This window comes from Alteromonas sp. G4i35 (assembly GCF_054960375.1).
On the sequence record NZ_JBHNZD010000009.1, the window covers coordinates 1 to 115,343 of the forward strand.

Sequence of the window (115,343 nt, forward strand, 5' to 3'; positions counted from 1 at the left end):
GGGCGATATTTATCGCCCTTTTTTTAGCTCGTATTAAAACTACCGGTTTATTTGTTAACTGCGCCAGAACGTTGGTGAGAACAAGACCAGCAATGAGAAGACCTCTAGTCGCCCAAATACCATGGCAATCACCAGTATCCATTTGCCTGCGTCAGTAACATCAGCATAGTTGGCCGCTACGCTCCCCAATCCCGGACCTAAGTTATTCAGCATGGCCGCAGTAGCGGTAAAGGCGCTTAGGTTATCTAAACCCGTGGCAATCAAGCCTATCATAATGATAACAAACACCACTGCATAAGCTGAAAAGAACCCCCATACGGCCTCTACTACTCTGTCAGGCATGGCACGGTCGCCAAACTTAACGCTGTATACCGCTTTCGGGTGAATTAGCCTATCAACCTCACGCTTGCCTTGTAGAAACAGTAAGCAGACGCGTACTACTTTTAAGCCCCCACCCGTGGAACTTGCGCACCCGCCGATAAAGCTTGAAAAAATAAGCATAATAGGGAGGAATGCCGGCCAGACTGAAAAATCAGTGGTTGCAAACCCGGCAGTGGTACTAATAGATACCGCTTGGATCATAGCTTGGTCTAAAGCCTGCTCTGCCGAGCTATAGTAGCCTGATAGCGTAAGTACTAGGAAACAAATCCCGATGAGTGAGGCTTGAATGATAAAAAACGCCTTAAACTCTGGATCGTTAAAATAGCCTTTAACCGAACGAGAGCTCACCGCCGCATAGTGTAATGAGAAGTTTAACGCAGCAATAAGCAAAAACACGGTACACACCACGTTTACCATAGGACTATTAAAATAGCCTAAGCTGGCGTCGTGGTTCGAAAAGCCACCAATAGCAACCGTTGAGAAAGAATGGCAAATCGCATCAAAAACATTCATTCCCGCAAGCCAGTATGCACCGGCACATGCAATGGTTATGGATAAATAGATGTACCACAAATGCTTCGCCGTATCGGCAATACGCGGAGTCATTTTATTATCTTTAACTGGGCCAGGAGTTTCTGCCCGATAAAGCTGCATTCCCCCTACTCCAAGGATAGGTAAAATGGCAACTGCGAGTACGATGATACCCATGCCACCTAACCACTGAAGTTGTTGACGGTAAAACTGTACTGAGTGAGGAAGAAAATCTATCCCCTCAATAACCGTAGCTCCAGTGGTAGTCAGGCCAGAAAATGACTCAAAGAAAGCATCGGTTACCGTCATGCTTGGTTGCTCTAGCAAGATAAGTGGAATTGCCCCCACGCTTGCTAGTACTGACCAAAACAGCGCAACAATCAGAAACCCTTCTCGTGCTCTTAAGTCATTTTTCTGCTGACGGTTGGGATACCACAATGCCATACCGCCGATGACACAAAATATAAATGCGAGGATAAAAGGCAGGCCACTGCCATCTTGATAAATCAACGACACGATAGCGGGTGGGATCATGGTTACGCTAAAAAGCGCAATTAATAACCCAAGTATTCGTATGATGGCACGGTAGTGCATTGTTTGTTATGCCTTTATTTTTATAGTGCGCATAAGGACTACTGAGCCCTAGTTACAATGTGCTTTTTGATATGGTTTCAAAAAGCGAATCTATCTACGTGAAACAAGGTAGATGAAATCCTATACGTTACGCATAGGGTTTTGATTATAGGACTATAATGAACAAGGGGAAACCTTTGTCTCCCCACTACATTAGGCTAATTACACATAAAGGCACCTGATCTTTTCACTAGGAAAAAACCAACCACTTTTATTTTTTAGTTTCCTATTTCATAGCAAGCACGGTTTTAACCATTTTAGTAATACTCGCATTGGCTTCACTAATGCTTTGCGCCAGCATATACGCAGGTGTAGTAACAAGCTTTGCGTCATTATCAACAACCACCTCATCAACTGGGCACTCTACATGCGTGGCTCCTAATGCATTCAACCCACCAGCCGTGGCTTCGTCATTGCCAATGGTCAGTTTAGTTTTGTTGCCATACACTTTTGCTGCTAGCGCAGGTGCAATACACGCGTACGCTGCGGGCTTTTTAGCTTGTGCAAAGGCTTTGCACACTGTCAGCACCTCTTCGTTAAAGGTACAGTTTTCACCGTCTACAGCAAACGTACACAGGTTCTTCGCAGCGCCAAAGCCACCAGGTAAAATAAGTGTATCAAAAGCAGTTACGTCGCACTCAGTCACGGGTTTTATATCACCTCGGGCAATACGGGCCGATTCTACTAACACATTTCGTGCTTCACCTTCTGATACCTCACCGGTTAAGTGATTGACTACATGCAGTTGGTTTACATCTGGAGCAAAACACTGATAAGACGCGCCTTCTTGCTCAATGGCTAAAAGTGTCAATACCGCTTCGTGTAACTCAGCCCCGTCAAACACACCACTACCACTTAAAATAACGGCTACTTGTTTCATATCGTCCTCCTAGACGCTATGCCATCTACTTATTCAAAATTTGGCTATTAAACACACAACTGTTCAAAAAAAGTTCTTAATAATACGTGTATACATTGTTAATGGTTATGCTACATTACTTGACCAACTTGGTTAAACCAAAAATAAACGTACACCAAGTTATCCACATAAAATGGAATGGTAAGTAGCAGGTACGCTGTTTTCACACCTAAGTTTCATTCCCTTATTTTTCTTGATTTGAAAGGTGATCTTTAACTTGACAAAGATCATCCGGATCACTGTGCCCAAAATTTTAGATCACAAAGTTATCCACAGGCGAAATGCGATCCGCTATCGACCTTAATGTTCCTTCATGATATGGCGATCTGCCCTAGCCTGTGGCATCCTTGCGCTCATATTCTCTATTGGAAAATCGCCATCTATGCCTGATTCTAAAAAGCCTCCATTTATTCTTGTCGATGGATCGTCATATCTTTTTCGTGCCTTTCACGGTTTACCACCATTAACCAACTCAAAAGGCCAAGACACCGGTGCTATTTATGGTGTTGTGAACATGCTTAAAAGCTTGATCAAACAATACAACCCGACGCATATGGCGGTGATTTTTGATGCTAAAGGCAAGACCTTTCGCGATGACATCTATAAAGAGTACAAAGCGAACCGTCCTCCGATGCCGGATGAGCTAAGAAGCCAAATCGAACCGTTGCACGCCATCATTAAGGCAATGGGTTTACCTGTTATTGTTGAGTCGGGTGTAGAAGCTGATGACGTGATTGGCACGTTAGCCAAACACGCCACAGAAAAAGGTATTGATACCCTTATCAGCACCGGCGATAAAGACATGGCGCAACTAGTAAATGAACATGTCACCTTAATCAACACCATGACAAACCAACTGATGGATGTCGAAGGTGTAAATACGAAGTTTGGTATTCCACCGGAGCTTGTGATCGACTTCCTTGCGCTTAAGGGCGATAAAGTCGATAACATTCCAGGTGTACCTGGTGTAGGTGATAAAAGTGCTCAAGCCTTGTTAAACGGTATTGGCGGTATCGACGACATATATAAGAACCTGGATAAAATTGCAGATCTATCGTTTAGAGGCAGTAAGTCGATGGCGGCTAAAATGCAGGAATACGAAGAGCAAGCTCGGCTATCTTATACCCTAGCTACTATCAGCATCGATCTTGACCTTGACTACGACGTTGAGACGTTAATGCCGTGTCAGGCAGATAACGAACAACTTCGCGATCTGTTTGCCGAATACGAGTTCAAACGCTGGCATGCAGAAGTAAGCGCGCTAATAGTTGGCGGAGATACCTCAGCTGCCAATTCAAGCGCCGACGAAAGCAAAAGTGACAGCGTAGAAGATACCGAACAAAGTTTAGCGGTAGAAATAGATAAGTCGAAGTATGAGACCGTGCTTGATGAGGCGCGTTTTAACGCTTGGGTAGCGAAGCTAGAAAAAGCCGAACTCATCGCTTTTGATACCGAGACAACCAGCCTTAACTACATGGATGCGGAGTTAGTTGGCGTTTCATTTTGTATAGAGGAAGGTGAAGCTGCTTATGTGCCTGTTGCTCACGATTATCCAGATGCACCCGCCCAGCTATCACGAGAATTTGTATTAGACGCATTAAAGCCTATTTTAGAATCGGACACCGTGATCAAAGTAGGTCAACACATAAAATACGACAAAAACGTATTAGCGAACTATGACATTACCTTAAACGGCATTGGCTTTGACACCATGCTTGAGAGCTATGTACTAAACAGTACCGCGCAGCGCCATGATATGGACTCACTTGCCCTAGCCTACCTTGGTCATAAAACTATTCACTTCGAAGAGATTGCGGGTAAAGGCGCAAAGCAGCTAACGTTTAATCAAATTAGCCTTGAAGAAGCTGGGCCTTATGCCGCAGAAGATGCTGATATCACGCTTCGCTTACACAACGCTATTTGGACTAAGTTGAAAGAAATTCCTGAGCTTAAAAATCTATTGATAGATGTTGAGGTTCCCCTAGCCTGTGTACTTTCTCGTATGGAACAGGAAGGTGTATTGATAGACAGCCAAAGGCTGCGTCAGCAAAGCCAGGATCTTGCCACCCGGATTGCCGAGCTTGAAAGTGAAGTACATGAGGAAGCTGGCGAGCCATTCAACTTAGGTTCTACTAAACAGCTTCAACATGTCTTGTTCGAAAAAATGTCGCTACCGATCATAAAGAAAACGCCTAAAGGGGCGCCGTCTACTTCTGAGGACGTACTGCAAGAACTTGCGCTTGAGTACCCGTTGCCGAAAAAGATCATGGAATACCGTGGCCTAACCAAGCTAAAGAATACCTACACGGATAAACTTCCTAAGATGATCAATCATCGTACGGGTCGAGTGCATACTTCTTATCACCAAGCAGTAACCGCCACGGGACGACTCTCTTCCACCGATCCTAACTTACAGAACATCCCTATCCGAAATGAGGAAGGACGCCGCGTACGTCAGGCATTTGTACCAAGAGAAGGAAATAAGTTCGTCGCTGCCGACTACTCGCAAATTGAATTGCGAATAATGGCTCACCTTTCGGGTGATAAGGGTCTATTAGACGCCTTTGCACATGGCAAAGATATTCATAAAGCTACAGCGTCTGAAGTGTTTGGTGTTCCACTAGATGAAGTAACCACTGAACAGCGTCGCAGTGCAAAAGCGATTAACTTTGGCTTAATTTACGGTATGAGTGCCTTTGGGTTGTCGAAGCAACTTAATATTCCACGTAATGAAGCACAGAAATATATGGATCTTTACTTCGAGCGCTACCCAGGCGTGCTTGAGTACATGGATTCAACACGTGAGAGCGCGAAAGAAAAAGGTTATGTAGAAACCGTATTTGGTCGCAGACTTTATTTGCCTGATATTAAAGCCAGTAATGGTGCACGTAGAAAAGGCGCAGAGCGCGCAGCGATAAACGCGCCTATGCAAGGCACAGCGGCAGACATTATTAAGATGGCGATGATCAAAGTTGATGACTGGATTAGAAAAAATGCATCTGATGATGTGACAATGATGATGCAGGTGCACGATGAATTGGTTTTTGAAATAAAAGAAGACAAAGTGGAAACCTATGTCTCTACTATTACTGCTCTTATGGAAAGCGCAGCTACGCTAAATGTTCCGCTGGTTGTTGAGGCTGGTGTGGGCGAAAACTGGGATGAAGCGCACTAGTTTGGTAATTAGATTACAGTTTTTACATTGAAAGGCGCGTTATATTCATTAAATTTGGTAATTTAATTACATAACACCCTTGCCTTTTCTGTGCTTTGTTGTAATATTACACATGTAGGGTACAGAGGTGAGAAAGCTGTTTTCAAACCTTTGCTTTAACCCCGACAGTTTTGTCGGGGTTTTTTTATATCTGCGGAAAATAAATAATTCATAAATATCAATAACTTAAAAAATAAAGCGAATTTTATCTTAATTTTTCTGAACTTCTCTATTTATCACGACTCTATATCTACGGTTTTTATGTGTTTTCTCTCAGTTTACGCCTCGCTCTATGCGGGGCGTTCTTTTTTCTAACACCCCATCATACCTATCCATCGGGCACGTCAGATAAGCACAAACGGTAAGGGTGAATTGCGCTACTGTACTTCGCTATCAGACTCTTCTGTTTCGTCTTGTTTATCTAAGCCAAACCACGTATCCAAAATACGCTCTAATTCGGGTAACCCGTGCTTATTTAATGACGAGAAGGTTTGCACGGTAACATCGCCCATAAATGCCATCGCAGCTTCACGCGCCATTAACAGCTGTGCCTTTCGCTTACCGCTTTTAAGTTTGTCGGCTTTAGTGAGAAGTGCCAGTACTGGAATATTTGAGGCTACTGCCCAATGGATAAGATCTTGGTCTAAATCTTTGAAGGGGTGACGAATATCCATTAAAACGACTAATCCTTTAAGGGACTTGCGCTTTTGAAGATATTCACCAAGTGACGCCTGCCACTTCTTTTTCATGGCTACTGGCACTTTTGCAAAGCCATATCCTGGCAAATCAACCAAGCGTAAGTCTTCTTCTAATTCAAAGACGTTGATCAATTGGGTGCGACCCGGTGTTTTACTGGTTCTTGCCAAGTTCTTCTGACGAGTTAACGTGTTAAGTGCACTCGATTTACCCGCATTAGAGCGGCCCGCGAACGCTACTTCAATTCCGGTATCATTCTTTAAATGACGAATATCAGGTGCGCTCGTAAAGAATTTTGCTTTGGTGTAATACGACATCTAGACTTACCTCCACATGCGTCTCAACCTTCGGTTTACAGTTTTTTAATGAATAAACCAACTAAAAACCATAGTTTTATCATGGAATAGGTTTTTCTGACGCGTTAAATGTGTAAAATACGCATGATATCACGTATATCACGCGAGCCGTTGGATCCATTTAAGAGATTTATTATGAAAAAACTGTGTTTGTTGGTATGTATGTCTTTAGGTTTAAGCGCAACTGCTATGGCAGAAGGCGACGCCGAGGCAGGTAAAGCGAAATCTGCAGTATGTGCAGCCTGTCATGGCCCTGATGGTAACAGCATGATTGACATGAACCCAAAGATTGCTGGCCAGCATGAGAAGTACATTGTTAAGCAATTAACCGAATTTAAACTTGCCTCTCAAACAGGTGGCGAGGAAGGTCGTAACAATGCTGTGATGAACGGCATGGCTGCCCCACTTTCAGAGCAAGACATGAAAGACCTAGCCGCTTATTTCTCAAGCCAAGAGCCAAAGGCGGGTGAAACACCAGAGCAATACGTTGAAGCTGGCCGTGCATTGTACCAAGGTGGCGACGAGTCTCGAGGCGTAACTGCATGTATCGCGTGTCACGGTCCTAAGGGCAACGGCATGGGCTTAGCAGGTTTCCCTGATATCAGCGGTCAACATGCAACTTACACTGCAGCTCAATTGAAAGCATTCCGTTCAGGCCAACGTCACAATGACATGAATGGCATGATGCGTGATATTGCGATGAAATTAACCGACGAAGATATTGAGATTTTATCTAACTATATCGCGGGCTTACACTAAGCATTACCGTTTTTGCACATTGTTGTTAAAAATTTGTTACCGAAAAAGTTGTATTTTGAAATTATTCGTGTAATCTAACGGCGTAGTTTGTAGGTGCCTTTGAAAAGCTACAAGCTAAATAACAAGAATAATAATAAAAATGCAGCATGGAAGACGGGATAAAGAGCCACGAGGGCCAAAAACAACAATACAGCTCTGCTAACAATAAAAATAAGGGGAGCACGGCTAGGGAAGCAAAATACACATAGAAGTGTATAACGGGAGAGGTGTCATCTGACACTCATACAATGTAAGGTGATGGTGAGAACCATCACCTTTTTCTTTTTTAAGCCCCTTATTATTGTTCACTTTCCTATGTACTGTCCTTTATGCAAAAGCGCTAACGCGCCATCTCACTATCACTCAGATAAAAAGCGCGATTACCTCCAATGCAATCAATGCAAACTCGTTTATGTTTCTCCTGAATTCTTGCCATCTAAAGAAGTAGAAAAGCAGGAGTATGACCTTCACGAGAATAGCTTTGAAGACGAAGGGTATCGAAAGTTTTTAGGAAAGGTTTTAACGCCACTTACACCTTTTATAAAAGACATGAAATTTGGTGAACTCCGAGGACTAGACTTTGGCTGTGGCCCTGCGCCTGTTTTAGCAAGTATGCTGGAAGAAGAAGGCGTTAGGATGAATATGTACGATCCCTTCTATGCACACAACTTATCGGTACTTGAGCAAAGCTATGACATAGTGACATGTACAGAGGCTATAGAACACTTTCACGCCCCTCATGTGGAATGGGCGCTTTTTAACAAACTTGTAGCTTCTGGTGGCGTTCTTGCCATCATGACCAAGCGCGTACTTGATAAAGCCAGGTTTGCAAATTGGCACTATAAAAACGACGTCACCCACGTTAGCTTTTTCAGCGAAGCAACCTTTCAATATTTGGCACAACGAGATGGCTATGATGTCACTTTTCCTGCCAGCGATGTCGTTCTATTGAGAAAGCGCTGAAACAAATTCCCGTAATACTTTATGTTCCCCGTATTGATTTTGCACTGCATACCCAAAGATCAATACGTAGACACTAATTCGCGCTATAATAGCGCTGTTTTTTCACTCTCTTTGTTATTTGGAAATTATGGCACGTTCAAAGAAATCACGTAAAGTCGGCCTAATCGGCGTTCGTAAAGATCCTGACTTTAAACCAAGCGAAAACCGTAAATCAGACTCGCCTCGCCCTAAAAAGCATAAAGGTAAGCCCGCTGGTAATCGCCACAATGTTGAACAGAAAAAAGTGACGGGCAAAAAGAGTGCTGAGAATAAAGATCCGCGCCACGGCAGTAAAAAGCCTATTCAGCTTGTAAAAGCAGTGACGCCCACCCCTGCTCAAAAGAAAAAGTACGCCACACCAGCCCAAGAACTGGCAGCGCTTGAAGCAGATCAACGCTTGTCAGATTTACTCGACAAACTTGACGACGATAAACCGCTCACCCGTGAGCAACAAGCTTATGTCGACGAGAAGATGGCACGCCACCGCATTCTTTGTGACCTACTAGGAATAGTAGAAGAGGATGATGAAGACGACGATATGGATCCGTTTAATGATTTAGACGCTATTAATATCGACGACTTTAAGCACTAATAAAAAACGGGAAAGAGTCATGCTTTGGGCAGTACTTTCAGGCATCGCGCTACTAATTATTCTTGCGCTAGGTTTTTACGCAGGCAAACTGCTGTTTATGTTAAAACAACAAAAAGAGCGACAAGAAGCGGCAAGGCAGTCGCGCGTAGCCACTATAACCGACAGTATTATAGTAATAGCTAAGGCGATGGAGCAGCAGCAATGTGATTTGTCAGAAGGCGTAATTCGCATCGTGAACTTGCTTAACGCGCTTCCAATAAGTACTCCGCCTGATTTTAAAGCGCAGTATCCCAACATTCATGCACTATTCACAGAGGTAAGCGGTTTTGCAATTTTAGAAGCAAGGCAACAGCTACCTAAGAATGAGCGAAGAAAGCAAGATATCGCTCGCGAGCAGATTGAATCGGAGTACGAATCTAAAGTGTTGGACGAATTACCACCGCTGAAGGCGTATTGTGAGACACTTATAGCCACTAAATAACGAGTAAGCGCTACGCTGATTTAAAAGATAAAAACTGATGCAATCAATATCGAAAATGGCCGAGTACAGTATGTAGTCGGCCATTTTTTTAACCCGGTTACCTTTGCCTATATCACTTTATCGCGAGGTCGCAGGTACGCTCGTAGCAATGACACCCTACCTCGTGGTCATTGACCATACCTACAGCTTGCATAAAAGCATAGCAAATCGTTTCACCTACGAAATTAAATCCGTGCTTTTTAAGTGCTTTTGACATTGCTTTAGACGCATCGGTTGATGTGGGTGCTTGCCTGAAGTCTTCCCATGCATTAATGACCGTACGTCCATCTGTAAATTGCCAAATAAAATCACTGAATGGCTGCGACGCTTCGATAGCTAAAAAACCCTTGGCATTTTTGATAACCGACTCTATTTTGAGCTTGTTTCTGATTATGCCGCTATCTTGCATAAGTCTGTCGACATCAGCGGGGCCCATCTTCGAAATTTTCTCAGGGTCGAACTGATAGAATGCCTGTTCAAAATTCTGCTGTTTTTTCAAAATGGTCAGCCAAGATAAACCAGCCTGTTGTCCATCGAGGCATAACTTAGCAAACAACGCGCGCCTATCTAGCTCGGGTACACCCCATTCGTTATCATGATACGCTAAATAAATAGGGTCGCTGCTTACCCAACCGCAGCGATGCAAAGGCATATTTTTTTCTATTTTTGTTTGATTGGGCATGGCTTAAGATTAAATCCTTGTTGTGAAGTGGCATATTGGCTTTATTCGTGACGTTTTTTCACCCTTTACACCTACATACTATGCCTCACAAATTGTATACTATCCCACCTTTATTTTAAGTCAGATAACTAATAAGCAGCGGATGTATGCAGAAATACGATATTAAGACCTTTCAAGGGTTGATCCTTGCGCTTCAAGATTATTGGGCGCGTCAGGGCTGCGTTATTATTCAGCCTCTGGATATGGAAGTGGGTGCCGGTACTTTTCACCCTATGACGTTCCTACGTTCTTTAGGTCCAGAGCCAATGAGTAGCGCCTATGTTCAACCGTGCCGTAGACCAACCGATGGTCGTTACGGTGAGAACCCAAACCGCTTACAACATTACTATCAGTTCCAAGTAATGCTTAAGCCTTCACCTGACAATATTCAGGAGTTGTACTTGGGCTCTTTGAAAGAGTTAGGATTCGATCCGCTGGTTCATGACATTCGCTTCGTAGAAGACAACTGGGAATCACCCACGCTTGGTGCGTGGGGTCTAGGTTGGGAAGTGTGGCTAAACGGTATGGAAGTAACTCAGTTTACCTACTTCCAGCAGGTAGGCGGTCTAGAGTGTAAGCCTGTTACCGGCGAAATTACCTACGGCTTAGAGCGACTCGCCATGTACGTTCAAGGTGTAGATAGTATCTACGACCTGGTTTGGACTGACGGCCCTATGGGCAAAGTGACCTATGGCGATGTGTTCCATCAAAATGAAGTAGAACAATCGACGTATAACTTCGAACACGCCAACGTTGAAGCCTTATTTAGAACCTTCGACGAATGTGAAGCAGAAAGCAAAAAGCTTATCGAAAACAACCTTCCACTTCCTGCCTATGAGCAGGTTATGAAAGCGTCACACGCATTTAACTTGCTTGATGCTCGTCATGCTATCTCAGTGACTGAACGCCAGCGCTATATTCTTCGCGTTCGAACGCTAGCCAAAGCGTGTGCAGAAAGCTATTACCAAGCACGTGAAGCACTTGGCTTCCCACTATGTAACAAGGAGGCATAAGCGTGCGTACAGAAAATTGTTTAGTTGAATTAGGTACTGAAGAACTCCCACCAAAAGCGCTTAAGTCTTTAGGTGAAGCCTTCGCCACGCAGTTTGAAGCTGCGCTTACGCAAGCTGACTTAAGCTTTGATTCAGTCAGCTGGTTTGCAGCCCCTCGCCGCTTAGCCGTTTATGTTTCAGGCCTTGCTGAAGGTCAGGCTGACAAAGTAGTAGAGAAACGCGGCCCAGCAGTATCAGCCGCGTTTGACGCCGACGGTAATCCCACTAAAGCAGCACAAGGTTGGGCTCGCGGTAACGGCATTGACGTTGCTGACGCAGAGCGCCTTGTAACTGACAAAGGAGAGTGGTTACTTCATAAAGCCCACGTTCCAGGGCAATCAGTTGTAGAGCTACTAGAAGGGCTGATAAACCAAGCAGTAAGCAAGCTACCTATTCCAAAGCCAATGCGTTGGGGTAATTACGACACTCAGTTTATACGCCCGGTTCACACCCTTTGCGTGCTTTACGGAAGCGAAGTGGTTAACGTTTCTGTATTGGGCTTAACAAGCGGCCGCGTTGTTCAGGGTCACCGATTCCACGGCGAAGGTCGCTTTGAACTGGATCATGCTGACAATTACGCCTCTGCCCTAGAGCAACAATATGTGCTGGCAGATTTTGAGGCGCGTAAAGATAAAGTGCGTCAGCAGCTTGAAGACGCAGCGCAAAGCTTGTCGCTTAAGCCAGACTATAATGAAGACTTACTAGAAGAAATCGCGTCACTTGTAGAGTGGCCGGTTGTACTTCAAGCTGGGTTTGATGAGGCTTTCTTGGCAGTACCGAAAGAAGCGCTTATCTATACCATGAAAGACGACCAAAAATATGTGCCGCTGCTAGATAGCGATGGTGCACTTTCAAACACTTTCTTATTTGTAACGAATATCGAAAGTCGCGATGCGTCTCAAGTTATTTCTGGCAATGAAAAGGTTATCCGCCCTCGTCTTGCAGACGCTGAGTTCTTCTTTAACAGCGATAAAAAGACGACATTAGAAAGCCGCCTTGAAAGCTTAGAAACCGTGTTGTTCCAAAAACAGCTTGGTACGCTAAAAGAAAAATCTGAGCGTATATCTGCCCTATCGGCGTTTATTGCGTCCCAAATAGATGCGAATGAAACACAAGCTGCACGAGCAGGTCTTCTAGCTAAAACCGACTTAATGTCGAACATGGTTATGGAGTTCCCAGACGTTCAAGGTGTTATGGGTAAATACTATGCGCTAAACGACGGTGAAGATGCGCCTGTTGCAGAAGCACTGTATGAACAATACATGCCGCGATTTGCTGGTGACGCACTTCCTAGTTCAGGCGTTAGCGCGTCGGTCGCGCTTGCTGACAAACTAGATACTCTTGTGGGTATTTTTGGTATTGGCCAGTTACCTAAGGGTGATAAAGACCCATTTGCGCTTCGTCGTGCAGCTATCGGTGTATTACGTATTGTCACTGAGCTGTCACTGCCGCTAGATCTTGAAACGTTAGTAAGCAAAGCTATCGATGTGTATGGCGATAAGTTAACGAATGCAGAAACACAGTCTCAGGTTGTTGATTTTGTATTGGGTCGATTTACTGCGCTCCTACAAGATCAAGCTATCGCCATTGACGTTATTCAGGCCGTTGCTGCTCGTCGCCCTACTAAGCCAGCTGACTACTTAGCCCGAGTTCATGCGGTAGATAAGTTCAGAGCATTGGAAGAAGCCGAAGCGCTAGCTGCCGCTAACAAGCGTGTTGCAAACATCCTTGCTAAGCAAAACGTTGAAGTAACAGACTCAGTGAATATTGATGAGTCACTGTTAGCCGAAGAAGCTGAAAAAGCGCTTTACGTTGAGCTGAAAGCCGCACAGAAAGAAGTTGATATTGCTGTTCCTTCACAGGACTACACGCGTATTCTTACTGCGCTTGCAACCTTACGTAATGTAATCGATAACTTCTTCGATAACGTAATGGTTATGGCTGATGACGAAGCGGTTAAGAATAACCGACTTGCTTTACTGTCGCTTTTAAGGCAACTTTTCCTTACTACCGCAGATATATCTATTCTCGCGAAGTCGTAGGCTAGTAAGAGTTAACGCGGTTTTATGCCGTGAAAAACAAAGAGCCCAGCCTTAACGTTGGGCTTTTTTATAAATGGAGACGCTGTGAAAAAGTTACTAACTATTGCTTCTATATGCATAACACTTTCAGCATGCTCAAGCAGTGGAAGTTTTAAAATTCCAGAAATAGCACCGGACGTGCCTCGCATTCAATTCGAAAACATGTTCCTAAGAGGTGTATTTAACTGGTGGGAGGCTGACCCTAGTTACAAGTTGAAACGATCAAATTCAGGCTGGACAGTGGACGTTGAACTCATAGCCGACGGACAACCTTATGATTTTAGGTTGTCAGATGCAAAATGGACGCCCTCACAAAGCTGTGGCGGCAAATATAAAGGGCAGCCTGTAATGTTAGGCTCCACTGTTTATTTAGTCTGTGAACAGGGCTCAGAGAACTTGCAATTTACCCCCTCCTCAACTGGCACCTATCGCTTTACAGCAACAGCAGCAAGTGCGGGGGAAGTCGCCTTGGTCGTGTCTAAATTGTAGTTAGCTTAGGTTTAACTATTCACCTTCTGCGAGAAAGCTCGCTTTTAGTCTTTTTCGCAGCAGGTATTTAAAAGAATTCTATTTCAAGTTCGGCTAGCATCATTGTCCCATCACCGTTTTCAACGAAATATAGATCGTACTTTGCATCATCTAGAAATACCTGCCAATAATCGTCATTACCCATTATTTCATCACCGTAAAGCGCCTTAACCTCAGTGCTAGGTTGTTCAAAATAGTGTTCTGCAAACTTCCAATCTTCTAGATTCTGTTTGTTTCTAAACACACTTTCGTAAACAGATAACTTACTTAGTTCTTGATAACTAAAGTTCAGTACAAGATGATTGCCATATACTTGAATAACATCACCGTTATCCGCATAAGCATCAAAAATTGGACGAAAGCCCTGCTCATCTAATTGCTCTATCGTTATGGTGTCACCCTGTTTACGCTTACTGTCAACAAAGGCGATAACTTCATTGTATTGATATGCCTTCTCAGTTTCATTGCTTGAATCTTTTATATAAGCAGTATCCGTATATCCATACTCGAAGCCGTTAACTAGCCATTCCTTTTCACCGTTTATAATTTTCAAATCTATTATTACATCAAGATTTACATCAGCTTTCTTTTTAAGAGTAAATCGGTATTTGCCTCTTTCAATTTGATTCCCCTCAGGCAACCGTTTTAACAATTCCGCCTTTTTAGTCTCGTAGCCGACTTTCTCTTCTATTAGCCAATCGCTGTTAAACCGGTTATCAAAGGCAATAGAATTAGTAAGGGTTGTTGATACCCAGTGATTTTCTGTAGTCACTTTTTTTACTATTCCTTTGTGGGTCACCACCCAAAGGTTTCTCCCATAAGAATACAGCACGGTGTCTTCGTTAACGCTATACGTTGACGTAGGTGTACCGAGTACGCTCAGCATACTTGTTACACTTTCATTGATTGTTAAGCCAAATACACCACCTTTAAGGGAGATATTATTGTTCTGTAGCGGTGGCTGGGATTTATTGATACTTGGTGTTCGAGATATAGAAAACTTTACCTCGTCTTCAATGACTAGCACGGTTTCTTTTTCTGCTCCGTTTGTCACTGTTACCGATTTATCGGCATTATCTACAATCTTATAATTAGTTTGTGCTAATGCGCTTGGTACCGTGTGGAGCATTAGCAATCCCATGCATGCAATGACTGTTTTTTCCATAATATTTTCCATCCCTTTATGTCCATTATTTAACGTTTATTTGCTTATTGAGTATTTTTATATTGCTCACCTATCGCATTTATTTCATTTTTGTATTTCTTCGCGGTTTCAGGGTGCCTTAAGACGCTTGATAATCTTACCTCTACATTCGCAATCATTTTTCTCAACGGGTAATGCTCCAGCTCGTCTACTTGACTCAAAAATATGGCGATATCTTTCAAATCAGATATACAACATGATTTAATATCAACGCTGTATTGCTTAGCCAAAAATTTCACCATGCCATCACTTGTCGACGTACTATTACTGGTTAGTGGCTGTAGTGGCATATCTTCTATGTCTTTCTTGAAGCTTACCGTCATATCTACTGACTGGTGCAGCAGCTTTACTGCTGTTAGGCCTGCACTATTTACATAAGAACCAATTCGATTATCAAGGGCTGCTAAGCTTTCGCTCTTAAGGTTAATTTTGGCATCAATAAATACTTGCTTAGCACGAAGTGCTATTTCGCTCGCATAAGAAATGTGGTTTAAATCTTCTAGAAAAATACCTTTAACTTTGGTATCTAGAATGATGTTCGCTTTTTCAATGAGAACAGCCTGGGCTTTCTTGGCCTCTGATAGTCGAATCTGAGACTCTGTAAGTCCAGCCTGTTTTGAACAGCCTATTATTAAAAACGTTACGAAGATGGAAATAATACACAAACGTCCTGTCATTTATATGTCCCTGTTTTAGTTGATAAGACTACTTATCAGCTTGTTACATAAATTTATACTAGAACAACTTTTACTCTTTTGTAAGGCTCTTCAATATTTCGTTAAGATACATTTTCGTACACAAAAAAAAACGACCCTACCTGGGTCGTTTTTAAAATATGCATCATTAAATAAATAATCTACACGTCTAAGTTTTCCACTTTAAGCGCGTTAGCTTCGATAAACTCTCTACGAGGCTCAACTTGGTCACCCATCAATGTAGTGAACAGCTGATCACAACCAATGGCATCCTCAATGGTAACTTGTAGCATACGGCGGCTTTCAGGATCCATGGTGGTTTCCCAGAGTTGCTCAGGGTTCATTTCACCTAGCCCTTTATAGCGCTGAATGTATTGGCCGCGTTTCGCTTCGTTCATTAGCCACTCTAGTGCTTCTTTGAAAGACTCAACTGGCTGTCTACGCTCGCCACGCTGAATATAGGCGTCTTTGCCCATCATGTCGTTAATGGCAAGGTTAAGCTCTTTAAGACGCTGGTATTCAGACGACTCGATAAACTCATGATCGATAATGTACTCATAATCAATTCCGTGCATACGCATAATGATTGTAATGTAGTACTCGCTAAGTTCAGCATCAGTGCGAATTTCATAACGGTATGTAGCACCATCGTTTTCGCGCTCTGTAAGCTGCTCTACGAAGTGTTTCGCCACATGCTCTAGTGCAGACTCATCTTTAAGGTCTTCAAGGTTTAGCGTAGGCGTGTAAAGCATTCTGTAGAGGATAGATGCAGGCATAAGACGTTTCATACGTGCAATCATCTTCTCTACCGATTGGTACTGCTTAACAAGGTTTTCAAGGCCTACACCACTAATACCTGGGTCTTCATCGCTGGTGTGCAAAGACGCACCGTCAATGGCGATTGATGTTAGGTAGTTAGTTAGGGCATCGTCATCTTTAAGATACTGCTCTTGTTTACCCTTCTTCACTTTGTATAGCGGTGGCTGTGCAATATATACATATCCACGCTCAATGATTTCAGGCATTTGACGATAGAAAAATGTGAGTAGAAGCGTACGAATGTGAGAACCATCTACGTCAGCATCGGTCATGATAATGATGCTGTGATAGCGTAATTTTTCAGGGTCATACTCGTCACGACCGATACCACAACCTAGTGCCGTGATAAGCGTCGCAACTTCCTGAGAAGAAAGCATCTTATCAAAACGCGCTTTCTCAACGTTTAGGATTTTACCTTTAAGTGGCAGAATAGCTTGGTTTTTACGGTTACGACCCTGCTTAGCTGAACCGCCCGCAGAGTCACCCTCCACTATGTATAGTTCACTAAGTGCAGGATCTTTTTCCTGACAGTCAGCTAGCTTACCCGGCAGACCAGCCAAATCTAACGCACCTTTACGGCGTGTCATTTCACGGGCCTTTCGTGCAGCTTCACGAGCACGAGCAGCATCAATAATTTTACCCGCAATGATTTTACTTTCTGCAGGGTTTTCTAATAAAAACTCTGCTAGCTTTTCGTTCATTGCCGACTCAACTGCTGGACGAACTTCAGAAGATACAAGCTTATCTTTTGTCTGTGAGCTGAATTTCGGATCTGGTACTTTAACGGAAATAACCGCGGTTAGACCTTCACGCGCATCGTCACCACTGGCATTCGTTTTTGCCTTTTTGTTCAGGCCTTCCTTTTCCATGTAGTTATTCAATGTACGCGTCAACGCTCCACGGAAGCCCGCCAAGTGAGTACCGCCGTCGCGCTGAGGAATATTGTTGGTGAAACAGAACACGTTTTCTTGGAAGCTATCGTTCCATTGCATCGCTACTTCTACTGCAATACCGTCTTCTTGTTCACTGCTGAAATGAAACACTTTCTGGTGAACAGGTGTTTTCTTTTCATTTAGGTACTCAACGAAAGCTTTGATACCACCTTCGTACATGAAGTGGTCTTCTTTTCCATCGCGTTCGTCTTTTAAGCGAATAGACACACCAGAGTTCAGGAATGATAGTTCACGAAGACGTTTAGCAAGGATATCGTAGTGGTAAAGCGTATCTGTGAAGGTGTCTGAACTTGGCCAGAAACGGATCATAGTTCCCGTTTTGTCAGTATCGCCTGTTACGGCTAGTGGCGCCTGTGGAACACCATGATGATATTCTTGTTCATGCGCTTTACCACCGCGACGAATACGAAGCTTCAGTCGGCTTGAAAGTGCGTTTACTACTGATACACCTACACCGTGCAAACCGCCCGATACTTTATAAGAGTTATCGTCGAACTTACCGCCGGCGTGAAGAACCGTCATAATAACTTCAGCTGCAGACACACCCTCTTCTGGGTGCAATTCAGTTGGTATACCACGTCCATCGTCAGACACAGATACTGAGCCATCGCTGTGAATGAGCACAGTAATCTCAGAACAATGTCCAGCAAGTGCTTCATCGATAGAGTTATCGACCACCTCGAAAACCATGTGGTGTAATCCGGTACCATCATCAGTATCACCGATATACATACCAGGACGCTTTCTTACGGCATCTAATCCTTTAAGTACTTTAATACTGGACGAGTCGTAGTTGTTCTCTGCTGACATACTAGCTTTTACTCCTCTTTCACGCTTCCATGTTCCACGTGAAACATTTTCTTTTCGTTGTATTTTTGTATAAAAGCGAGTTGCGTGGATTCTATTGCAGTAACGAAAACCTGCGTATCCATTTTGAGCAACCCATCAATAAATTGTTCTCTTTTATCGGCATCTAGTTCGGCACCTACATCATCAAGCAAAAAGATACTTTTACGCTGCGTTGCCTTATTAAATAGCTTAGTCTGTGACATTTGAAGCGCTGCCACAGCCATTCTAAGCTGTCCTCTCGATAAAAGCTCCTGGGCGTTTACTCCATTCACTTTAAGCCTTAAATCGGCTTTATGGGGCCCAGAGGAGGTATGTCCTATTTTACCATCATACTCACGTTTTTTAACTAGGCTTTCTGATAAACCGACATCTTTTTCCCACCCTTTATAGTAACTTAATTCCACGTCGAAGTTAGGAAGAAATTCTTGCGCGTACTGCTTAAAAATAGGTGTAAGGGTATCCACATATTCCTGACGAGTAGCCGATAAAGACTCACCTAGTTCTGAGAACTGAGACTCCCAATATTGATTTTGTGGTGCGCTTAAATTTGCCTGCTGTTTCAGTAAGGCATTTCTGTGTTTTAAAAATTTTCCATACTGATTAGCAAGTGATTGAAACTGATGTTTCACGTGAAACAATCCCCAATCACAAAAACGTCGACGCTCGGAAGGCGAACCAATTATAAGGTCAGTACTCTGCGGAGTAAAAAGTTGAAGTGGTACCAAGCTAACTAAATCTGATAACTTATTTGAATGTTCACCGTTAATACTACAGGTGAATGTCTCATTTCTACTTCGTTGAAAACCTAGCTTTAATTCATCCCCTTCTTCAGTTTTGCATGACGCGAAAACACTGAAGTTGTCCTTCTCATTTTGAATAACCGAACTGTGTTTATTTGTTCTAAAAGAACGTCCAAAACCTAGGTAATAAAGTGCTTCGATTAACGAGGATTTCCCACTCCCATTCACGCCTTTAATGATAGTCAGCGCTGGTGAAGGAGAAAGTGATACGGAAGTAAGATTACGAAACTGTGTAATCTGGACGCGGTCCAGTTTCATGAGGTCACACTAATGAAAGAAAAGAAGCGATGAGTATCAACACTCATCGCTTCTTGAATTGATAATTTAAATGACAAAATAACGTGGAATATGCGAAACGCTGCAAACACTTAATGTAGTAGTGACTACAGTCGCATTGGCATAATAACGTATAACGCGGCGTCATCAGCATCATCTTCGATTAGCGCACTCGCGTTTGAGTCTGATAGGCTCACTTTAACGCCATCAGATCCAAGCGCATTCAATACGTCAATTAGATAGGCAACGTTAAAGCCAATTTCTAAATCGTCACCTTGATATTGAACATCAACGATTTCTTCCGCTTCTTCTTGCTCTGGGTTATTAGCCGTTATCTTAAGCTCACCAGAAGACAAGTTTAATCGTACGCCTCTAAACTTTTCGTTAGATAGAATGGCCGCACGTGAAAAAGCTTCTTTTAATACAGCTTTACTCGCAATAATTTCCTTGTCGCCATTTTGAGGTAAAACACGGCGATAATCAGGAAATCTGCCATCAACTAATTTCGAAGTAAAAATGAAATCGTTTGAGAAAATTCGAAGATGGTTGGCGCCTATTTGCACCTTAAGAGATTTGTCATCTTCGCTAATAAGACGAGAAATTTCTAACACACCTTTACGTGGAATAATTACCTGACGAGATGGCAACGTGGTCTCATAGTTTAGGCGACAAAGTGCAAGGCGGTGACCATCTGTAGCAACGGTACGAATGATATTCTCTTCCGTTTCAAGGGACATACCATTTAAGTAATAACGTACGTCTTGTTGAGCCATTGAGAAGCTCGTTGCATCAATAAGACGTTTTAGATCACTGCACGATAATTCAAACTCAACTTCGCCTTCCCAGTCTTCTAGATTTGGGTAGTCGTTGGCAGATAAAGTAGAAAGCGTATAACGACCTCGACCGGCACGAATAAGTGCTTTGCTGCCGTCTAACGAGAAATGAATATCTGTTCCTTCAGAAATACCGCGAATAATATCAAACAGCTTTTTAGCAGGAACAGTAATTTCACCTTCCGTGAATTCACCTTCTAATTTCACGCTAGAAATTAGTTCTACCTCTAAATCTGTACCAGTAAGCCAAAGTGCGTCCTCACTTACTTTGATGAGAACATTGGAAAGAATTGGCAGTGTGTGTCTACGCTCTACAGCACCAGATACCAACTGTAGGGGTTGTAAAAATTGTTCGCGGCTTATAGTAAATTTCATCGCAGTGCTATCTCGCCTCTAAGGTCGTGGTGTTAGGAAGACAAAGTCCTAATGAGGTTCTTATAGTCCTCTTTTATATCATGACTTTCTTCTCTTAGCTGCTCTATTTTTCTACAAGCGTGTAAAACCGTAGTGTGGTCTCGTCCACCAAACGCGTTTCCTAGTTCAGGTAAACTGTGGTTGGTAAGTTCTTTGGCCAGCGCCATCGCGACTTGGCGAGGACGCGCCACACTACGACTACGTCGTTTAGACAAAATATCAGCTACTTTTATCTTATAATAATCTGCGACGGTTTTCTGAATATTATCAACGGTTACCAATTTTTCTTGAAGTGCGAGAAGGTCTCGAAGCGCTTCGCGAACGAAATCAATAGTGATAGGGCGACCGGTAAAGTTTGCGTTAGCAATAACACGGTTAAGTGCACCCTCGAGCTCACGTACGTTTGAACGCAATCGCTTAGCTATAAAGAACGCCACTTCATTAGGTAAGTGAATCCGGTTCTCTGCCGCTTTGCGCATTAAAATAGCCACTCGGGTTTCAAGCTCTGGTGGCTCTATAGCAATAGTTAAACCCCAACCGAAGCGCGATTTCAATCGATCCTCTACCCCATCAATCTCTTTAGGATATCTATCAGAAGTAAGGATGATTTGTTGGTTACCTTCAAGAAGCGCATTGAACGTGTGGAAGAACTCTTCTTGTGAACGCTCTTTATTAGCAAAGAATTGAATATCATCGATAAGTAACGCATCAACGCTGCGATAGAAGCGCTTAAAGTCCTCTATAGCGTTATTTTGTAGTGCCTTAACCATATCCTGCACGAAACGCTCTGAATGCATATACACAATTTTAGCGTCACCGTTATTAGCTACGATGCCATTACCCACTGCATGTAATAAGTGAGTTTTACCTAAGCCCGTACCACCGTAAATAAACAGTGGGTTGTAAGAACCGCCTGGGTTATTTGCGACTTGAGTTGCAGCCGCACGTGCTAGCTGGTTAGATTTACCTTCGACAAAGTTGTCGAATTGATAAGTCGGATTAATATTACTTTTATGCTTCATCGCCTCAGGGATCGGGATCACTTTCGGCGGTGTAGACGATCTTGGCGCTTGATCTGTGTATGCATTATATCCATTACGGTCGTGGTTTTGCGCACCGCGATCATTTAGATCCATACCCTGTGTGTATGAAGGTGATTTTGAAAACGCATTGTTTTGTCCTTGATCACCCACTTGGCTTGCCGATGATGGCATACCGCTATTCGACATTGGTGAATAAGACGATGTGTGCTGCCCATTACTGCCGCTGTGAACAGGCTGATTACTAGTATTATAGTTCTGATACCCTTGACCGCCCGCAGGTGCACTAGGCTTACTTGGTTGATTATTAGGCGTATTTGGAGCAGGTGAAGATCCGCTGGTACTTACAGGCTGACTTCGGCTTACGCTGTGACGATTCATCACTTCTAAACGCAATTGTGGTGCGTCACTTCCGGCAAACTCTTTTAGTAGTGCGGTAATATTATTCAGGTACTTGTCTCTTACCCAATCAAGTACAAAACGATTGGGAGCATAGAGTGCAACCACGCCTTGTTGTTCTTCACAAACAAGCGGTCGTATCCACATACTAAACTGCTGCGTTGGTAATTCTTGACGCAATCTTTCAAGGCATTGGTTCCACAAGGACATGGTACGTAGTTAGCTCCCGTAACTCGCTAGAAAAACCAACTCCTGAAAAGCCAAGCATAAAGAAAGCAGGCACTAAAAAGCGCCATTAGAAGAAAATAGCGTTGGAAGTGTTGGGTAGCAGCGAGAAATTAAGTTATCGTTTTAATCGCTGTGGATTATCTTACTTTATCAACACAATGTAAATGGCGATCCCGATCGATCTTTTCGATCAAAACAACAAGCAACTGATTAGCAAGCTTTTTTCTTTTAGATCAAATCAAACTATAACGAGAAAAATTCATTCTAAATTTGTGCTAAAAAACCGTTAGATCACCTTGCTTTTTATATCTATCTCTGTGTTTTTCACAACGCACTGTGGATAACCTAACCAAATTTTACGCGTTATTCACAGACGATTTGTACGAAAACTGCGTTATCGATTAAGCTATCGATTAGAAAATGCAAAAATTGTTCACTTATTCATCCGAAAAGCGAGAATATGCATTGACAGCACGCCCCGAGATCTCTAGAATTCAGCGTCCTTTTTCGATGGGCTTTTCTGGTGAAAACACCACATTGTTCTGGCAACAGCATAATGTGTTACCAAAAACGCCTATGTTTAACTAAATATAAGTGAGACTTTGGTCATGAAAAGAACATTTCAACCGAGCAATCTAAAGCGCAAGCGTTCTCACGGTTTTCGTGCTCGTATGGCGACTAAAAATGGTCGTAAAGTACTAGCAGCTCGCCGTGCAAAAGGCCGCGCTCGTCTTTCAGCTTAATTGAAAGACGCCAAAGTGGGCGAGAATAATTTTTCTAGGGAGTTACGTCTGTTAACTCCCACCCACTTTACCTATGTGTTTGATAACGCAACCCCAGCTGTATCTCCCTCTTTTACTGTTCTAGCCAGAAAAAATACACTTTCAACTCCTCGTTTAGGCATTACGCTCGCGAAAAAACGTATCCGTAAAGCTCACGATAGAAATCGTTTGAAGCGATTAGTCAGAGAAAGTTTTAGGCATAAACAGCACAACTTACCCAATGTCGATATTATCGTTATTGGCAAGTCTGGCGCTGACAACCTTAGCAACCAAGAAGTTTTCGCTACATTGGACAAGCTATGGAAAAAATTAAACAAGCGTTGCGGCAACTCTTAATTGCAGTGCCTTTGGCATTGATAAAATTTTATCAATGGTTCATTTCCCCTATGTTAGGGCAACGATGTCGTTTCCATCCTTCTTGTTCTTGGTATGCTATAGACGCATTAAAAACGCACGGATTAGTAAAAGGCGGTTGGTTATCTATTAAACGCATATTAAAATGCCACCCTTTGCATGCCGGCGGATATGATCCAGTGCCGGAAAAACAACAAGATAAACACTCAAAATAAAGAGACCTCTATGGAATCGCAACGTAGTTTTCTGATAATTGGCCTTGCGCTAGTTAGCTTTTTGCTTTGGCAATCATGGCAAAAAGATTATGGGCCACAGCCAGTTGTGCCTGTTGAGCAACAACAAACGCAAGAGACATCACAAGGCGTACCGTCATTTAATGAAAATGGCAGCGAAGATGTACCTAGTAGTGATAGCGTTCCTGCTGCACAACCTAGCGCAGCGGCGCAAAGCTCAAACCGCATTATTGAAGTAAAAACCGATACGCTTGATTTACGCATCGATTTGCTAGGCGGCGATGTAGTATCAGCAGACTTACTTAAGTTTCCGGTAGAGCAAGGTTCGGATATTCCTTACAGCCTACTTCGCTCTGGCAACGGTCTTTATGTAGCGCAAAGTGGCCTAATAGGTGCTCAAGGGCCTGATGCAAGCAGCAGTGGCCGCCCTGTGTATAATGCACAAAGTGACTATTATGAAATGACTGGCGACACCCTTGTTATTCCTCTTACATGGAAAAACAACCAAGGCTTGTCAGTTACCAAAACCTTCACTTTCACTAAAGGTCAGTACGACGTAAACGTGAGCTATAGCGTTGAAAATGGTACTGGCAGCGCAGCAACGGTTCAGCCGTATGCACAGCTTAAACAAGTGATGGAGTTTGAAGACGACGGTAACATGTTTATGCCAACGTACCGTGGTGCTGCATTTTCAACGGAAGATGACCGCTACCAGAAGTACTCGTTCGACGAGATTGAAGATGACAACCTACGCGAAACCACGAAAGCGGGTTGGGTTGGCATGCTTGAACATTACTTTGTATCAGCATGGGTACCTTCACAAGAGCAAACTAACACGCTTTATTCTCGTAACCTGAAAAATCAGTATGCGGTAATTGGTGTATTGTCTCCGTCTGAGAGCGTAGCGCCTGGTGAAACCAAAACCCTTGCGTCTACCCTTTACATGGGTCCTAAAGATCAAGAAAGCCTAGCGAAAATTGCGCGCGGATTAGACCTAACCGTTGATTACGGTATTCTTTTCTGGATTTCACAGCCGCTGTTCGCCCTTCTTACATTCCTTCATAGCCTAGTTAATAACTGGGGTGTGGCAATTATCCTTATCACTATTGTAGTGAAAGGCGCGATGTACTGGCTAACTAAGAAGCAATACGAGTCAATGGCACGTATGCGCAACTTAGCACCTAAGATGCAGCAGCTAAAAGACCGTTTTGGCGACGACAGACAAAAAATGTCTCAAGCTATGATGGAGCTTTACCGCAAAGAGAAAGTAAACCCAATGGGCGGTTGCTTACCTCTTCTTCTGCAAATGCCTATCTTCCTTGCGCTTTACTGGGTACTGATGGAAAGTGTTGAACTACGCCATGCAGACTTTGTGCTTTGGATCACTGACCTTTCTACAAAAGACCCATACTTTGTGCTGCCAATTCTAACTGGCGCAAGTATGTACCTATTGCAAAAACTTCAGCCAACCACCATTACTGATCCAATGCAGCAGAAAATCATGCAATGGATGCCGGTAGCAATGAGTGTATTCTTCCTGTGGTTCCCTGCAGGTCTGGTACTATACTGGCTAGTCAGTAACGTGATTACCTTGGTTCAAGCCAAAATGATTTATGCTTCAATGGAGAAGCGGGGCATCAGCAGTAAATAACACGCTGATCAATGAATTATACAGCCCGCCTATGCGGGCTGTTTTGTCTTAAGAGGAATAACCTGTGCCATCATTTGATATTGTTTCTGAAATCAACATGGAAGAAGTACGCAACGCCACTGAAAACGCAAGCCGTGAGCTATCAACGCGTTTCGACTTTCGCGGTATTGACGCGAGCTTTGAGTACAAAGATAAAACCGTGGTCATGAAAGCTGAAGCTGAATTCCAACTTCAGCAAATGGAAAGCATGTTTAGAACGGCGATGTCTAAACGTAACGTAGACACTTCATCTATGGATGTTAAACCCTACGATGCACACGGTAGAACTTACCGTCAGACCATTACCTTTAAAGAAGGTATTGAGCAGCCGATGGCGAAGAAGATTGTGAAGCTGGTGAAAGACGCCAAAATCAAAGTGCAAACGGCTATTCAAGGCGAAGAACTTCGCGTAACAGGTAAAAAGCGTGATGATTTGCAGCAAGTGATTTCACTGGTTAAAGAGTCGAACTTAGGCCAACCTTTCCAATTTAAAAACTTCCGCGACTAATTATGGAATCACTCACCCTTTCTACCGACACTATTACCGCACAAGCGACAGCGCCCGGTCGTGGCGGCGTAGGTATAGTACGTGTTTCAGGTCCTAAGGCTAAAGCCATCGCTGAGGCGTTAGTACCAAGCGCACTAACACCACGTCTTGCGACCTATACGCCGTTTGTTGATGCTAACAACAGCGTAATAGACCAGGGCATAGCACTGTTTTTTAAAGGGCCTAACTCATTTACCGGTGAAGATGTACTTGAACTGCAGGGCCATGGCGGTCAAGTTGTCATGGACATGCTGATTGATGCCGTGCTTGCAACGGGCGATGCCCGGCTTGCCAATCCAGGTGAATTCAGTGAACAAGCCTTTTTAAATGATAAATTAGACCTTGCGCAAGCAGAGGCGATTGCCGACTTGATTGATGCAAGTTCTAAACAGGCAGCAAAAAGTGCGCTGCGCTCGCTACAGGGTGAGTTTTCTACACAAATTCAAACGCTATCTGACCAAATCGTGCATCTTCGTATGTACGTAGAGGCGGCCATCGATTTTCCTGAAGAAGAAATTGATTTCTTATCTGATGGGAAAGTATCAGGTGACTTAAGCGCAATTATGCAAAGCTTAACCAAAGTGCGCGAACAGGCTAAACAAGGCACCTTGTTGCGCGAAGGTATGCAGGTGGTGATTGCGGGGCGACCTAACGCCGGTAAATCGAGCTTATTAAACGCCCTGGCAGGACGAGATAGCGCCATTGTTACCGATATAGCCGGTACCACGCGAGACGTGCTTAAAGAGCATATTCACATTGATGGTATGCCGGTGCACATTATCGACACAGCAGGACTTCGAGAAAGCCCAGATAAAGTGGAACAAATTGGTATTGAGCGCGCGTGGCAAGCTATCAATGAAGCTGACCACGTATTATTCGTTGTAGACTCTACCGCAACTGCTGTTATCGACCCTTATGAAATATGGCCAGAATTTATGGCCCGATTGCCACAAGGCATCCCCGTTACCGTAGTTCGCAACAAGGCCGACCTTAGTACCTTAGATATTGGACAAAGCACAGTTGCCACCGAGCAAGGTGATATCTCAGTTATCAATCTATCAGCCAAAGAAGGTAGCGGCGTCGACACGCTAAAAGCACATCTGGCCAAAACCATGGGCTTCGATACTACAACTGAAGGTCAATTTATTGCGCGCAGACGACACATAGATGCACTCGACCAAGCCTACAGTTATGTAAGCACTGGCGAACAACAACTGCATGATGCTATGGCGGGTGAGTTGCTTGCTGAAGAATTGCGCTTGGCTCACCAGGCACTATGTGAGATAACCGGTGAATTCACGTCAGACGACCTACTTGGTAAGATTTTTTCATCGTTCTGTATCGGCAAATAGCGTGACCATAAAAGTAAGAAGGTGAATAACCTACGGGATAAGCCGCACTTACGTTAAGACGACAATCGTAAATAGAGAAGCAACCCAATAATGAGCAAGCATTTTGAAATCATCGTCGGCACCATGTTAGGTGCCGCAGAATATGTGGCTGATGCCATTGCGGAAAAACTTGATGCGAGCGGGCACACCCACACTATTCACGCAGAACCAAATTTAGATGAGATTAAAACAGAATCAACGTGGATCGTGTGTACATCAACCCACGGTGCTGGCGAATTACCTGACAACATCCAGCCGTTCGCAAAACAGCTAGAGGGCGCGGATTTAAGCGCAGTAAATGCCTACGTTATTGGGCTAGGTGACACCAGTTACGACACCTTTTGTTTCGGCGCAAAAGAAATGGAAAAGCATATTAAAAACGCAGGTGGCACGTTAATTACCGACGCGCTATACATCGATGTGCTAGAACACCCTATCCCTGAAGATGCCGCCGTAGAATGGTTTGACGAAAAGCTGGCCAATGCTTAACAAGCGTTTTTACGTGGAACCAATGCGATGAACAGCAACCTTACCCAAGCTGAACTAGCGGCGTTGCAATCTCCCCTTTCTAACGATTGCCGGGTACTGTATTTACTTGGGCTTCGAACAGGTGCAAATTCGGCAACGACATCGTCGGCACCTATTGATTATAAGCAATTATTGAATTTGCTAAACGGCGACAGCAAAGACGAGCCTTACCAACGCGGTCGTCAAATCAATAGCTTGGTGAAGCAGCTTGAACAAGTGGGTTTGGTTGCCCTGCCCCTTGAACTTGATCTTGAGCATACAATCAACGGGAAAACCCTACTTCTTCCGCTTCTAAGCGAGCCGCAGTCAGACTTCGACCAACTACATGCCCGTCATAGCGCCATGACCCCTAACTGGACGCCCAACAAGGCGTTGTTTGAAGAAATGGCCTCGCTACTGGGTATTATCGATAAAACATTTGATGACAACGAGGTGGGTGAATTCATTGCCTATTGGTTAGGAAGACCAAGTTCAGTGTTTAGCGAATTCCAATGGACACAAAAGTTTGCCAACAATATCAAGCGCAAGCGTCTCGCTTCAGGCTACGCCCCAACAAAGGTGGTGGGAACGCAACAAGTGAAAGTTGCAGCCGGCATAGAAGCAGATGATAATGCTAGAAAGCTGGTGGAAAAGTATGCCGCAACTAAGAAGAGTTAATTCGTTATGGATCGTATAACCGACAAAATTGCTAATTTAGCGAGAGCGCTCAACAAAGACGTCGATCCCAATCGTGAATACATCGACTATAAAACGCTGCGTAAGCAGTACGAGGCGAAAGCGAACGAAGAAGTATCACAACTACAGCAGCGTAGTAAAAAAGCGCGTGTAGAGGCTATTCATGGCCGTTCTGATCTGAATCCTAAATGGACCTTCGCCAACTTAGTTGAAGACAGTGACGATGTGATTGAAGCCGTATCGATAGCTCAGTCTTTTATTGCTGCCCATGACGACCCTGCATGGCGTCAAAGCGGCTCGCATATGATGCTCTTTTACGGCGATTACGGTCGTGGTAAATCACATATTGCCGGTGCCATTGCCCATCAACTTATAGAGCAGTACGAAATTTCAGTGCTTTATCGTCAACTGTCTACACTGCTTGAAATGCGCAATTTCTCGTTTGATTTTGGGGCTTCGGACAACGCGGGGCAGCGCTTCAGGGAGATCAATCAGGAACTGCTAGACGTTGATCTGCTTATTCTTGATGAGGTGTGTGTAAACGAAAGCGTGTTAAAGAAAAATGCGCAGAGTTGGTTTGGTAATCTGCTAAGACAACGCTTGGTAAACAAGAAAAACTGTATTTTGATCACCAATCACAATTTAGCCGAACTTGAAAATGCCCTTGGCCCCTATTGTTTTGAGTCGATTAAAGAGTACGACACTTACAAAGTTAGGTTCCAAGGTCCAAGCCGCCGTGAAGGCTTAACCATTGAACAAGAAGACATGCAAGGCTCTGTTTCACAGCCACGCTATCAACCCAACCAGGTGCGCTAATAGCACCTGGTTTCCCCTCTCTCGAAACCTAGCCCTTACTCTGCTAGGTCTTTTCCTTCATTAAACCTTATTGCATGTTCCTGTTGTGCCAGGTAATAGCGAATCACTTAGTCTGTTGATCCCGCTTTTTACCAAAACAATACGGTTTTAATTCATAGATACACTCAACGATCTCCTTCAGTTAAACAAATAACCATTCTTTCAGACCCACTTCTACCTTATAAAAGTGACTGAATTTTGGTCAGCTCCTATGTTTTTCTCCTGAAAAATGGGCTGTTTTGAAAAAATAATCTTGTCGTTCATAAAAACGTGCAGTTTTTTTGAAGGTGTTGATAAATGCGATCGGGCGATCTAATCACAGCTTTTGGAAAAGATCTCCTCCACAATGTGATCACGCTATAACGCACGTATCTACACGATCTTTTGATCGCGATACATAAATAGCAAACATTTTATCCCCAGTTGGATCACATCTTGATCACCCCTGTGGATAGGATCCTACAAACCACTGTGCATAAGCTTTGATCGAAAAAAGAATAACTTTTCAAACGATTCGGGGTGTGGATAAAAAGGCCATTTATACACAAGTTTGAGATAGGGTTATGGATCGGGGTTTCCCAATGTTATTGATCGCGTAACTTGATGATCTTTATGTGCTTTGATCGGTTACCCACAGATCTTGATGATCCTAATAAAAGTAAAAATAAACAGATCTAAAAGAGATCTTAAGATCTTATAATTCGATCACACCTTTTCAAAAACAGGTTTTGAGGAAAATTTAATCATTTTCTTTATCCAATAAGTCAGATAAAATACGCGCCCTTTTTTCAGCAGTCTCTGCGTGAGAAAAATTAGTTTTTAATCGGCTTATCGTAAGTTAATAGTGAGGTTTAACCATGTTTTATGCTGAAGCATTTGATGTCATCGTTGTAGGTGGTGGACATGCAGGTACAGAAGCGGCACTTGCAGCTGCTCGCATGGGTGCAAATACGCTGTTGCTCACTCACAATATTGAGACGATAGGCCAGATGTCGTGTAACCCTGCAATTGGTGGGATCGGTAAAGGTCATCTTGTAAAAGAGATCGATGCGTTAGGCGGTGCAATGGCACTGGCTATCGACAAAGGCGGTATTCAGTTTAGAACATTGAATTCTTCTAAAGGCCCAGCTGTTCGTGCAACGCGTGCGCAAGCTGACCGTACGCTTTACAAAAACGCCATTCGCGACATTGTTGAAAATCAAGAAAACCTAACCCTGTTCCAACAGAGCGTTGACGATCTGATTGTTGAAAACGATCAGGTATGCGGTGTTGTTACGCAAATGGGCTTGAAGTTTAAAGCCAAGTCAGTGGTACTGACAGTGGGTACTTTCCTTGGCGGAACCATTCACATTGGCCTTGAAAACTATCGCGGCGGTCGTGCCGGCGATTCACCGTCTATCGCACTTGCAGATAGACTACGTGCCCTTCCGTTTCGTGTTGACCGTTTAAAAACTGGGACACCAGCAAGACTTGATGCTCGCTCGTTAGATTTTTCTGTAATGCAGCCTCAACCTGGTGACAATCCTACGCCGGTATTTTCGTTCATGGGTGATAGAACTATGCACCCTACACAGATCCCGTGCTATATCACCCACACTAACGAAAAAACCCACGATATCATTCGCGGGGGATTAGATCGCTCACCCATGTTTACAGGGGTTATCGAAGGTATTGGACCGCGCTATTGCCCAAGTATCGAAGATAAGATCACCCGTTTTGCAGATAAGACATCGCATCAAATTTTTGTTGAGCCAGAAGGTTTAAACAGCATTGAAGTTTATCCAAATGGTATTTCAACCAGTTTGCCATTTGACGTACAGATGAACCTTGTCCGCTCGATCAAAGGTTTTGAAAATGCGCACATTGTTCGTCCGGGTTATGCAATTGAATACGATTTCTTTGATCCACGCGATCTGAAACAAACACTGGAAACGAAGTTTATTCGAGGTTTGTTCTTTGCTGGCCAAATTAACGGTACTACTGGCTATGAAGAAGCGGGTGCGCAAGGGTTAGTAGCAGGCGCAAACGCAGCGCTACAAGTTCAAGAAAAAGACCCGATGATTTTACGCCGCGACCAAGCATACATGGGCGTACTTATCGACGACTTAGCCACCATGGGTACGAAAGAGCCGTACCGCATGTTCACTAGCCGTGCAGAATACAGACTACTGCTTCGTGAAGACAATGCCGATAGCCGTTTAACCGCGATGGGCCGAGAGATTGGTCTTGTTGATGATGCGCGCTGGGCGAAATTTAACGACAAGATGGAAGCGGTAGAAAGTGAGCTGCAGCGTCTACGCGGTCAGTGGATTCACCCTGATCACGCGGCAACGCCGGAACTCAATACCATGCTGAAAAATCCGGTGAGTCGTGAACATTCTCTTGAAGAACTGATCCGTCGACCTGAAATGACTTACGGTCAGTTAATGGAAATTGAAAGTGTTGGCCCAGGTCTTGAAGATCCGGTTGCTGCAGAGCAAGTGGAAATTCAAATTAAGTACGCTGGCTACATTGCCCGTCAAATGGATGAAATCGCGAAAACGCAGCGACACGAAAACACCCTGTTGCCGGTTGATATGGACTTCAGCAAGATTTCCGGCTTGTCGAACGAGGTTGTAGCCAAGTTAACCGAAGCCAGACCGGAAACAATCGGTAAAGCATCGCGTATTTCGGGCATTACCCCGGCGGCCATCTCTTTACTGCTGGTTTACCTTAAAAAACACGGCATGTTGCGCAAGCAAGAGAAAATCAGTGCGTAAAACACGCGCTTAACTCAACACATTACTCGCAGCGCTTAGTTTTTCCTATTTATTCGCGTATTATGATAATCATAATTGCCTAAACTATGCGAAAACTAGAAAAACTCGGCGCTTTTCACACTGTCCCATTGCACTAATTTACATTCGTTGTGCGGCTTTGATGAATTCAGGTGCATTTTTCAAGCGCACTTGTATCGAGCATGAAGAGCTGCAGTAACAAACGGCTGTAAATGAGCGGCAAATAACGATTCGCCACGCGTGTTTATGGTATGGACTGTGTAGAGCAAAAAACATTAACGCGAACAGACAGATTTTTCGATGACGATACAGCAAGAATTGCACACCATTTTGGTGTCTGGACTCGATGCCCTTTCACTAGATTTAAGTGATAAGCAACAGCAGCAGTTAGTTGACTATGTGCTGCTTATGGACAAATGGAATAAGGCGTACAACCTGACTTCTGTGCGCGATCCTAAGCAAATGATGGTGAAACACATTCTAGATTCGCTGGCGATTGTGCCCTTTCTTGATGGTAACAATATCATTGATGTTGGAACGGGCCCTGGCCTTCCAGGTATGCCGTTGGCAATCGCGTTTCCAGATAAATCATTCACATTGCTTGACTCATTGGGCAAGCGTGTACGGTTTATGACCCAATGTGTGCACACGCTTGGATTAACTAACGTAACTCCTGTGCAAAGCCGCGTTGAAGAGCACAATGGCGATACGCCTTACGATATTGTGCTAAGCCGAGCTTTCGCTTCGCTAAAAGATATGTTGCACTGGTGTCAGCATCTGGTAGATTCAGAAGGTCAATTTTTGGCGCTTAAAGGTCAGTTTCCACAAGATGAGATAGACGAAGTGAGTGATCACTTCCATGTGAGCAAAACGGAAAACCTCACTGTGCCAAATTTGGTAGGCGAACGACATCTGGTTTGGCTAAAAAAGAAATAGCCGAAAAATAGAAATAGACGAGAACAGGATCTAACGTGGCTAAGGTAATCGCGATCGCGAATCAAAAAGGTGGTGTTGGAAAGACAACCACTGCAGTTAACGTGGCAGCGTCAATGGCAGCAACCAAGCGTAAGGTGTTGCTGATTGATCTCGATCCACAAGGTAATGCGACCATGGGAAGCGGCGTTGATAAATACGACGTTGAATCTACGGCATTTGAATTGTTGATTGAAGAAAAGCCAATTAACGATGTTATCGTTAAAGCGACAAGCGGCAAGTATGACCTCATCGCGGCGAACGGTGACGTAACCGCGGCAGAAATCAAGCTGATGGAAATGTTTGCCCGTGAAGTAAGGCTTCGCAACGCGCTGAAGCCCGTTATGGATTACTACGATTTTGTCTTTATCGACTGCCCGCCTTCGCTAAACCAGTTAACGGTGAACGCCCTGGCGGCTGCCGATTCGGTAATGGTGCCTATGCAGTGTGAATATTACGCACTAGAAGGCCTCACTGCCCTTATGGATACCATTCAAAAATTGGCATCCGTAGTGAATCCAGAATTGAAGATTGAAGGCGTATTGCGTACTATGTACGACCCGCGCAATCGCCTTGCTAACGACGTTTCAGAACAGTTGAAGCGCCATTTTGGTGAACAAGTTTATCGCACGGTTATTCCGCGCAATGTTCGTCTAGCTGAAGCACCAAGCTTCGGTACGCCAGCGATGTACTATGATAAGTCTTCGACAGGCGCTAAAGCCTACTTGGCACTGGCGGGTGAAATACTGCGTCGTAGGGACAAAACAACGCCTGCACAGGCAAAAGCAAGTTAAACGACAATAAGCTGAACACTATCAGCACATGCCATAGAGGACACTATGTCAGCACGTAAAAGAGGCCTTGGCCGCGGTTTAGATGCGCTACTCGCAACCAGCCAATCATCTGCTCAAAAAGAACAAGATGCCGCCGAGGTAAATTCAACCAACGGTGAGTTGAGTAAACTCCCTATTGAATACTTAGTGCCGGGCAAGTATCAGCCTCGAAAAGACATGTCACCTGAGGCATTAGAAGAATTGGCATCGTCCATTCGTGCGCAAGGTATTATTCAGCCTATCGTAGTGAGAAAAGTCGACGAGCACCGCTATGAAATCATTGCCGGTGAACGTCGCTGGCGAGCTTCACAACTGGCACAGCTAGACGAAGTGCCTTGTTTGGTTAAGAACGTGCCTGACGAAGCGGCAGTGGCCATTGCGCTTATCGAAAATATCCAGCGTGAAGATTTAAATGCTATGGAAGAGGCGCAAGCCCTCGACCGTTTAATGAATGAGTTCGCGCTTACCCATCAAGAAGTTGCTGAAGCGGTGGGCAAATCACGCACCACAGTGACAAATTTACTTCGTCTGAATAATTTGAACGACGACGTGAAACTGTTAGTCGAGCATGGCGATATTGAAATGGGTCATGCTAGAGCGCTGTTAGCGCTAGAAGGTGATACCCAGTCGGAAACTGCGCAAGTAGTATCGGGCAAAGGTCTTACCGTGCGCGATACAGAAAAGCTTGTTAAAAAGCTTTTGGAGCCAGCTAAACCTAAGCCTGAGAAGAAAGTTGATCCCGATGTGCAAAACCTTATGACACGACTTTCAGAAAATTTAGGCACTCCTGTGAGTATTGACCACAATGCGAAAGGCAAAGGCAAGCTGACAATTAGCTTTAGCGACCTTGAACAATTAGATGGAATTATCTCTAAAATTCAATAGTTTAAAATAAAATTACTAGAGAAGCTCCCTTTGCCAACCCGCAATTGATACGCTGTTCGGTGCAAACACCGGACACTCTCCTTTCCGGTTATAGCAATAGAAAATTTTCAGAATAACTTTCAAAAAGCGTTGTACTGTTGAAAATTGTCGGTAAAACAGTATACTTCTGACGCTTTTTGTAAGACGTGAACAAGCTGCGAGTAAAAGTGACGAACAAGTTAGCAAAACGCGGGTTAGACCTCGCCAAGAAAGGGCTACTTTTTCAGGCTATTACAGCCCTAGTCGTTACCGCTTTCGCAGGCGCCGCAGGGGGAAGTCATTCCGCCATGTCGGCAGCGGCAGGCGCTTTAATCAGCATTCTGCCGAACAGTGTTTTTATGGCTTTCGCGTTTCGTTACGCAGGTGCCAGTAAAAACGACCTTGTTGCACGGAGTTTTAGCCAAGGCTCAAAATTGAAGCTGGCACTGACAATCATTTTATTTGTAATTGCTTTTAAAGGCTTAAACGCCGCGCCATTAGAGATTTTCATGGCATTTGTGATTACAACCGCTAGCCACGGGCTAGCCATGTTTCATTACGGTACGAAAGAATAAAGACAGCGCGAGGCGTTGCGATAACGAAAACAACGTATTCGACCGATTGAGACAAAAGAACCAGTCACCAAATTTTTACACTTTACAACTTGGGTTAAACAATGGCATCTGAATACACTACCTCAGAATACATCAAGCACCACTTGACCAATGCCACCATGTGCTCAACTGACAACGGAATTGCTTTTAACAAAGCGTGTTCTGACGCCGGTTTTTGGGCATGGCATGTTGATACACTGGCATGGTCTATCGGTCTTGGTCTTCTTTTCCTAATTATCTTTAGAAGCGTTGCTTCAAAAGCGACAACCGGCGTACCTGGCAAAATGCAGGCGTTTGTTGAGCTTGTTGTTGAGTTTGTTGACGACAACGTTAAAAGCACTTTCCATGGTAAGAGCGCACTTATTGCGCCATTAGCACTGACTATCTTTGTATGGGTATTGCTAATGAACCTTATGGACTTGGTGCCAGTTGATCTTATTCCATGGGTATCTGGTCTTATCGGCCAAGCGGCTTTTGGCATGGATCCACACGACGTTTACAACAAGGCAGTTCCAACCACTGACCTTAACTTAACGTTCGCACTGGCTTCAGGCGTGTTTATTCTTATTCTTTTCTATTCAATCAAGATGAAAGGCATTGGCGGTTTTGCAAAAGAACTGACTATGCAGCCTTTCGGTCACCCTATCTTTATTCCGGTGAACTTTATTCTTGAAACCGTTACTTTGCTTGCGCGTCCGCTTTCACTAGCACTGCGTTTGTTCGGTAACTTGTATGCCAGTGAGCTAATCTTCATTTTGATTGCTACAATTGGTTATTTCCAGCTTCCACTGCACTTCATGTGGGCTGTGTTCCATATTCTGGTACTTCCGCTTCAAGCGTTTATTTTCATGATGCTTACCATCGTGTACTTAAGCCTGGCGTGTGAAGACCACTAAGCATTAACGGGTGTCGGTTTTGATTTTTAATCGACACCGTTTTTACAGAGTTTGACTTTTAAACATTAACTTTAAATTTAACTTAAATCGGAGACGTAAATGTTATACATCGCTGTTGCACTACTGATTGGTCTTGGTGCCCTAGGTACCGCTATTGGTTTCGGTCTACTAGGTGGTAAATTCCTTGAATCTGCTGCTCGTCAACCTGAACTAGCACCTCAACTACAAGTTAAGATGTTCATCGTAGCGGGTCTTATCGACGCCATCGCGATGATCGGTGTTGGTATCGCTCTATACCTATTGTTCGCTGTTGGTGCCTAATTCTACTAAACACTTTTTTAGCGAACTTTAAGAGGAGGGGCGATTGTGAATTTTAACGCCACTTTTATTGGTCAATTAATCGCCTTCGCTGTGTTCGTGGTGTTCTGCATGAAATATGTATGGCCTCCACTAATGGCAGCGATTGAAGAACGTCAGAAGAAAATTGCCGATGGGCTTGAAGCTTCTGAGCGTGCAGAGAAAGACCTAGAGCTTGCTCAAGCGAAAGCTACTGAGCAATTGAAAGATGCGAAAGCGCAAGCAGCTGAAATTATCGAGCAGGCTAAAAAGCGTGCCAACCAATTGGTTGACGAAGAAACGCAAAAAGGCCATGCGGAACGCGAAAAGATTATCGCTTCTGGTTATGCCGAGATTGAAGCTGAACGCAATCGTGCCAAAGAAGATTTGCGCAAGCAGGTTTCTGCACTTGCAGTAGCTGGCGCACAGCAAATCTTACAACGTGAAATCGATGCAAACGCACAAAACGACATTGTTGAAAAACTTGTCGCTGAGCTTTAATAGGGAGATGAGCCATGTCTGAATTGACAACCGTTGCTCGTCCTTATGCTAAAGCTGCTTTCGATTTTGCTGTCGAGAAAGACGCCGTTGCAAAATGGCAAGAAATGCTCGCCTTTGCAGGCGCTGTAGCAGCGAACGATGACATGCACCAGCTTTTGTCTGGTGCGGTTGCCGCTGACACGCTTGCCGACATTTTTAACAATGTTTGTGGTGAGCAACTCGACGAACACGGCCAAAACCTGGTTAAGGTTTTGGCTGAGAATAAACGTTTAGCCGCGTTGCCTGAAATTTCTACTTTGTTTGATGCATTTAAAGCAGATTACGACAAAGAAATAGAAGTGGACGTAACCTCAGCATCTACGCTGACTGATGCGCAACAAAATGAGTTGGTTGCATCTTTGGAAAAACGTTTGGCACGTAAAGTGAAGCTTAATTGTAACGTGGACCCTGCCCTGATCGCTGGAATGGTAATTAATGCCGGCGATACAGTTATTGATGGTTCCGTAAAGTCGAAATTGAACCGTCTAGCAGACGCGTTGCAAGCATAACGGGGATAAGAGCATGCAACTTAATTCCACTGAAATTGCTGAACTGATCAAGAAAAGAATTGAACAGTTCAATGTAAGCAGTGAAGCACGTAATGAAGGTACTATCGTCGCAGTAACTGACGGTATTATCCGCATTCATGGCCTTGCAGATGTAATGCAAGGAGAAATGATCGAGCTTCCTGGAAGCCGTTACGCAATTGCACTAAACCTTGAGCGAGACTCTGTAGGTGCAGTTGTTATGGGTCCTTATGCGGACCTTAAAGAAGGCGATAAAGTACAATCTACTGGTCGTATTCTTGAAGTACCAGTAGGTAACGCACTACTAGGTCGTGTTGTAAACACACTAGGTGAGCCTATCGATGGTAAAGGCGCAATCGATGCAGCTGGTTTCGAACCAGTTGAAAAAATTGCACCTGGCGTAATCGAGCGTCAATCGGTAGACCAGCCAGTACAAACTGGTTATAAGTCAGTTGACGCCATGATCCCAGTAGGTCGTGGTCAGCGTGAGCTTATCATCGGTGACCGTCAGTGTGGTAAAACAGCAATGGCTGTTGACGCTATCATCAACCAAAAAGGTACAGGCATTAAGTGTGTGTACGTAGCGGTTGGTCAGAAAGCATCTACTATCGCTAACGTAGTACGTAAACTAGAAGAGCACGGTGCACTTGACCACACTATCGTGGTTGCAGCATCTGCATCTGAGTCTGCTGCGCTTCAATACCTAGCGCCTTACTCTGGTTGTACTATGGGTGAATTCTTCCGTGACCGCGGTGAAGACGCGCTAATCGTATATGATGATTTGTCTAAGCAAGCTGTTGCTTACCGTCAAATCTCACTACTACTTAAGCGTCCACCAGGCCGTGAAGCTTACCCAGGTGACGTATTCTACCTTCACTCACGTCTACTAGAACGTGCTGCACGTGTAAACGAACAATACGTTGAGCGTTACACAAACGGCGAAGTGAAAGGTAAGACAGGTTCATTGACTGCGCTTCCAATTATCGAAACGCAAGCTGGTGACGTATCTGCATTCGTACCAACTAACGTAATCTCAATTACCGACGGTCAGATCTTCCTAGAAACTGACTTGTTTAACGCAGGTATCCGTCCAGCGGTTAACGCTGGTATCTCGGTATCTCGTGTTGGTGGTGCTGCACAGACTAAAATCATCAAGAAGTTGGGTGGCGGTATCCGTCTAGCCCTAGCTCAGTATCGTGAACTTGCGGCGTTCTCGCAGTTTGCTTCTGACCTTGATGATGCAACTCGTGAGCAACTTGAGCACGGTGAGCGCGTAACTGAGCTAATGAAGCAGAAGCAGTACGCACCACTTTCAATTGCTGATATGGGTGTATCTCTGTTCGCGGTAGAAAAAGGTTTCCTTAAGGGTATCGAGCTTAACAAAATCCTAGATTTTGAAGCCGCTCTTCACTCTTACATGAACAGCGAACACGCTGACCTTATGAAGACTATCAACGAATCAGGTAACTACAACGACGAGATTGCCTCTAAGTTGAACGACGCTTTAACAAACTTTAAAGCGACACAAACTTGGTAATCAATGGTGCTGGTGTTTAACCACCAGCGCAATTCGTTGAGTAATCGGAGAGATAGTCATGGCCAGCGGTAAAGAAATAAAAGGTAAGATTGGGAGTATCAAAAATACTCAGAAGATTACCAGTGCGATGGAAATGGTTGCTGCGTCTAAAATGAAAAAGGCGCAGGAACGCATGGCTTCTGGCCGTCCATATGCACAAAATATGCTTAAAGTGATTGGTCACATTGCAAACGGTAACCTTGAATATCGCCATCCTTATTTGGAAGAGCGTGAAGTCAAGCGCGTCGGTTACATTGTGATTTCCACTGACCGAGGCTTATGTGGTGGCTTGAACACCAATGAATTTAAGCTCGTCACTCAAGACGTCAAAAAATGGCGTGAACAGGGTGTAGAAGTGGATTTCGCTGCATTAGGTTCTAAGGCGTGCAGTTTCTTCAACCGCTTTGGTGGCAAGTTGCTTGCTGCTGAATCTGGTTTAGGTGACAAGCCGTCTGTGAGCGATGTAGTGGGTGTTGTACGCGTTATGCTTAAAGCGTACGACGAAGGACAAATTGACCGAGTATTCTTGGTATTCAATGACTTCGTTAACACCATGACACAGAAACCTGTGATCAATCAGTTATTGCCTTTGCCAAAGTCAGAAGACGAAGAATATCAACATCGTTGGGACTACATCTACGAGCCAGATCCAAAAGAAATTTTGGAAGCACTAATGGTTCGTTACATTGAGTCTCAGGTGTATCAGGGTGTTGTAGAAAACGCGGCGTCAGAACAAGCTGCGCGAATGGTTGCCATGAAGGCAGCAACCGACAACGCCGGTAACCTCATTGATGAGTTACAACTGGTATATAACAAAGCGCGTCAGGCTGCAATCACACAAGAAATCAGTGAGATTGTGAGCGGTGCCGCAGCGGTGTAGGCAAAGGTTTAAAAGAGATAACGAGGACAAATTATGAGTCAAGGTAAGGTCGTCCAAATCATTGGCGCCGTTGTGGATATTGAATTTCCACAAGATGCGGTACCAAGAGTTTATGACGCACTACGAGTTACCGAAGGTGACTTGTCAGGTCTAACCCTGGAAGTGCAACAGCAATTAGGTGGTGGTGTTGTTCGTGGCATCGCACTAGGTACTACTGACGGACTAAAACGTGGTCTTGCAGTGGAAAATACCGGTAACCCAATCATGGTTCCAGTTGGTACGAAGACACTTGGTCGTATCATGGACGTATTGGGTAACCCAATCGACGAAGCAGGCCCAATTGGTGAAGAAGAGCGTATGTCTATTCACCGTGAAGCGCCTAGCTACGAAGATCAGTCTAGCTCGGTAGAACTACTAGAAACTGGTATCAAAGTAATCGACTTGGTTTGCCCATTCGCTAAGGGTGGTAAAGTTGGTCTATTCGGTGGTGCGGGTGTAGGTAAAACCGTAAACATGATGGAACTTATCCGTAACATCGCAATCGAGCACAGCGGTTTCTCAGTATTCGCTGGTGTTGGTGAGCGTACGCGTGAGGGTAACGACTTCTATCACGAAATGAACGAATCAAACGTACTTGATAAAGTATCGCTTGTATACGGTCAGATGAACGAGCCACCGGGTAACCGTCTACGTGTTGCACTTACCGGTCTAACAATGGCTGAGAAGTTCCGTGACGAAGGCCGTGACGTTCTATTCTTCGTAGATAACATCTATCGTTATACCCTAGCAGGTACTGAAGTATCAGCACTTCTAGGTCGTATGCCATCTGCGGTAGGTTACCAGCCTACTCTTGCAGAAGAGATGGGTGTACTTCAGGAACGTATTACGTCAACGAAGACAGGTTCAATCACTTCAATCCAAGCGGTATATGTACCTGCGGATGACTTGACTGACCCATCTCCAGCGACAACCTTTGCTCACTTGGATGCAACGGTAGTACTTTCTCGTGATATCGCGTCTCTTGGTATCTATCCTGCGGTAGACCCACTAGATTCAACGTCTCGTCAGCTAGACCCGCTAGTAATTGGTCAAGAGCACTATGACGTAGCACGTGGCGTACAGACTGTTCTTCAGCGCTATAAAGAGCTGAAAGACATCATCGCGATCCTAGGTATGGACGAACTATCTGAAGAAGACAAGCAAGTGGTATCACGTGCTCGTAAGATTCAGCGTTTCCTATCTCAGCCGTTCTTCGTAGCAGAAGTATTTACTGGTGCACCTGGTAAATATGTATCGCTAAAAGACACAATCAGTGGCTTTAAAGGCATTCTAGACGGTGAGTACGATCACCTTCCAGAGCAAGCCTTCTACATGGTTGGTTCTATCGAAGAAGCGCTAGAGAAAGCCAAGAAAGCATAATGACAGGGCTAGCAGTTGCTAGCCTAGCATCATGCTAACGTACCTAATCAGGAGGTTCACATGGCAATGACAGTACATTTGGACGTAGTAAGCGCGGAGAAAGCGATTTTCTCAGGTCGCGTTGAAGCGATTCAGGTGACAGGTAGCGAAGGTGAGCTGGGTATTCACCCAGGGCACGCGCCACTTATCTCTGCTATTAAACCTGGTATGGTGCGTTTGGTTAAACAGCACGGTGAAGAAGAAGTAATCTATGTTGCAGGTGGTGTACTAGAAGTACAACCTGGCAATGTTACCGTACTGGCTGATACCGCGGTTCGAGCTGAAGATCTTGACGAGCAGGCAGCAGAAGAAGCCAAACGACGTGCAGAAGAGCACATCGCCAACCCAGGCGCTGACTTTAACTACGCTGAAGCAGCTCACGAGCTTGCAGAAGCTATTGCTCAACTTCGTCTTATTCAGAAGTTACGCAAGTAAAAAGCACAGCTTTGAAAAAACCCGCCAAATGGCGGGTTTTTTATTGCCGAACGAAAAGTGGTCGTTCACATTCTCTTACGTTTATTTTTATTGCTATCGCACTACACAAAGCTTATCGTTAGAGCGTTTTAACCGATTTAAATTAAAACGTAATCGGCGCTAATTCTAGTGCCACCTTTGCCTGTAACGAATTATAGAAATGAAGCTTAACCCGTATTCCAACATGCACAAAGGTGCCTCTATTGGATTTTTTCCTCTGCTAACAACACTGATTTTACTTTCAGTGCATTATTTTACGGGTGCGTTAGATTGGCCTGAAGTGGGAAATGTACGTGCACAGCGCGACTTCAACTCTGCTATTGGTATGTCGCTTATTACAGGATACTTTTGGTTTGCGCTTCGTTTAATGCATCAAAACGTGGCTAGCACCCTTATTTCTTTGCTTGTAAAAACCAACCAGCTTAGTCAGTTTTCGGCGCATAGGCGAGAACTCGCCATTGAATTTAGACACCATATTTTCAATGCAATCATCATTTCTATTATGATCACGATTGTGTACTGCATATTCGAAGGATTGATCACGGTAAAACAAGAAATACACGTTTTATTCTTAACGGCCACAGCCGTCCCCTTTTGGTTCTTGGCCATTTTATTTTTGTTTCAGATTTCCTCCAACATTAAGTACCTAACTTCTAAAGTTTTGCCCCAAGCCGGTGGAAATATTGACCGACTTAAGTCCATCATGACGATTTTAAAATTAGGAACAACTAACAGCATATTTGCGATGGGGGCACTGGCCATCTTTCCTATCTTTTGGTTGAAAAAAGACATTCCTTCCATTGATGTACTAGTAGTGACGTTCTTCACGGGGATAGTGAGCGTTTATCTATTTTGGCCGGTAATAAAGCTTAAAAGTATGCTTGAGAAAGAGCAGAAAGCTGCTGTTCTGCACCTAGAGGAAAACATAGAAGACGGTATTAAACGATGTGCAAAGCACGAAGAATTCTCTACAGCTGCGTCAACTGAGCAACTAGAAAGCGAAAAAGAACGAGTCTTAAAAATGGGGGCGCGGGTTTTTGCCCCAAGAGATAAGGCAAGAGTGGCTGCGTGTATTGCGTTAATACCGATTTCATGGGTTCTATTGTTCATTGTTGAATGGTTAATTCAACTCCCTCGCTACCATTAGTCTATTCGGGTCTGTTGTTCTTTGCCTTATATTTTCGCAGCGGTCTATGTGGTATCTAGACAAGGCTCGCTTAATCCCTTCTCGCACCCTAACAGCTATTAATAATTGTCGTATTCACATTGCGTTGGTATGGTAAATCTTCTTAGGTCATAGAGATATCATTGTGCGAATATACGGCGACACGCGTTCAGGAAACTGTTACAAACTCCAACTGCTTCTTTCTTTGTTAGGTAAAACCTGCGAATGGATTGATGTGGACATTATGAAAGGAGAAACACGCGCTCCTTCTTTCCTAGAAAAGACCCCTAATGGGAAAATTCCGTTGCTTGAATTAGACGACGGCAGGGTGTTGTCAGAATCCAATGCCATCATGCACTATCTAGCATCTAATACTCCTTTAATCCCCTCTTCTCCCTATAGTTTTTCGCAACTTTTACAGTGGCAGTTTTTCGAACAATACAGTCACGAGCCTTATATCGCCGTTGCTCGTTACATCAATGTTTATTTAGGGCTACCCGAGGACAGGAAAGCGGAGTACGAATCTAAACAAGCGGGTGGATATCGCGCACTAGCTGTCATGGAGCATCAACTTAAAACTACGCCGTTTTTGCTAGGTGACACGTTAACTCTTGCGGATATTTCATTGTTTGCGTATACCCACGTTGCCCACGAGGGCGGGTTTGACCTTTCCGCCTATCCTGCCATTCGAAATTGGATAAGTTTAGTCAAAGATCAAAAGGGCTTCATTCCCATGAACGCGTAATGTGCGCTAAACGAAGTTCTACGCTACAAATGCCTTCTATGTGACATAGGGCCTTGCCACTTATCTTGTAAGGCTGTCTGTGCTCTGTAAAGCCCAGAAACGTCGATTTGATCTAAGCACTGTAGTGCATAAGCTGTTGCTTCTAGCGTAGAAAGTGCATTGCTTAATGTCGTATGACGAATAGCATAGTTAGAAGTGGGTGCAGAAATGAAGTGAAACGCTGGTAACTTTGTTAACCATGGGTTCTGTTTAACTAGACCAAATGCTTGTTTCCAACTTCCATCTATTAGAATTAGCGTTGTGATCTCAGAACGTGCAACGGCATCGACATTTTCTATCGGTGTACTGCATTCACTTGGGTAAACAAGCACTGAATGTCGACGTGAGCAGTGTTCGGATAGGGATTGCATAGCGACGACATCATTAGCAAGTATGATTCGCGTCGAAGGAATACACAATGAAACTAAGCGCGCCGTATTCTTGGCGTGAAGTGCTTCTTTTTCGTGTTGAATTATCACAATCTCTAACGATGTATCTACTGTGTTAATGTGAGAGCAAATACAGGTTTTTTGAGGATATCCACAGTGTTCACAATAAAGGCGCATAACTGAATTTCTTTATTCTCTTTTGAACGTTTATCGCACTTATTAACTAAGTAACTTAATAGATAGGATAATATACAACATGCCGAATGAAGCAGTACAATCTCGAGTAGAGAAAACGCTTTCTTTAGTGCCTGAGGGGCAGGTAATAAGTTACGCCTTGCTCGCTGACCTGTGTGGATTACCCGGCAGAGCTAGAATGATGGGAAAGTGTTTAAGAGAGATAAATGCTGACTGCCACTGGCATCGCGTACTACGTGCTGACGGTAAAATTGCTTTTCCTGCTGGCTCTGATAAAGCGGATGAGCAGCGAGAGCGATTAGCAGAGGAAGGTGTGGTCGTTAAAAACTACCGAGTGAATATGACGAAGTTTGGTTGGAAGCCAGATTTACACACTATACTAGTAGAGTTAGAGTACTGAGCTTTCACTTTTTATACGAAAGCAGTTAGCAAATATATGGCGATTAATATAGTGCAGTGCATATAAGATGATAAAAAAGATTACTATTGATCAGTTAGTGCCAGGCATGTTTGTTCATCAAATTTTAGAGCAAAAAGGTGCGTTGAGGGTTACGAGCCAAGGCCGCGTTACGTCTGATGACGTGGTTAAAACACTTAGAAAGCGAGGTGTGAAAACCCTCGCCATTGATACAGATAAGGCGTTTAACGTTGAGCAACCTAGTTCATCGGCTACTGTGGAAAAGCACCAAAACTCGTCTTCTAATCAACCGGTAAAATCAAAAAAGATATCACTCGAAAATGAGCTGGTAAGAGCCGCAAAGCTTCACGAGCAAGGAAAGGCAATTCAAAAGTTGTTACTTGCCAATGTACAAAAAGAGACGCCTTTTGATGCGAGTATTCCCAAAGCATTTTCAAACAAGTTGGTAGAGTCGGTAGATAGAAACCCCGATGCGTTACTTTGTCTGACTAAAATTCGAGAAAAAGACGACTATTTACTAGAGCATTCTCTGAACGTTGCTATTTTACTCGCCAATTTTGGCAAGTATTTAGGGATGTCTGAAGAAGAGGTGCAAGACCTTTCCTATGCTGGCTTTCTACACGACTTGGGCAAAATCAAAATTCCAGATGAAATTCTTCATAAGCCAGGCCGCCTTACGGACAGCGAAATGGAGATCATGAAAGGTCATGTAAAGCACGGGGTCGACTATTTAAAAAGTACGGAAATTGCGCAGCCACTGATTCAAGCGATTAGTGAGCATCATGAGCGATTGGACGGGTTAGGCTACCCTGCTGGGACCAAAGGTGAGGATATTAGTCAAGCAGGCCGAATGCTTGCCATTGCCGATATGTACGATGCACTCACCGCGGACCGGGTGTATAAGGCCGGTATGTCTAGCCAAAAGGCATTCTCTATTTTGATGAGTGATGCGCCAACGCGTCTTGACCAGTCGCTCGTTCAACAGTTTATAAAGTGTCTGGGCGTATACCCCGTAGGGAGCCTAGTTCTATTATCAAATGATAAATTAGCGATGGTGCTTGAACAGAGAGACTCCCCGCTTACGCCACTCGTAAAGGTTTTTTATTCGGTTCGCAGTAACCACTATCTAACGCCGAAAGATGTTGACCTATCATCGGATAAAACAATCAGTATCAACAAAGCCGTCATAGCGTCTGACTATAAGATTGATGTGAACGCATTTTTTGAGCGTTCAGTTTCAATAGGCTAAAACGTTACTTTTTAGCAACACAGTGTAGTATTTACACTGTGTACCAACGCATTTTTTCTTCTTTATTCCAACGTTCATTTAGCTAACGTTCAGGTTTGATGTCCTACAATCCTCTAAACATGAAGTGCTGTAGTGCCTTTGAGTGCTGATTTTTAGAAAAAGTTAAGCAGGAAGCGAACTCGTGGCGCTCAGATACTCGTTGTTGCTTATATACAGAATATTTGCCAGTGGAACGCTAATTGCTATCACTGTAGTTGTTTAATGCAAAACTAACACTGAGCTTATTGAGAGTGGCAATGGATAAATGCAACTCATCAATATTGAGCTTTTAATTGAAATAAGAGGAAGTTATGAAAAAGACTCTTGCTGTAAGTTTGATTGCTGCGTCACTAACGGTAGCAGGTTGCGCAACTGATCCGAATAATACGCAAAAAGGTGCCGCTATTGGTGCGGTAGTAGGCGCATTGCTGGGTAAAGCGACAGGTGATAACGACAAAAGTCGTTATGCGTGGGGCGCTGCGGTAGGTGCAATCGCAGGTGGTGCGATAGGTAACTACATGGACAAACAGGAAGAAGAGCTTCGAAATGAGCTTTCTGATACTGGCGTTCAAGTTGTGCGAGAAGGCGATAATCTGCGATTGATCATGCCGGGCGACATTACCTTTGCTACTGACAGTTCTAGCATCAGCCCTAACTTCAATCCGGTTCTTCAAGACGTTGCCAAAGTCGTAAACAATTACGAAAAAACCGTTCTTATGATCAAAGGTCATACGGATGACACTGGCTCTGAGCAGTACAACCAGTCTTTATCTGAGCGTCGCGCAGGAGCGGTTAAGAATTTACTTATTAACTATTCCGTTAACCCGACGCGTATCACGACGGTAGGTATGGGCGAATACGCACCTAAAGTACCTAACAATAGTGCAGCAAACCGCTCGATGAACCGTCGAGTAGAGATGGAAATTCAACCACTCACACAGTCTAATACCTAAAGGTAGTTAAGACCCAAAGAGAAACAAAGGCCCCGTTACGTCGGGGCTTTTTTTATTGCATGGTTTTAATTTGATTAGCAACGCTATCTGCAAGCGCGTTGGGGATAGGGATCGTTAAATGGTATTGGGTGACTTTCCACTTTGCTCCCTCTTTTATTAAGACACCCGTGCCTCGTGTTTCTCCCAGGCTTTCATTATCGAGCAGTTCATCGAACCAGGCTACATCGTGATTAGGGGAAAAATAGATATGCCTGTCTCGCGGGTGGTATGTCCATCCTCTGCCCTTGTCAAAGTGAGGTTTGGCATACGCCTTAAACGCTTCTTTGGTCCATACCTCAGATGCGTCGGTGCCAATAAAGATCGCGCTGTCGTGATACAAACCAAAATACTGCTCAAAGTCTGCAATAGACGCATTGTGATGTAGAGCATTAAGTGTCTGATTCACTGCGTCGCGGTCGTTGTTCGCAACGGCCGTCGTCGCAACAGCAAGCATGACCAGACCTAACAATAGATATTTCATAGTGACTCCGTTTTTCTTCTAGTATTTCTTATTATGCTGTTGAACGCATCATTAGTATATTCGAAGCAAATAATTGCCACTGTTTACTGCAATGTTATATCATTGGGTTAATCGTTTAACTATCGATGCTGTGAGTGGCTAAAACTACCGCTAAATTCTGAACGAAGTTGTGTTGATAGCAAATATTTCCTCCTTGATGTAATGGCTAAAATGTCTTCTAGTATTCAACGAAACCGTATTCGAAGCATCGATATGATGCGTGGCTTGGTCATGCTCATTATGCTTATCGATCACGTGCGAGAGCGCTTTTTTCTGCATTTGCAGGTATCTGATCCTATGGATATCGATACTACGTCACCTTCTCTATTTTTCACACGGTTAGCCGCCCATTACTGCGCACCCACATTCGTGTTTTTAACGGGGCTGTCTGCATGGCTCTATGCCAATCCAATGGACTCAGCGAATAAGGCTAAACCGACACGTAATGTCAGAGAGTTCTTAATTAAGCGTGGATTGTTTATTTTGTTCTTAGAGGTCACATTTATTACGTTTAGCTGGGGGGCGAGTTTCCAAACGCTTTATCTTCAGGTGATGTGGGCCATAGGTATCAGCATGATTGCTCTGGCTGTATTGAGTTATCTTCCAAGAACTCTGTTGCTCATTTTAGGCCTCTTAATTGTCTTTGGACATAATGCACTAACGCCAATTAGCTATGTTCCACATGAAACAGGCTATACGCTTTGGACAATGCTGCACGATAGAGGATATATACTTCAGTCAGCCGCCCTAAACATTAAAGTGAGTTATCCCGTGCTTCCTTGGATAGGGGTAATACTGCTCGGTTATGCATGTGGGCCTCTTTACAGTCAACAGCTTGATAAAGCGCGACGCGGTCGGTGGTTGCTTGGTTTATTTGCAGTGTCGCTCAGCCTATTTTTCCTACTTCGCGGTTTAAATATTTATGGTGAGACCTTTCCTTGGGAGCTACAACAAAGTGCCATCACTACGTTGATGTCATTACTTAATTTGACTAAGTACCCCCCGTCTTTAGCATTTTTGCTCTTTACGCTGGCCGGCATGTTTCTATTGTTGTTTGCTTTCGAGCGCGTTAAGGATACGCAGTTTGCGTTTCTCGACACCTTTGGCTCGGTCCCGATGTTTTTCTACATCCTGCATTTGTACGTATTGCTGGTGATGTACGGTATTGCATTCTTTATTTGGGGGGCGAATAAAGGAAAATACGTGGGCGTAGACCATATTTATCAAATATGGTTAATAGCTGCTGGCCTTAGTTTAGTGCTTTATTTCCCTGTTAAATGGTTTAGCGCCTATAAATCAAAGCACCACGCCCCTTGGCTTAAATACTTGTAAGACAGGCCTTCGCGTCTATTGTGGGTCGTATCATCATTAAGGTGGATAGCAAAGTGCGCTATTGGGAGCGAAAGGCGCTTAATTGAAAGTTTTAATTAAGAGTTTAGATGAAAGTCGGTTTTCGACTTACCAGCTTGGCTTCATCCTTCATGTTTTACCGTAGATTCCCGAACAACCAAGGAAGGTTCGAAATACAGCTGAACGTTATTAGCCTGACCATATACTTTATTAAGAATGTACTTGGCTGACATTTCAGCCATTTCCGCAATTGGGTTACTGACCGTGGTAAGACGAGGAAAAACATGGTGGGCAAATACCACGTCATCGAAACCAACCACAGACAAGTCGTGGGGAAGGCTCATGCCTAAATCTCTCGCGCAGCTTATCGCACCCGATGCCATCCAATCGTTGGCGCACACTAAAGCCGTGAAAGGAACATCGCGCGCCATGAGCTCTAACAAGCCAATCTTCCCGTCTTCTTCAGAATAGTCGCCGTTAAATATCAACTGTGGGTTTATGGGCAACCCTGCTTCCGACAAGGCGCGTTTATGTCCTTCCAAGCGCAAGCTCGCGTCACACTTGTCAGTCGGTCCAGAAATATATGCAATGTCTTTATGGCCTAGCTCGAGTAAGTGGCGGGTAGCCAGATATCCGCCCTTTTCATTATCGAGGCTAGTGCATGCCTCAGGTAGCCCCTCCACCTGTCTGTTAACCAAAGCAACGGGAAGTTTCGACTGGTTTAACTGCAATAAATACTCATCGGATAATGCTTCTGCATGCATGATGAGTGCATCGCAGTTACGGCTAATAAGAAACTCTACCGCATCTTTCTCTGTTTCTAGGCAATTCCGTCCTACCGAAATAATGACATGTTTATCTGCGGCGCGCAGCGTTGACTCTACAGCTTGCATCAGATCGCCAAAAAACGGGGCGTTGAGTTCAGGTACAAGTACCCCGACGCTGTCAGTGCGGTTATTTGCCAATGAACGAGCGACAGAGTTTGGACGGTAATTTAGCTCTTTAACCGCTTTCTCTACGCGTTCTTTCAGTACTTTGTTTACCGAAGCCTTACCATTTAATACGCGGGATACCGTAGATAAAGAAACACCTGCACGCTCGGCAACTTGATAAATGGTGGGCACGTGATAAGACCTCGTTCTCTAAAACAATCACTCTAACTGACTGTATTATGCCGATATCGGCGGTTGTTCGCTACGTCGAGAGAGTAAAGCTTGTGTAACTTCTTTTTGTTTTTCGTCATTTAATGGGTACAGACAGATTAACGCTGCGCCAGCAAAGCCAAATAGCGCCGGTATCCAACTTATTAAAGACTTCATACCTGGAAGCGTTTGATCAATTGTATTGATATCAAGACCGTTATAGCCATAGCTTCCCAATACTAGCAAGACGAGCGCCCCTGCAAAGCCTCCCCCTGTTTTTTGAACAAAAGAGCCTGCAGAGTAGACGAGTCCGGTGGCTCTTCGACCTGTCTTATATTCGCTGTAGTCTGCCGAGTCTCCTAGCATAGAGAAAAATAAGGTAGGCAATATGGCGGCAAAAAACTCTGCACTGCAACCTAGAATGAATATGGCGCTCACGCTTTTCTGAGGAACAAAATAAATGCCAGAGGTCAATACGCTACTTGCTAACAGCGCGATAATAAAGAGCTTCTTGCGACCAAACATAGCGGCTAATTTGGACGTTGCTAATGCGCCGAAAATCGACACTACCAGCAGTGAAATGAAAAAGTAGCCTGTGAGTAGCTCATTGCCCATGTAATATTTGAAATAGTAGGCAATAACGCCATATTTGATGCCATTAAACATCATGGTTAGAAAACCCATTCCTAACAGAATTAGCCAGGGTTTATTGGAAAGCAGGTCGATAATATCCTGCTGAGAACGGGTGTTTTCGGCATCCGGTCGGCGAGTTAACCGTTTAATTGCAATAGTAGTAAGCGCTATAACAGTAATGAAGATTGCCCCAGTTACAACGTCTCGATAATAAAAGAAGGCGGTTATTGCTGAAAGAGGAACTAGAATTAACGGTAGTTGCTTTCCCAAGTCGATGAGTTCAGATGTTAGTGAACGAGGAGCGGGCGCTACTTGGGTACCTGTCTCTGTTTTTGGAGAGTCCAGTTTAGTGTCTTGAGGCTTTGAAACCTGCTGCAACGTAACGCGCTCTTTCGTGGTAAAAACTGTTACACACATTAATATGACAAGCAACGTGGCAAACAACCACATGGTATATTGATACCCTACAGCAGTGTTCCCTTGGCCTAGCAAGTCCACCAGCATAGGCAAACAACCCATAACAAGCAGTCCACCAAAGAATGCCCCAGCAAAACGAAAGCCAGACAAACTTGTACGCTCTCTATCATCACTGGTCATCACGCCCATTAGCGCTGAGTACGGTACATTATTAACCGTATACGCTAAGGTTAGTCCGATGTAGGTCAGGTAAGCGTAAATGAGTTTGCCTGAATACGAGAGATCAGGTGTGGTAAAGCAAAGGACCATGAAAAGGCCAAGAAAAGGAGTGGAGCCTAATATCCAAGGGCGAAACTTTCCCATCTTAGTCTGGGTTCTGTCAGCAATCATTCCCATGATAATATCGGTCACACCGTCAGAAAGACGAACGACAAGAAATAGCATCGCAGCTGCAGCGGCTGTAATACCGAACGTATCGGTATAAAATACCGCCAAATATGCTAGTGCGCCCCGCCAAACTAAATTGGCCGCAGCGTCGCCCATGCCATAACCCACTTTTTCTTTTAATGTCAGCTTATGGTTCATTGCTATTTCCACTGTTGTTATGTTCGACTTGCTATGAGCGCTTTATAAGCATTGGCGCTAAGTTTAAGCGTACGCTTTTGCGTTTCAAAATCCACATAAACTAGCCCAAATCGCTTTTCATATCCTTCCGCCCACTCGAAGTTATCAAGGAGGCTCCATGCGAAGTAACCACTCACTTCCACTCCATCAATCACTGCGTTGTGTACCATGTTTAAATGGGCATTGTAGTAATCAACCCGATCCACATCATTAACAAGACCATCTTTGAGTTCGTCTGCCATTGCAGCACCATTTTCAGTTATAAAAATGGGAGGGAGCGTATATCGTTCGTTTAATGAAGTAAGTAAATCATAAAGCGCTTTTGGATAGATTTCCCAACCAATATCGGTTAATGGACCTTGATGAGGATGCTCGAAATACAATGCACCTTTCTCTTTGGGCGCAGAATAGTGTAATCGCGTGTAGAAATTTACCCCTAAGAAATCGATGGGCTGACAGATTGTCTCCATATCACCAGCTTCAACTGGGGGTCTATCCGCTTCGTCTATATCAAATAACACTTCGGGGTAGCTTCCCTCCATTACAGGCTGCATATACCATTGGTTGATATAGTCATCTGCTTTGCGGGTGGCTAAGAGGTCTTCTTTCTTTTGTGTGGCGGGGTAGCATGGCGTAAAGTTCAATACTATACCGGCTTCGCTATTTGGGACATTTTTTCTAAGCACCTTCATCCCAAGGCCGTGTGCTAGCAAAATGTGATGAGCCGCAGTTCTTCCGTATTTTCTACTCGTTCTGCCCGGGGCGTGTGCGCCTATTTCATACCCTAAATAAGCACTGCAAAAAGGTTCATTGAACGTTGCATAGGAAAAAACGGACTCGCCTAACGCCTGCGTTATTTTGTCAACATAGTCTTCAAATGCAAAAGCAGTTTGTCGGTAAAGCCACCCACCTTTATCTTCCAGGTGCTGCGGGAGATCCCAGTGATAAAGGGTAACAAATGGCTTAATGCCTTTTTCATTTAACGCATCAACTAGCGTTTTATAAAAGGCAACGCCTTTTGGATTTAGCTCACCTTCTTGAGTGATAACGCGCGGCCAAGAAATAGAGAAACGGTAAGCGTCTACGTTTAAGTCTAACAAAATGTCGAAATCTTCTCTCCAGCGAGCAATATGATCACAGGCGACATCGCCATTGGAGTGATCAGCGATGGCTGAAGGCCGTTCACAAAATCTATCCCAAATACATTCGAGACGGTTGTCGACATCCCCTTCTATCTGAAAACTTGACGTGGCAGTTCCATAAAGAAACGAATTTTTGAGTAAGGGACTGCCTGCGGGAAGCGAAATGCTGTTCATATGTCGATAACCTTTTTCTTACTGCACAAATTCTAAACGGATGCTGGCAGTACAATGAATCTGAAATAACAAAGCGGTTTATAGCACAAATAAAAAACAATTAGAAAGCGCTTTCTCATATTTATGTCATTTTTACGTTAATGGAATTAAGTGACTGATAATATTTATATGACTAATACCGGAATCTAATAGAGCTTTGGTTTTCTTGTAAACTATTGAATGTGTTGGTTTTATAATTTTTTATGAGGAGTTTGGTGTTCTCCTATATAGTTGTTACCTGTGAATTAATTGTAAAAAATGTGTTGATCTTAAACTTTTGTTGAATTAATGTTCGGAAAGCGCTTTCTTATGTCTGGGTGTTCTAGTTTCTCTTTGGGAAAGCCCTTTCTGGAGGCGCGTAAGGTTCACAACACACATAAAAGCCACTATTAAAGAGAGATAGACCGTGACACAAACAACACCAAATAAAAGCAAGATCGCAGCAAGTTTGTCATTGATACTCGGGACCGCTTTGAGTAGCGGCGTGATGTCATCTGCGACGGCGCAAGAAACAGAAAAAGACATAGAAGTTATTCAGGTATCAGGTATACGAAGTAGTGTTCAAGAGTCGATGGGTATCAAGCGTGACTCTGCTGGTGTTGTTGATGCCATCTCAGCAGAAGATATTGGTAAATTTCCTGATACTAACTTAGCAGAGTCACTACAGCGTATTACTGGTATTTCGATTAGTCGGAATAATGGTGAAGGAAGCCAAGTCACAGCGCGTGGTTTTGGACCTGACTTTAATATGGTAACGCTGAATGGACGTACGATGCCTGGTTCTGCGTTACCTGGTGGTGGCGGAGCAGCAAATTCTCGCGCCTTCGATTTTTCTGACCTTGCTTCTGAAAGTGTGAGAGCGGTTGAAGTGTACAAAACAGGTAGAGCGAGTATTGCAACTGGGGGGATTGGGGCTACGGTAAATATACGAACAGCACGTCCCTTTCAAGCATCTGACAATGGCATTACCGCAAGTGTAGGCGCAAAAGCACTGCATGATACGACTAACCGTGTAGGTGATGATGTTACGCCTGAAGTATCTGGCTTCATCAATTACCTCAATGATGACAATACCTTTGGCGTTACGTTTACCGGTTCATTCCAACAGCGTGACAGTGCTGCACAAGGTGCGTTTGTGAACGAGTGGCGCGTAAATCCATTTGATGGCACGGTGCCCCAATCACCTGATCCAGCGAACCCAGATAGCGGTGACCCAATTGTGCTGAACAACGCACCAGCCATGGGACAGCTTTTCGCCATTCCCTCAGATTTACGTTATTACATGGCAGACCGAGAGCGTGAAAGAACGAATGCACAGCTAACGTTCCAGTTTGCTCCTTCAGAAAAAATGACGGCCACGCTTGATTACACCTATTCAAAGCAAGACTTATACGAAGCTCGAGCCGAGCAATCGATATGGATGGATGATAGGTACTTCACCGAACTAACCTTTGATGATGAAACGGTAAAAACGCCGGTATTAATCACTCAAGAACGCCGAGATTTGCTACCTCGTGATCTAGGTTTGGCACTTCAAGAACTAAACCAAGTCAACGAAAACAAGTCAATCGGTTTAAATCTTGAGTACTTCGTAAATGACGAGCTAACTCTAGTCTTCGACCTTCATAATTCGACGGCAGAAGGACGCCCAGATGCGCCCTATGGAACGTGGACAAATCTTGGTTTAGGCGCAAACGTAGTTAAAGGGCAAGGTGTCGATTTCAGAGGCGACTTCCCTATTATGTTCGTCGATTTTGACGATGAAGCTCGTGATAATCTTAACGGTAATGGCGTGCTTGACCAAGATGATGTAGGTACATCGATATTGGACATGAATTTCTCGTCGCAAGACACCGAGATTACTCAAGCTCGTCTTGATGGCTCTTACGTTATGGATACCGGAAGTATTAACTTTGGTATTGAGTCACGCTCAATGGAGAGCACATCGCTCCAATCTCTAACCCGCCACACCATGGGCAACTGGGGAATTGAGAACCCGGGTGAGCTTCCTGCTGGTTCTTTAACACCGCTGGATTTGGCGAGTGAGTTTAGCGATTTCAATACTGAGGGGATGTTCTCTCAGGGCTTTACCGGTAGTGTTGCGCAAATTGGTGCATTCGCTGCTCAAGAATACGGTTTTGATTTTCTTGCCAACAACCCGTTTGCAACTAACCGTACTATTGAAGAAGACATAACTGCGGTTTATTTCGAATTGGATTTATCTGGCGAGTTAAACGGCATGGAGTACAACCTGTTGGCAGGTGTACGCTACGAAAATACCGATGTAACTTCAATTGCAAATATAAGTTTACCTAGCGGCATTGCGTGGGAAGGTAATAATGACTTCAACGTCCGTTTTGGAAGCGATATGGAAGATGTTGAAGTTGAATCAAGTTACGACCATGTACTTCCTGCATTAGATTTCGATATCGAAGTTGTTGAAAACATGATTGCACGATTCTCTTACAGTAAGACAATAGCGCGACCCACGTACAACAACTTGAGCGCCGCTGCGACAGTATCGCCTCAAAGCGGGCCGACAATTCTTACTGACAGCATTACCGCCACCGCGAGTTCAGGTAACCCATCGCTGATACCATTAGAATCAGACAACCTTGATCTTTCATTCGAATATTATTTCGATGAGACAAGCTATGTGTCGGTTGGTTTTTACGATAAGCGTGTTAAGAACTTTATCGGTAATGAACAAGTTGAAGAAAATATCTTTGGGTTGAGAGACGTTACCAATGGACCGCGTGCAGAGGCGGCTCGCGCTGAATTAGAGGCGCGTGGTATTCCAATTAATGACACGTCATTGTTTAACATGGTTGCTGCGATGGAAAACGGTATCGAGTATGACTCATTGACTGACGAACAGTTTGAGCAGCAATTCGATGTGCTGCCCAATAGCGAAGATCCGTTGATTACCTTCATTAACTCTAAACCTGTTAACAATAAAGCGGCGAATATTTACGGTTTCGAACTTGCTGCGCAGCACTTCTTTGGTGATAGCGGCTTCGGGGTACTGGCTAACTACACCACAGTGCAAGGTGATATTGGTTTTGATAATGACGCAAATCCATCGATAACTCAGTTTGCCCTTGTGGGACTAAGTGACACAGCAAACCTCATCTTGATGTATGAGAAAGATGCTTTGCAAGCGCGTATTGCCTACAACTGGCGTGATAAGTTCCTTGATACAACCTCTCAGTACATTAATGAGCCGGGCTATACCGAAGACTATTCACAAATAGACTTCAATGTTTCTTACGACATCACTGAAGATCTTACGGTGTCATTTGAAGGGATAAACATCACAGATGAAAATATCCGTAGACACGGCAGAACAAGTGCTATGTTGTGGAAATTAGATGAGCTTGGCGCTCGCTATGCACTGGGAGTTCGCTACAAGTTTTAACGATTGGGGTGTGTTTACCCGCTAAAGTGCTTAGGGTTGCGCTTTAGCGGGTTTTTTTGTCATAGTGCTGTTTGAATAGTAACCAGAAAAACGACTGAACATGTTTGTAGAAGTGCAGTGGGGCATATCGTGGTTCTTAACGTATGAGTGATAACGAAAGTCATAGCAGTATGCATCGGGTCGTCATTGTCGGTGGTGGTACGGCTGGGTGGCTTGCAGCAGGGATACTTGCCGCAAAACTAAGCGCGAATCACACCGTTACCTTGATAGAGTCACCCAACATCCCTTCTTTAGGTGTGGGCGAAGGCTCTTGGCCGTCACTGCGCGATACCCTTCTTGATATTGGTATTAGTGAAACGGAATTCTTAACGCTGTGTCATGGCGCTTTCAAGCAAGGCTCCAGCTTTGTTAATTGGCGTAAAGGCGGGCACTGCTATCATCATCCATTTACCGTTCCAACAGGGTACAACGAACTTGATATTCATACTTGCTGGCAAGAACTCGCTCCCAATACGTCATACGAAGATGCGTTTTCGTTACAAGCCGCCATGTGTGCCGCAGGCAAGGCGCCCAAGCAAATTGCTACGCCGGACTACGCCCATGTGCTCAATTACGGTTACCATTTCGACGCCACAAAGCTTGCTGAGCTGTTAAAAAATCATTGCGTAGACAAGTTAAATGTCGCTCATGTCGTTGGTCATGTTGACAGTGTTCACTCTCATCAAAACGGAGATATTGAAAGCGTATCAACAAAGGACGGGAAAAAAATAGTTGGCGATCTATTTATTGACTGCTCTGGCAGCAGCGGCCTGCTCATCAATAAACACTTTACTATTCCCTGGATACCCGTTAAGCGCACAATGCTCAATGATCGCGCCGTTGCGCTTCAAGTGCCTTATTCAAACGAAGATGCTGAAATAAAAAGTACCACAGTGGCCACTGCACAAACCTGTGGGTGGACGTGGGATATTGCGTTGCAGCACCGCCGAGGTGTAGGCCTAGTTTACTCTTCTCAATTCACAGATGAAGATCAAGCAAAGCAGGTGCTGATTGACTACGTTCGTGAACGTTACCCTAGTGCACAAGATGCAGAGCTTTCTTTTCGTACACTCTCCTTTGAGCCTGGCTATAGATCACAGTTTTGGGTAAAAAACTGTTTGAGCTTAGGTATGTCTTCGGGGTTTGTTGAACCGCTTGAAGCATCAGCCATTGCTATGGTCGAGCTTGGCTTACGTATGCTCTGTGAGGCTTTTCCGCAAAACAAAGCACACATGGAAATAGTCAGTAAGCGCTACAACTCGCGCTTTGCATATCGCTGGCAGCGCGTTATCGACTTTCTAAAACTACATTATGCTTTAAGCGATAGAGAAGAGCCGTATTGGTTAGCGCAAAGAGAGAAGGCGTCCATACCCGATTCTCTCGCTGAATTGCTTGAACTGTGGAAGTATCAAAGCCCTTCACGCTTAGATCTTATCGAGAACGAAGAGATTTTCCCCTCTGCTAGCTATCAGTATGTACTATATGGAATGGGCTTTTCTTCTTCTACATCGCCTTTACGGCTAAATGAAGAGCATAAGCGTAAAGCAGTTCACATTCGCGAAACCTTACAACAAACTAAAAACGCTTATCTGCAGGGATTGCCGTCTAACAGAGTTTTGCTCAATAATATTGCAAAGCGCTACAGCAACGAAAAACAACACGTGCCCTCGCATGCTCAACGTGAAAAGAACGAGCACGCTTCAGCTTCGAGTTGTAATGACATAAAAAATACTTCAGATAAAAAGGACGCCTCTTATGACCGTATCGGGTTTAGATAGCAGTAAAAATCAAACGCCCGTTAAGAACGTAGTCATTGCGGGTGGCGGTACTGCGGGATGGATGGCGGCCACAGCGCTGTCACGGCTTTTGGGTAAGTCAATAAACGTTACGTTAGTCGAGTCGAAAGATATTGGTATTGTAGGTGTGGGCGAGGCGACTATTCCGCCTATCAGAACATTTCACAAGTTGCTTGGCATCGACGAAAAAGCATTTATGCGTGCCACACAAGCCACGTTCAAACTGGGTATTGAGTTTGAAAATTGGCGTGAACAAGGTCACAGCTATATTCATTCTTTTGGTATAACCGGAAGAGAGTGTTGGGCTGGCGAGTTTCACCATTTTTGGCTGAGGGCTAAAGAATACGGATTTGGTGGTGAATTTGGTGATTATTGCCCGGAACTTATTGCCGCTAAACAGAGCAAGTTCGCCACATCAGAAGCCATGCCGCTTAACTTTGCCTATCATTTTGATGCTGTTGCTTACGGTCGATTTTTAAAGTCTCTAGCGTGTGATGCTGGGGTAACTCACAAGGAAGGAGATATAGAAAAGGTCGTAGTATGCCCGCAATCAGGCAACATCCAGTCCCTTCGATTAGCAAGCGATGAAGTCATAGATGGCGACTTTTTCATAGACTGTACAGGCTTTAAAGGGCTGCTTATTGAACAAGCCCTTCACACCGGTTACGACGATTGGCGACACTATCTTTTCTGCGATAGTGCGGTAGCTATGCAAACTGAGCTTACAGCCCCACCTGTGCCATACACCAAAAGTGTGGCACATCAGGCCGGTTGGCGCTGGCAAATACCTCTTCAAGAACGAATGGGTAATGGATTGGTATTTTGTAGCCGATTTATGAGCGATGAAGATGCCATCAATACACTTAAATCGCAGGTGACAGGCGCGCCCATTAATGAGCCGAGAGTGATTCGTTTTACGCCTGGAAAACGCAGGCGTGGTTGGAATAAAAACTGCGTGGCGCTAGGGCTATCCAGTGGCTTTATTGAGCCTTTAGAGTCGACCAGTATCCATCTAATCATGACTGGCCTTATACGCTTAATGCGCCTATTCCCTTTCGATGGCATAACCCAAAGCGCAATCGACGAATACAATAATAAGTTTGATAGCGAAATGTCGGCCATACTCGATTTTATTGTTATGCATTACAAGGTGACACAGCGCGAGGACAGCCCCTTTTGGCAGCAGTGTCAACGCATGGACATCCCGTCTTCTCTTAAACATAAATTGGATTTGTTTGCTGAATCTGGCCGTGTATTTTTAGATGACGGAGATATTTTCCGTGTTGATTCCTGGACCCAAGTATTAATGGGCCAAGGCATGACACCTAGCCAGTATCATCGTGTTGCCGATGAGATGAGTGAACAGTCACTTAAGCAGTTTACGGCAGGATTAAAGCAGCAGGTGGATAATCACGTAGCTAAACTCCCCTCGCACGAGGCCTTCTTAACACAGTATCTGAGATGAGTTATTAGAAGCGTTAGATGTTGGCGGCAGGTAGCGCGTCAACAGTGACTTAAGCAGCTCGTAACCGACGAGCTACCAAACGCCCTACAGAAGTCTCAAACCCAGGTAGAAAGCTGGGTTTGGTGTTATTTATTGAATGAGTTTGAGTCTGCTTTTAATTACTCAATATTCTGAATTTGTTTATCGTTTTAAATTTCACTATTTCACTAATAACAAGGCTTGCAAAGGACTTTTGATCCTTTTTTAAGCCCTCTTACTCACCAGTGTACTCACCATAAAGAAATCGAAAAAAATTTATAAAAAAAAATTAAAAAACGCTCAATTTATAACTGGGAAAGTTGGGATATGGGAAACATAACTAACTATCTGCATCAGTACAAACACAAAATGGTGAGTGCAGAGAGACATTCACAGACAACAAGCAATCATCACGAGTTATCCAGAATTGTAACTTACTGCCTGCTTTAATCAGGTAACATTTATCTGTAGGCCGAACGTGTTTAAGAGTGGTACGTTCAATCGGCTTTGCCGACCTTGCTATATCAGCAAATTCTACTTTTTTAGCCCTTTTTATAAAGTCCATAGGTTTCATATAAGCCCCTTTCGCTATGAGGTTGGTAAGTTTTAGGCGCTTGCCGCCTAAAGGCGCGCCATACCTCATGGCCAACACAGACTACGCAGAGAAAAGCCAGTCAAGCGAGAAATCGCCCGAAGGGTTGCGTAGCAAGGGGGCCCCGCTTGCGGGGTTCCGATTTATGGCTTTACAGGATTTGAACGAAGTGGTTTAGGGCGTTTTGTTCCAATTTCACCTTTATAAAAAGAGTCAGATAACAAGCTAATATTTTTATACCCTGCCTATTCCTTCATAATCAGCTTAAATCAGGTATACTCCTCTTAATTAAGCTGAGAATTTGTTATTGCAACCTCAAACAATATTTTTTAGGTATCACTTGTGACTACAGACCGCTGGTTATCTGTTGAAGAAATAGCCGAATATCTTGGTGTAAGCAAAGATACTGTGTACTCATGGATCAGTAAAAAAGGAATGCCAGCTCATAGAATTGGTCGGCCTTGGAAGTTTAAAGCTGACGAGGTGGATCAGTGGGTTAGGTCTGGTGGTGCATCAGATGACAGCAAGGAAGAAAAATAGTATGGCCTTAAACGAAGCGGATACTTGTCGGGTCTATGTGACGCCAAAACTTAAAGAGTCCGGTTGGGAAAACAATCCTAGCGCAATAGCTGAACAGTACACATTTACTGATGGTCGCGTTCAGTTTAAGGGCAGTAAAGTCCAACGTGGGGAGCAAAAGCGAGCTGATTATTTACTTAAGTACACTCGCGATTTTCCTATTGCCGTTGTTGAAGCTAAACCGGAAAATAGCCCTGTCGGCCAAGGAATGCAACAGGCAAAAGATTACGCAGAAATCTTAGGGCTAAAGTTTGCTTATTCAACCAATGGTCAGGAGATCTTAGAGTTTGACTACACCACAGGTGAAGAGCAATTGTTGTCGCGCTTTCCAACCCCTAATGAGTTATTCAAGCGTCTTTGTGGCGATGAAGGTTTAAAGGATAAAGATCTTGATACCTTGCTGTCCCCTTACCACCATGTTTCGGGATATTCCCCGCGTTACTACCAACAAATAGCCATAAACCGCGCAGTACAGTCGGTACTTCAAGGTAAAAAACGCTCTTTAATTACGATGGCAACCGGTACGGGTAAGACAGTCGTCGCTTTTCAAGTTAGTTGGAAGCTGTGGAGCGCTCGCTGGAATCGCACGGGGGACTACAGAAAACCTCGCATTCTATTTCTGGCAGATAGAAATGTGTTGGTCGATGATCCAAAGGATAAAACATTTACCCCGTTTGGTGATGCCAGGCACAAAATTGAAGGCGGCAAAATTGTTAAAAGTCGTGAAATTTATTTTGCGATCTATCAATCTATTGCCAGTGATGAGCGTCGTCCAGGCTTGTATAAAGAATTTCCACAAGAGTTTTTTGATTTAATCATCATCGATGAATGTCACAGAGGCAGTGCCCGCGACAACAGTAATTGGCGCGAAATTCTCGAGTATTTTGAGCCTGCCTTCCAAATCGGTATGACTGCGACGCCGCTGCGTGAAGATAATCGCGATACTTATCGTTATTTTGGCAACCCAATCTACACCTACAGTTTGCGCCAAGGTATTGATGATGGATTTCTTGCGCCATACCGCGTGCACCGAGTTATTTCGGAAGTCGATGCGGTAGGTTGGCGACCAAGCAAAGGCGATGTAGACCGCTTTGGGCGAGAAATCCCAGATGGTGAATACCAAACCAAGGACTTTGAACGGGTTATTGCGTTGAAGGCTCGAACAGATGCGTTTGCTAAGCATCTCACTGAGTTTATGAAGCGAACCGATCGTTTTGCAAAAACGATCGTGTTTTGTGTCGATCAAGAGCACGCAGATGAAATGCGTCGGGCGCTTAATAACTTGAATTCTGACCTTTCACGCAAGCATCCAGATTACGTTGCACGCGTGACATCAGAAGAAGGGAAAATTGGCAAAGGGCACCTCAGTCGTTTTCAAGAGCTTGAAACCAGTACCCCAGTTATTCTGACCACTTCACAGCTATTAACAACGGGGGTAGATGCGCCAACCTGTAAAAATGTTGTGCTTGCGCGTGTTGTGAACTCAATGAGTGAGTTCAAGCAAATTGTTGGCCGTGGTACCCGCTTACGCGAAGATTACGGCAAGCTTTGGTTCAACATCATTGATTATACCGGCTCCGCTACACAGAATTTTGCTGATCCGGACTTTGATGGTTACCCAGAAATTGAAGAAGAAGTTCTCATTGATGAGGATGGTGAAGAAGTTATTGATGAGGCACCACTCCCGAATGACGATGATGTTGAACATGCCGAAGACGAAATTGATGAAGAGTTCAATCCAGACACTGGAAATCCTAGTGATGAAGACGACAAAGAGTCACGAAAGTACTACGTAGACGGTGGCAGCGTTAAAATTACGTCTCATTTGGTCTATGAGCTAGACGAAGACGGTAAACAGCTTCGCGTCATCCAATATACCGACTACACCGCAGAAAAGGTAAAGACCCTCTTTTCCTCACTGGACGAACTAAAAGATAGCTGGGCTAATCCGTTAAAGAGAGAAGAGATCATTCTCGAATTACAAGAACGCGGGATCCAGTTTGATGATTTGGTCGCAGAGTCAGGCAAAACCGATGCAGATCCATTGGATTTACTTTGCCATATTGCATTCAACGTACCGCTGCGAACCAGAAAAGAGCGCGCTGACTACTTGAAGAAAAACAAACCGGACTTTTTTGATCAGTACGGCCCAGAGGCCCGCGCGATCTTAACGTCTTTACTGGACAAATATACCGACCATGGTCCTAAGCAATTCAGTATTCCGGATTCGCTACAGGTACCGCCCATTTCTGAATATGGCAATGTGATGGAAATAGCCAGTCTCTTTGGCGGCGCATTGCAAATGAAAACCGCCGTGGACCAATTACAAACGCTGCTCTATAGCCAGCAATAACAGAAGTGACGATACGATTTATGACACGAACAAAGAAAGCAGATCAGCCGATGACCACCGCCCAGCAATTAGGTGCGATTGTTAAATCGTCTCGGCAAATCATGCGTAAAGATAAAGGCTTAAACGGCGATCTCGATCGCCTGCCAATGCTCACTTGGATCATGTTTTTGAAGTTTCTCGACGACTTAGAGCAAATGCGAGAAACCGAAGCCGTGCTAGAAGGAAAAAGCTTTCAGCCAGCCATCGAAGCGCCATACCGCTGGCGAGACTGGGCAGCGATTGAAGGTGGTATCACCGGCGACGAGCTGATTGCCTTTATTAACAACGATGAAGCAATGCGACCTGATGGCACGCGTGGCATCGGTTTGTTTGCGTACTTGCGTAGCCTACAAGGTGACAACGGTGGGGATCGCCGAGATGTGATTGCGACCGTGTTTAAAGGCATGCAAAACCGCATGGTCAACGGCTATTTGTTACGTGATGTTGTCGACAAAATAAACGGCATTCATTTCAACTCATCTGAAGAGATGCACACCTTAAGCCGCTTATACGAAACCATGTTGCGTGAAATGCGCGATGCTGCTGGTGACTCCGGCGAGTTTTATACTCCTCGTCCAGTGGTTCGCTTTATGGTTGAGGTGATGGACCCGCAGTTGGGTGAGTCCGTATTGGACCCAGCCTGCGGCACGGGTGGTTTTTTGGTTGAAGCGTTCGAACACCTAGAGCGCCAGTGTAAAACAGTCGAAGACCGCGAAGTATTGCAAGAAAGCACTATCTTTGGCGGTGAAGCCAAATCGTTGCCTTACCTGTTGGTACAAATGAACCTGTTACTGCATGGTTTGGAGTACCCAAGAATTGACCCTGAAAATAGCCTGCGTTTTCCACTACGAGAGATGGGTGACAAAGATCGGGTGGACGTGATCTTAACTAACCCACCGTTTGGTGGTGAGGAAGAAAAAGGCATTCTTGGTAACTTTCCAGAAGACATGCAAACCGCCGAAACCGCAATGCTGTTCCTTCAGTTGATCATGCGTAAACTCAAGCGCCCTGGTCACGGTTCAGACAATGGCGGTCGCGCCGCGGTTGTTGTCCCAAATGGTACGCTTTTCAGTGATGGTATCAGCGCACGCATTAAAGAAGAGCTGTTAAAGAACTTTAATCTGCATACCATTGTTCGTTTGCCGGAAGGGGTATTCGCGCCTTATACCGATATTGCAGGCAACTTACTCTTCTTCGATCGTTCTGGCCCAACCGAGGATATTTGGTATTACCAAATTACAGTTCCTGAAGGGCGCAAAAAATATACTAAAACTAAACCGATGGAAGGCCATGAGTTTGATGAATGCTTGAACTGGTGGAGTAACAGGATTGTTAATCAGAATGCCTGGAAAGAAAGCGCTTCAGAGATTATTAAATACTCCGAAAGTGGACAACTGATTGACGTAAATTTAGATAGAAAAAACCCTAATAGTCTCGAAGTGCTTGAACACGAAGAGCCTATGGATTTGATAGAGAAAATAGCCGCGAAAGAAGAGTCTCTTTTAGCGATCTTAAAACAGATTAAAGCTGAAATAAGCACTCAAGGTATCTCTAAATGAAAGAGTATACTTTAAGGGATGTTCTTATCCGCCAAAAAGAGGCCATCACCGTTGAGGATGATATCGAGTATAAGCGCATTACCATTAAAATGAATGGTAATGGAGTGCTCCTTAGAGACGAAGTAATTGGTGAAGATATAGGAACTAAGCGCCAGTTTCTGGTGAATTCTGATCAGTTTGTGCTATCTAAAATTGATGCAAGGAACGGTGCTTTCGGAATAGTGCCTAAAAGCTGTGACGGGGCAATTATTACAGGAAATTTTTGGACATTTGACGTCAACTCCGAACTTGCAGATGTTAAATACCTCGATTTCATGTCTAAAACACCAGAGTTTAAAGATTTTTGTGTCGTTGCAAGTGAAGGTACTACTAATCGAAAGTATCTTGACGAAAATAAGTTTCTCGATAAACAGATTTTGCTACCTGCGCTTGCAGAGCAGAAAAGAGTAGTCGATAAGATTCTAAAGTTTAAGAATAAAATTGAGCTAGCGCGAAAAATCCGAACAGAGATTTTAAGTGATCTCCACGCGTTGTTAACCAGCACATTTCACAAATTAATTGAAGGCGCTGTTTATAAGCCGATGTCGAAAGTTGCCCCGATTGTAAAACGACAAGTTGAAATTACATTTGAAGGCGAATACCCAGAGCTGGGAACGAGATCTTTTGGTAAAGGTGTTTTTCATAAACCGACGCTTAAAGGTGTAGACCTACCTGAGTGGCAAAAATTTTATCGAATTGAAAATGATGATTTGATCTTTAATGTTCGAAAATCTTGGGAGGGCTCAATAGGTGTCGCCAGTATTCAAGATCATGGGCGAGTAGCTTCTCATAATAGCTATTTAACATGCGTGCCAATAAAAGGCGTAGTTACTAGTCAATTTCTCTGTTTTTATTTTTTATCGAATGAAGGGTTAATGCAAATCGACAGTGGATCACGCGGAAGCGCTGATAGAAACAGAGTGATATCAATGGCAAGGCTAAATAAATTCACTGTCCCCGTACCCGATTACGATAAGCAGCTTTGGTTTAATCAATTGCAAAGCTATGTTGAAAAAATTAAACAAGCTCAGTCAGAAAATGCAACTGAGCTAGAGGCTTTGATGCCTTCAATTTTGGATAAAGCCTTTAAGGGAGAATTGGTTTAATGTCTATGCCTGCACCGACGCTTGCATATGATGCTGGCACCGAGCCTGTTATTGCTCATGGCTTTTCTTATCAGGACGAGCAAGTGAGCGAGATGTTAGCTGGCCCCGTGAAGCATATTTTGCAAGATACCGCAGGCAATGATGAGCTTCAGGAGTTACTTGGCAGTGTGGTAAGCACGGAGTTTGAGCAAGAGGGTTTACGCCAAGCGCTGATCGATGAAACCGTGCCTGATAATTGGCGAGTGGGTGAAGCGATTGCCGAAGCCTTTGTGGCAGATAAAGGTAATTGCGTGTTTCCGTGGCCCACCGGGCGTGATCTTAAAAACCCGAATGCCAGCCCAGCAGGGTGCGATTTGACTGGATTTCAACCTGTAAACGATGCTGAGCTTCCCTACCGTTTTGCGTTTGGTGAAGTAAAAACGTCTGAAGAGGACAAAGCGCCGCCAAGCGTGATGACCAGCTTGGGTACCCAATTGTTTGGGCTACGAGATAATCGCCAAGTAAAAGATGCCCTCTTACGTTATTTAGGACTCCATGCGGTGCGAGCACCTTGGGAACCGATGTTTAAAAGCGCTGCCAAACGCTATTTGAGCTCGAACACAACGGACGTTGCTGTTTATGGTGTTTTGGTGCGCGATATTGCCCCAATCGATTCTGATATTGCTGGCCGAGCAAAAGCACTGGCGGCCGATTGTCCAGTGCAAACTGATATTGAAATGTACGCTTTATATCTTCCTCATAAAATGATTGGTACGCTGTCTGTTCGTGCTCAAGCGGCTATGCAGGAGGCGTCATGACGCTTTCACAAGAGCACTTACTACAGGTAGATCTGCATTGGGCTGTTCAGTCGATTGGCGCTGAGCGGCGTGATAAAGCTATTGAAATGGCTGAACGGCGCTTGGTTGATGTGGCGCTGGGTAATCTACTTGAACATGCGGCAACGAAGTTTGACATTGACTTGTTAGAGCAAGTAGCAACAGCGTATGAGTTGGCCGCGATCGAAGGCATTGGCGCTTTGTTGCACCCTGTTGCCAAGCAGGACAATAAAAATATTCGTGAGCTTGCACAAGCTGGCGCGTTTCGAGCGTTCGGGCTTTATCGTGTATTACCCGTACCAAGTGACAATGAGGCGCGCTTGTTTCATGTTTTGCATGTGTCGGGTTTGGCCTACTGTGCCGATCGCTGGACCGATTTACGTCGATGGTTTGAAGAGCAGAACAATACAGTAGCAGTACCCAGTGTGGCAGGTGTTACTTGGGATAAGCGCTTGCTTTACCGAATTTTTGATTGTTGGTTGCGACTGCTTCGCAAAAACCGCTGGGATGACTTAGATCAGATTTCAGAGATTGTGCTTGGCTTACGAAACGATCAAGCGAACTACGAAAAAGCGTTACTAGAACAAACCCAAGGTGCAGAGGCGCAAAGCATAGCAATGCGTTTAGTGGCGCTTTATCACTGGGCCAAAGCAACAGAGCGTTTAGCGGTATACATGCTGCAAGGCGAACCGGTAGCGATCGATGCACAATTAGATCAGCATTTTGAAGCGGCGCAAAAAGCGGCACAAGCCTCGAAAGACCCGCAGCTCGAAATGATTTTACGCTGGTTACATGTCGCAAGCCGAAAAATGGTCGCTGGCTCTTTATGGTGGGTGGCGCATACGGTTAACTCCCGTGTGACCCGCTTTGTTTCCCATGTGACTAAGCACAAGAGCTTATTTGAACTGTTACCTCCGCAACGAGCGGCACTGCAAGAGCAAGGTTTACTCGATCAAGCCAGTAGAGCGGTAATTGTTGATTTGCCTACATCCGGCGGTAAAACCGCGCTGGCACAGTTCCGCATGTTGCAAGCGCTGAATCAGTTTGATCAGGATGATGGTTGGGTGGCCTATGTTGCGCCAACTCGCGCTTTGGTTTCTCAAATTACCCGACGATTACGTGAAGATTTTGGCCCATTAGGTATTCAAGTTGAGCCGTTAACTGGCGCGATTGAAGTCGATGCTTTTGAAGAAGCGCTTTTGGGTGAAGCACGTGCTTTTCAGGTTTTGGTTGCAACACCTGAGAAACTTCAATTGGTGATGAGAAACAAAAAAGTCGCGCGCCCATTGGCCCTGGTTGTGATGGATGAAGCTCACAATATTGAAGATGAGTCTCGTGGCTTACGTATTGAACTTCTACTTGCAACGATTAAGCAAGAATCACCTCGGGCAAACTTCTTACTACTGATGCCATTTGTGCCAAATGCTAACGATTTAGCTCAATGGTTAGCTGCCGATCGTGGCCGAAGCATCAGTTTGGGCACCTCTGCTTGGCAACCGAATGAGAGAATTGTTGGCTTATTTGATATTCATAAAGGTGAAAAACGTGGTGATTGGAATTTAAGTTTTGAAACGTTGACGACCACTCAACGAACGATTCACCTTAAAGGAATCCACAATGTAGATGGTAACCGCCCTCTGCAAAAACTGACGTACTCTAGCGCTAAGGGGCTCGCAACACAGGCTGTTGCTATGGCTAAGGTTTTCTCTAAGCGTGGTACCAGTATTGCTGTAGCGCAGACAATTCCAGATGCTTGGAGTATTGCTCGTAAAGTTGCCGCAGAGCTTGAACCTTTAGTTCAGGTGCATGAAGACATTAAACTGGTTCAACGTTTTCTTGCGGCTGAGATTAGTGAGGACTTTGAGCTAATTGATATGCTATCAAAAGGTGTTGTTTTGCATCATGCAGGTTTACCCGCTGAGGCGCTTTCATTAATCGAGTGGCTTACAGAAGCTGGCCATATTCGAGTGATGTGTGCAACGACAACCATAGCACAAGGGCTTAACTTCCCTGTTTCATCTGTTTTTCTTGCGACGAGAAAATTGCCGTCTAGCAAACCACCTTATGATAATGAAATGTCACATCGGGCATTTTGGAACCTCGCGGGGCGAGCTGGGCGTATCGGCCATGATAGCGTAGGCGTAATCGGTATTGCTGCGGGCAAAGAGCCGAATGAGGTAAGAAAGTATGTTAGTGATGCAACCGCATCGTTAGTTTCCCGTTTGGAAGGGATGCTGGATGATCTTCAAACTGCGGGGAAATTAGCAGACTTATCTTGGGTTATGCAGCAAGAACAATGGGCAGACTTCAGAAGCTATATCGCTCATTTATGGAATGAAAAACGTAACTTGGACGCTGTAATTGGTGAAGCTGAACAATTACTCAGAAATACCTACGGGTTTGGTTCTCTTCGCGCTAAAGCTGATAAAGCCTCGCAAGAGAAAGCTGATGCGCTTCTTGAGGCTACCAAAGGGTATGTTAGAAAGTTAGCTGAGCATCCAGAAAATGCTTCTCTTGCTGATGTTACAGGCTTCTCTCCAGAGGGCGTTCGTTCAACTTTATTGGATTTGAATAACCTTGAAAACAAGTTAACGCTTGCAGATTGGGAGCCTTCGAGTCTATTTGGCGATAAATCGAAGTCTGTGCTGCCAAGCTTGATGGGGATTATGTTGCGGGTTCCGCAGTTACAAGAAAGTTTAAAAGAGATTAGTAAAGGACAGGGGAATAGTCATCGTAAACTTGCTGATATTACCCAGGCTTGGGTAACAGGTAGCTCCATTGAATCTATAGCGAAGACTTACTTTGAAGGTGATAGCCTTACAGATCAAATATCTAAAGCTTGCAAAGCGGTTTATAGAGATTTGGCCAATAATGGCGCTTGGGGACTGTCGGCATTAAGCAAAATGCCAACTTCAGGGCTTGATTTTGAAGCCATGACAGACGAAGAAAAGCGCAGATTAAATAACCTTCCTGCGATGCTTTACCATGGTGTGAAAACCGAAGAAGGCGTATTGATGCGTATGAATAGCGTTCCGCGTAGTATTGCTGAACGTGCCGGTGAAGACTTTAAGGCTCGAACTGAAGCCGGTGCAGAAAATACTCTGTCACCTCGAAAAGCCAGCGAATATCTGAAGTCTTTGAAACCGGATGATTGGGCGCGCCTGAGACCTGATAATTCATCATTGTCGGGTGAAGACTATTTAAAGGTATGGAAGCGGCTTTCAGGTGAAATGTAAATGTGTAATCATCTGAAATATTTAAACTTTTTCTGTTTTAGAAAAACACTTGAGGTGAAGATATTTAAGCAAGATTACCTTGTGTTTGCGGCTATTACTTCATTAAATGAGGAATAAAGTAAGCAGTTTTCAAGCATGAAAATCAGTTGTAAAGGCATCCACCTTTTATGCTCATGACTATTAATTTTTATTCGAATATTGAATGGTAGCTGCACACCTGTGACGCTTATAGTAAAAACTAAAGCCGCGTATCTATCTAGATACGACTATCCTTTGAGACGGTAGATGCTAAAAACCCTAAAAACACCTACTTGGATTACTCACCTCATGGGCAACGCCCGGTTGTACCATTAGCCATACGGCCACCTAGGTAGAGGTCGTCTGTAAAGTCGACGGGGCTGGTGTGCAGCCACCGACTTGAACTATAACTGACCTTTCTAAATTGTGCGCCAGAAAAACACCCCTAAGTTTTCCCCGGTTTTTTTGAAGGCGGATTGGCGACGAGTCGTCCCTACTCGAAAGAGGTAGGGACGACTCGCAGAGTCGCCCGTCGAGGCCACTGCTCATGATGCATCGATACCCATCCGCCTTGAAAATTAGCAGGGCCAGAAGAGGGATGGAGATTTGGGCGTGTCACAAAGGTGTTGCAATCTCTGATCACTGTGATAATTTTATTTATGAACTAGCTCGACATGAGCATTAAGAAAAAGGGCGTATCCACTGCCCGCAACACGTTCTTGAGGAGCTGCATTCGCAGCATTATGGGCCACACGGCCACTCCACTATATACAACACAAATATAAACCACAGTAGTTCGCGCTGTATTTCAACAGAAATCACAAGGCTCAGCTTTGTTGCTTTAGACCAGTTAGCCTTTATGTCTTATGACAATATGCTCGGTTACGCACCGTTCATATGGCTTTAAAACTTACCTATTTTGGCATTTCGCCCCCTGGTCTTCGGTTTGGTGTTTTTCTCAATATTTTCAAAAATTAGTTTTTAAATTTATGAGGAACATGAAATGAGCCAATTAGGATATCGTCTTCATCAAATGGTGAACGACACATACCGCGAAAGTAGCTTTAGCACTAGAGCTACCCGAAGCAAAGTTTTAAACCTTGCTGCCAAGCAGCTACTCAAACATGGTTATAGATTAAAAGACCCGACCGGCCTTAAAACCAAGCATATCAATCACCTTGTTACACGTTGGCAAGATGAAGGTCTGGCAGCAAAAACAATAAAAAACAGAATGGCGGCCTTGCGTTGGATTGCCGAAAAAATAGGTAAACCTAATATCTGTTCACGTAGCAATGATGATTACGGCATTCCAAGAGTTCGCAATAACCCAATTGGCAAGTCAAAAACGTTAGACATGGATAAGCATGCCAAGATCAAGAGTGACTTAATTAAGCTTTCCCTGCGTTTGCAGCAAGAGTTTGGGCTTAGAAAAGAGGAGTGTATGAAATTCAGCTTGTCTTATGCATTGATAGACGCTAACACTGTACAAATAAAAGGCTCATGGGCTAAGGGTGGCAAATACCGCACGATCCCAATTCGAAAAGAATCTCAACGACAGCTTATTCGTGATATTGCCGCTGTTACTAAAGGCGCACTTATCGAACCTGATAATAACTATAAATCACAAATGGGTGAGTACGACCGCGAAACAATTCGAGTTGGATTAAATAAAAATCATGGGTTACGTCACCATTACGCAAGGGAGCGTTATTTAGAGCTTACAGGTTGGAAATGCCCTGCCGACGGTGGCCCGCGTAGAAGAGAGTTATCACCTATTGATTATGAGCTTGATACGAAAGTTCGTGAGCAAATTAGCCAAGAGTTAGGTCATGAACGTTTGAAGATCACCTATGCCTACTTGGGCAGTTAAAATTAGGCATGCCTAATTTTTAATTGGCGAAGAAACTAACTTCGCCCTAGCTTACTGCTCAACGAAACTTCAGTTTTTACAACCGTTTTTATCACAGTTGATTTTAGAGTGGGATTCTACCCAGTGGGTAGCTTCCTTTTTAGTATCAAAACCACATCCTGTTGTTCCACCTTTACTTCCCTTATGAACAATTCCAGTTGGTACATGCTTCACGGCCATATTTCTGCTCCATCAGATTAATTAATACAAATATTTGGACTGGGCCTTTTATTGCCCAGAAATCTATACTGTCACGAGTAGTTTAATAAGTGAACATCTTTAGGCGCAGTTGGGACTATTTGACCAATCTAAAATATTTTCTGCCAATTCGTCTTCAATGCAATACAAGAAAGCAGTTGGCACTTTCAGAACATCACTAAGCGCTACTACTGTTTTGAAATCTGGAGTGTGAACACCACGCTCATATTGGTTCATACGAGCAGACGCAACAAAATTATCCATCCCCGCCATTATTCCTAACTGCTTCTGGGACAGACCAAGTCTTGTTCTTGCTTGCTTTAGCCGTGTTGGAAACGGCGAACCATCATTACTTTTCAACGGGTGTAGGAGATCTGCTATTGAAAACTAAGATTTTCTTAGCTTTAATGAAGTCTGGATACTAAGGAATGCTTAGCATTCAATTTGGCATGCCAAATTGGCATTGGAGAGGAGCAGTGATTTTGGAAACGTTATTTTTCGTAATATTTGGGATTATTTACTTTCTAGTTTGGGTATTTACCGCCGATGATCAGTCATCTACGAAAAATGAACAACTCGATAAGCTTGATGATGGTATGGGTAATATTATCGCTGATGGCGAACATATGACTCGTCAAGAGGCCGAGGATGCTCAGGCACGAGGCGAGTTATATGACACATATCACTAGATCTAATTCGAGGCCAATTTGGCATGCCAAATCGCAGTAAGGCGATTCATTAACGATCGTGTTGAGCAAAAATCGATTTTTTCAAAATAGATGTAAGTACAATTAGATATTAAATAACTGAATAAAAAGAAAATTTTTCCTTCTATGCTTTTCAGTGTGAGATATATGCTATTGATTTAATCTCATAACCTTATTTGACTAATAAGCTCAACTATTGACCAATTTGGCATGCCAAATTGAGGGCGGATTTTATGAACGAAGAAAAATTGATTAGTAACTCTGAGCTATGGCCATTTTTACCCGCGTTTGCTGAGATAAAACATCGATTGAGTGGTATTGAAGTTGAATGTGAGCCACTAGGCCTTTCTTTTGATAAGGATGTTCAGACTGAAGAGGACATGTTACTCACTCTAATATCCCAAAAGGCGTTTGCGTTCGATGTCACCAACGAAAATGGGGTTGTCTGGGATGTAAGGCTGGAGCCGTTTGCTAAATTTAAGGCGCGTAGCATCAAAATAACTTTCCCGTTTACCGGCTATAATCCTAATAAGCGGCAACAAATCACTAATTGGGTTATCGAATTGTGTAATTGGGCAGGAGACGTATTTACCGGCATTACTAGGCATTAAAATTAATAGGAACGGCTATGACAACATATGAATGGTTTCAAATGTGGGTGTTAATGGTGCTGGCTATTCGCGCTACTCGACATTACGAAAAACTAAAGCACGATCTATTTGAAGCAATTAAAGAGGGGAGGATATAGTTATGGCTCCGTTGCTTACAGGATGCGCCATGATTCTGGCGTTGGTGATATTTTTTGCTTTGCTATTTCATTTTAATCGCGACAATCTCAATAAATTCGACTGATATCCAATATTTCCAGCGAAAAAATTAGGCATGCCTAACGTTTTACGTTAAAAAGCAGCATTTTCATACCAAATTCCAGTAACAATTATCCCTTGACTTTTCTGGAGTACTTATATTTAAAAGGCTGAAAAACCCATCAAAAGTAAGGTGGGTTTTCTCGATCCAAACTGTCTCAAACCGTGTCAACCTAACTCTCAATGATTCAAGTAATACAAATGCGTTGATTTTGAGAGGTAAAAGTCATGCTAAAGGCAAAACCCGATGGTATCTACTCTTACAGTAGTAGCGGTGAAGAGAAAAAAATATCTGGGCCAATTGAGGTTAAGGCAATTGTGTCTTCCCCCAACAAGCGTGACGATTTTGGTCGTCTTATAGAATGGAAAAACTACTTTGGCCTAACAATTCGCGAAGTACTCACTATGGGAGAAGTATGCGAAGGCTCAGCAACAAGTTTTAAACAGCGGTTGTTGAACTCTGGATTTCAACTGTCTCCTGAAAAAAGATCTTGGGAGTTACTTTTAGCTCACCTCATTGAGGCTCCATGTAAATTGCATGCCTACAGTGCAAGACAAAGTGGATGGATTAACGGGCAATTTGTGACTCCAGATTGGAGCGTAGGTCGACACGAGACACCTGCTATCTATGTCGGTGATTTTGCTGGTGCTAGTTTAGAAGATTCAGGCTCTCTATTGGATTGGCAAAAACATGTCGCCCAATACTGCCGAGGTAATCCAATCTTGATTATGGCTGTGTGTACAGCCCTAGCGGCCCCCATTATCGAATGGACAGATTTGGAAAGCTTTGGAATACAGATTGTTGGGAGCTCTAAGTCCGGCAAGTCTACGGTCATGAAAGTGGCTGCCAGTGTTTATTCAGATCAAACTTACTGGGAAACTTGGAGCTCGACTTCAAACGGGATTGAGTCTATTGCACGGGCAAGAAATAACATGTTGCTTTGTTTGGACGAATTTAAACAGTGCCCTGCACATGAAATGGATCGACTGATTTACCACTTATGTAATGGTGTATCAAAGCTTAGAAGTACAAAAAACGGTGGGCTAGACAAACGGTATCGGTGGCGCACTATTTTGCTTAGTACAGGAGAGTTAACTCTTGAGGAGCTTTTCCTGAGTATCAATCAGAGTGTGAGCGCAGGGCAATCTGTTCGCCTGATAGAGGTACCAACTTTCTGTACGTATGATGCCTTTGAAAATACTCATGAGTTTCCTTCAGCAAAGGAATTTGCTGAATATTTATCAGCCAGCGTTAATAAATATCACGGAACTTTCATCAAATCTTGGTTGGAAGCCCTATCGAGATTTAACTGTCCGCAAGATGAAATAATAAGAGAGTTTAAAAGTATACGCGAGGAATGGCCCTGGCCACAAAACATTGAGAGCCAGGCCAATAACGTTTTAGATAAATTTGCTCTGCTAGCGGCCGCAGGGGAAATTGCCATTAATTTAGGACTGTTGCCATGGCACTTAGGTGAAGCTAAAGATGCATTAGAACAAGTAGCAACAATTTGGCTAGATGACCGGAATAGCACAGAAAACTCAGAAAGTAAGAAAATTATCAAAAAACTTATCAAGCTAATCAATAAGTGGCGGCATAGCCTGAGTCCTCGGGGGGAATCACATAACGGGAGCATAGGATTCTTCGAATCAGAGCCTGAGCTGACTTGGTACATCCCTCAGCAGCTGTTCAAATCGGAAGTAATAGAATCCGTTGCTCACGAATACAGCCAAGCAGTCCATTATATGCTTCAAAAAAATTGGGCCACTTCAAATGAGAGATCGCGACGTACATTTAAAATAGGGGGGAAGCGGTTTATTAAGTTATTTCCCGAGAAAATCTGTCGCGAATGCGGTGAAAGTGTGGATCTATCCCACTTTCACCAAAATGGTAACTCATTGAATAGTAAGGCCAATCCCAATTTCCCAATTTCCCAGAGCGAGAATTACTGATGCTTACTGACCAGCTATTTGACGAAATTAAATGCGTGATTGAAAGCCAGCTTTGCAAAGTAGCGCTCAACAGCAAAGAGTTCCTCACATTTGATGAGTGTGTTCAGTACACAGCACTAAGCCCGAATTTCTTGCGTCAACAAGTTAGAGAAGGGTTGCCCTACTACAAGCTTGGAGGCCGGCGAACCTTTTTCAAGAGAACAGAAGTTGATACTTGGATACTCAAGAATCGCGTGGAACTTGGAGACGAACATGAATAACGAGCTATTTGAAAAACGAGCGGGCATTTTAAAGCTTTATGGCGAAGAAGAGCGACTGATAAGTGAGACTGAGCGCTGCCGCAGAACCGGCATAAGCCGCACTACCTGGTGGCGTATGCAAAAGGCGGGAGAAACCCCGCCAGCCTCGAGCGTTGGTAAGGGGAAAGCCCGCTGGTTGCTTTCTGATATTTTGCTTTGGATTAATGGAAATTAATTTTCATTACTGTAACAACGGGGTGTTATGAGGGGCAATGATTGACGGAATAGCTCCGAATTTGACATAAAATCGACTATTGTCTTGATTGGCCTTTTGAACGAGCTCAATAAGGCCTTCCAAATCTTCTATATCATAAGTCTCAAATGCGTGAATATATCGACTAAACTCTTGTAAGTTTAGAACCTGTCTAATTCTTGATTCCAAACCAACATCGCGTACATATTTTTGAAACTTTGGCGATATCCAATACAAGAGCTCTAGCATATTATCTAATTTTTCGGTAAGGGTTGCTATTGCATCTTCTGGGGAGTTCACATCACTAATACGCCAAGCGGGTTCGTTATGAGAAATGCGGTTCCTAAAACCTCTTACTTCCTCAACTCGTCTCCGTAACGCATCCCTTTGATGAAACATCGGGTTGCTTTTCACGGTAACTCTAGGTAGTTTTCTAAAGGCTTTAGTCAATTTTGATGGCCACAAGTAGTTGTTATCACCACCATCGTAAAAGCTTTTGTCTAAAATATATTCCCATACTGAAAAATCGGTTTTAGAAATGATTTGATCTAAGGTAACAGTTTCGGGGTCTCTACCTTTGTCCTCTAGGGCCTTTTTGGCTTCTTTTTTTGCACTCTTGAGCTTTTCTTTAAACTTTTTAACTTGCTCAGGGTGACACAAATCTCCATGTTCATTCTCTTCTTGAGTAGAAGGAATAGCTTGAAACCAGAACTGCCCTGGAGGCGTTGTTATGTTGTTCTTCGCTACTTCATTAATTGCATTCCGTAGCGCAACTTCAATTAGTTGAATAAGTGGATAGAAAGAACCCACCAAAGTTAAGTTCCAGCTATAAGCGCCAAGAAGCTCCGCATCACTGGTTAACCCTAAAGAATGTTTATAGCTTGAAAGCCTGGCTGAGCTAATTAATTTTTTAGGCTCTGTATAATCATAATCGTGTGGCATATTGAGATTTTTCTATCTATTTTGATACTCTTAGTCATACTACCAAGCTTTTGGAAGAAAGGCTTGTAGTGCGAAATAATTTTGACACATGCGTCAGGATCGTTTAGAGTTGTATTTAGCTAGTCGAATCGTTCTTCTCCCATCTTAGTAATGGTGCCAGTTCATCGACATAAAGCGTGAGATATCGGCCCCTGGTAGCATAGCTGCCGGGGGCTTTCTTTTTTCCTTAAAAGAAAGTGCTTAATGCTTCTGACACTTTGATGTGCACTTCCTTTCTTTCTTCAAAGTAATCATATTTGTTGTAGGTATCATCTAACCTGCTAATTTTATGGTTTAAGCATCGCTCGCCGAGCTCACCAGAGTATCCAAGCATGGACACTAATGATCGAAAAGTTCTTCGAAGATCATGCACTGTAAAATGGCCAATATCGCCCATCCTGTTAGGTGGAGGAGTTTTTTTTCCTTGTGCAATGCCGAAGAGCCCATCGATGGCACGATTCAATGTATCACTCCCCATATAAGGCTTTTTACTTCGGCGTCTAGCGGGAAATACATAGTCAGACTCCGCACCTCGAATTTTTAATTCTTGAAGCCATTCAAGTGCTATTGGGGGTAAAGGTATATCAATACCTTTATATTTTTTCTTTGTTCTATTTTTAGGTAAGTGCCAAACTGCATTCGTTAGATCAAACTCAGCCCAAGGTGCCTGCAATAGCTCATTTTTGCGTACGCCCAGAACAAGTAATAAGCAACAAGCTAGATAGTTATCTCGGGTAAATGACTCAGGATGCTGTCTAAATGTTTCATATACGGGCTTGATTTCGTCTAGCGTGAGAAAACGAGTCCTTGGCTCCTCTTGTCCTCCAGCATCCAAATATGAAAATACAGATGCGGGATTATTAAGGGTGAGACCTAGTTGAGTTGCATGTTTGAACAAGTTGTTTAGTAAATCCAATACATCATTGGAAACGCAAGGTCTTTTGCTATCAGCAATGCTTTTTATGATGCTCCTAACGTGAATAGGATTTATATTACTAACGTCCATGTTGCCAATATAAGGTGAGATATCATTTTGATACTTTCTTTTAGGAATGTTCGGGTGAACTAAGCGTAATAGCTTGTTTTGGTAGTAATCATTAAATAACTCGTCCATAGAGCGAATGTTGAGAACACTTCCTGCAAACTTCGATAATGGGTCTAAGCCTTCACGAAGTTTTGTACGCTCTTCTTCAGCGAGTCCCCTTGCTTCTGCTAGCGTTATCTGTCGAGCATTTCCAAGGGATTTCTCCCTTCTTTTACCGTTAACAGAATACCTCAAAGACCAATAAGGTTCGCCACGCTTCGGAACAACGAAGGACAATCCATTGCCATCTGATGTTTTACTATGCTGACCTTTAGCAAGTATGTTGACTTGTTTAACTGTTAAATTTGGCATTTCTTCACCTCTTGTACTCACCAGTAGCTTGAGACTAGCAGTGAAAAATACTCACCACAATACTCACCAATTGGATGAAACAGAATGAAAAAATACGGAACTATAAAAAACAAAACCCCGCTATAAAGTGAGGTTTTTCAGTTGGTTATGAATATTTTTGAGCCCTAGTGAGCCTTACTCAATATTCTGAATTTGCTCGCGCATCTGCTCAATCAGGACTTTAAGTTCAACCGCCGATTGTGTGATGTCGGTGCTGATAGACTTTGAACCTAACGTGTTCGATTCGCGGTTAAACTCCTGCATCATGAAATCAAGACGGCGGCCTACTGCTCCACCCTTTTTAAGAATATTGCGGGTTTCCCTAACGTGAGCATTCAGACGATCTAACTCTTCTGCCACGTCTACTTTTTGCGCCAGCATGATCATTTCTTGTTCAAAACGGCCTGCATCAAGTTCAACCTTTGCTTCTTCAAAGCGGGTTTGCACTTTTTCTCGCTGCCACACCATGATTTCAGGCATACGCGCGGCTACTTTTTCAGCTTCCACTTCTATAGCGTCAAGGCGCTGCGTAATCATACCTTTAAGGGCTTCACCTTCGGTAGCGCGGGCACTGATAAAATCGTTAAGAGCTTGGTCGAACGCGGCCATTACGTCAGCGTGGATGGCGTCCATATCGGCTTCTTCCGCTGCAATTACCCCAGGCCAGCGCAAAACGTCTAGTGGGTTAACCCCCGTGGATTGGCCATGGGATTGCACCCAGTCAGCGGCGTGAAGTACTTGTTTCGCCAGCTCTTCGTTTAAGCTTAGCTTGGTTACAGCAGCATCGTTGGCGGTAAAACGCAGCGCACATTCCACCTTACCTCGGGCTAGCTTTTTACGGAATCGTTCACGTAAAACCGGCTCCAATGAGCGAAACTGTTCCGGCAGGCGAAAGTAAGTTTCTAAAAAGCGTTGGTTGACCGAGCGTATTTCCCACACGGCTGAGCCCCACTCTTTTTTGGTTTCTACGCGTGCAAACGCTGTCATGCTGTAAATCATAAATATCCTTTAAATTTAACTGAAAGCCTGCAAAAACAACCCGAACGTCGTGTTGTATACGTGAATATCTACAGCAGGTTTTCTTGTATTTTGTATATTAGCGCACATTTACGTAATTCAATAAGCAAACATGTAAAGTTCGTTTTTAACGGCCGCGGGTATTGCGTTATACTTAGGCGCAATTTCGTAGCTACATCGAATTTATAGGTTTTGACCGCGAATTGGGCTTTCTATTCACATATCGCCAATAAAACCTGTAAAACGCTACCCTTTTTTAAGCACTTACGTTGTGGAGAACACTATGCGTCCAAGCGGCAGAACCGCCAGTCAAATTCGCCCTGTTACAATTACTCGCCAATACACTTGTCACGCAGAAGGCTCTGTTCTTGTAGAGTTTGGTAACACTAAGGTGTTGTGTAATGCGACGGTAGAAGAAGGTGTGCCACGCTTTATGAAGGGCCAAGGGAAAGGCTGGATTACAGCTGAGTACAGCATGCTTCCACGTGCTACTCATACGCGAAGCGGCCGTGAAGCGGCGCGCGGTAAACAAGGCGGCCGCACGTTAGAGATCCAGCGTCTAATTGCGCGTTCACTACGCGCAGCGGTAGATTTAAAACTTCTGGGCGAAAACACCATTACGTTAGACTGCGACGTTATTCAGGCCGACGGCGGTACGCGTACAGCGTCAATTACCGGTGCGTGTGTAGCTCTTGTTGATGCACTTACTTACATGCGTGCAAAAGGCATTATCAAAACTAACCCGCTTAAACATATGATTGCCGCCCTTTCAGTAGGTATTTACGAAGGTACGCCAATCGCTGACCTTGAGTACACCGAAGACTCTGAGGCAGAAACAGATATGAACATTGTAATGACCGAAACCGGCAAGCTGATTGAAGTTCAAGGTACTGCAGAGGGCGAACCGTTCTCGTTTGAAGAGCTTGACGAGATGCTGAAAATTGGTAAGCACGGTTTACGTGAATTGTTCGACATTCAAAAAGCGGCGCTAGCGTAAGCGAGTCATCGACACGTAGTTAGAACCAACGCGTAAATTAGAAATTAAGAGGTCATCATGAAAGCGTTTCAGCGTGATTTTATTGAGTTTGCCATTGAACGTGGCGTACTTAAATTTGGCGAATTCACTTTAAAGTCAGGCCGCGTTAGCCCGTACTTTTTCAATGCCGGTTTGTTTAATCGCGGTGGCGATTTGGCTAAGTTGGGGCGTTTTTACGCTGATGCGTTAATGGACGCAGGCGTTGCGTTCGATGTACTTTTTGGTCCAGCCTATAAGGGCATTCCTATTGCGACAACAACAGCCGTTGCATTGGCCGATAGCCACAAGCTTGATGTCCCTTATTGCTTCAACCGCAAAGAAGCGAAAACCCACGGTGAAGGCGGCAATCTAGTTGGCAGCCCACTAGAAGGTAAGGTTATGCTGGTGGATGACGTGATCACTGCGGGTACGGCTATTCGCGAATCGATGACCTTAATCGAGCAACAGCAGGCTAGCTTGTCTGGCGTGCTGATTGCGCTAGACAGACAAGAGCGCGGTAATGGCGAACTGTCAGCTATTCAAGAGGTCGAGCGCGATTTTGGCACTCAGGTTATCTCTATTGTATCGCTTGCCGATGTCGTGGCTTATCTGACCGAGAAAGGCGGGTTTGATAGCGAAATCAGCGCCATTAACACCTATCGTGAAAATTATGGCATCTGATTTTGACAGCGCATTTAGCGCGGCTAGTCAGCATTTAGATGCGCTAGGATTGCGTTGCCCAGAGCCAGTAATGATGGTGCGTCTGAATATTCGAAAGCTGGCCGATGGGGAAACTTTATCGGTCACGGCTGACGATCCCTCAACGGCCAGAGATATTCCTAGCTTTTGCCGCTTTATGGACCACACGCTGGTTGCGTCTCAAACCGAGACCATGCCTTACCAATACGTAATTAAGAAAGGGCGCGCTTGAGCGCCTTTTTTGTTACTGTTTCTATTCGCGGCCGCTAGCAGCCTGCAATAAAAGTTGCTTCAAAACCTGCTTGCTTCGCGAACAGGTACAGTGAATATCTGTCATGTGTAGCACTTCACCATTAAGCATTTTTTGAAGTACAGAAGCTCTAACGTTTAATGAGACAAAGCCGTCTTCGCTTGAAATTTGTTTCGACGCCATAACTATCTCCTTTTATCTAAAGTATTTAATGCACTGCCACAGAAGCGAGTCGTTTGCTTGCTTGGGGGACATAGGTTTGCTCAAGGGTATGCTGAATGGCCGCGATTAGCCTGCATATAGAAGGATTGGTGGCATGCAGGGGTAATATGGCAATAAGCTGTTGCTGACATTCTTGTAAAATAGCGTGAGATTCTCGCTTCCTATGTTCTTCGGCAAGCAGAGATGATAAGTACATTCCCATAGTGGAAAAAGCGAGTACGTCTTCTTGAACTACACTGACTTTCTGCAAAGAGGTAGGCTGAAGCGCATTAAGGATAACCTTTGCGGCCTCAAAGGTCTGGTAACCTAATTCTCTCGCATAATCCAATTTACCCTGTTGATGAGCCTGTTGCGTCTGCGCTTGCATAGCATAGCGATGCTGTCGCGCGTTTGAAGGGTTTAGCTGTAGCCACTTTTTGTAAACTGGGCATAGCCGCTGAACATTCATATAAGCACCTCCTGTTTTCTATTACATTAGTGCAAATAAGAATCATTATCAAATGTAAAGTTCAAAAAATCTATTGGGTTGATTTGATATTTACGTTGTCGTGAACCAACGGCATCGTTTGTCTCGCCTATTAAGTGCTTTGAGTCACTAGTACAGGCAAGCTTATTGGCTGATTAAATTTGAAAGCCACCATAAAAGAAGCACTGCAACTGTGATAGCAATAACCGCTTTCATTTTGTAGCGCTTAATGAGCTGCTCAGCTTTGTCTCCTGCGTAATAGACCACGGCTGCGAGTCCGAAATAGCGAATTGAACGTGCAATAACAGTAGCTAAAAGAAAAAGCGGAAGTGAGTATTGGGTTGCACCTGCTGCAAGCATCGCAACCTGAAAAGGGATAGGGGCAATACCTAAGGTCATTACGAACCAAAAACCTTGGTTTTGCATCTGCTGTTTAACATTATCAAATTGTTCCTGGCTGAAAAAAGTATCTATAAGCCACTGACCAACCATATCGAAAAGATAATAGCCAAGAGCATAGCCGAAGACTGCGCCAATCACACAGCCTATGGTGGCCATTAATGCAATTTTCCAAAGCGACTCCCGTCTTGCTTGCATTAGTGGCACCATTACGGCTTCTAGTGGTATGGGAACAATGGTTGATTCTAAAAATGAGGCAAGAGTGATGCCCTTTAACATATGCTTAGAATCGACAAGTTTTTTGGTTTTGTGCTTAACCTTTTTACCTAGTTCCATGTAATCCCTACCACTTTATTTTCTCTACTGCTTGTAAACAACTCCGTCTTTCATCACAAAAGACACGCTTTCCATAAGCGATATATCGTCAAGCGGGTTGCCTTGAACCGCAACAATATCAGCCAACTTACCCTCTTCCAGCGTGCCAAGAATATCGCTGATACCTAGTAAATTCGCGCTATTCACGGTGGCACTTAGCAGCGCGTCGGCAGGCTTCATACCAGCTTCAACCATTAATGAGAACTCTTGCGCATTGTCGCCGTGGGCTGATACACCACTGTCTGTACCAAAAGCAATTTTTACGCCTGCTTTATGTGCTTGTTCAAAGGTATTTTGGATAAGCGGGCCAATGGCTGCAGCTTTCGGGCGCACCAATTCCGGAAAGAAGCCATCAATTTTGGCTTTGTCTGCTACAAACTTTCCTGCCAGTATTGTTGGTACATAGTAGGTGCCGTGCTTCTTCATTAATTTGCGGATTTCGTCATCCATATAAGTGCCGTGTTCGATAGAATCTACACCGGCTTCAATAGCCCGCTTCATTCCCTCTTTCCCATGCGCGTGCACCGCCACTGTCATACCGTAGTCTTTTGCCGTTTCAACAATTGCTTCTAATTCATCGGTCATGAATTGTGGGTTTTGGCCGCTTTTAGCAACGCTCAATACGCCGCCGGTTGCGGTGATCTTGATTAAGTCCGCACCATCTTGGTAACGAGTTCTTACTGCTTCACGGGCTTCAGCTTCGCCATTAACCACACCTTGCTTAGGGCCTACGTCTGGGCGAAGTAAATGAGATAAGCCATTACTTGGGTCGGCATGTCCGCCTGTAGTGGCAATAGATTTGGCAACGGTATAGATTCGCGGACCTGTAGCATAGCCTTTACTAATAGCGTTCCTTAGCGCAACGGTTTCGTTGTAGCCATCCCCTAAGTTGCGAACCGTGGTGAAGCCCGAATCTAACGTAATCTTAGCGTAGTTCGCTGCCCGTAATGCATAGTCGGCTTCATTTAGTGAAAAGCGCTCCAGATACGTTTGTGGACCACCGTGCTGCGACGATAAATGAACGTGCATGTCCATCAGACCTGGCATAACGGTTGACGTCTTCAAGTCGATGACAGTATCGCCTTCTTGGGCTTCAGCAAACCCCTTTTTTACCGCTTTGATCTTGTTGTCTTCAACAACAATAGTCACATTTTCCTGAAGAGAGTTTGATGTGCCAGTAAACACTTTTCCTGCATGAATCAGCGTGTCGGCTACAGTGGAAAAGGGCGATGAGAGTAAGGCACTGGCAACAGCCAGCGTAATCAGAGGCTTTTTCATGATATAGGTCTTCTTGTTGATTGTTTTATAGACTATATCGAATGTAATGCAGTCAGAGGTATAACGCAAAACAAAGCGCTGTTAACGGTGCTTTATTGAAGATGAATTACGTTTTGATATGTTCGAAGAGACAGAAGCAACAAAGTAGGCTAGTTGCTTACTTCACCTAAAATAAAGGTGATGCCGTTTGACTGAATACTAAATTGCGTGCCGGCTTCATCCGGTTTTTCATCAGCTTGTTCAAGCAGTTGATAATAGGCATTTTGATGTAGTCTTGCCCACAAGTTTCTGCGAACGCATAGGTAGGGAATGGGCGTTGCCTCTGGATCTTGTATGGCTTTAGGCGGAACGCGAAGTTCGAGCTGATCAGCACGCTCTAACCTTACAATGTCGCCTGTTTGTGTGGTAAACACATAGGTGCTGTCACTTGCTGATTCACCCTGTTCTCTATGCCATTGAGTTACAAGAAAAGGTGTGTCTTCAACGGTAATGCCTACTTTCTCTACGGGAGTAACTAAGAAGTACTTTTCACCTTCCCGCTTTAACACCGAAGCAAAAAGCTGAACCAAGCTTGCGCGCCCAATAGGACTGCCTTCATAAAACCATCTTCCATCAAGCGCTATAGTTAGATTAATGTCACCGCAAAAATCGGGGTTCCATTGTTCAACAGGAGGTAAAGGGCGCGCTTTTGACGACGTGCCCTTAAGCTGCTGCTGAAATCTAGTTAGATCCACGCTCTTCAACCAATACTTTCAGTTCGCGTAGCTTTGCCTTTATGCGACGCATGTTATCTGGGCCAGTACGAAGAAGTTGTTTCTGTGGCTCGTTTAAACTCTCTAGACGATCATCAGCATACTTGTAGGCGACCGAGTCGGTATAAACCTCTACAGGAACCGGCACTTCAGGTGTATCAAGAAGCTGATCAATCGCTTCTAGCAATACGCTGTTGAAGTCTTGGTCAGGGCTTCCAATTTCGGCGTACTTCGCCTGAATGTCGTCTTTATAAATACCGTATATGTTAAGCAGTGCTTCGTTATTGAATGACTCCAACATATCTACGTATGGTGTATAACGTTTATAGCTTGCTGCATCAATCCATTGCTTGCCTGCTTGAGAGTATACGCGGAAGTTCTGCTCAGGTGGCGTTAGTAACTGGTGATTAGGCGCCATTTCATCATTTGCTAGATTCGTAACCGACACCACAAAGCGTTGAATTAAACCTTCATCAACCAGCATGCGGTTAACGGTTTCTTCGCTCGCAGACGAACTCTCAATAAGTGAAGCTTTCACCGCAGGATCGCTGGTATCCAGAGGTTCCGGTTCTGGTTCAACTGGCTCTGGAAGCGGCTCAACCTCGTCTTTTTCCTCAAGCTCTACTGTTGGGGCTGGCTGAGTAGGCTCAAATACTTCAGGCTCTTCTGGCGTAGTCACTTCAGGTTCAGTCACTTCGGGCTCAGGCGTAACTACTGGCTCAGGCTCATCGTCGCTGGGCCAAAACACAACAGCCAGAATAACAACAAGAAGGATGCCTACAATGATAAAGTGTGGGCCTAACGATTTCTTTTCCGACGATTCGCTCATAATGACTCCGCTACAAAACTATCCTTTTGGTAATACTACCAGAGATAACACCCAAATTTAGAAAATCAATCAAGAGAAATGTTCCCTTAGATTGTAAATTCCTTATTTTGAACACTTTTTAACGTAAAAAAGTCACTTTCCGATTTCTTTTTATACAAATTTAGTGGAAAACCCTCATTTTTTCTTCTCATTCACATTCGATATTATGTAAATGCAAAAATTATTTTTAAACAAATGTTTAACAAATTGGGTTTGTGTACTAATGTGTTGATTAGTCATTGAAAAGCAAATGCTAGCTCGTTGTTATCTATAATAATTAGTGAATATTTCGAGCCTCACGACCCCGTTTCAACTTAAATGTGCCCTTATAGGATAATTAGCGTGAGTAAGTTTAGACAGTATCACCCTAAATTACACCGAGCAGTAAAACGCTACAGTGTTATGCAGCATCTAATCATGCTGGGAGTAATGCTTTATCTCCTTTTAAATATCAATAACTTGTCAACTAAGCATCAGATCATTGCTGTAGCGACTGTCATTGTTATGAGTATACAAAATGGCTTTATACTGTCTAAAGCGAAAGTCGCTTTAGCTGTTGAAGGCCCTAGGTTGCTGGTATTTCCATTACTATGGATTGCTTCTGGAATGGGAACGGCGGCGTTCCTATACAGTGCCTGCTCTCTTGCATCCTTACTGGTGTTGGCAAATGCAGTACGGTTTAAAAACCATCGACCTCCGCTAGATCTATCTAATGAACCTGAGCACCTTGCTTAACGTATATATTCTGCTTTTTCGCCCTAACTTCCGTCATTAAATAAGAATATAGGGCGTGCAAGGTGCATACTTGGTTCATGAGGTAGAAAAATGCAGAAGTTCTATTTTCGAGATATTGAAGAGTCGCCTACCGCGATAGATTATCTGGAAGTTCAGTCGTATGAGATGAACGTTTACCTGGTTTATCTCACTATCGGCAGTCAAAGTGGCATGCTTTACGACAACAAAGATAAGCCCATGCGTTTTTTTAGTGCCGGCCACATTCGCGAAGCCTTCGCGCATTGTCATGTTCAGCAGGCGGTGATGAAGCACGATACGCCTTACGATGAAATGATTGGCAACCCGCCAAAAAGTAAAGAGCAGATGGCGTTACCGTTCAGCATGGATTTGCCTTACTAGACTGTTGTACGAGTGCTATAGGCTCTTGAAGTGGGTCCTATTTGAGTTCTGTAAGGTCGCAGCGCAACGTTTTCACAGTAAAACATGGCACAGCATCGCAAAACCGATCCAAACGATATATAAGCTGTGTAATAAGTAGTTTCTTACTCGCTTAACACAGCAACGAAGTGCAGGTTATAGATTCAGCCATGTGCCCGCTGCCTTTCGCATATCTACTTTAGCTTTCAATCGTTTAGCCAACAGAAATAAGCCACCTAGCTTCCTGTGTATAAACAGGGCATCTACTGGCGGCGTATGCCAAAAATTGTGCTCCATAGTCAGCGCCATTCCCTTTTCGTGAAGCCTTGCAATAAGATCGCTTTGTCCAAAGTCATAAGCGCCCTCGCAGCGAATCGCTTCACACGCCTCCATACCAATGTTTATGACGGCGTCGACTTGCGTTTGAGAGTGGCTTTCGTCAATTAATCCTATGCGAAACGCGGCTTGCTGCATCATCGCTCTATCGTTGGCTGCGGCGCTGTTGAGTAACGCTTGATACTGGGCTGAAATGGCGTCAGGCACATCCCGTGTAGCACCAAAATCTAACAGAACGATTTCTTTTGTATCGGGTTTAAACTGGTAGTTGGCTAAGTTAGGGTCGCTCTGCAGCAGCTTAAAATGAAAAATTTCATTAAAAAATAAAGTCATTAGCGCCGTCATCACGGCATCTCGGACGTCCTGAGGCTCGTTTAATAGCGCATCTAAGTCTTGCGCCTCTATGAAATCCATCGCTAACACGGTACTGGTGGTAAGGGGAGCAAAGGTTTGCGGAATGACAAACGCATTACTCCCCTTGTTTTGGATGTCGGTGCTTTCAACCAGCGCGCGATAACGGTTGAGCATGTCAGCTTCTCGCACATAATCAGCTTCTTGGTGAAGCTGTGCTTTAGCCTCTTGTAAAAGCGGGTTGATATCTAATGATTTAGGTACCAAGCCAGTGAGTTTTATGAGTGTAGCTACGTTGTCTACATCGCTATCTATGCTTTTTTTCACACCAGGATACTGCACTTTTACTGCTAACATCCGACCGTCCATCGTAATGACTTTATGCACCTGACCAATAGAGGCCGCAGCTATAGGGGCAAAGGAAAAGTAAAGTAAGTCATCTTGCCATTTTTCGCCCCAACACTGATTCAGCGTGGCAATTAGCTGGTCTTTTGGCATCGGGTCAGCGTCGTCCCGTAATCGCCCTAAAATTACCGCGAGCTCTTCGGGGAGAAAATCTCCTGCATCCATTGAAATAAGCTGCCCGAGCTTCATAGCTGCACCACGCATACTGGCAAGCTGATCTGCAATGTTTGAAATGTTTTTGGGCGATAAGAGCAGCGAAGACAACGCGGGCTTCTCGCCCTTTAACAGTTGTCCTGCACCTTGTGATACTACGTTACCTGCAATTCTACCTGCCAGTGAGCCCAAGCGGCCTATGCGCGATAAACGCGACGACGGTACCGCTCTACTAGAACGGGTTGGTGATTCAGCGGATTTATTGGGCTTCTCTGCCATAGGCTCACTCAGTTTTATTAAGGGCGAAGGGTAACGTTTGGTTTTTTTATTGGCTAAACATAACCTAAAAAAGTAACTGGAGTTTATAAATTATACTGTGGGACAAAACGTCTGGATCGGGTTTCCAGCCAAAAGTCATTGAGGACCTGTTGACCATTGCTGTACATCAAAGATCAACAGGACTTAATGTTTAGGAAGTGAGGTTGCCACAGGGCGATCAACGGATAAGACACCTGTTTAAACAGAAGTCTGATTTAAAAGCGCCGTTTAGATTGCCCATAATGTACTTAAAAGAAATGTGTACTTACCGTTCCTAGTCGCTCAGCGGTTTCTAACTAGGCAAGTTGTACAAGGCAATTGTATAAACACTGTGTGCTAGATTATCTGTGAAATAAATTGAATCACTAGTCCAACAACGCTTCCATAAGCAAACCCAGCCCAGCCACTTGTCGCTCTATAACGCCAAAGTGCTGCACCAAAAAAGCCACACCAAAGCATGGCAGAATAGGTGGAAACAAGGCCGCCGCCCATCCCTGTATCTGGCAAAAACAGCATGACGACAAAGGTTAGCGCCATTGCGCCACTTAACAGCACCCACATGATATTTTTCTTATCAGCGAACGCATTGTTTTGTTTGACGTTCTTTGCATCGGCATCTTGCATTTGCTGCGCATCTTCTGCTTGAACAGCGCACTGAGCTGCTTTGGATGCACGTAGTTTTCGTGCACTACGCTCACTTCTTGATTGGGGTTTCTTGACCTGTGAAGGCAACGGTGATGCAGCGCTATGGGTCATGATGTACCTCATTAACTGAATTTAGTAACTGTTTATCCGTAGTTAAGGTAGAGCATGCTTGCCAAGATGACTATACGACTTCGGTCTCACACGACAATTAGAAAACGTGTTTTAGATTTTCACTATTCGAATGCGGCGCTCGAATTAGAGGGGGCAAAGGCTGAGGTAGGCATCCATTATCTACAAGAACACCGTGAAGCACGTAAACAAAAAAGCCCACCCGCAATCACTGCCGTTTGACAAGGAATGCGGGTGGGCTTTCACAAACTTATACCGTTAGGTATTAGTGATGGTCGCTATTTTGGCTTTTGAAGCTTACTTCCAGCAAATTTACGCTATCAGCAAAGGTCAGGGTTTTGATATCACCCTTGCCTTCTACATTTAGCGTATTCACCTGTTTCGGCCACAAGTCACGCAATGCATCGTGGCGAATCTTAATGCCTTCAAGTACAGGCGGCTCAGCAGTTTCCTGATAAACCCAAAAGTGCTTACCTTCAACTTCAAAGCCAACATCAGCAAGCTTTAATGGCTCGCCTGCTGCATTTAAAATTGCAAAGTGGTGGGCGACGTAATCAGCGAATTGTTGCTGCGTTTCTATGTCGTCCATAATATCTGCGTGCTTGTCAAACAGCGCCTTAACCGCGTGTTCAGCATCGTGCAAATTAAAGCGGTGCATCACCTCAATATTTTCTGTTCTAGGATTGAACAGTACCGTGGTAATTGCTGCTTTTATTTGATGCGCTTGGGCTGCAGTGCTGTACGACATTGCGCTAACTAATAGCGCAGCCGTAATTGCGAATGCACTTACGCTTGCGAGCAGAGCATGAGCGCTCTGCTGCAAGCGAGCCAAAGACAACTTATTCGTCATCTTTGTCCTCGTCGTCGGTTTTCAGTTCGGTCTTTGAGTCGTGCATAAGGTCGCGGTACTCGTAAGTGTTACGCGGCTTATTCTTATACGCTTCAATACGCGAAGGAATGATACGACGCGGGTAGTGGTTATTTTCCACATCTACGTCTGCGGTTTCCCAGTGCGGATCAACGGTTACGCTTACCAGCTCTTTGTCTTTGTCGGTAACAATAAGCTTGCTTACGGCTTTAGGTGTACGACGCCAGATTTCCGCAGGAATACGCATTTCTTCTTTCGTGCCGTCTTCAAACGTTAGTTCAAGAATGATTGGCATCACCAACCCACCCTTGTTGCTGAAATCTAGCACGTAGTAGTTTTTGTCTTCTTTCACCGCACGCTCAAACGCTTTACGCTCCCAGGGCTCAAGATCTTTCAAGAATTTCTTGTACTTGTTGCGCTCTTTGTTAGTTACGGTGTAACGATCGTTTTCGTCGTAGAAGTCACTGATATCTTCAAAGCGATCTACCCAAAGTTTTTTGCCTTCTTCTTTATTACGAAGGTCGGTAAGTGACTTCGGTTTCTCCATTTCTGCTTCGCGTTCGCGAGCAAAGTCGATATCTGGATCTTCAGTGTCTAAACGAAGCTTGTATACGCTGTCTAGGCTAATATCTACATGGTCTGTGGTGTAAAACCAACCACGCCAGAACCAGTCTAGATCAACGCCTGACGCTTCTTCCATAGTGCGGAAGAAATCTGATGGTGTAGGACGTTTAAACATCCAACGCTGCGCGTACTCTTTAAACGCGAAATCAAACAGCTCACGGCCAAGAATAGTTTCGCGAAGAATGTTAAGTGCTACTGCAGGCTTGGTATAGGCATTTGGGCCAAGGCGAAGTACTGAGTCAGACTGGGTCATAATTGGCACCTGCGTCTGAGACTTCATGTAGCCTGTGATATCACGTGGCTCTACGCCCCACGGGATCGTAGGATCCCACTCGCGACCGGCAACGCCGTCTAGGAAGCTGTTCAGACCTTCATCCATCCATGTCCACTGGCGCTCGTCAGAGTTAACTGTCATAGGGAAATAGATATGACCTACTTCGTGAATAACCACGCCAATAAGGAAACGTTTCTCAGCAAGCGAGTACGTGCGTGAACCATCGTCACGAAGCTCTGTACGCGGGCCGTTGAAGGTGATCATGGGGTATTCCATGCCGCCAACTGGACCATTTACTGATTGGGCTACTGGGTATGGGTAATCGAAGCTAAAGCGGCTATAAACATCCATGGTGTGGATGATTGATTCTGTAGAATACTTCTGCCATAGCTCGCCACCTTCTTTCGGGTAGAAAGACATGGCCATTACCAATGGTTGAGTGTCACCGCCTTGCTGATAACCACGCGCATCCCACGCAAATTTACGCGAAGAGGCCCATGCAAAGTCACGTACGTTTTCTGCCTTAAAGGTCCAGGTTTTAAGCTTAGTCGTGCCTTCTTTTTCGTTCTCAATCGCTTCTTCTGGTGAAACAATGAATACGATACGGTCAGCTTTTTCTGCCTTTTTCAGACGGTCGCGCTGTGTTTTAGTTAACACGTCTTTCGGGTTTTGAAGCACACCCGTTGACGATACGATGTGGTCAGCAGGAACCGTAATATCTACCTCGTAGTTACCGAACTCTAGCGTGAACTCACCACGGCCAATAAATTCTTTATTAGTCCATGCTTCGTAGTCGGTGTATGCAGCTAGGCGTGGGAACCACTGTGCTAGCAAGAAGATGTCGTTACCACCTTCACGTTCGTCATCAGGGAAGTGCTCGTAACCTGCACGTGCTGAAACAGCGTCTTCTTCTACAATGTTAAACGCAAAATCGATATCGAACGTAACTTTGCTGCCTGGCTTCAACGGTTGAGCCAAGTCAACACGCATTAAGGTGCCAACTACTGTGTGACGTAAGTCATTGCCCGCTTTGTCTTCAACACGAGAAATGGTATAGCCCAGCTCGTTGTCGTCAACAAACTGCTGACGGCGCAATGCACCCATGCTTAGCTTAGCTGGCGCATCGCCGCTAGCAGCTTGCGTACCCGGCCCGCGGTTACCGATACCGCCAAACGTGGTAGTAAGCGCAGACATTGAATCGTCGCGGAATTTGTTTTGGTCAAGCTGGATCCACAAGTACTTAAGCGTATCTGGCGCGTTGTTGTGGTAAGTAATGGTTTCGCTTGCTTCAATGCGGCGTTTGTCTTCAAGTAGCTTTACGTCAATATCGTAATCTACTTGTTGTTGCCAATATTGGTGGCCTGGCTCACCAGCGGCGTTACGGTATACGTTTGGAGTAGGAAGAACTTCGTCCAGCTGACGGAATTTATCTTCGAAATCGCCTTTAGTTTGTTTAATAGCGGCGGTACTAGGAAGAGAAATCAGCATAGACAACACTGGCGCTAGCCAGAAAAAGTGTCGTTTTGCGGTGCTCATGCAGGTTCCTTGCAACTTGTAAGTTAGAATTGTTATAAGATAACACCGCCTAGTATATAAGTATGCCTGTCACAATCCAATTTTTTGACCGTAAACTAACCATGTTTTAACGCAAAAAAACTGTAACAGATCGTTTTGTTTCGCGCTTTAACTGTCGTATTCTTAAGCTCTTGTTTTCTTTTTTCTTCCCCCTATGAACCGTTTTAATTGGCAACGTGCCGTTATAAAAGTTGGCAGTGCGCTTATTGCTCCTGAAGGCAATGAGTGTAGTGGGCGTTATTTACTGTCTCTTGCTCGATTTATTACTGCTAGTCGCGAAGCTGGCAAAGAAATTATTCTTGTCTCTTCTGGCAGTGTTGCCGCGGGCCGCAGCAAAGTGAAGGTTCGTCACAACGCATCTATTGCAGAAAAACAAGCCATGGCTGCGATTGGCCAGAATTTAATGATGGCCAACTGGCAGCGCTTTTTCGACTTTCCCTGTGCACAAGTATTGTTAACGGCGGATGATCTACGCGATAGAACCCGCTACGTAAATATTAAAAATACCTTGCGCGAAATTTTGAATCACAATGCGTTACCTATTGTGAATGAAAACGACACCGTAGCTGTCAACGAACTCAAAGTGGGTGATAACGATAACTTGGGTGCTTACACTGCCCTGGTCGCCCAAGCAGACACCCTCATTATCTGCTCAGATATCGACGGTTTATTTACCGCAGACCCAAGAAAAGACGCCAGCGCCACACTCATTCCACAGGTAGATAAAATAGACAGCACTATTTACGGCCTTGCCGGCGGCGCTGGAACTGCGGTAGGAACTGGCGGCATGCGCACAAAAATTGAAGCGGCAGATAAGTGCACCAGTAGCGGTATTCAAACTCTTATTGTAAACGGGCGAAAAGGCGAAACCTTCGATGCATTACTTGAAGGTAAAGTGCCGGGAACCCTATTCAATGCTAGTAGCACTCCCGCCAGCGCGCGCAGACTTTGGCTTACTCATACTCTAAAAACCGCTGGCAGAATAGAAGTTGATAGCGGTGCGAAAGAGGCGTTAGTGCGAAAAGGCGCGTCATTACTGCCATCGGGTATTGTTGATGTCGTCGGTTTGTTTGAACAAGGCGATGCTGTTGAAGTGGTGTGCCAAGGCGAAGTTATTGCCAAGGGGCTTTGCCTGTATAACGCAAAAGACTTAACGCTTATAAAAGGGAAAAAGTCGAAAGAAATTGCCAGTGTGTTAGGTTATGAAACAACGGATGTTGCCATTCACCGTGACGATATGGTGCTTTACTCATAGCGCTACTCAAAAGAATCGCTGCAATAGACTACCGCACATTAAACATTAATTGGCGTTAGTCGTTCATCGATTTCCATTATTTGCGCCAACAACAAAGCGATACATTTATTCACTAAGGGACGATCATGACTGATATCACACCTACACTTGCCGACTACCCTTACAAAGTCACTATCGCCACGCGTTGGCAAGACAATGATGCGTACGGACATATCAACAATGTTGTGTACTATGGTTTCTTTGATACCGCGGTAAACCGTTTTTTAATTGAAGAAGGTGGGCTAGATATACACAACGGGCAATCCGTGGCGTATGTGGTAAGCAGTCAGTGTCAGTACATTGCTCCGGCAGCCTACCCTGAAGACTTTTTTGTAGGCTTGCGCGTTATCAAAATTGGTAGAAGTTCAGTGACTTATGGTCTATCGGTTTATGCCGGAGAGAATAAGCGACGCGTGGCTCATGGCCAATTTGTGCATGTGTTTGTAGATAGAAAAACCGACAAGGCCATTCCTATTCCTGTTAATGTGAAAACAGCGTTAGAGTCGATTGTGGAAGTAATGTAGAGCATGGCAAAAATGACGAAACACAATGCATCACAAGCGATGAGCAACGGCAATCAAAAGCAGGTTGTCTTTCTAGACGCCGAAACCATGGATTTGCCCAGTCTTGATACCTCTTCACTCGATGACGTACAAAACAATTTCGACGCCGCGATTACGCTTCATCAACAAACTCAAGCCGAAGATGTGGCCGAGCGCATTAAAAATGCCGATGCTGTGCTGGTTAACAAAGTCGTGCTACAAGCCAAAGATTTACAGCAGGCCAGTCAGCTTCGCTATATTGGTGTAACTGCGACCGGCATGAACAATATCGACCGTGATTACTGCGAACAGGCTGGTATTACCGTTCAAAATGTAGAGGGCTACGGCACTGATAGCGTTGCTCAACATACGTTGACCTTGGCGTTGAATTTGGCCACCAATTTTGTGACGTATCAGCGCGATATGCGCAACCAAGCATGGTCTGCATCTTCTCATTTCTGCTTACTCAATCATCCCGTGGTGGAATTGGCGGGTAAGCATGCGGTAATTGTTGGGCATGGCGAGCTTGGCAAGCGTGTAGAGGCATTGTTTAAGGCTATGGGTATGCAGGTGAGTATCGCTGCTCGCCCAGGTAAACAAGACGACCCTCGTCCAAGTCTTGCATCGCTTTTACCAAATGCCGATGTGGTAAGTCTTCATTGCCCGCTTACTGAAGCCACCGATAAGCTGATTAATGCCGAGACGTTGTCGCTGATGAAGCCAACCGCTTTTCTCATTAATACGGCTCGCGGCGGTTTGATTGATGAGGAGGCACTCTATCATGCGCTTAAAAACAACCAAATTGGTGGCGCGGGATTAGATGTACTAAGTGTCGAGCCTCCGCCTTTTGATCATATATTGCTTAAAGAGGCACTACCTAACTTGCTGGTAACGCCGCATAATGCGTGGATTGGTAATGGCGCTAGGCAAAAACTGCTAGATAGTGCTATCGACCATTTATCTGCCCACTTATCTTCTTGTTTATCAGCTTCCCAGGGCTAGAACACCGCTATGAATAACGCAACCTTATTTGCTCTGTGCTGCCTGATTTGGGGCTCAACCTGGATAGCCATCACTTACCAAATAGGGCATACCTCTGAAACGTTTGCCATTGCGCTGCGTTATTTATTGGCGTCGGCCTGTTTAGGGATTTACTGTGTTATTAGGCGTTTGCCGCTTAAGCTACCGGTACATGTTCATGTGAAAATGGCCGCAGTCGGTCTTTTTTTATACAGCTTAAATTACACGCTGCTGTATATGGCGCAAGCGCACATAATTAGCGCGCTGTTAGCCCTTATGAGTTCTTGTATTATCTACATTAATGTTGTGCTTCGGCGATGGTGGCTTAAAGAGCCTATAAGAAAAGAAGTGGTTATAGGTGCTACATTTGGCTTGCTGGGCATTGTGTGTTTGTTTGTGCCGGAGTTTTCCAAAGTCTCCATGGATGCGGCGCTTGCTACCGGCCTCGCTATAGCGTTTGTCAGCTTTTTCTGCGCCTCAACAGGTAACGTTATCTCCGAGCGTATTTTGACCTCGGGTACGCCTGTTATCCAAATGAACTTCTATGCCATGAGCTATGCCATGGTGCTGCTTTTCATCACCTCACTGGCAATGCCGGGTAAGTTGGTCATTCCTACCCAACCCGAGTTCTATCTGTCGCTGCTTTATCTGGCTATCTTTGGCTCTGTGTTTGCGTTTGGCGCGTACATGAAACTGTTAAAGCAAATGGGCGCTGACAAGGCTGCATATGTGGTCTTGGTATACCCCATGGTTGCACTGGTTATTTCCACCTTTTTCGAAGGCTATACCTGGAGCGTTTTATCTGTGGTTGGGGTGGTCATTGTGCTGGTAGGCAACGCCATTGCAATGGGAAAAATTCCCCGCTTTATGCGTCGCCCACCGGTGTCGAGCTAGGAGCTGGTAAAACCGTTTATTTGAGCGCGTTGATTTTCTTATTCAGTTCGTAAGCAGGCTCGGTAACAATGGTTTCAAGGGTTTCGATTCGCGCCATTAAAGCTTCAATCTGCGCATCTTTTTCCTCTAAACGCTGCTGCTGTTTGTCGGTCACGCTTTTAACGAACGGGTTGCTGCACTCGCCGTTCATCCAGTCGTTTAGTCGCCACTGAAATTTTGCGTCTAAGTAGCTTGCCAAAAGCACAAGCGACGTCAGGCTGCCAATTAACAAAACTATACTTAACGTAGACATAATTTTTTCCTAATCCAAATTTCAAGGTTGAAGGCTTTTAGGGAAAATGCCCTAAACGCACGTTACTGCACTTACTGTTTTAACTAGTCGTTTGTTGCTTAAAAAAATTACAGCATTGACGAAAAAAGTTTGTAATAAAAATTCGTGGGGGCAGACTGATAGAAGTAACACAATAAAATAACAACAGTTTTTGTGATTAGGGATGTGACGTTGGGGCAGGGTTTTGAAGATGTTTTTGCGCAATACGGGGCAATGCTGAGCCGTGTAGCCAACAGCTATGAAGCAAACGAAGCGATGCAGCAAGAATTATTGCAAGAAATTGCTATTGCCGTCTGGCAGGGGCTGTCTCGCTTTAAGGGCGATAGCAGCGTGAAAACCTATATTTTGAAGATAGCTCATAACCGCGCAGTTACTCACGTAGCAAATCAAGTGAAGCGTCTCGATACCCATCAATATGACCACGATGATTTGGGCTCTGACGGGTTCGCGAGTACTACCCATTCACCAGAGGAAATGTCTAGTCAACACCAGTCATTAGAACGCCTACTTCGCGCGGTACGGGCACTTCCATTGCAGTCAAGACAAGTGCTAACGCTTTCTCTTGAAGGCTTAAGTTACGATGAAATTGCAGACGTCTGTGGTCTGACTAAAAATCATGTTGGTGTGATTTTAAAGCGCGCCAAGCAAAGTATCATGCAGGAGCAACCGCATGCATAATTCAGATAATGAGCATAAAAAAACATCGAAAAATCTGATGGAAGAGCAAGCAGACGATGGTTTGTCTGCACTTTGGCAGGCTCAGCCAGTAACGACTATCAATATAGAGGAAGTAAAAGCCAATCTTAGCAGTGAGCGAACTAAGCAGCGCTGGTATATGGTGATTGACGCTTTAATGCTTGTCCCCGGTGTTTATGTATTTATGAAGTATTGGGACAATATGACTTATGTTTCACACATGATAATTGTATTTATGCTCATAACAACATCTCCTTTCCTAATTTATCAGCTTTGGCTAAGACGCGTGGCTGCGTTTTATAAAAATACGCAAACTGCTGACCACCTCGCGCGGCTGACTAAGCAGATAAAAAATAACGTCAAGATCGCCTGGATGACTAAACATTCAACGTGGCTTGGGATGATCTTTGGAGCCGTTATTGCCTTAGAACGCTACTTTTTCGGAGAGCTTACCCCAGAGAAAGTTATGAAGATGGCTATAGTTATGACGTCCATGAGCGTTGTGATGCTAGTGTGGTATGTGTGGGCGAGCAAAAGACAAAAGCGTTTTGAGCGCCAACTCGAAACGCTTGAGAAGATGGCACAGCAGCGTTAAGGGCGCATGAGTGCAAAAGTACGATGTTTTGACTTTGAGCGCTTAATTGTTATTACTTGTGCTCGGAGTGCTCACCTTATCTTTCAGATCTTGCTCTGCGCTTTCATTGGACTCGTCAGATTCACTGTCGTCTTCATCACTATCTCTGCGGGTTCTGTTATCACCCAAGAAAAACTCATAATAAAGGTCTAACGCGAACTCAGATTGGTCTTCCAGTGTGGTTTGAATGGCTTCTAAATATAAACTAGGTAGAAGCTGATATTTTACCGCCAAGTCAGGCGGTAGTTGTCTGCGTCGTAGCGTGCTATTAGCGTCGTTGTTACTTAGACCAACGTCCACATTGTATTCCACAGATAATCGCTCGTTAATCTGCCCTCTTACCGACAGTAAATCTTCGTTAGTGCTTAAACTAAAATCATCAATACCTAGCGCGCTTCCCACTTGCCCTGTCAGGGTTTTGGTGTTGGATAAACCAAAACCTACCAGCAGCGCAGCGTAGTTAGGATCTTGTGTGCCCGAGTTCGGTCCAGAACCTGTGAGTAGATATGACAATACGCCCTGTTGATCCATCGCAGGCTCAGAGAACAGGTTAATACTTGGCGAGTCAGCCGCGCCATCAATTCGGATACCTGCAATTACGTCGTCATCGGTTTTAGCCGGGTCGCGGATGGCTTCGACCAGCAACAAAGGTTGGTCAATTGGGCCGTTAAATTGTACTTCACCGGTTTGAATAATTAACTGTTGTCCGTAAGCGTTGTATCGACCATTTAAAATTTGAAGGTCACCATAGCCCACAAGTGCAGGTTGAGTGTTTACGCGAATGCCACCATACAAACTTGCAGTAAGGCCAAACGCTTCGAGTTTTACTTCTTCGGTTTTGTTTTTGTCGATGTTGACCAATACCGAAGCGTGGACGATATCTAGCGGTTCCTCTCTATCCGGTTCGCCACGCAGGTGCACGTCTTTTGATGGGGAAACAGCACTCTCAGGTAGCGACTCTATTTCAATTCTCGCCCAAGGAATATTTACCTCGCCACTCACGTCCACTTTTTCTTTTGTGGCGGCGATATCGATATTCGGTGATACCTTGAGTCGAATGTTTGGCTGACGAATTTCGAAACCGTTTCCTTTTAAATTAAATGTCGCACTGGGGTTGGATGACCAGTCTAACTCGCCTTTTAACGCCCCTTTTCCTCCGCCTAGTAAGAAGGTGCCGTCTAGAGCAGCGGTTTGACCATTAAGCGATACTTTTTGATTCCAATCGGCCAGTGTCACAGGTGTATCTTGTATATCGATAGCGCCATTTGAAACTGTCAATTCACCGTTAAGCGTAGGGTCGTCAATGTAACCACTTAACGATACGTTCCCGTTTAACTTTCCTGTAAGGGTTCTGATAGCAGGGGAAAGGGGTTTGAATGGTGCAACATTAAGCCCTTGCATCTCTAGTTTACCATCAAGTGGTATACGCGATTCGAAAGGACGGGTATTCAAGGTTAGTGTTGCATCCCCGACATCTTGGCTTGAGATCACAGATGTTGATGCTAACTGCCCCTGCTTTATCTCTCCTTTAGTTTCTATGGAGTTAATAGTGAGCGTTAGCGGGCGCGTTTCACCAAGTTGCCATGGCGCAGAACTCATAGACGCAGTAAATGTGGCATCGATTGGGTCGTTAGCTGAGTAGCTGCCTTTGGTTTTTACGGTAAGTGTTGCCTGTGAGGGACTTGAAACAACAGTAGGCGCTAACTCGTTCGCCCACAACCCGATGGGCAGCGCCGTCGCGCTGATATCCCAACTGGCTTTGTTTTGTTGATAATTCACGTTTGAAATACACAGCTCACCTTCTTTTCGAGAGGTCCAACAGTGCTGACCTATTTTAGCCGTTATAGGTGTGGTGCCTATATCTACACTGAACGGGCTTGATAACGTCCACTGCATATTAGCGAGCTTCAATGCGGTATCACTAATTTCCCCCACCCAGTGATTGTTAGTCCATGCACCTTTTAAAGACAGCCCAATATTATTGTTGGGCACAGCTAGGTCAATATCTGCGGTGTGGTCGCGATAGGTACCGTTAACTTTGATTTCGCCGTTCAATGGTCCTTGCTGCGCGGCAGAGGCATTTAAATTGGGTGACACAGCGATATTAGATAGGGCGAGTGTGCCGTTAGCAGTTGGATTTTGCCAAGGACCGGCGGCTGTGATATTGCCACTTACCGCACCTGTCACTTCTGGGTATAGGCTTGAAATAGCGTTAACGTTTATCGCAATATTTGCATTTAAATGCCGCTTATTCAGTACTTGAGCAATGGCGCGTATCGTGTTTCGCTCTTGCTCGTGTTCTTGAATGATATTGACGTTAGTAACGAATAAGTCGCTGGGGCCAGCATAAACCGCATTCCCCTTCACCTGAAGCGGTTTGCCTTGAAGTACACCCGAGACAGTCATATCTCTTAGGCTCATGTGTAATCCGCCGCGCTCAGAGTATTGCAATATACTGTCTATTTCTCCGCTAATTTTTTCAGGCGCATAAGTGCTGAATTGCCGCCCTGATACATTCTTAAGCGTTGTCTTACCTTCCCACGCGATACTTTCATTTAGATAAAGGGTACCAGTGTTGGTTAAGCTCCCATCCAAAGCGTTTATATTGGCTTCATTAACAAAAATATTGTTCTTTTTCAGCACCACATCAAGTGATACTGGTACATTGCCAATGTCAGGCAATGTAGCTGCGCCTGCTCCTTTAAGTACGTAATCACCCATGGTGCCGGAAAGCGTTAACTGTCCTTCTTTGAGCGTAGTGTTTTCCAGTGTCGGTATGGCTTGTTCTTGCCAGTTCGCAGTGAATTCTATGGGAAGGTTACTGTCTAGAATGTTGGCCATTAGGTTAGCGTTTGCGGTTACCGCGCCTCTGGCAACAACTGACAGCGTTAAGTCGTCCAACGCACCCGCGGCCGCTACACTCAGTTCTTGTGGTGTGTCAACAAGCTTCGTTTTCGCGTTAATAGCCACATTTAATGGGAAGTTTCCGTCAAGTGTTGCGCTCGCTTTTCCTTTCACCTCACCTTGTTCATGTACAACGGTCATTTCTTCAATAGCGACATCGCTGCCCTTAAAGTGAGCCTCTAACAGCGAGATGAGTGAAATGTGCTGTTTGCTCTCCCCTTGAATTATGTGTAGATCTTCTACTAAAAAAGTACCAAGAGACAAAGGAATAGGGGTAGCTATATTTGGTAGTTCGGGGACGTCGTAGTTTAGTGAGTATGACGTAGGCAAAGCGCTATCAGCACTTGGAGCCTGTTCTTTTTTGGGAGCAGGCTGCTCACTATTAGTTTCCGATGCATTGGTCATGGCTGCCGGTGAAGAGCTGGCAGCTTCATCTTGGTTTAGCAGAGCAATGCGAACACCTTTCGCGGCGATGCTGTCAAGTATGAGGTCGCTATTTCCTTCAAAATCGGTTAGCTCTAGTTCATCAATTTCTACTGTTGTCGTAAGTAGAGCAAGTTTGATATTCGCTAGCGCTAAATACCCAACATCAATAGGCAGGGGTAATTCAATCTGGCCACCTGCAGGTGCATCATCGGAAGAGTCAGGCGCGTTTGATCGCTGTGTAAGCGTAGCGTTTTCCAGCGTGACTTCATTGACACATACTCTAGGCTCAAACAAACAACGCCAGGTAATATCAATGTAGGCATATTGTGCAGACACCTTCCATTGCGGGTTTTCCCACTCCACATTATGCACTTCTAGTGTGTCAGCAAACCCACCGTCAATGGCATCGATGGAGAGGTTTTCAACAAACGTGTTGGCCAGTAACTTAACGGTAGGGCCGCCTAAGGGACTTATCAAAACGGCATACAACGCGACCAGTATAAGAACCGGTGAAAGTAAAATAGCCGAAAGCGTACGTTTTCTCATAGCTCAGGCCCCAACAAAATATGTAACTGCCATGTATTCTCGTCTGGCGCAAAGCCTCTTGCCACGTAAAGTCTGACTGGACCTATTGGTGAAAGCCAATGTACACCAGGCCCAACGCTATATGTCAGCGTTGTGCTGGTGTCGTTTGTTGCTGTACCTGCATCGACAAACGCTGCCACTCTCCAATTATCTGCCACTTGATAGGCATACTCTACACTCGATGTAGCAAGGTACTTCCCTCCAATAGAGTCAACAATGAGTTCTCCTGTTTCTGGATCAATGACTTCAGCTGTCGGAGAAATTTCGCGATAGTCGAAGCCGCGAACACTTTTATCGCCCCCTGCATAAAAACGCAACGACGTTGGCACCTCATCAAAACTATTGGTTTTAATAACCCCAGCTTCACCGCGTATGGTTATTCTGTGCACATTGTTAAAGGTACGGATAAGTGTGGCTTCAACCACGGCTTTGGCAAAATCGATATCAGAACCATAACCTTCTCTGCCTATTTGAGTGAGCATTTGAAGGTAGGTACCATTATTAATGTTGAGCTCACTGTCTTTATCGCGATAGGTTAACGAATACCCGGGTAATACTAGGGACGTGGTGTTTGTAATCAATTCCCCTTGATCATAAGTTTCACGTAGATAGGTCACCGAGCCATCGTGTTGCCATGGTGAATTGTCATGTTGCCAGTAACGGTGTGCAGACAAAGATAAGGTTTCACTCTCAAAGGAAGTGTTGCTGTACTCTATAAATTGGTAACCCGCCTCTATACTCGCGTAATCCCGCGTTATGTTTCTCATAGGTATACGGTAGTCGGCAGTCACTGATTGTTCTGGCGCTGAAATGAAAATATCAGATGAAACAGAGTGCCCTTTACTATTCACCCAAGGACGCTCCCATCCTAAGCGAACCCGTGGGCCCGTGTCAGTGGCTGCGCCAACAGAAACGTTAAATGCGTCTGTGGGTCTGTGAAGTAAAGATACCTCAACCGGTACCAGCAAACCATCAGCCTCACTTACAACCGGGCGAGCAATAACGCGGGTAAAATACCCAGATTGATTAAGGCTTCTGTTGAAATCGGCAAGTGTTGCTGAAGAGTACGCATCGCCTGTTTTAAACGGCTTTAGCCGCTCAATGATGGCTTTCGCCTTGTCATCGCCAATAAATTTTAGCTCTCCAAATTGGTACTGGGGCCCGCTTTGCGCAATCAAAAGCACGTTTGCTTGTTTTTCATCACGTACTAGGTCGAGACGCGTCGCCTGCCAAAAATAATCAAAATAGCCATTAGATAAGGCGTAGTTAAACATGGACGACTTAAACGACTCGTAAATGGTTTGGTTTAACACGTCGCCTTCTTTAAGCTTTAGTGAATTAAAACGTTCTCTGAAAGCCTTATCTTCACGTCCTGCACCTATTATTTCGCGAGTAACCTTATTTATGGTAAGCGGCGCATTCAAAGCAACATTCACTGTAACCTTGTCGCCCTCTTCAATACTTACCTTGGTCTCGCTGTTGTAATAACCATAAGGTTGAACCGCTGTCGCTACCGTTTCACCCACTTCATCTTGCCAGTAAGGGTCAGTAAGCAACGATTTTTCCACGTCAAGACTGTTTAAATGCAGGCGGATATTATTACGCAGTTTGTCGTCTTCTACGCCCTGAATGTTATAGGAAATAGGGTCTTGGGCATGTGAAAAAGTAAAGAGAGCACACGCTAGCGTGCACAATGTACCGCCCACCAAAACTCGGACTGCTTTGGTGATTCTGAACATAAATTGTCGGAAAAGATGGTCTTGCAAACTGGCAAGCCCGCTCCAAATCGAAGGCATGAAAAGGCTAAGTCCTTAAGGTAACGCTGGGCTGTGAAGCTTACCGCTTGATGGTAAAATCCATATTATGTTTGTGGTTAATGATACCACATTTGCAATTTGTATCCGCAAACTACGACGAGAGATCAAATAATTGCGCTGACATCGGTAAATAATACCAATCCGCATAGATAATTGCCCACTCAGAAGGCGCTTTGCTAGGAAGCTTGCCAGACCTTCCCGAAGGGCGAGTTTAAAATGTCCGTACTCTTTGTTGTGTCACCTTGATGTAGACCACTATACCTGCGGTAACACGCCGCGATTACGAACATTTTAACTCTCGCTGAGTGGGTAATGATCTATGCGGATTGGTATAGAATGCATTCAACGTATTATCCTAACTAGAATGCCCTTCTTCAGAACATATCTGGCACATCCACTCACTTAACATAGAGCCTAGTATTGCTTTGTTTTTGTACATATGGGCATGAGTGAGTATACTCTGTGTAACTTAACTTCGAGTTTTTTGCCTAAGCTAAGTTCCACTAACAATAAAAAACAACAAGGGAATGTTATGTCTTCTAATAAGGCTCTCTTACCTACGACACTAGTTACTTTGCTACTGTTGGTTTGCTCTTTCTCCACACTGGGCGCAGATCAAACTAAGGCAGAACCCGAGTACGAAAAATTCAGTTCTTTGCCAACTTATTGGACTCCGTCGCTGTCACCCGATGGCTCAAAAATCGCTTTTGTTCAAAACGTTGAGCAAGAAGAAGCGTTTGCCATGCTTGCCACTTACGACTTAAAAAAGGGTGAAAAGCACTACCTACTGCGATCGGACAATGAACGCGTAAAAATTAACTGGTACAACTGGGTGAACAATGAACGGCTGGTGGTTAGCGCTCGTTACGAAACCCGACGTGGGACCACGAAAGTTCACGACACACGGTTGTTAAGCATTAAGTTTGACGGTGAAGGCGGTGCATTCAACTTGGTTGAATGGGAGAGAATAAAGCGTCGAGCAGGTAACCCGAACCACATTCCTCAATTTCACGATGACGTTATCGACTGGCTGCCTGACGACCCAGAACATATTCTAATTGCCTTAGACGCTGAGGTGTTGGGGCTGCCGTCGGTTTACAAAATCAATGTTAATGATGGTGGCGTAAGTCGCATTATTCGCGGGAAAAAACGCATTAGAGATTGGATGACGGACCAACAAAATAACGTTCGTATAGGTGTTTCGCTTGATTACGATACAGGGGAGCGAGAAGTCTTTCTAAAAGAAGGAGACGATTGGCGCACCTTATTTGCTTACAACGCTATGTCTGACAAGGGTGAATACCCAGTTGGCTTTGCAAAAGACCCAAATATTCTTTATTTCAAAGGTTATAAAGGAGACTTCCGTGCATTGTACACCTTGAACCTTACTACTAATGAGCGAACAGAGGTGTATGCTGATGAAGGGTACGATGTTAATGGTAGCCTTATCTATTCACCGGTTACCCGAGATGCAATAGGAGTACGCCATGACGGTCGACATTATTGGGATGAACGTTACGTTGCTCTTCAAAATGGTATCGATGCTGGTCTTCCTGATTACGACAATACCTTAGTGAGCTTTAGCGACGACGAACAAACATATATTGTTTATTCAGAGTCTGACACCTTACCAGGAGTTTATTTGCTGGGTGACCGTAAAGAAGGCACGTTAGTGATGCTTTTTGAGCAATATGCTCAAATAGACCCGGCAAAATTATCTGAGCATACGTTAATTGAATATGAAGCCAGAGACGGCATCAAAATCGAAGCGTATTTGACTTTACCAAAAGGCGAAGGCCCGTTTCCTACCATTATTCATCCCCACGGTGGCCCTGGAGCAAGAGATTTCAGTGGTTTCGACTATTGGACAGCATATTTTACGTCGAAAGGTTATGCAGTACTAAGGCCTAACTTTAGAGGTTCTAGAGGGTATGGGTACAGCTTTGCGCAAAGCCAAATGAAAGGCTGGGGCTTGGCTATGCAAGATGATATCACCGATGCGGCAAACTGGATGGTAGAGCAGGGGCACGCTGAGAAAGACAACATGTGTATTGTGGGCGCTAGCTATGGCGGTTACGCCGCCCTGATGGCAACTGTCAAAACCCCGGATCTGTTTAAGTGTGCGGTGAGCTTTGCTGGCGTAAGTTCACTTAAACACGTCATTATTCATTCTCGCCGTTTCCTGAACAACGAATTTGTGAAAAACCAAATTGGGGATGATTATGATGACCTTGAAGCGCGCTCGCCTTACTACAATGCGAAAGGGATAAAGACGCCAATTTTGCTGGTACATGGAGAGGAAGATAGAGTTGTCCCTCCACTTCATAGTCGCTACATGGCTGACGAGTTAGATGATTACGACAAGGTCTACAAATATGTAGAGCTTGAAAGTGGCGACCACAATTTGTCTATTCAGCGAAATCGTCATATTTTCTTTAAGGAAATGGATGCATTTTTAGACCAACACCTTAGGCCAGCGAGTAAAGCGAGTGCTGCAACGGCAAACGTTTCAGCTTCCGAGTAACACCCGTTAAATGCACCAGTATTTACGACAAGATTTTGCTTGGCTGGCGGCTTTTTAACCAAGTTTCAGGTATACTCAACAAGGCGCGTTAATTTCGCGCCTTTTTAATTTCCCCCACTTTATTTCATATTCGAGACTTTATGCCCCAGACTTCTAATGGCGTATCTGAGGATACTGCAGTTGTGCAAAAGCCAGCGCTTGGCCTTGTTGAATTTGTTGCGCTAATGGCTACGATGACATCCCTTGTCGCGTTGAGCATTGACGCTATGCTGCCTGCGTTGATTCAAATTGGCGAGTCACTACAGGTCGCCGAGGCGCATCAAACCCACTTAATCGTTACCGTGTTCTTTTTAGGCATGGCACTGGGTCAAATGTTCTTTGGGCCTTTTTCCGATAGCCGCGGTCGTCGCCTAACTATATTAGTGGGCCTGTGTATTTTCGCCTTAGGTACATTTGTTTGCATGATGGCCACCAATTTGGAGACCATGCTGGTAGGTCGCGTTATTCAAGCATTTGGGGTGTCTGGGCCACGAATAGCCTCTATGGCAATTATTCGCGACCTTTACGTTGGCGATGCGATGGCAAAAGTCATGTCGTTTATCATGATGGTGTTTATATTAGTGCCTATGTTGGCGCCTATTATTGGGCAAACGGTGATGGAGTTGACCTCATGGTTCCATATTTTCACTATGTTTCTCATTGTGGCTACCATGGCCGGCATTTGGTTTTTTTCTCGTCAAGGGGAAACCCTGCCAAGAGCAAGGCGTAAAAAGTTTTCATGGGCGCAGTTTTTCGCATCTTCAAAGTTCATTCTCACTAACCCAGCAGTGATGGGTTACACCTTTGCCATGGGCTGTATTTTTGGGGCATTCTTGGCGTATTTAAGTGCTTCGCAAACCATATTTACTGTGTTTTACAACGTAGGTGAATGGTTTCCCTACATCTTTGCAACGCTTGCTTTTTCAATTGGTCTCGCCTCTTACTTTAACGGCAAAATGGTAATGCGTTTTGGGATGCGCAAGCTTTGTCGTTTTGCACTTAAAGGAGTTAACGGGTTTGCTGTTGTGTATTTAGCGTTGCTGTTGGCGTACGACGGCTTGCCGCCTTTAATTCCTACGGTTACGGTTATGTTTGTAGGCTTTTTCTTTGTGGGCATACTGTTTGGTAACTTAAACGCCATGGCGATGCAGCCGCTTGGCGATATGGCAGGTTTAGGCGCGGCCATAATTGGCTCATTTTCTAGCCTTTTCTCGGTGCCTGTTGCACTGTTCGTCGACAGTTTCTTAAATGGAAATTTAATGCCTATCGGCTGGGGATTTCTCGTCTTTTTTGCTTTGTCTTACGTATCCGTACGCTATGCTGAGCGCGTTCGTGAAGGTTCTATTTAGAAGGTGTATCGGCGTGTCGCAGAGGTCAGTTGCGTAAGAAAGATACTTATTAGCAGGCTTACGGACATAAAAAAGCCCGACCAAAATGGTCGGGCAAGAGGGCTTAGTTAAGCACCTAACGACAGAAACTGTCCTAACCTATGATGGCCTTCATGTCAGTCATGTAGCCACGTAAGGTCTTACCTACCGATTCCACACCGTGTGAGCGGATGGCTTCGTTAATTTCAACAAGGCGTTTGTTCTCTACCTGATTAGAAGTAGCGGCTAAACCCTTACCGATAACGCTGGTATCAATGGTAGGCATAAATTTCTCACGCAAAATTGGAATTGCTGCGTTAGCAAACAAATAGTTTCCGTATTCTGCTGTGTCTGAAATAACCACGTTCATTTCATACAAACGCTTACGTGCGATTGTGTTAGAAATAAGCGGTGTTTCATGCAGTGATTCATAGTACGCAGACTCAGGTAAAATACCGGCTTCAACCATTACGTCGAACGCAACTTCAACACCACACTTGATCATGGCAACCAGTAAGATGCCGTGGTCAAAGAATTCTTGTTCACTGATTTCACCTTCATAAGCCGGTGCGTTTTCAAACGCGGTTTCACCGGTTTCTTCACGCCACTTAAGCAGGTTCGCATCGCCATTGGCCCAATCTTCCATCATGGTGCGAGAGAACTCACCGCTGATGATGTCGTCTTGGTGCTTTTCAAATAGCGGACGAAGTAAATCAGTTAACTGCTCAGAAAGCTCAAACGCTTTCACTTTCGCAGGGTTTGAAAGACGGTCCATCATGTTAGTCACACCGCCAATCTTAAGTGCTTCAGTAATAGCTTCTAGGCCGTACTGAATAAGTGCACCTGCGTATCCTGGCTCGATACCGTCATCAACCATTTTTTCAAACGCAAGTACCGCTGCAACTTGTTGCATACCACACAAAATGGTCTGCTCGCCCATGAGGTCAGATTTAACTTCAGCCACAAATGATGACTCAAGTACACCTGCGCGGTCACCGCCCGTTGCACTTGCAAGTGCTTTGGCTTGATCCCAACCTTTACCTTCAGGGTCGTTTTCTGGGTGTACAGCAATCAGAGTTGGTACACCGAAGCCACGCTTATATTCTTCACGTACTTCAGAACCCGGGCTTTTCGGCGCACACATGATTACTGTGATATCGCTACGAATTTGCTGCCCTTCTTCAACGATATTGAAACCGTGAGAGTAACCTAGCGTTGCACCTTCTTTCATAAGCGGCATAACGGCTTCGACTACGCTAGCGTGCTGCTTATCAGGTGTTAAGTTATATACTACGTCTGCTTCTGGAATGAGCTGTTGGTAAGTACCAACGGTAAATCCGTTACTGGTTGCGCGCTTATATGAGTCGCGTTGCTCATCAATGGCTGCTTGACGCAGCGCATAAGAAACATCTAACCCTGAGTCACGCATATTCAAGCCTTGGTTAAGGCCCTGCGCGCCGCAGCCTACAATGACAATTTTCTTGCCTTTTAAGAACTGACAACCGTCAGCGAATTCATCGCGTGCCATGAAACGGCAGCGGCCAAGCTGATCTAACTGCTGGCGAAGTGACAGGGTGTTGAAATAATTAGCCATAAAAATTTCCGAACAACATTCATTTTTGTCAATATCAAACACCGACCTTGGTGTTGACAGACCTCGTCTATGACGACTTGATATTGAGACTAAAAGATTTCTTTTGTTTTGGAAAATGATATATTTGCAAGATAATATTGCATAAAGTGAAATGTTTATGGATTTTCGCAGTCTACAGCTGTTCAATCACCTAGCCACCAGCCTACATTTTGGCATTACCGCCGAGGCCATGTATGTGTCGCCTTCTACGTTAAGCCGGGTTATTCAACGCCTTGAGGACGAGCTAGGCTGCACGTTGTTTAAACGTGATAACCGCAAAGTGGCGCTAACCCACAGTGGGCACAAGCTGCTGTCTTTTTCAAAGCAAGCGCTGAAAGATTGGCAGCAGCTAAAGGTCGACTTAAAAGAAGATAACGACGCATTGCAGGGCGAGCTCAGCGTATTTTGCTCGGTTACCGCTAGTCAAAGCCACTTACCCGCTATGCTTAGACAGTTCAGGCAACAGCACCCGGGTGTTGATATACGCCTAATTACCGGCGATCCTGCCCTTGCGATAGAAAAAGTGAAAGGCAAACAGTGCGACTTATCTATTGCTATCTACACCCCTGATATGCCGACAGATTTACATTTCACCGCGCTTGATAATGTACCTTTGGTACTTATTGCTCCAAGAGAGTGGCGACTTACTCAACTAAGCCAGTTGGACTGGACCAAGCATCAGGTGATTATGCCCGAAACTGGCCCAACCCGTCGTACTGCCTATCACTGGTTTGCTGAACACGGTATTCGTCCAAATGTGTATGCTTATGTCGGCGGTAACGAGGCCATCGTGAGCATGGTGGCACTTGAATGTGGCGTGGGATTTGTGCCTAAAGTGGTACTTGATCACTCCAGTATGGCCAATGCTGTAACCCAAATACCTGTTGAAGATATTGAGCCTTATGCTTTAGGTTTATGCTGCTTGCAGGACAAGCAAAACGAGCCGCTTATAAACGCCTTTATGCAGCTTAATTTGCAAACTCGTGGGTAAGTTTAAGGCATAGCTGGTGCTTAGCTAGTGCTCAACTGTTTAATAAGGTTATCGAGGGCGCGATAGCCCAATGCTTCTGCAATGTGCGCCCGCGATACGGCGTGCTCATCTTCAAGATCTGCAATGGTTCTTGCCACTTTTAACGTGCGATGAAACACCCGCATAGACAAATTAAGCTGTTTAGCAGCGGCTTGTAGAAACTGCAAATCAGCGTCATCTAGCAGACATATATCGGCAAGCTCACCTGCGTGCAGCGCACCATTTGGCTTACCTTGCCGTAGCCCTTGTTTGTGACGCGCTGCAATGACTCGCTCTCGCGTTGCGTGTAACGAGTCGTCAGGTCTATTGGCACGCTCTGGCAGGTCGTAGTCAGGTAGCCGAGGCACTTCGACTTGTATATCAATTCTATCAAGCAGTGGGCCCGATAACCGGTTCAAGTAGTTGAGCTGTTGCTGCGGGGTTAGTCGGTTATCATCAATATCACCCGTCGGGCTTGGGTTCATTGCCGCTACTAATTGAAAGTTGGCGGGGTATGTGGCGCTTCCTGAAGCACGAGACAAATGCACGTCGCCAGTTTCAAGTGGTTCGCGCAATACATCCAGTGCCTTTCGCCCAAATTCAGGGAGTTCGTCTAGAAACAAAATACCATTATGAGCCAGCGATATTTCACCCGGTACAGGGTTTGAGCCACCGCCAGTAAGCGCCACCGCAGAGCTAGTATGATGGGGCGAGCGGAGGTGGCGAGTTAGAAAACGCTCTGCATGCAGTTTTTCGCCTTTCACAGAGTGAATGGCAGCCACTTCCAACGCTTCTTCCTCGCTCATATCGGGTAATAGCGATAGCATTCGGCTGGCGAGCAGGCTTTTACCTGTGCCAGGAGGCCCCACCATAAGTAAATTATGCGAACCACTTGCCGCAATAATCAGGGCTCGTTTGGCTTGCTCTTGACCGATAATATCGTCCCAACCAGTTGAAGCGCTGCGTGATGAATGAGAAGTGAAAGGCTGGCCTTTAGCAAGTTTTTTGTTGCCGGTAAGGTGTTCATAAACAGACAATAAATCGAAAGCGGGATAGCGCGTTGCGTGAGAAACCAATGCGGCCTCTACGTCATTATCCCCCGGGTATACAAGCGCAATGTCTTCGTTTGCGGCTGCCATTACCACAGGAATTAGCCCATTTACCGGCTTTATTTCACCGTTTAATGCAAGCTCACCCACAAAGGCAATGTTCAGAAGACTAATGTCTGAGATGTAGCCCGACGCAGCTAAAATACCGACGGCGATGGGAAGGTCGAACCGCCCGCCAAACTTGGGAATATCTGCCGGCGCTAAATTAACCGTTATTCGTTTTGCGGGAAACTCAAAGCCACTGTTTATCAGGGCGCTGCGTACCCGCTCTCGTGCTTCTTTAACGCTGGTTTCTGCCATACCGACCAGTTGAAAAGCAGGTAAACCATTAGCTAGGTGAATCTCTACACTTACCTCTGGTGCTGACACGCCCTGCCCTGCAAAGGTTTTAACCACAGCCATTCCCATAATCTAAACATCCTCCTCTCCCTGAATATCCATCGTTCGTGGTTTTGAAGTGCAAACGTCACGGCGTGGCCATAAAACGTATGCCAACGCCGTCGGTGTAAACTCTAGAGAAAGTGGAGAGAAGATGTAACTGTACTAACGATGGGATCTACTGAGAGTGCATAAAACGCTTGGCATGTAATGACCCTGCTCAGCAAACTTAGGCTAGTGCTAGTGGTGGTCGTTGTAGAAAACAGGCAGCTGCCAATGCCAGCGCATGGCGCCAAGCCTAAACAGTACGGTTGTGACAAGGGCCGCAATACCACACCACTGTGTGGCGAGTTCCATTTGCATGCCTATTCCATAAACCACGCCCCCTGCAATACAGGTCATTGCATACAGTTCGCCGTTGAGTACCAGCGGTACCTCTCGGCAAATAACGTCCCGTAACAGACCGCCAAACACGCCGGTAATGGTGCCCATGGCAACCGCCACGGCCATGCCTGTGTCGTTGGCTAAGGCTTTCTCTATGCCAACTACGTTAAAAAGCGCGAGCCCGAAAGCATCGGCGATCAATAAATAGTGAAAAGGAAAGCGTGGGCTAATACGCAGCCAGATAATGGGTATAAAGGCGGCTATCAGTGTGGTGTATAAATAATCGGTATCGGCAATCCAGAAGACCGGGACATCTAACATGACATCACGTAGTGTTCCGCCGCCAATGGCGGTTGCGCTGGCAAGCACGACCACGCCAAATCCATCCATACGCTTTTGATAGGCCATCAGGGTGCCGGAAATTGCGCACACTGCAACCCCCGCTAAGTTTAACCAATGAAACCAATCAAACATCTTCTTGTACCCTTTTACTACCCTTAAAAACTCGCCATTCCTACCGCAAAATACTTGATCAGGCCTTATGTTTCATGCTATTTCTTTGCCCAATATCGAAACGTACTGTTGAGATTACGGTTCGTGATATTGAGTGATGAGGTAAAGCCATAACCTCTAACGAACAACATTTCATAATTACAATGCCAATGGACATAGGTATTGTATGTCAAATATATCATATAAAACAAAGCGCTACTGATGTGTTAGCAGTTAGGCTTTGTTGCTCCTCGCTTTGAACGACCTTAGATGATGTGTTACATCATCAGTATGACATGCAATTTTGAGTAAAACAGCGCGTATTGGAAGTTGAGCCAAAGCATTACTGGTTTACCACTGTTTTTTAGTTTCACAAAAAGGTCTAGCGCCTAAACCTAGAACCTTAAATTAACGGGAAGGATTTATGCCCAAGTTACGTTCAGCAACTACCACCCAAGGTAGAAATATGGCGGGAGCTCGCGCGTTATGGCGAGCAACTGGAATGAAAGACTCTGATTTCGGCAAGCCTATTATTGCTATTGCGAACTCATTTACGCAGTTCGTACCTGGGCATGTTCACCTAAAAGATCTCGGCCAATTAGTGGCACGCAGCGTTGAAGAAGCGGGTGGTGTGGCGAAAGAATTCAACACTATCGCAGTGGATGACGGTATCGCCATGGGGCACAGCGGTATGCTGTATAGCTTACCATCTCGAGAAATTATTGCTGATGCAGTGGAATACATGGTGAACGCACATTGCGCCGATGCCATCGTTTGTATTTCTAACTGCGACAAGATTACCCCGGGAATGCTAATGGCGTCTATGCGCTTGAACGTACCGGTCATTTTTGTGTCTGGGGGCCCAATGGAAGCGGGTAAAACCAAGCTTTCAGACCAGCTTATTAAACTAGACTTGGTTGACGCCATGGTAGCGGCTGCTGACGACAAAGTTAGCGATGCTGATACCGACGAAATTGAGCGCTCAGCCTGCCCTACCTGCGGCTCATGTTCAGGGATGTTCACCGCGAACTCCATGAACTGTCTAACCGAAGCGTTAGGTTTATCCTTGCCGGGCAACGGCTCTATGCTGGCTACCCACGCCGACCGTGAAGGTTTATTTAAACAAGCGGGCAAACAAATTGTTGAGCTGTGCGAGCGTTACTACGGCGACGATGATGACAGTGTATTACCACGTAATATCGCTAACTTTAAGGCTTTTGAGAATGCCATGAGCTTGGATATTGCCATGGGTGGGTCGACCAATACCATTTTGCATCTGTTAGCAGCGGCAATGGAAGGCGAAGTGCCGTTTACTATGGCAGACATCGACAGATTGTCTCGCAAAGTGCCTCACCTATGCAAAGTGGCACCTTCAACACCCAAATACCACATGGAAGACGTACACCGAGCGGGTGGCGTTTTGGGTATTTTGAACGAGCTAAATAAGGCTGGCTTGCTGAACACCGATGTTAATCATGTTTTAGGAAAACCGCTTACCGACGTTATCAGCGAGTGGGACATCACTAACCCTGAAAACGAAGACGCTATTACCTTTTATCGCGCGGGTCCTGCGGGTATTCGCACGACAAAAGCATTTAGCCAAGATTGTCGCTGGGACGAAGCCGATGACGACCGCGAAAACGGCTGCATTCGCTCTATCGACCATGCGTTCAGTCAAGAAGGTGGCCTAGCCGTGCTTTACGGTAATGTGGCTGAAGATGGCTGTATTGTAAAAACGGCTGGCGTAGATGAGTCTATTCTTAAATTCAACGGAACTGCGAGAATCTACGAAAGCCAAGATGATGCGGTAGCAGGTATCTTGGGCGATGAAGTA

The 115,343-nt window shown here is 44.6% G+C and carries 103 protein-coding genes (1 of these 103 running past the window's edge); 67 read left to right on the forward strand and 36 right to left on the reverse strand.

Translation table 11 applies throughout. The features are described 5' to 3' along the window. Nucleotides 1-54: 54 nt before the first annotated feature. Together ACFI6L_RS06930 and elbB are read right to left on the reverse strand one after the other, a co-directional pair. Entirely contained in the window at nt 55-1,506 is a 1,452-nt protein-coding gene (locus ACFI6L_RS06930) for a TrkH family potassium uptake protein (protein WP_014947725.1), read from the reverse strand. Between the two features lie 265 nt (nt 1,507-1,771). Beyond that, the gene (elbB, locus tag ACFI6L_RS06935) at nt 1,772-2,425 is read right to left on the reverse strand and encodes an isoprenoid biosynthesis glyoxalase ElbB (RefSeq protein WP_014947724.1); all 654 of its coding nucleotides are present in this window, start codon (nt 2,423-2,425) and stop codon (nt 1,772-1,774) included. Nucleotides 2,426-2,846: 421 nt separating this feature from the next. Here elbB and polA point away from each other — a divergent pair, with 421 nt between their 5' ends. Then, nucleotides 2,847-5,639 carry a DNA polymerase I gene (polA, locus tag ACFI6L_RS06940; RefSeq protein WP_462573664.1) on the forward strand — a complete coding sequence of 931 codons (2,793 nt, stop codon included), beginning with the start codon at nt 2,847-2,849 and terminating at the stop codon, nt 5,637-5,639. Between the two features lie 416 nt (nt 5,640-6,055). Here the strand turns inward: polA and yihA are convergent, their stop codons facing one another. Then, nucleotides 6,056-6,691, reverse strand: coding sequence for a ribosome biogenesis GTP-binding protein YihA/YsxC (gene yihA, locus ACFI6L_RS06945; RefSeq protein ID WP_014947722.1), 636 nt, complete (start codon nt 6,689-6,691; stop codon nt 6,056-6,058). A 174-nt stretch (nt 6,692-6,865) separates the two neighbouring features. Between yihA and ACFI6L_RS06950 the strand changes: the two genes are divergently transcribed. The 4 genes from ACFI6L_RS06950 to ACFI6L_RS06965 all read left to right on the forward strand — a co-directional run bounded on the left by ACFI6L_RS06950 (nt 6,866) and on the right by ACFI6L_RS06965 (nt 9,603). Further along, on the forward strand, nt 6,866-7,489 hold the full coding sequence (locus tag ACFI6L_RS06950) for a c-type cytochrome (RefSeq protein ID WP_014947721.1): 624 nt from the start codon (nt 6,866-6,868) through the stop codon (nt 7,487-7,489). Between the two features lie 300 nt (nt 7,490-7,789). Next, nucleotides 7,790-8,491: a class I SAM-dependent methyltransferase gene (locus tag ACFI6L_RS06955; protein WP_080986387.1), complete on the forward strand. Its 702-nt coding sequence runs from the start codon at nt 7,790-7,792 to the stop codon at nt 8,489-8,491. A gap of 127 nt (nt 8,492-8,618) precedes the next feature. Then, the gene (gene yihI / locus ACFI6L_RS06960; protein WP_014947719.1) at nt 8,619-9,122 is read left to right on the forward strand and encodes a Der GTPase-activating protein YihI; all 504 of its coding nucleotides are present in this window, start codon (nt 8,619-8,621) and stop codon (nt 9,120-9,122) included. A gap of 19 nt (nt 9,123-9,141) precedes the next feature. After that, complete coding sequence (locus ACFI6L_RS06965; RefSeq protein WP_014975247.1) at nt 9,142-9,603, forward strand: DUF2489 domain-containing protein; 462 nt, start codon at nt 9,142-9,144, stop codon at nt 9,601-9,603. A 112-nt stretch (nt 9,604-9,715) separates the two neighbouring features. On the opposite strand, the gene ACFI6L_RS06970 is transcribed toward ACFI6L_RS06965, so the two are convergent. Continuing rightward, entirely contained in the window at nt 9,716-10,324 is a 609-nt protein-coding gene (locus tag ACFI6L_RS06970; protein WP_156077633.1) for a DNA-3-methyladenine glycosylase I, read from the reverse strand. Nucleotides 10,325-10,470: 146 nt separating this feature from the next. On the opposite strand from ACFI6L_RS06970, the gene glyQ reads away from it, so the two are divergent. From glyQ to ACFI6L_RS06985, 3 genes are all read left to right on the forward strand, one after another. Next, nucleotides 10,471-11,376 (forward strand): glycine--tRNA ligase subunit alpha, encoded by a 906-nt coding sequence (gene glyQ / locus ACFI6L_RS06975; protein ID WP_014947716.1) that lies wholly within the window; start codon nt 10,471-10,473, stop codon nt 11,374-11,376. 2 nt (nt 11,377-11,378) lie between these two features. Continuing rightward, nucleotides 11,379-13,457, forward strand: coding sequence for a glycine--tRNA ligase subunit beta (gene glyS, locus ACFI6L_RS06980; protein ID WP_462573665.1), 2,079 nt, complete (start codon nt 11,379-11,381; stop codon nt 13,455-13,457). 84 nt (nt 13,458-13,541) lie between these two features. Further along, complete coding sequence (locus tag ACFI6L_RS06985; protein ID WP_462573666.1) at nt 13,542-13,985, forward strand: hypothetical protein; 444 nt, start codon at nt 13,542-13,544, stop codon at nt 13,983-13,985. Between the two features lie 67 nt (nt 13,986-14,052). Here the strand turns inward: ACFI6L_RS06985 and ACFI6L_RS06990 are convergent, their stop codons facing one another. The 6 genes from ACFI6L_RS06990 to dnaA form a co-directional block, all read right to left on the reverse strand. Then, entirely contained in the window at nt 14,053-15,189 is a 1,137-nt protein-coding gene (locus tag ACFI6L_RS06990) for a hypothetical protein (RefSeq protein ID WP_348670813.1), read from the reverse strand. 44 nt (nt 15,190-15,233) lie between these two features. Next, entirely contained in the window at nt 15,234-15,905 is a 672-nt protein-coding gene (locus tag ACFI6L_RS06995; RefSeq protein WP_462573667.1) for a hypothetical protein, read from the reverse strand. Between the two features lie 179 nt (nt 15,906-16,084). Continuing rightward, nucleotides 16,085-18,505, reverse strand: a complete 2,421-nt coding sequence (gyrB, locus tag ACFI6L_RS07000; protein ID WP_014947711.1) for a DNA topoisomerase (ATP-hydrolyzing) subunit B — start codon at nt 18,503-18,505, stop codon at nt 16,085-16,087. Nucleotides 18,506-18,513: 8 nt separating this feature from the next. Further along, on the reverse strand, nt 18,514-19,602 hold the full coding sequence (gene recF / locus ACFI6L_RS07005; protein ID WP_462573668.1) for a DNA replication/repair protein RecF: 1,089 nt from the start codon (nt 19,600-19,602) through the stop codon (nt 18,514-18,516). Between the two features lie 125 nt (nt 19,603-19,727). Beyond that, on the reverse strand, nt 19,728-20,828 hold the full coding sequence (gene dnaN / locus ACFI6L_RS07010) for a DNA polymerase III subunit beta (RefSeq protein ID WP_014975240.1): 1,101 nt from the start codon (nt 20,826-20,828) through the stop codon (nt 19,728-19,730). A gap of 32 nt (nt 20,829-20,860) precedes the next feature. Further along, a complete protein-coding gene (gene dnaA, locus ACFI6L_RS07015; RefSeq protein WP_342341095.1) occupies nt 20,861-22,516 on the reverse strand; it encodes a chromosomal replication initiator protein DnaA in 1,656 nt (551 codons plus the stop codon). A gap of 438 nt (nt 22,517-22,954) precedes the next feature. Between dnaA and ACFI6L_RS07020 the strand changes: the two genes are divergently transcribed. From ACFI6L_RS07020 to ACFI6L_RS07140, 25 genes are all read left to right on the forward strand, one after another. Next, nucleotides 22,955-23,122: a hypothetical protein gene (locus ACFI6L_RS07020; RefSeq protein WP_155279887.1), complete on the forward strand. Its 168-nt coding sequence runs from the start codon at nt 22,955-22,957 to the stop codon at nt 23,120-23,122. A 20-nt stretch (nt 23,123-23,142) separates the two neighbouring features. Next, a complete protein-coding gene (gene rpmH, locus ACFI6L_RS07025; RefSeq protein ID WP_014290886.1) occupies nt 23,143-23,277 on the forward strand; it encodes a 50S ribosomal protein L34 in 135 nt (44 codons plus the stop codon). Between the two features lie 15 nt (nt 23,278-23,292). Next, entirely contained in the window at nt 23,293-23,652 is a 360-nt protein-coding gene (gene rnpA / locus ACFI6L_RS07030) for a ribonuclease P protein component (RefSeq protein WP_015000154.1), read from the forward strand. Beyond that, nucleotides 23,637-23,885, forward strand: coding sequence for a membrane protein insertion efficiency factor YidD (yidD, locus tag ACFI6L_RS07035; protein WP_014951464.1), 249 nt, complete (start codon nt 23,637-23,639; stop codon nt 23,883-23,885). The genes rnpA and yidD overlap by 16 nt, the downstream gene beginning before the upstream one ends. A gap of 10 nt (nt 23,886-23,895) precedes the next feature. Then, nucleotides 23,896-25,554 carry a membrane protein insertase YidC gene (gene yidC / locus ACFI6L_RS07040; RefSeq protein ID WP_462573669.1) on the forward strand — a complete coding sequence of 553 codons (1,659 nt, stop codon included), beginning with the start codon at nt 23,896-23,898 and terminating at the stop codon, nt 25,552-25,554. Between the two features lie 64 nt (nt 25,555-25,618). Next, nucleotides 25,619-26,101: a YajQ family cyclic di-GMP-binding protein gene (locus ACFI6L_RS07045; RefSeq protein ID WP_014977844.1), complete on the forward strand. Its 483-nt coding sequence runs from the start codon at nt 25,619-25,621 to the stop codon at nt 26,099-26,101. A gap of 2 nt (nt 26,102-26,103) precedes the next feature. Next, entirely contained in the window at nt 26,104-27,492 is a 1,389-nt protein-coding gene (mnmE, locus tag ACFI6L_RS07050) for a tRNA uridine-5-carboxymethylaminomethyl(34) synthesis GTPase MnmE (protein ID WP_014951461.1), read from the forward strand. Nucleotides 27,493-27,582: 90 nt separating this feature from the next. Then, a complete protein-coding gene (gene mioC, locus ACFI6L_RS07055; RefSeq protein WP_014977843.1) occupies nt 27,583-28,020 on the forward strand; it encodes an FMN-binding protein MioC in 438 nt (145 codons plus the stop codon). 27 nt (nt 28,021-28,047) lie between these two features. Further along, entirely contained in the window at nt 28,048-28,716 is a 669-nt protein-coding gene (locus tag ACFI6L_RS07060; RefSeq protein ID WP_015000151.1) for a DnaT-like ssDNA-binding domain-containing protein, read from the forward strand. A gap of 6 nt (nt 28,717-28,722) precedes the next feature. Then, on the forward strand, nt 28,723-29,550 hold the full coding sequence (locus ACFI6L_RS07065) for an ATP-binding protein (RefSeq protein ID WP_014951458.1): 828 nt from the start codon (nt 28,723-28,725) through the stop codon (nt 29,548-29,550). 896 nt (nt 29,551-30,446) lie between these two features. Beyond that, nucleotides 30,447-32,348, forward strand: a complete 1,902-nt coding sequence (mnmG, locus tag ACFI6L_RS07070; RefSeq protein ID WP_462573670.1) for a tRNA uridine-5-carboxymethylaminomethyl(34) synthesis enzyme MnmG — start codon at nt 30,447-30,449, stop codon at nt 32,346-32,348. Between the two features lie 318 nt (nt 32,349-32,666). Beyond that, entirely contained in the window at nt 32,667-33,302 is a 636-nt protein-coding gene (rsmG, locus tag ACFI6L_RS07075; protein ID WP_014951456.1) for a 16S rRNA (guanine(527)-N(7))-methyltransferase RsmG, read from the forward strand. A gap of 35 nt (nt 33,303-33,337) precedes the next feature. Further along, the gene (locus ACFI6L_RS07080; protein WP_014951455.1) at nt 33,338-34,132 is read left to right on the forward strand and encodes a ParA family protein; all 795 of its coding nucleotides are present in this window, start codon (nt 33,338-33,340) and stop codon (nt 34,130-34,132) included. Between the two features lie 45 nt (nt 34,133-34,177). Next, the gene (locus tag ACFI6L_RS07085) at nt 34,178-35,056 is read left to right on the forward strand and encodes a ParB/RepB/Spo0J family partition protein (protein WP_014951454.1); all 879 of its coding nucleotides are present in this window, start codon (nt 34,178-34,180) and stop codon (nt 35,054-35,056) included. Between the two features lie 206 nt (nt 35,057-35,262). Beyond that, nucleotides 35,263-35,649, forward strand: a complete 387-nt coding sequence (locus tag ACFI6L_RS07090) for an ATP synthase subunit I (protein ID WP_014951453.1) — start codon at nt 35,263-35,265, stop codon at nt 35,647-35,649. Nucleotides 35,650-35,750: 101 nt separating this feature from the next. Next, entirely contained in the window at nt 35,751-36,584 is an 834-nt protein-coding gene (gene atpB / locus ACFI6L_RS07095; protein ID WP_012520223.1) for a F0F1 ATP synthase subunit A, read from the forward strand. Nucleotides 36,585-36,683: 99 nt separating this feature from the next. Then, nucleotides 36,684-36,905, forward strand: coding sequence for a F0F1 ATP synthase subunit C (atpE, locus tag ACFI6L_RS07100; RefSeq protein ID WP_012520222.1), 222 nt, complete (start codon nt 36,684-36,686; stop codon nt 36,903-36,905). Nucleotides 36,906-36,950: 45 nt separating this feature from the next. Then, nucleotides 36,951-37,421, forward strand: a complete 471-nt coding sequence (gene atpF / locus ACFI6L_RS07105) for a F0F1 ATP synthase subunit B (RefSeq protein ID WP_014951452.1) — start codon at nt 36,951-36,953, stop codon at nt 37,419-37,421. Between the two features lie 14 nt (nt 37,422-37,435). Further along, a complete protein-coding gene (atpH, locus tag ACFI6L_RS07110; protein WP_014951451.1) occupies nt 37,436-37,969 on the forward strand; it encodes a F0F1 ATP synthase subunit delta in 534 nt (177 codons plus the stop codon). 13 nt (nt 37,970-37,982) lie between these two features. After that, nucleotides 37,983-39,524 carry a F0F1 ATP synthase subunit alpha gene (gene atpA, locus ACFI6L_RS07115; protein WP_014951450.1) on the forward strand — a complete coding sequence of 514 codons (1,542 nt, stop codon included), beginning with the start codon at nt 37,983-37,985 and terminating at the stop codon, nt 39,522-39,524. Between the two features lie 58 nt (nt 39,525-39,582). Then, nucleotides 39,583-40,443, forward strand: coding sequence for a F0F1 ATP synthase subunit gamma (gene atpG / locus ACFI6L_RS07120; protein WP_012520217.1), 861 nt, complete (start codon nt 39,583-39,585; stop codon nt 40,441-40,443). 33 nt (nt 40,444-40,476) lie between these two features. Continuing rightward, complete coding sequence (gene atpD, locus ACFI6L_RS07125) at nt 40,477-41,862, forward strand: F0F1 ATP synthase subunit beta (RefSeq protein ID WP_014951449.1); 1,386 nt, start codon at nt 40,477-40,479, stop codon at nt 41,860-41,862. A 60-nt stretch (nt 41,863-41,922) separates the two neighbouring features. Continuing rightward, nucleotides 41,923-42,336, forward strand: a complete 414-nt coding sequence (locus ACFI6L_RS07130) for a F0F1 ATP synthase subunit epsilon (protein WP_014951448.1) — start codon at nt 41,923-41,925, stop codon at nt 42,334-42,336. A gap of 199 nt (nt 42,337-42,535) precedes the next feature. Continuing rightward, a complete protein-coding gene (locus ACFI6L_RS07135; RefSeq protein ID WP_462573671.1) occupies nt 42,536-43,522 on the forward strand; it encodes a hypothetical protein in 987 nt (328 codons plus the stop codon). A 163-nt stretch (nt 43,523-43,685) separates the two neighbouring features. Then, nucleotides 43,686-44,285 (forward strand): glutathione S-transferase family protein, encoded by a 600-nt coding sequence (locus ACFI6L_RS07140; protein WP_039228873.1) that lies wholly within the window; start codon nt 43,686-43,688, stop codon nt 44,283-44,285. A 23-nt stretch (nt 44,286-44,308) separates the two neighbouring features. Here the strand turns inward: ACFI6L_RS07140 and ACFI6L_RS07145 are convergent, their stop codons facing one another. Further along, complete coding sequence (locus ACFI6L_RS07145; RefSeq protein ID WP_049586383.1) at nt 44,309-44,890, reverse strand: tRNA-uridine aminocarboxypropyltransferase; 582 nt, start codon at nt 44,888-44,890, stop codon at nt 44,309-44,311. A gap of 79 nt (nt 44,891-44,969) precedes the next feature. Here ACFI6L_RS07145 and ACFI6L_RS07150 point away from each other — a divergent pair, with 79 nt between their 5' ends. The 3 genes from ACFI6L_RS07150 to ACFI6L_RS07160 all read left to right on the forward strand — a co-directional run bounded on the left by ACFI6L_RS07150 (nt 44,970) and on the right by ACFI6L_RS07160 (nt 47,567). After that, nucleotides 44,970-45,308 carry an MGMT family protein gene (locus ACFI6L_RS07150; protein WP_014951444.1) on the forward strand — a complete coding sequence of 113 codons (339 nt, stop codon included), beginning with the start codon at nt 44,970-44,972 and terminating at the stop codon, nt 45,306-45,308. Between the two features lie 67 nt (nt 45,309-45,375). Further along, nucleotides 45,376-46,575: an HD-GYP domain-containing protein gene (locus ACFI6L_RS07155; protein ID WP_101566496.1), complete on the forward strand. Its 1,200-nt coding sequence runs from the start codon at nt 45,376-45,378 to the stop codon at nt 46,573-46,575. Nucleotides 46,576-46,925: 350 nt separating this feature from the next. Beyond that, nucleotides 46,926-47,567, forward strand: coding sequence for an OmpA family protein (locus ACFI6L_RS07160; protein ID WP_014951442.1), 642 nt, complete (start codon nt 46,926-46,928; stop codon nt 47,565-47,567). 52 nt (nt 47,568-47,619) lie between these two features. Here ACFI6L_RS07160 and ACFI6L_RS07165 read toward each other — a convergent pair whose 3' ends face one another. Then, nucleotides 47,620-48,087: a nuclear transport factor 2 family protein gene (locus ACFI6L_RS07165; protein WP_014977834.1), complete on the reverse strand. Its 468-nt coding sequence runs from the start codon at nt 48,085-48,087 to the stop codon at nt 47,620-47,622. Nucleotides 48,088-48,288: 201 nt separating this feature from the next. Between ACFI6L_RS07165 and ACFI6L_RS07170 the strand changes: the two genes are divergently transcribed. Then, nucleotides 48,289-49,458: a DUF1624 domain-containing protein gene (locus tag ACFI6L_RS07170; RefSeq protein WP_462573672.1), complete on the forward strand. Its 1,170-nt coding sequence runs from the start codon at nt 48,289-48,291 to the stop codon at nt 49,456-49,458. 140 nt (nt 49,459-49,598) lie between these two features. On the opposite strand, the gene ACFI6L_RS07175 is transcribed toward ACFI6L_RS07170, so the two are convergent. The 3 genes from ACFI6L_RS07175 to ACFI6L_RS07185 are packed head-to-tail and all read right to left on the reverse strand — an operon-like array spanning nt 49,599 to nt 53,608. Then, entirely contained in the window at nt 49,599-50,600 is a 1,002-nt protein-coding gene (locus tag ACFI6L_RS07175) for a LacI family DNA-binding transcriptional regulator (RefSeq protein WP_462573673.1), read from the reverse strand. Nucleotides 50,601-50,645: 45 nt separating this feature from the next. Further along, on the reverse strand, nt 50,646-52,253 hold the full coding sequence (locus tag ACFI6L_RS07180; RefSeq protein ID WP_462573674.1) for an MFS transporter: 1,608 nt from the start codon (nt 52,251-52,253) through the stop codon (nt 50,646-50,648). A 17-nt stretch (nt 52,254-52,270) separates the two neighbouring features. Then, on the reverse strand, nt 52,271-53,608 hold the full coding sequence (locus ACFI6L_RS07185) for a GH1 family beta-glucosidase (RefSeq protein WP_462573675.1): 1,338 nt from the start codon (nt 53,606-53,608) through the stop codon (nt 52,271-52,273). A gap of 526 nt (nt 53,609-54,134) precedes the next feature. Between ACFI6L_RS07185 and ACFI6L_RS07190 the strand changes: the two genes are divergently transcribed. The 10 genes from ACFI6L_RS07190 to ACFI6L_RS07235 all read left to right on the forward strand — a co-directional run bounded on the left by ACFI6L_RS07190 (nt 54,135) and on the right by ACFI6L_RS07235 (nt 72,589). After that, entirely contained in the window at nt 54,135-57,065 is a 2,931-nt protein-coding gene (locus ACFI6L_RS07190; RefSeq protein ID WP_014977831.1) for a TonB-dependent receptor, read from the forward strand. A gap of 143 nt (nt 57,066-57,208) precedes the next feature. Further along, a complete protein-coding gene (locus ACFI6L_RS07195; RefSeq protein ID WP_462573676.1) occupies nt 57,209-58,882 on the forward strand; it encodes a tryptophan halogenase family protein in 1,674 nt (557 codons plus the stop codon). Next, complete coding sequence (locus tag ACFI6L_RS07200; protein WP_462573677.1) at nt 58,860-60,365, forward strand: tryptophan halogenase family protein; 1,506 nt, start codon at nt 58,860-58,862, stop codon at nt 60,363-60,365. The genes ACFI6L_RS07195 and ACFI6L_RS07200 overlap by 23 nt, the downstream gene beginning before the upstream one ends. A 952-nt stretch (nt 60,366-61,317) precedes the next feature. Then, nucleotides 61,318-61,515 carry a methylation-associated defense system helix-turn-helix domain-containing protein MAD1 gene (gene mads1 / locus ACFI6L_RS07205; RefSeq protein ID WP_462573678.1) on the forward strand — a complete coding sequence of 66 codons (198 nt, stop codon included), beginning with the start codon at nt 61,318-61,320 and terminating at the stop codon, nt 61,513-61,515. A 1-nt stretch (nt 61,516) separates the two neighbouring features. After that, nucleotides 61,517-63,907, forward strand: coding sequence for an EcoAI/FtnUII family type I restriction enzme subunit R (gene hsdR / locus ACFI6L_RS07210; protein ID WP_462573679.1), 2,391 nt, complete (start codon nt 61,517-61,519; stop codon nt 63,905-63,907). Between the two features lie 20 nt (nt 63,908-63,927). Continuing rightward, a complete protein-coding gene (locus ACFI6L_RS07215) occupies nt 63,928-65,505 on the forward strand; it encodes a class I SAM-dependent DNA methyltransferase (protein WP_462573680.1) in 1,578 nt (525 codons plus the stop codon). Further along, on the forward strand, nt 65,502-66,650 hold the full coding sequence (locus ACFI6L_RS07220; protein WP_462573681.1) for a restriction endonuclease subunit S: 1,149 nt from the start codon (nt 65,502-65,504) through the stop codon (nt 66,648-66,650). Before ACFI6L_RS07215 ends, ACFI6L_RS07220 begins: the two co-directional genes overlap by 4 nt. Next, nucleotides 66,650-67,447 carry a hypothetical protein gene (locus tag ACFI6L_RS07225; RefSeq protein ID WP_462573682.1) on the forward strand — a complete coding sequence of 266 codons (798 nt, stop codon included), beginning with the start codon at nt 66,650-66,652 and terminating at the stop codon, nt 67,445-67,447. Before ACFI6L_RS07220 ends, ACFI6L_RS07225 begins: the two co-directional genes overlap by 1 nt. Beyond that, nucleotides 67,444-70,701 (forward strand): DEAD/DEAH box helicase, encoded by a 3,258-nt coding sequence (locus tag ACFI6L_RS07230; protein WP_462573683.1) that lies wholly within the window; start codon nt 67,444-67,446, stop codon nt 70,699-70,701. Before ACFI6L_RS07225 ends, ACFI6L_RS07230 begins: the two co-directional genes overlap by 4 nt. 1,021 nt (nt 70,702-71,722) lie before the next feature. After that, entirely contained in the window at nt 71,723-72,589 is an 867-nt protein-coding gene (locus ACFI6L_RS07235; RefSeq protein ID WP_462573684.1) for a phage integrase N-terminal domain-containing protein, read from the forward strand. Nucleotides 72,590-72,658: 69 nt separating this feature from the next. Here the strand turns inward: ACFI6L_RS07235 and ACFI6L_RS07240 are convergent, their stop codons facing one another. Together ACFI6L_RS07240 and ACFI6L_RS07245 are read right to left on the reverse strand one after the other, a co-directional pair. After that, nucleotides 72,659-72,808 (reverse strand): hypothetical protein, encoded by a 150-nt coding sequence (locus ACFI6L_RS07240; RefSeq protein WP_096792319.1) that lies wholly within the window; start codon nt 72,806-72,808, stop codon nt 72,659-72,661. Between the two features lie 99 nt (nt 72,809-72,907). Beyond that, nucleotides 72,908-73,186 (reverse strand): helix-turn-helix domain-containing protein, encoded by a 279-nt coding sequence (locus tag ACFI6L_RS07245; protein ID WP_349590921.1) that lies wholly within the window; start codon nt 73,184-73,186, stop codon nt 72,908-72,910. A gap of 68 nt (nt 73,187-73,254) precedes the next feature. On the opposite strand from ACFI6L_RS07245, the gene ACFI6L_RS07250 reads away from it, so the two are divergent. From ACFI6L_RS07250 to ACFI6L_RS07270, 5 genes are all read left to right on the forward strand, one after another. Beyond that, entirely contained in the window at nt 73,255-73,515 is a 261-nt protein-coding gene (locus tag ACFI6L_RS07250; protein WP_462573685.1) for a hypothetical protein, read from the forward strand. Nucleotides 73,516-73,766: 251 nt separating this feature from the next. Next, nucleotides 73,767-74,144, forward strand: coding sequence for a hypothetical protein (locus ACFI6L_RS07255; RefSeq protein WP_462573686.1), 378 nt, complete (start codon nt 73,767-73,769; stop codon nt 74,142-74,144). A 483-nt stretch (nt 74,145-74,627) separates the two neighbouring features. After that, entirely contained in the window at nt 74,628-76,352 is a 1,725-nt protein-coding gene (locus ACFI6L_RS07260) for a DUF927 domain-containing protein (RefSeq protein ID WP_462573687.1), read from the forward strand. Continuing rightward, nucleotides 76,352-76,612 carry a helix-turn-helix transcriptional regulator gene (locus ACFI6L_RS07265; protein ID WP_128730768.1) on the forward strand — a complete coding sequence of 87 codons (261 nt, stop codon included), beginning with the start codon at nt 76,352-76,354 and terminating at the stop codon, nt 76,610-76,612. The genes ACFI6L_RS07260 and ACFI6L_RS07265 overlap by 1 nt, the downstream gene beginning before the upstream one ends. Next, entirely contained in the window at nt 76,605-76,826 is a 222-nt protein-coding gene (locus tag ACFI6L_RS07270; protein WP_194868501.1) for a helix-turn-helix transcriptional regulator, read from the forward strand. Before ACFI6L_RS07265 ends, ACFI6L_RS07270 begins: the two co-directional genes overlap by 8 nt. A 6-nt stretch (nt 76,827-76,832) precedes the next feature. On the opposite strand, the gene ACFI6L_RS07275 is transcribed toward ACFI6L_RS07270, so the two are convergent. The 3 genes from ACFI6L_RS07275 to ACFI6L_RS07285 form a co-directional block, all read right to left on the reverse strand. Next, nucleotides 76,833-77,786 (reverse strand): hypothetical protein, encoded by a 954-nt coding sequence (locus tag ACFI6L_RS07275; protein WP_462573688.1) that lies wholly within the window; start codon nt 77,784-77,786, stop codon nt 76,833-76,835. A gap of 226 nt (nt 77,787-78,012) precedes the next feature. Further along, on the reverse strand, nt 78,013-79,221 hold the full coding sequence (locus tag ACFI6L_RS07280) for a tyrosine-type recombinase/integrase (RefSeq protein WP_462573689.1): 1,209 nt from the start codon (nt 79,219-79,221) through the stop codon (nt 78,013-78,015). Nucleotides 79,222-79,395: 174 nt separating this feature from the next. Next, nucleotides 79,396-80,259, reverse strand: a complete 864-nt coding sequence (locus ACFI6L_RS07285; RefSeq protein ID WP_462573690.1) for a YicC family protein — start codon at nt 80,257-80,259, stop codon at nt 79,396-79,398. Between the two features lie 301 nt (nt 80,260-80,560). Between ACFI6L_RS07285 and rph the strand changes: the two genes are divergently transcribed. Genes rph through tusA form a run of 3 tightly spaced genes read left to right on the forward strand, consistent with a single transcriptional unit; the run spans nt 80,561 to nt 82,223 of the window. Then, a complete protein-coding gene (gene rph, locus ACFI6L_RS07290; protein WP_014951432.1) occupies nt 80,561-81,274 on the forward strand; it encodes a ribonuclease PH in 714 nt (237 codons plus the stop codon). A 57-nt stretch (nt 81,275-81,331) separates the two neighbouring features. Then, nucleotides 81,332-81,973, forward strand: coding sequence for an orotate phosphoribosyltransferase (gene pyrE, locus ACFI6L_RS07295; protein WP_039228851.1), 642 nt, complete (start codon nt 81,332-81,334; stop codon nt 81,971-81,973). Continuing rightward, on the forward strand, nt 81,963-82,223 hold the full coding sequence (gene tusA / locus ACFI6L_RS07300; protein ID WP_014951430.1) for a sulfurtransferase TusA: 261 nt from the start codon (nt 81,963-81,965) through the stop codon (nt 82,221-82,223). Before pyrE ends, tusA begins: the two co-directional genes overlap by 11 nt. Before the next feature lie 21 nt (nt 82,224-82,244). Here tusA and ACFI6L_RS07305 read toward each other — a convergent pair whose 3' ends face one another. From ACFI6L_RS07305 to ACFI6L_RS07330, 6 genes are all read right to left on the reverse strand, one after another. Next, the gene (locus ACFI6L_RS07305; protein ID WP_014951429.1) at nt 82,245-82,424 is read right to left on the reverse strand and encodes a hypothetical protein; all 180 of its coding nucleotides are present in this window, start codon (nt 82,422-82,424) and stop codon (nt 82,245-82,247) included. A gap of 25 nt (nt 82,425-82,449) precedes the next feature. Continuing rightward, nucleotides 82,450-82,911, reverse strand: a complete 462-nt coding sequence (locus ACFI6L_RS07310; protein WP_061486861.1) for a hypothetical protein — start codon at nt 82,909-82,911, stop codon at nt 82,450-82,452. Between the two features lie 162 nt (nt 82,912-83,073). After that, nucleotides 83,074-83,664, reverse strand: a complete 591-nt coding sequence (locus ACFI6L_RS07315; RefSeq protein ID WP_278344625.1) for a YqaA family protein — start codon at nt 83,662-83,664, stop codon at nt 83,074-83,076. Between the two features lie 24 nt (nt 83,665-83,688). Continuing rightward, nucleotides 83,689-84,981 carry an amidohydrolase family protein gene (locus ACFI6L_RS07320; protein WP_014951426.1) on the reverse strand — a complete coding sequence of 431 codons (1,293 nt, stop codon included), beginning with the start codon at nt 84,979-84,981 and terminating at the stop codon, nt 83,689-83,691. A gap of 149 nt (nt 84,982-85,130) precedes the next feature. Continuing rightward, the gene (locus tag ACFI6L_RS07325; RefSeq protein ID WP_061486859.1) at nt 85,131-85,715 is read right to left on the reverse strand and encodes a DUF1285 domain-containing protein; all 585 of its coding nucleotides are present in this window, start codon (nt 85,713-85,715) and stop codon (nt 85,131-85,133) included. After that, nucleotides 85,702-86,562 carry a DUF3014 domain-containing protein gene (locus ACFI6L_RS07330; protein ID WP_014977825.1) on the reverse strand — a complete coding sequence of 287 codons (861 nt, stop codon included), beginning with the start codon at nt 86,560-86,562 and terminating at the stop codon, nt 85,702-85,704. The genes ACFI6L_RS07325 and ACFI6L_RS07330 overlap by 14 nt, the downstream gene beginning before the upstream one ends. Before the next feature lie 381 nt (nt 86,563-86,943). Here ACFI6L_RS07330 and ACFI6L_RS07335 point away from each other — a divergent pair, with 381 nt between their 5' ends. Together ACFI6L_RS07335 and ACFI6L_RS07340 are read left to right on the forward strand one after the other, a co-directional pair. Further along, complete coding sequence (locus tag ACFI6L_RS07335; RefSeq protein ID WP_014951423.1) at nt 86,944-87,336, forward strand: hypothetical protein; 393 nt, start codon at nt 86,944-86,946, stop codon at nt 87,334-87,336. A gap of 90 nt (nt 87,337-87,426) precedes the next feature. Then, a complete protein-coding gene (locus tag ACFI6L_RS07340) occupies nt 87,427-87,735 on the forward strand; it encodes a DUF6482 family protein (RefSeq protein WP_014951422.1) in 309 nt (102 codons plus the stop codon). 174 nt (nt 87,736-87,909) lie between these two features. Here ACFI6L_RS07340 and ACFI6L_RS07345 read toward each other — a convergent pair whose 3' ends face one another. The 4 genes from ACFI6L_RS07345 to ACFI6L_RS07360 form a co-directional block, all read right to left on the reverse strand. Beyond that, a complete protein-coding gene (locus tag ACFI6L_RS07345; RefSeq protein WP_462573691.1) occupies nt 87,910-89,277 on the reverse strand; it encodes an ABC1 kinase family protein in 1,368 nt (455 codons plus the stop codon). A 375-nt stretch (nt 89,278-89,652) separates the two neighbouring features. After that, nucleotides 89,653-90,072 carry a hypothetical protein gene (locus ACFI6L_RS07350; protein WP_014951420.1) on the reverse strand — a complete coding sequence of 140 codons (420 nt, stop codon included), beginning with the start codon at nt 90,070-90,072 and terminating at the stop codon, nt 89,653-89,655. Nucleotides 90,073-90,355: 283 nt separating this feature from the next. Next, nucleotides 90,356-90,940, reverse strand: a complete 585-nt coding sequence (locus ACFI6L_RS07355) for a DUF6702 family protein (protein WP_014977821.1) — start codon at nt 90,938-90,940, stop codon at nt 90,356-90,358. After that, the gene (locus ACFI6L_RS07360; protein WP_014980757.1) at nt 90,930-93,392 is read right to left on the reverse strand and encodes a M1 family aminopeptidase; all 2,463 of its coding nucleotides are present in this window, start codon (nt 93,390-93,392) and stop codon (nt 90,930-90,932) included. The genes ACFI6L_RS07355 and ACFI6L_RS07360 overlap by 11 nt, the downstream gene beginning before the upstream one ends. Nucleotides 93,393-93,585: 193 nt before the next feature. On the opposite strand from ACFI6L_RS07360, the gene proB reads away from it, so the two are divergent. The 4 genes from proB (at nt 93,586) to ACFI6L_RS07380 (ending at nt 97,181) form a co-directional block, all read left to right on the forward strand. Beyond that, nucleotides 93,586-94,686, forward strand: coding sequence for a glutamate 5-kinase (proB, locus tag ACFI6L_RS07365; protein WP_069945230.1), 1,101 nt, complete (start codon nt 93,586-93,588; stop codon nt 94,684-94,686). A gap of 125 nt (nt 94,687-94,811) precedes the next feature. Beyond that, the gene (locus ACFI6L_RS07370; protein ID WP_462573692.1) at nt 94,812-95,249 is read left to right on the forward strand and encodes an acyl-CoA thioesterase; all 438 of its coding nucleotides are present in this window, start codon (nt 94,812-94,814) and stop codon (nt 95,247-95,249) included. Nucleotides 95,250-95,252: 3 nt separating this feature from the next. Beyond that, nucleotides 95,253-96,269 (forward strand): D-2-hydroxyacid dehydrogenase, encoded by a 1,017-nt coding sequence (locus tag ACFI6L_RS07375; protein WP_239217893.1) that lies wholly within the window; start codon nt 95,253-95,255, stop codon nt 96,267-96,269. Nucleotides 96,270-96,278: 9 nt separating this feature from the next. After that, nucleotides 96,279-97,181: a DMT family transporter gene (locus ACFI6L_RS07380; protein WP_049586437.1), complete on the forward strand. Its 903-nt coding sequence runs from the start codon at nt 96,279-96,281 to the stop codon at nt 97,179-97,181. A 16-nt stretch (nt 97,182-97,197) separates the two neighbouring features. Here ACFI6L_RS07380 and ACFI6L_RS07385 read toward each other — a convergent pair whose 3' ends face one another. Further along, nucleotides 97,198-97,473 (reverse strand): hypothetical protein, encoded by a 276-nt coding sequence (locus ACFI6L_RS07385; protein ID WP_014951413.1) that lies wholly within the window; start codon nt 97,471-97,473, stop codon nt 97,198-97,200. Nucleotides 97,474-97,683: 210 nt separating this feature from the next. Here ACFI6L_RS07385 and ACFI6L_RS07390 point away from each other — a divergent pair, with 210 nt between their 5' ends. Together ACFI6L_RS07390 and ACFI6L_RS07395 are read left to right on the forward strand one after the other, a co-directional pair. Further along, nucleotides 97,684-98,190 carry an RNA polymerase sigma factor gene (locus ACFI6L_RS07390; RefSeq protein WP_462573705.1) on the forward strand — a complete coding sequence of 169 codons (507 nt, stop codon included), beginning with the start codon at nt 97,684-97,686 and terminating at the stop codon, nt 98,188-98,190. After that, nucleotides 98,183-98,803, forward strand: a complete 621-nt coding sequence (locus ACFI6L_RS07395) for a hypothetical protein (RefSeq protein WP_462573693.1) — start codon at nt 98,183-98,185, stop codon at nt 98,801-98,803. The genes ACFI6L_RS07390 and ACFI6L_RS07395 overlap by 8 nt, the downstream gene beginning before the upstream one ends. A gap of 42 nt (nt 98,804-98,845) precedes the next feature. Here the strand turns inward: ACFI6L_RS07395 and ACFI6L_RS07400 are convergent, their stop codons facing one another. Further along, nucleotides 98,846-102,718, reverse strand: coding sequence for a translocation/assembly module TamB domain-containing protein (locus tag ACFI6L_RS07400; protein WP_462573694.1), 3,873 nt, complete (start codon nt 102,716-102,718; stop codon nt 98,846-98,848). Continuing rightward, nucleotides 102,715-104,553 (reverse strand): autotransporter assembly complex protein TamA, encoded by a 1,839-nt coding sequence (locus ACFI6L_RS07405; protein WP_462573695.1) that lies wholly within the window; start codon nt 104,551-104,553, stop codon nt 102,715-102,717. The genes ACFI6L_RS07400 and ACFI6L_RS07405 overlap by 4 nt, the downstream gene beginning before the upstream one ends. Before the next feature lie 553 nt (nt 104,554-105,106). Between ACFI6L_RS07405 and ACFI6L_RS07410 the strand changes: the two genes are divergently transcribed. Both ACFI6L_RS07410 and ACFI6L_RS07415 read left to right on the forward strand, forming a co-directional pair. Beyond that, the gene (locus ACFI6L_RS07410; RefSeq protein ID WP_101566441.1) at nt 105,107-107,098 is read left to right on the forward strand and encodes an alpha/beta hydrolase family protein; all 1,992 of its coding nucleotides are present in this window, start codon (nt 105,107-105,109) and stop codon (nt 107,096-107,098) included. A gap of 140 nt (nt 107,099-107,238) precedes the next feature. Continuing rightward, nucleotides 107,239-108,486, forward strand: coding sequence for a multidrug effflux MFS transporter (locus ACFI6L_RS07415; protein ID WP_187289704.1), 1,248 nt, complete (start codon nt 107,239-107,241; stop codon nt 108,484-108,486). 133 nt (nt 108,487-108,619) lie between these two features. Here ACFI6L_RS07415 and ilvC read toward each other — a convergent pair whose 3' ends face one another. Next, a complete protein-coding gene (ilvC, locus tag ACFI6L_RS07420; RefSeq protein WP_014951396.1) occupies nt 108,620-110,098 on the reverse strand; it encodes a ketol-acid reductoisomerase in 1,479 nt (492 codons plus the stop codon). A 157-nt stretch (nt 110,099-110,255) separates the two neighbouring features. On the opposite strand from ilvC, the gene ilvY reads away from it, so the two are divergent. Then, nucleotides 110,256-111,128, forward strand: coding sequence for an HTH-type transcriptional activator IlvY (gene ilvY, locus ACFI6L_RS07425; RefSeq protein WP_014977812.1), 873 nt, complete (start codon nt 110,256-110,258; stop codon nt 111,126-111,128). 20 nt (nt 111,129-111,148) lie between these two features. Here the strand turns inward: ilvY and ACFI6L_RS07430 are convergent, their stop codons facing one another. After that, the gene (locus ACFI6L_RS07430; protein WP_462573696.1) at nt 111,149-112,663 is read right to left on the reverse strand and encodes a YifB family Mg chelatase-like AAA ATPase; all 1,515 of its coding nucleotides are present in this window, start codon (nt 112,661-112,663) and stop codon (nt 111,149-111,151) included. A 210-nt stretch (nt 112,664-112,873) separates the two neighbouring features. After that, the gene (locus ACFI6L_RS07435; RefSeq protein ID WP_014951393.1) at nt 112,874-113,491 is read right to left on the reverse strand and encodes a trimeric intracellular cation channel family protein; all 618 of its coding nucleotides are present in this window, start codon (nt 113,489-113,491) and stop codon (nt 112,874-112,876) included. A 442-nt stretch (nt 113,492-113,933) separates the two neighbouring features. On the opposite strand from ACFI6L_RS07435, the gene ilvD reads away from it, so the two are divergent. After that, a protein-coding gene (gene ilvD, locus ACFI6L_RS07440) for a dihydroxy-acid dehydratase (RefSeq protein WP_462573697.1) crosses the window boundary here: on the forward strand, nt 113,934-115,343 show its 5' portion. 441 nt of this gene lie beyond the right edge of the window; only the first 1,410 of its 1,851 coding nucleotides appear in the window; the start codon lies at nt 113,934-113,936; the stop codon falls past the right edge of the window.

Coding starts and splice junctions, on each gene's coding strand:
- ACFI6L_RS07230 (WP_462573683.1), top strand. CDS start 67,444: ATGACGCTTTCACAAGAGCACTTACTACAGGTAGATCTGCATTGGGCT.
- ACFI6L_RS06950 (WP_014947721.1), top strand. CDS start 6,866: ATGAAAAAACTGTGTTTGTTGGTATGTATGTCTTTAGGTTTAAGCGCA.
- ACFI6L_RS07060 (WP_015000151.1), top strand. CDS start 28,048: ATGAACAGCAACCTTACCCAAGCTGAACTAGCGGCGTTGCAATCTCCC.
- ACFI6L_RS06965 (WP_014975247.1), top strand. CDS start 9,142: ATGCTTTGGGCAGTACTTTCAGGCATCGCGCTACTAATTATTCTTGCG.
- ACFI6L_RS07160 (WP_014951442.1), top strand. CDS start 46,926: ATGAAAAAGACTCTTGCTGTAAGTTTGATTGCTGCGTCACTAACGGTA.
- mioC (WP_014977843.1), top strand. CDS start 27,583: ATGAGCAAGCATTTTGAAATCATCGTCGGCACCATGTTAGGTGCCGCA.
- dnaA (WP_342341095.1), bottom strand. CDS start 22,516: ATGTCCTTGTGGAACCAATGCCTTGAAAGATTGCGTCAAGAATTACCA.
- ilvC (WP_014951396.1), bottom strand. CDS start 110,098: ATGGCTAATTATTTCAACACCCTGTCACTTCGCCAGCAGTTAGATCAG.
- rpmH (WP_014290886.1), top strand. CDS start 23,143: ATGAAAAGAACATTTCAACCGAGCAATCTAAAGCGCAAGCGTTCTCAC.
- ACFI6L_RS07065 (WP_014951458.1), top strand. CDS start 28,723: ATGGATCGTATAACCGACAAAATTGCTAATTTAGCGAGAGCGCTCAAC.
- ACFI6L_RS07250 (WP_462573685.1), top strand. CDS start 73,255: ATGCTTAGCATTCAATTTGGCATGCCAAATTGGCATTGGAGAGGAGCA.
- ACFI6L_RS07395 (WP_462573693.1), top strand. CDS start 98,183: ATGCATAATTCAGATAATGAGCATAAAAAAACATCGAAAAATCTGATG.
- atpG (WP_012520217.1), top strand. CDS start 39,583: ATGGCCAGCGGTAAAGAAATAAAAGGTAAGATTGGGAGTATCAAAAAT.
- rph (WP_014951432.1), top strand. CDS start 80,561: ATGCGTCCAAGCGGCAGAACCGCCAGTCAAATTCGCCCTGTTACAATT.
- ACFI6L_RS07020 (WP_155279887.1), top strand. CDS start 22,955: ATGCAAAAATTGTTCACTTATTCATCCGAAAAGCGAGAATATGCATTG.
- ACFI6L_RS07340 (WP_014951422.1), top strand. CDS start 87,427: ATGCAGAAGTTCTATTTTCGAGATATTGAAGAGTCGCCTACCGCGATA.
- ACFI6L_RS07315 (WP_278344625.1), bottom strand. CDS start 83,664: ATGGAACTAGGTAAAAAGGTTAAGCACAAAACCAAAAAACTTGTCGAT.
- elbB (WP_014947724.1), bottom strand. CDS start 2,425: ATGAAACAAGTAGCCGTTATTTTAAGTGGTAGTGGTGTGTTTGACGGG.
- ACFI6L_RS07360 (WP_014980757.1), bottom strand. CDS start 93,392: ATGAGCACCGCAAAACGACACTTTTTCTGGCTAGCGCCAGTGTTGTCT.
- yihA (WP_014947722.1), bottom strand. CDS start 6,691: ATGTCGTATTACACCAAAGCAAAATTCTTTACGAGCGCACCTGATATT.
- ilvY (WP_014977812.1), top strand. CDS start 110,256: ATGGATTTTCGCAGTCTACAGCTGTTCAATCACCTAGCCACCAGCCTA.
- atpA (WP_014951450.1), top strand. CDS start 37,983: ATGCAACTTAATTCCACTGAAATTGCTGAACTGATCAAGAAAAGAATT.
- proB (WP_069945230.1), top strand. CDS start 93,586: ATGAACCGTTTTAATTGGCAACGTGCCGTTATAAAAGTTGGCAGTGCG.
- ACFI6L_RS06990 (WP_348670813.1), bottom strand. CDS start 15,189: ATGGAAAAAACAGTCATTGCATGCATGGGATTGCTAATGCTCCACACG.
- ACFI6L_RS07135 (WP_462573671.1), top strand. CDS start 42,536: ATGAAGCTTAACCCGTATTCCAACATGCACAAAGGTGCCTCTATTGGA.
- ACFI6L_RS07200 (WP_462573677.1), top strand. CDS start 58,860: ATGACCGTATCGGGTTTAGATAGCAGTAAAAATCAAACGCCCGTTAAG.
- ACFI6L_RS07355 (WP_014977821.1), bottom strand. CDS start 90,940: ATGACGAATAAGTTGTCTTTGGCTCGCTTGCAGCAGAGCGCTCATGCT.
- ACFI6L_RS07305 (WP_014951429.1), bottom strand. CDS start 82,424: ATGGCGTCGAAACAAATTTCAAGCGAAGACGGCTTTGTCTCATTAAAC.
- ACFI6L_RS07220 (WP_462573681.1), top strand. CDS start 65,502: ATGAAAGAGTATACTTTAAGGGATGTTCTTATCCGCCAAAAAGAGGCC.
- gyrB (WP_014947711.1), bottom strand. CDS start 18,505: ATGTCAGCAGAGAACAACTACGACTCGTCCAGTATTAAAGTACTTAAA.
- ACFI6L_RS07215 (WP_462573680.1), top strand. CDS start 63,928: ATGACACGAACAAAGAAAGCAGATCAGCCGATGACCACCGCCCAGCAA.
- ACFI6L_RS07145 (WP_049586383.1), bottom strand. CDS start 44,890: ATGCGCCTTTATTGTGAACACTGTGGATATCCTCAAAAAACCTGTATT.
- ACFI6L_RS07170 (WP_462573672.1), top strand. CDS start 48,289: ATGGCTAAAATGTCTTCTAGTATTCAACGAAACCGTATTCGAAGCATC.
- ACFI6L_RS07155 (WP_101566496.1), top strand. CDS start 45,376: ATGATAAAAAAGATTACTATTGATCAGTTAGTGCCAGGCATGTTTGTT.
- ACFI6L_RS07380 (WP_049586437.1), top strand. CDS start 96,279: ATGAATAACGCAACCTTATTTGCTCTGTGCTGCCTGATTTGGGGCTCA.
- ACFI6L_RS07260 (WP_462573687.1), top strand. CDS start 74,628: ATGCTAAAGGCAAAACCCGATGGTATCTACTCTTACAGTAGTAGCGGT.
- ACFI6L_RS07130 (WP_014951448.1), top strand. CDS start 41,923: ATGGCAATGACAGTACATTTGGACGTAGTAAGCGCGGAGAAAGCGATT.
- ACFI6L_RS07400 (WP_462573694.1), bottom strand. CDS start 102,718: ATGAGAAAACGTACGCTTTCGGCTATTTTACTTTCACCGGTTCTTATA.
- mnmE (WP_014951461.1), top strand. CDS start 26,104: ATGGAATCACTCACCCTTTCTACCGACACTATTACCGCACAAGCGACA.
- ACFI6L_RS07285 (WP_462573690.1), bottom strand. CDS start 80,259: ATGATTTACAGCATGACAGCGTTTGCACGCGTAGAAACCAAAAAAGAG.
- ACFI6L_RS07370 (WP_462573692.1), top strand. CDS start 94,812: ATGACTGATATCACACCTACACTTGCCGACTACCCTTACAAAGTCACT.
- tusA (WP_014951430.1), top strand. CDS start 81,963: ATGGCATCTGATTTTGACAGCGCATTTAGCGCGGCTAGTCAGCATTTA.
- ACFI6L_RS07375 (WP_239217893.1), top strand. CDS start 95,253: ATGGCAAAAATGACGAAACACAATGCATCACAAGCGATGAGCAACGGC.
- ACFI6L_RS06930 (WP_014947725.1), bottom strand. CDS start 1,506: ATGCACTACCGTGCCATCATACGAATACTTGGGTTATTAATTGCGCTT.
- ACFI6L_RS06970 (WP_156077633.1), bottom strand. CDS start 10,324: ATGCCCAATCAAACAAAAATAGAAAAAAATATGCCTTTGCATCGCTGC.
- polA (WP_462573664.1), top strand. CDS start 2,847: ATGCCTGATTCTAAAAAGCCTCCATTTATTCTTGTCGATGGATCGTCA.
- ACFI6L_RS07280 (WP_462573689.1), bottom strand. CDS start 79,221: ATGCCAAATTTAACAGTTAAACAAGTCAACATACTTGCTAAAGGTCAG.
- atpD (WP_014951449.1), top strand. CDS start 40,477: ATGAGTCAAGGTAAGGTCGTCCAAATCATTGGCGCCGTTGTGGATATT.
- ACFI6L_RS07350 (WP_014951420.1), bottom strand. CDS start 90,072: ATGACCCATAGCGCTGCATCACCGTTGCCTTCACAGGTCAAGAAACCC.
- ACFI6L_RS07255 (WP_462573686.1), top strand. CDS start 73,767: ATGAACGAAGAAAAATTGATTAGTAACTCTGAGCTATGGCCATTTTTA.
- ACFI6L_RS07435 (WP_014951393.1), bottom strand. CDS start 113,491: ATGTTTGATTGGTTTCATTGGTTAAACTTAGCGGGGGTTGCAGTGTGC.
- glyQ (WP_014947716.1), top strand. CDS start 10,471: ATGCAGAAATACGATATTAAGACCTTTCAAGGGTTGATCCTTGCGCTT.
- ACFI6L_RS07240 (WP_096792319.1), bottom strand. CDS start 72,808: ATGGCCGTGAAGCATGTACCAACTGGAATTGTTCATAAGGGAAGTAAA.
- ACFI6L_RS07180 (WP_462573674.1), bottom strand. CDS start 52,253: ATGAACCATAAGCTGACATTAAAAGAAAAAGTGGGTTATGGCATGGGC.
- ACFI6L_RS07185 (WP_462573675.1), bottom strand. CDS start 53,608: ATGAACAGCATTTCGCTTCCCGCAGGCAGTCCCTTACTCAAAAATTCG.
- ACFI6L_RS07330 (WP_014977825.1), bottom strand. CDS start 86,562: ATGAGCGAATCGTCGGAAAAGAAATCGTTAGGCCCACACTTTATCATT.
- ACFI6L_RS07430 (WP_462573696.1), bottom strand. CDS start 112,663: ATGGGAATGGCTGTGGTTAAAACCTTTGCAGGGCAGGGCGTGTCAGCA.
- yidC (WP_462573669.1), top strand. CDS start 23,896: ATGGAATCGCAACGTAGTTTTCTGATAATTGGCCTTGCGCTAGTTAGC.
- hsdR (WP_462573679.1), top strand. CDS start 61,517: ATGGCCTTAAACGAAGCGGATACTTGTCGGGTCTATGTGACGCCAAAA.
- ACFI6L_RS07225 (WP_462573682.1), top strand. CDS start 66,650: ATGTCTATGCCTGCACCGACGCTTGCATATGATGCTGGCACCGAGCCT.
- ACFI6L_RS06995 (WP_462573667.1), bottom strand. CDS start 15,905: ATGACAGGACGTTTGTGTATTATTTCCATCTTCGTAACGTTTTTAATA.
- ACFI6L_RS07385 (WP_014951413.1), bottom strand. CDS start 97,473: ATGTCTACGTTAAGTATAGTTTTGTTAATTGGCAGCCTGACGTCGCTT.
- ACFI6L_RS07275 (WP_462573688.1), bottom strand. CDS start 77,786: ATGCCACACGATTATGATTATACAGAGCCTAAAAAATTAATTAGCTCA.
- recF (WP_462573668.1), bottom strand. CDS start 19,602: ATGAAACTGGACCGCGTCCAGATTACACAGTTTCGTAATCTTACTTCC.
- atpH (WP_014951451.1), top strand. CDS start 37,436: ATGTCTGAATTGACAACCGTTGCTCGTCCTTATGCTAAAGCTGCTTTC.
- dnaN (WP_014975240.1), bottom strand. CDS start 20,828: ATGAAATTTACTATAAGCCGCGAACAATTTTTACAACCCCTACAGTTG.
- ACFI6L_RS07320 (WP_014951426.1), bottom strand. CDS start 84,981: ATGAAAAAGCCTCTGATTACGCTGGCTGTTGCCAGTGCCTTACTCTCA.
- ACFI6L_RS07405 (WP_462573695.1), bottom strand. CDS start 104,553: ATGCCTTCGATTTGGAGCGGGCTTGCCAGTTTGCAAGACCATCTTTTC.
- ACFI6L_RS07085 (WP_014951454.1), top strand. CDS start 34,178: ATGTCAGCACGTAAAAGAGGCCTTGGCCGCGGTTTAGATGCGCTACTC.
- rsmG (WP_014951456.1), top strand. CDS start 32,667: ATGACGATACAGCAAGAATTGCACACCATTTTGGTGTCTGGACTCGAT.
- ACFI6L_RS07150 (WP_014951444.1), top strand. CDS start 44,970: ATGCCGAATGAAGCAGTACAATCTCGAGTAGAGAAAACGCTTTCTTTA.
- ACFI6L_RS07265 (WP_128730768.1), top strand. CDS start 76,352: ATGCTTACTGACCAGCTATTTGACGAAATTAAATGCGTGATTGAAAGC.
- mnmG (WP_462573670.1), top strand. CDS start 30,447: ATGTTTTATGCTGAAGCATTTGATGTCATCGTTGTAGGTGGTGGACAT.
- ACFI6L_RS07410 (WP_101566441.1), top strand. CDS start 105,107: ATGTCTTCTAATAAGGCTCTCTTACCTACGACACTAGTTACTTTGCTA.
- atpB (WP_012520223.1), top strand. CDS start 35,751: ATGGCATCTGAATACACTACCTCAGAATACATCAAGCACCACTTGACC.
- ACFI6L_RS07310 (WP_061486861.1), bottom strand. CDS start 82,911: ATGAATGTTCAGCGGCTATGCCCAGTTTACAAAAAGTGGCTACAGCTA.
- ACFI6L_RS07415 (WP_187289704.1), top strand. CDS start 107,239: ATGCCCCAGACTTCTAATGGCGTATCTGAGGATACTGCAGTTGTGCAA.
- ACFI6L_RS07235 (WP_462573684.1), top strand. CDS start 71,723: ATGAGCCAATTAGGATATCGTCTTCATCAAATGGTGAACGACACATAC.
- atpE (WP_012520222.1), top strand. CDS start 36,684: ATGTTATACATCGCTGTTGCACTACTGATTGGTCTTGGTGCCCTAGGT.
- ACFI6L_RS07190 (WP_014977831.1), top strand. CDS start 54,135: ATGTCATCTGCGACGGCGCAAGAAACAGAAAAAGACATAGAAGTTATT.
- ACFI6L_RS07165 (WP_014977834.1), bottom strand. CDS start 48,087: ATGAAATATCTATTGTTAGGTCTGGTCATGCTTGCTGTTGCGACGACG.
- ACFI6L_RS07195 (WP_462573676.1), top strand. CDS start 57,209: ATGAGTGATAACGAAAGTCATAGCAGTATGCATCGGGTCGTCATTGTC.
- ACFI6L_RS07270 (WP_194868501.1), top strand. CDS start 76,605: ATGAATAACGAGCTATTTGAAAAACGAGCGGGCATTTTAAAGCTTTAT.
- ACFI6L_RS07345 (WP_462573691.1), bottom strand. CDS start 89,277: ATGGCAGAGAAGCCCAATAAATCCGCTGAATCACCAACCCGTTCTAGT.
- yihI (WP_014947719.1), top strand. CDS start 8,619: ATGGCACGTTCAAAGAAATCACGTAAAGTCGGCCTAATCGGCGTTCGT.
- pyrE (WP_039228851.1), top strand. CDS start 81,332: ATGAAAGCGTTTCAGCGTGATTTTATTGAGTTTGCCATTGAACGTGGC.